The sequence below is a fragment of the Amycolatopsis decaplanina DSM 44594 genome (genome assembly GCF_000342005.1).
GTDB lineage: Bacteria > Actinomycetota > Actinomycetes > Mycobacteriales > Pseudonocardiaceae > Amycolatopsis > Amycolatopsis decaplanina.
Window position 1 is genome coordinate 1 of sequence record NZ_AOHO01000079.1, and the last position, 111977, is coordinate 111977.

The 111977-nt window shown below is 68.9% G+C and carries 114 protein-coding genes, 3 tRNA genes and 1 other RNA gene (1 of these 118 running past the window's edge); 51 read left to right on the plus strand and 67 right to left on the minus strand.

The features are described from left to right. Positions 1-38: 38 nt before the first annotated feature. From H074_RS36165 to nth, 4 genes are read right to left on the minus strand one after another with little or no spacing between them, the layout of a single operon-like run. Positions 39-1223 (minus strand): MarP family serine protease, encoded by a 1185-nt coding sequence (locus tag H074_RS36165; protein ID WP_007035061.1) that lies wholly within the window; start codon positions 1221-1223, stop codon positions 39-41. 6 nt (positions 1224-1229) lie between these two features. Next, entirely contained in the window at positions 1230-1937 is a 708-nt protein-coding gene (locus H074_RS36170) for an NUDIX hydrolase (RefSeq protein ID WP_007035062.1), read from the minus strand. Continuing rightward, positions 1934-2530, minus strand: coding sequence for a TlpA family protein disulfide reductase (locus H074_RS36175; RefSeq protein ID WP_007035063.1), 597 nt, complete (start codon positions 2528-2530; stop codon positions 1934-1936). Before H074_RS36175 ends, H074_RS36170 begins: the two co-directional genes overlap by 4 nt. Further along, on the minus strand, positions 2527-3210 hold the full coding sequence (nth, locus tag H074_RS36180) for an endonuclease III (RefSeq protein WP_007035064.1): 684 nt from the start codon (positions 3208-3210) through the stop codon (positions 2527-2529). The genes H074_RS36175 and nth overlap by 4 nt, the downstream gene beginning before the upstream one ends. 237 nt (positions 3211-3447) lie before the next feature. On the opposite strand from nth, the gene H074_RS36185 reads away from it, so the two are divergent. The 4 genes from H074_RS36185 to dnaN all read left to right on the plus strand — a co-directional run bounded on the left by H074_RS36185 (position 3448) and on the right by dnaN (position 7338). Further along, a complete protein-coding gene (locus H074_RS36185) occupies positions 3448-3699 on the plus strand; it encodes a hypothetical protein (protein ID WP_005166943.1) in 252 nt (83 codons plus the stop codon). 159 nt (positions 3700-3858) lie between these two features. Then, positions 3859-4533, plus strand: a complete 675-nt coding sequence (locus tag H074_RS36190; protein WP_003081747.1) for a Crp/Fnr family transcriptional regulator — start codon at positions 3859-3861, stop codon at positions 4531-4533. Positions 4534-4995: 462 nt separating this feature from the next. Continuing rightward, positions 4996-6258: an MFS transporter gene (locus H074_RS36195; RefSeq protein ID WP_007035065.1), complete on the plus strand. Its 1263-nt coding sequence runs from the start codon at positions 4996-4998 to the stop codon at positions 6256-6258. Positions 6259-6267: 9 nt separating this feature from the next. Further along, complete coding sequence (gene dnaN, locus H074_RS36200) at positions 6268-7338, plus strand: DNA polymerase III subunit beta (protein WP_007035066.1); 1071 nt, start codon at positions 6268-6270, stop codon at positions 7336-7338. A gap of 86 nt (positions 7339-7424) precedes the next feature. Here the strand turns inward: dnaN and H074_RS36205 are convergent, their stop codons facing one another. From H074_RS36205 to H074_RS40050, 7 genes are all read right to left on the minus strand, one after another. Next, positions 7425-7676 carry a glutaredoxin family protein gene (locus tag H074_RS36205; RefSeq protein ID WP_007035067.1) on the minus strand — a complete coding sequence of 84 codons (252 nt, stop codon included), beginning with the start codon at positions 7674-7676 and terminating at the stop codon, positions 7425-7427. Next, complete coding sequence (locus H074_RS36210; protein ID WP_007035068.1) at positions 7673-8443, minus strand: MBL fold metallo-hydrolase; 771 nt, start codon at positions 8441-8443, stop codon at positions 7673-7675. Before H074_RS36210 ends, H074_RS36205 begins: the two co-directional genes overlap by 4 nt. Then, a complete protein-coding gene (locus H074_RS36215) occupies positions 8440-9252 on the minus strand; it encodes an NUDIX hydrolase (RefSeq protein WP_007035069.1) in 813 nt (270 codons plus the stop codon). Before H074_RS36215 ends, H074_RS36210 begins: the two co-directional genes overlap by 4 nt. Before the next feature lie 89 nt (positions 9253-9341). Further along, positions 9342-10493 carry a hypothetical protein gene (locus H074_RS36220; protein WP_007035070.1) on the minus strand — a complete coding sequence of 384 codons (1152 nt, stop codon included), beginning with the start codon at positions 10491-10493 and terminating at the stop codon, positions 9342-9344. A 38-nt stretch (positions 10494-10531) separates the two neighbouring features. Next, complete coding sequence (locus tag H074_RS36225; RefSeq protein ID WP_007035071.1) at positions 10532-11161, minus strand: hypothetical protein; 630 nt, start codon at positions 11159-11161, stop codon at positions 10532-10534. Beyond that, positions 11161-11616, minus strand: coding sequence for a RidA family protein (locus H074_RS36230; RefSeq protein WP_007035072.1), 456 nt, complete (start codon positions 11614-11616; stop codon positions 11161-11163). The genes H074_RS36225 and H074_RS36230 overlap by 1 nt, the downstream gene beginning before the upstream one ends. 12 nt (positions 11617-11628) lie before the next feature. Continuing rightward, positions 11629-11790 carry a Sp36 family protein gene (locus H074_RS40050; RefSeq protein WP_005166970.1) on the minus strand — a complete coding sequence of 54 codons (162 nt, stop codon included), beginning with the start codon at positions 11788-11790 and terminating at the stop codon, positions 11629-11631. 284 nt (positions 11791-12074) lie between these two features. Between H074_RS40050 and H074_RS42435 the strand changes: the two genes are divergently transcribed. From H074_RS42435 to bagB, 4 genes are read left to right on the plus strand one after another with little or no spacing between them, the layout of a single operon-like run. Then, a complete protein-coding gene (locus H074_RS42435) occupies positions 12075-12293 on the plus strand; it encodes an esterase/lipase family protein (protein ID WP_007035073.1) in 219 nt (72 codons plus the stop codon). 44 nt (positions 12294-12337) lie between these two features. Beyond that, positions 12338-12586, plus strand: coding sequence for a hypothetical protein (locus H074_RS36240; RefSeq protein ID WP_007035074.1), 249 nt, complete (start codon positions 12338-12340; stop codon positions 12584-12586). A 21-nt stretch (positions 12587-12607) separates the two neighbouring features. Continuing rightward, on the plus strand, positions 12608-13612 hold the full coding sequence (gene bagA / locus H074_RS36245; protein WP_007035075.1) for an ATPase BagA: 1005 nt from the start codon (positions 12608-12610) through the stop codon (positions 13610-13612). Beyond that, positions 13612-14742 (plus strand): ATPase BagB, encoded by a 1131-nt coding sequence (bagB, locus tag H074_RS36250; protein ID WP_007035076.1) that lies wholly within the window; start codon positions 13612-13614, stop codon positions 14740-14742. Before bagA ends, bagB begins: the two co-directional genes overlap by 1 nt. 63 nt (positions 14743-14805) lie before the next feature. On the opposite strand, the gene H074_RS36255 is transcribed toward bagB, so the two are convergent. After that, the gene (locus tag H074_RS36255) at positions 14806-15123 is read right to left on the minus strand and encodes a WhiB family transcriptional regulator (protein WP_007035077.1); all 318 of its coding nucleotides are present in this window, start codon (positions 15121-15123) and stop codon (positions 14806-14808) included. 350 nt (positions 15124-15473) lie between these two features. Between H074_RS36255 and H074_RS36260 the strand changes: the two genes are divergently transcribed. The 3 genes from H074_RS36260 (at position 15474) to H074_RS36270 (ending at position 18959) form a co-directional block, all read left to right on the plus strand. Then, complete coding sequence (locus tag H074_RS36260) at positions 15474-17645, plus strand: transglycosylase domain-containing protein (RefSeq protein WP_007035078.1); 2172 nt, start codon at positions 15474-15476, stop codon at positions 17643-17645. Between the two features lie 269 nt (positions 17646-17914). Next, positions 17915-18856 (plus strand): metallophosphoesterase, encoded by a 942-nt coding sequence (locus H074_RS36265; RefSeq protein WP_039924370.1) that lies wholly within the window; start codon positions 17915-17917, stop codon positions 18854-18856. Between the two features lie 29 nt (positions 18857-18885). Next, positions 18886-18959: transfer RNA gene (locus H074_RS36270), tRNA-Pro, on the plus strand. Between the two features lie 436 nt (positions 18960-19395). Here the strand turns inward: H074_RS36270 and H074_RS36275 are convergent. Then, positions 19396-20088 carry a class I SAM-dependent methyltransferase gene (locus H074_RS36275; protein WP_007035080.1) on the minus strand — a complete coding sequence of 231 codons (693 nt, stop codon included), beginning with the start codon at positions 20086-20088 and terminating at the stop codon, positions 19396-19398. 39 nt (positions 20089-20127) lie between these two features. Between H074_RS36275 and H074_RS36280 the strand changes: the two genes are divergently transcribed. Continuing rightward, positions 20128-21972, plus strand: a complete 1845-nt coding sequence (locus H074_RS36280) for a prolyl oligopeptidase family serine peptidase (RefSeq protein ID WP_007035081.1) — start codon at positions 20128-20130, stop codon at positions 21970-21972. Between the two features lie 16 nt (positions 21973-21988). Here the strand turns inward: H074_RS36280 and H074_RS36285 are convergent, their stop codons facing one another. From H074_RS36285 to H074_RS36305, 5 genes are all read right to left on the minus strand, one after another. Next, positions 21989-22174, minus strand: coding sequence for a 2-hydroxymuconate tautomerase (locus tag H074_RS36285; RefSeq protein ID WP_007035082.1), 186 nt, complete (start codon positions 22172-22174; stop codon positions 21989-21991). A 9-nt stretch (positions 22175-22183) separates the two neighbouring features. Further along, complete coding sequence (locus H074_RS36290) at positions 22184-22810, minus strand: TIGR03085 family metal-binding protein (protein WP_039924308.1); 627 nt, start codon at positions 22808-22810, stop codon at positions 22184-22186. A gap of 139 nt (positions 22811-22949) precedes the next feature. Continuing rightward, positions 22950-23426: a Dps family protein gene (locus H074_RS36295; protein ID WP_007035084.1), complete on the minus strand. Its 477-nt coding sequence runs from the start codon at positions 23424-23426 to the stop codon at positions 22950-22952. A 58-nt stretch (positions 23427-23484) separates the two neighbouring features. Next, positions 23485-23907, minus strand: a complete 423-nt coding sequence (locus H074_RS36300; protein WP_007035085.1) for an organic hydroperoxide resistance protein — start codon at positions 23905-23907, stop codon at positions 23485-23487. Positions 23908-24045: 138 nt separating this feature from the next. Continuing rightward, positions 24046-24621 carry an NADPH-dependent FMN reductase gene (locus H074_RS36305; RefSeq protein WP_007035086.1) on the minus strand — a complete coding sequence of 192 codons (576 nt, stop codon included), beginning with the start codon at positions 24619-24621 and terminating at the stop codon, positions 24046-24048. Positions 24622-24769: 148 nt separating this feature from the next. On the opposite strand from H074_RS36305, the gene H074_RS36310 reads away from it, so the two are divergent. Further along, positions 24770-25816 (plus strand): alpha/beta hydrolase, encoded by a 1047-nt coding sequence (locus H074_RS36310; RefSeq protein WP_007035087.1) that lies wholly within the window; start codon positions 24770-24772, stop codon positions 25814-25816. Positions 25817-25915: 99 nt separating this feature from the next. Here H074_RS36310 and H074_RS36315 read toward each other — a convergent pair whose 3' ends face one another. After that, complete coding sequence (locus tag H074_RS36315) at positions 25916-26446, minus strand: hypothetical protein (RefSeq protein ID WP_007035088.1); 531 nt, start codon at positions 26444-26446, stop codon at positions 25916-25918. A 445-nt stretch (positions 26447-26891) separates the two neighbouring features. Further along, positions 26892-28334 (minus strand): catalase, encoded by a 1443-nt coding sequence (locus tag H074_RS36320; protein WP_007035089.1) that lies wholly within the window; start codon positions 28332-28334, stop codon positions 26892-26894. Between the two features lie 206 nt (positions 28335-28540). Between H074_RS36320 and H074_RS36325 the strand changes: the two genes are divergently transcribed. Next, positions 28541-29683, plus strand: coding sequence for an MFS transporter (locus tag H074_RS36325; RefSeq protein ID WP_039924313.1), 1143 nt, complete (start codon positions 28541-28543; stop codon positions 29681-29683). 72 nt (positions 29684-29755) lie between these two features. Here the strand turns inward: H074_RS36325 and H074_RS36330 are convergent, their stop codons facing one another. Next, the gene (locus tag H074_RS36330; protein ID WP_007035091.1) at positions 29756-30127 is read right to left on the minus strand and encodes a hypothetical protein; all 372 of its coding nucleotides are present in this window, start codon (positions 30125-30127) and stop codon (positions 29756-29758) included. A gap of 73 nt (positions 30128-30200) precedes the next feature. Further along, complete coding sequence (locus H074_RS36335) at positions 30201-31391, minus strand: RtcB family protein (protein ID WP_007035092.1); 1191 nt, start codon at positions 31389-31391, stop codon at positions 30201-30203. 12 nt (positions 31392-31403) lie between these two features. Here H074_RS36335 and H074_RS40875 point away from each other — a divergent pair, with 12 nt between their 5' ends. The 3 genes from H074_RS40875 (at position 31404) to H074_RS36345 (ending at position 34245) form a co-directional block, all read left to right on the plus strand. After that, on the plus strand, positions 31404-31550 hold the full coding sequence (locus tag H074_RS40875; RefSeq protein WP_161630727.1) for a hypothetical protein: 147 nt from the start codon (positions 31404-31406) through the stop codon (positions 31548-31550). Positions 31551-31629: 79 nt separating this feature from the next. After that, positions 31630-33129: a M48 family metallopeptidase gene (locus H074_RS36340; RefSeq protein WP_007035093.1), complete on the plus strand. Its 1500-nt coding sequence runs from the start codon at positions 31630-31632 to the stop codon at positions 33127-33129. A gap of 9 nt (positions 33130-33138) precedes the next feature. Beyond that, a complete protein-coding gene (locus tag H074_RS36345; RefSeq protein ID WP_007035094.1) occupies positions 33139-34245 on the plus strand; it encodes a DUF4034 domain-containing protein in 1107 nt (368 codons plus the stop codon). A gap of 83 nt (positions 34246-34328) precedes the next feature. Here H074_RS36345 and H074_RS36350 read toward each other — a convergent pair whose 3' ends face one another. Further along, complete coding sequence (locus tag H074_RS36350) at positions 34329-35369, minus strand: aspartate-semialdehyde dehydrogenase (protein WP_039924315.1); 1041 nt, start codon at positions 35367-35369, stop codon at positions 34329-34331. Then, positions 35369-36634 carry an aspartate kinase gene (locus H074_RS36355; protein ID WP_007035096.1) on the minus strand — a complete coding sequence of 422 codons (1266 nt, stop codon included), beginning with the start codon at positions 36632-36634 and terminating at the stop codon, positions 35369-35371. Before H074_RS36355 ends, H074_RS36350 begins: the two co-directional genes overlap by 1 nt. A gap of 227 nt (positions 36635-36861) precedes the next feature. Here H074_RS36355 and H074_RS36360 point away from each other — a divergent pair, with 227 nt between their 5' ends. Further along, on the plus strand, positions 36862-37458 hold the full coding sequence (locus H074_RS36360; protein WP_007035097.1) for a nitroreductase family protein: 597 nt from the start codon (positions 36862-36864) through the stop codon (positions 37456-37458). Here H074_RS36360 and H074_RS36365 read toward each other — a convergent pair. Then, positions 37419-38888 carry an MFS transporter gene (locus H074_RS36365; RefSeq protein ID WP_007035098.1) on the minus strand — a complete coding sequence of 490 codons (1470 nt, stop codon included), beginning with the start codon at positions 38886-38888 and terminating at the stop codon, positions 37419-37421. The two genes, H074_RS36360 and H074_RS36365, sit on opposite strands and share 40 nt — an antisense overlap. A 103-nt stretch (positions 38889-38991) precedes the next feature. Here H074_RS36365 and H074_RS36370 point away from each other — a divergent pair, with 103 nt between their 5' ends. Both H074_RS36370 and H074_RS36375 read left to right on the plus strand, forming a co-directional pair. Then, a complete protein-coding gene (locus H074_RS36370) occupies positions 38992-39831 on the plus strand; it encodes a helix-turn-helix transcriptional regulator (protein ID WP_007035099.1) in 840 nt (279 codons plus the stop codon). A 9-nt stretch (positions 39832-39840) separates the two neighbouring features. Next, complete coding sequence (locus H074_RS36375) at positions 39841-40434, plus strand: hypothetical protein (protein WP_235096968.1); 594 nt, start codon at positions 39841-39843, stop codon at positions 40432-40434. Here H074_RS36375 and H074_RS36380 read toward each other — a convergent pair. Then, positions 40427-41320: an ANTAR domain-containing protein gene (locus H074_RS36380; protein ID WP_007035101.1), complete on the minus strand. Its 894-nt coding sequence runs from the start codon at positions 41318-41320 to the stop codon at positions 40427-40429. The two genes, H074_RS36375 and H074_RS36380, sit on opposite strands and share 8 nt — an antisense overlap. A 139-nt stretch (positions 41321-41459) precedes the next feature. Between H074_RS36380 and H074_RS36385 the strand changes: the two genes are divergently transcribed. Further along, positions 41460-42212 (plus strand): ANTAR domain-containing protein, encoded by a 753-nt coding sequence (locus H074_RS36385; RefSeq protein WP_007035102.1) that lies wholly within the window; start codon positions 41460-41462, stop codon positions 42210-42212. A 1-nt stretch (position 42213) separates the two neighbouring features. Here the strand turns inward: H074_RS36385 and H074_RS36390 are convergent, their stop codons facing one another. From H074_RS36390 to H074_RS36400, 3 genes are read right to left on the minus strand one after another with little or no spacing between them, the layout of a single operon-like run. After that, on the minus strand, positions 42214-44061 hold the full coding sequence (locus H074_RS36390) for a CheR family methyltransferase (RefSeq protein ID WP_007035103.1): 1848 nt from the start codon (positions 44059-44061) through the stop codon (positions 42214-42216). Continuing rightward, positions 44058-44663 (minus strand): chemotaxis protein CheB, encoded by a 606-nt coding sequence (locus H074_RS36395; RefSeq protein WP_039924318.1) that lies wholly within the window; start codon positions 44661-44663, stop codon positions 44058-44060. Before H074_RS36395 ends, H074_RS36390 begins: the two co-directional genes overlap by 4 nt. A gap of 23 nt (positions 44664-44686) precedes the next feature. Beyond that, positions 44687-45052: a hypothetical protein gene (locus H074_RS36400; RefSeq protein WP_007035105.1), complete on the minus strand. Its 366-nt coding sequence runs from the start codon at positions 45050-45052 to the stop codon at positions 44687-44689. Between the two features lie 244 nt (positions 45053-45296). Between H074_RS36400 and leuA the strand changes: the two genes are divergently transcribed. Beyond that, positions 45297-47054: a 2-isopropylmalate synthase gene (gene leuA / locus H074_RS36405; RefSeq protein WP_007035106.1), complete on the plus strand. Its 1758-nt coding sequence runs from the start codon at positions 45297-45299 to the stop codon at positions 47052-47054. Between the two features lie 66 nt (positions 47055-47120). Here the strand turns inward: leuA and H074_RS36410 are convergent, their stop codons facing one another. Then, positions 47121-47747 carry a peroxiredoxin-like family protein gene (locus tag H074_RS36410; RefSeq protein WP_007035107.1) on the minus strand — a complete coding sequence of 209 codons (627 nt, stop codon included), beginning with the start codon at positions 47745-47747 and terminating at the stop codon, positions 47121-47123. Between the two features lie 58 nt (positions 47748-47805). Here H074_RS36410 and H074_RS36415 point away from each other — a divergent pair, with 58 nt between their 5' ends. Then, positions 47806-48414 (plus strand): TetR/AcrR family transcriptional regulator, encoded by a 609-nt coding sequence (locus tag H074_RS36415; protein ID WP_007035108.1) that lies wholly within the window; start codon positions 47806-47808, stop codon positions 48412-48414. Here the strand turns inward: H074_RS36415 and H074_RS36420 are convergent. Then, on the minus strand, positions 48371-49309 hold the full coding sequence (locus tag H074_RS36420) for a LysR family transcriptional regulator (protein ID WP_007035109.1): 939 nt from the start codon (positions 49307-49309) through the stop codon (positions 48371-48373). The genes H074_RS36415 and H074_RS36420 overlap by 44 nt on opposite strands. Before the next feature lie 87 nt (positions 49310-49396). On the opposite strand from H074_RS36420, the gene H074_RS36425 reads away from it, so the two are divergent. Continuing rightward, on the plus strand, positions 49397-50320 hold the full coding sequence (locus tag H074_RS36425) for an EamA family transporter (protein ID WP_007035110.1): 924 nt from the start codon (positions 49397-49399) through the stop codon (positions 50318-50320). Positions 50321-50573: 253 nt separating this feature from the next. Here H074_RS36425 and H074_RS36430 read toward each other — a convergent pair whose 3' ends face one another. Next, complete coding sequence (locus H074_RS36430) at positions 50574-51272, minus strand: SDR family oxidoreductase (RefSeq protein WP_007035111.1); 699 nt, start codon at positions 51270-51272, stop codon at positions 50574-50576. 87 nt (positions 51273-51359) lie between these two features. Here H074_RS36430 and H074_RS36435 point away from each other — a divergent pair, with 87 nt between their 5' ends. Continuing rightward, positions 51360-51923 carry a CGNR zinc finger domain-containing protein gene (locus tag H074_RS36435; protein ID WP_007035112.1) on the plus strand — a complete coding sequence of 188 codons (564 nt, stop codon included), beginning with the start codon at positions 51360-51362 and terminating at the stop codon, positions 51921-51923. On the opposite strand, the gene H074_RS36440 is transcribed toward H074_RS36435, so the two are convergent. The 12 genes from H074_RS36440 to H074_RS36495 all read right to left on the minus strand — a co-directional run bounded on the left by H074_RS36440 (position 51916) and on the right by H074_RS36495 (position 65194). Next, positions 51916-52557: an SDR family oxidoreductase gene (locus H074_RS36440; protein ID WP_039924322.1), complete on the minus strand. Its 642-nt coding sequence runs from the start codon at positions 52555-52557 to the stop codon at positions 51916-51918. The two genes, H074_RS36435 and H074_RS36440, sit on opposite strands and share 8 nt — an antisense overlap. A gap of 350 nt (positions 52558-52907) precedes the next feature. Continuing rightward, a complete protein-coding gene (locus H074_RS36445; RefSeq protein WP_007035114.1) occupies positions 52908-54026 on the minus strand; it encodes an ABC transporter ATP-binding protein in 1119 nt (372 codons plus the stop codon). After that, the gene (locus tag H074_RS36450; protein WP_007035115.1) at positions 54023-55018 is read right to left on the minus strand and encodes an ABC transporter ATP-binding protein; all 996 of its coding nucleotides are present in this window, start codon (positions 55016-55018) and stop codon (positions 54023-54025) included. The genes H074_RS36445 and H074_RS36450 overlap by 4 nt, the downstream gene beginning before the upstream one ends. Before the next feature lie 6 nt (positions 55019-55024). Continuing rightward, positions 55025-55960 (minus strand): ABC transporter permease, encoded by a 936-nt coding sequence (locus H074_RS36455; RefSeq protein WP_007035116.1) that lies wholly within the window; start codon positions 55958-55960, stop codon positions 55025-55027. Beyond that, positions 55957-56958, minus strand: a complete 1002-nt coding sequence (locus H074_RS36460) for an ABC transporter permease (protein WP_007035117.1) — start codon at positions 56956-56958, stop codon at positions 55957-55959. The genes H074_RS36455 and H074_RS36460 overlap by 4 nt, the downstream gene beginning before the upstream one ends. Before the next feature lie 86 nt (positions 56959-57044). Beyond that, a complete protein-coding gene (locus tag H074_RS36465; protein WP_476692311.1) occupies positions 57045-58718 on the minus strand; it encodes an ABC transporter substrate-binding protein in 1674 nt (557 codons plus the stop codon). 340 nt (positions 58719-59058) lie between these two features. Then, positions 59059-59607: a uridine kinase family protein gene (locus H074_RS36470; RefSeq protein ID WP_039924328.1), complete on the minus strand. Its 549-nt coding sequence runs from the start codon at positions 59605-59607 to the stop codon at positions 59059-59061. Beyond that, positions 59604-60041, minus strand: a complete 438-nt coding sequence (locus H074_RS36475; RefSeq protein ID WP_007035120.1) for a DUF2304 domain-containing protein — start codon at positions 60039-60041, stop codon at positions 59604-59606. The genes H074_RS36470 and H074_RS36475 overlap by 4 nt, the downstream gene beginning before the upstream one ends. A 12-nt stretch (positions 60042-60053) precedes the next feature. After that, the gene (locus tag H074_RS36480; RefSeq protein WP_051072086.1) at positions 60054-60755 is read right to left on the minus strand and encodes a glycosyltransferase family 2 protein; all 702 of its coding nucleotides are present in this window, start codon (positions 60753-60755) and stop codon (positions 60054-60056) included. A 59-nt stretch (positions 60756-60814) separates the two neighbouring features. Further along, positions 60815-62794 carry a DUF6541 family protein gene (locus H074_RS36485; RefSeq protein ID WP_007035122.1) on the minus strand — a complete coding sequence of 660 codons (1980 nt, stop codon included), beginning with the start codon at positions 62792-62794 and terminating at the stop codon, positions 60815-60817. A 73-nt stretch (positions 62795-62867) separates the two neighbouring features. Continuing rightward, on the minus strand, positions 62868-64166 hold the full coding sequence (locus tag H074_RS36490; RefSeq protein WP_007035123.1) for a polysaccharide biosynthesis protein: 1299 nt from the start codon (positions 64164-64166) through the stop codon (positions 62868-62870). Further along, a complete protein-coding gene (locus H074_RS36495; RefSeq protein WP_007035124.1) occupies positions 64163-65194 on the minus strand; it encodes a glycosyltransferase family 2 protein in 1032 nt (343 codons plus the stop codon). Before H074_RS36495 ends, H074_RS36490 begins: the two co-directional genes overlap by 4 nt. 61 nt (positions 65195-65255) lie before the next feature. Here H074_RS36495 and H074_RS36500 point away from each other — a divergent pair, with 61 nt between their 5' ends. Beyond that, a complete protein-coding gene (locus H074_RS36500) occupies positions 65256-66368 on the plus strand; it encodes a UDP-N-acetylglucosamine 2-epimerase (protein ID WP_039924333.1) in 1113 nt (370 codons plus the stop codon). A gap of 78 nt (positions 66369-66446) precedes the next feature. Here H074_RS36500 and recR read toward each other — a convergent pair whose 3' ends face one another. Together recR and H074_RS36510 are read right to left on the minus strand one after the other, a co-directional pair. Next, a complete protein-coding gene (gene recR, locus H074_RS36505; RefSeq protein WP_005166260.1) occupies positions 66447-67043 on the minus strand; it encodes a recombination mediator RecR in 597 nt (198 codons plus the stop codon). A 1-nt stretch (position 67044) separates the two neighbouring features. After that, a complete protein-coding gene (locus H074_RS36510) occupies positions 67045-67401 on the minus strand; it encodes a YbaB/EbfC family nucleoid-associated protein (protein ID WP_007035126.1) in 357 nt (118 codons plus the stop codon). Between the two features lie 68 nt (positions 67402-67469). Between H074_RS36510 and H074_RS36515 the strand changes: the two genes are divergently transcribed. Then, positions 67470-68336, plus strand: a complete 867-nt coding sequence (locus H074_RS36515; RefSeq protein ID WP_235096969.1) for an N-acetylmuramoyl-L-alanine amidase — start codon at positions 67470-67472, stop codon at positions 68334-68336. 18 nt (positions 68337-68354) lie between these two features. Here the strand turns inward: H074_RS36515 and H074_RS36520 are convergent, their stop codons facing one another. Next, on the minus strand, positions 68355-70397 hold the full coding sequence (locus tag H074_RS36520) for a DNA polymerase III subunit gamma and tau (RefSeq protein ID WP_039924335.1): 2043 nt from the start codon (positions 70395-70397) through the stop codon (positions 68355-68357). A gap of 28 nt (positions 70398-70425) precedes the next feature. Between H074_RS36520 and H074_RS36525 the strand changes: the two genes are divergently transcribed. Further along, complete coding sequence (locus tag H074_RS36525; protein ID WP_007035129.1) at positions 70426-71259, plus strand: spermidine synthase; 834 nt, start codon at positions 70426-70428, stop codon at positions 71257-71259. 86 nt (positions 71260-71345) lie between these two features. Here H074_RS36525 and ffs read toward each other — a convergent pair. Further along, an RNA gene (gene ffs, locus H074_RS38975) (signal recognition particle sRNA small type) lies at positions 71346-71442 on the minus strand. 45 nt (positions 71443-71487) lie between these two features. Here ffs and H074_RS36530 point away from each other — a divergent pair. After that, positions 71488-72378, plus strand: coding sequence for a serine/threonine dehydratase (locus H074_RS36530; protein WP_007035130.1), 891 nt, complete (start codon positions 71488-71490; stop codon positions 72376-72378). Position 72379: 1 nt separating this feature from the next. On the opposite strand, the gene H074_RS36535 is transcribed toward H074_RS36530, so the two are convergent. Beyond that, positions 72380-73852 carry a sensor histidine kinase gene (locus H074_RS36535; RefSeq protein WP_039924336.1) on the minus strand — a complete coding sequence of 491 codons (1473 nt, stop codon included), beginning with the start codon at positions 73850-73852 and terminating at the stop codon, positions 72380-72382. Beyond that, a complete protein-coding gene (locus H074_RS36540) occupies positions 73830-74579 on the minus strand; it encodes a response regulator transcription factor (RefSeq protein ID WP_007035132.1) in 750 nt (249 codons plus the stop codon). Before H074_RS36540 ends, H074_RS36535 begins: the two co-directional genes overlap by 23 nt. Before the next feature lie 170 nt (positions 74580-74749). Between H074_RS36540 and H074_RS36545 the strand changes: the two genes are divergently transcribed. After that, entirely contained in the window at positions 74750-75361 is a 612-nt protein-coding gene (locus tag H074_RS36545; protein ID WP_007035133.1) for a hypothetical protein, read from the plus strand. Here H074_RS36545 and H074_RS36550 read toward each other — a convergent pair. Further along, complete coding sequence (locus tag H074_RS36550; protein ID WP_007035134.1) at positions 75355-76428, minus strand: hypothetical protein; 1074 nt, start codon at positions 76426-76428, stop codon at positions 75355-75357. The genes H074_RS36545 and H074_RS36550 overlap by 7 nt on opposite strands. A 52-nt stretch (positions 76429-76480) precedes the next feature. Between H074_RS36550 and H074_RS36555 the strand changes: the two genes are divergently transcribed. The 3 genes from H074_RS36555 (at position 76481) to H074_RS36565 (ending at position 78577) form a co-directional block, all read left to right on the plus strand. Further along, a complete protein-coding gene (locus tag H074_RS36555) occupies positions 76481-77650 on the plus strand; it encodes a sensor histidine kinase (protein WP_007035135.1) in 1170 nt (389 codons plus the stop codon). Further along, a complete protein-coding gene (locus tag H074_RS36560; protein ID WP_007035136.1) occupies positions 77647-78300 on the plus strand; it encodes a response regulator in 654 nt (217 codons plus the stop codon). Before H074_RS36555 ends, H074_RS36560 begins: the two co-directional genes overlap by 4 nt. A gap of 70 nt (positions 78301-78370) precedes the next feature. Then, complete coding sequence (locus tag H074_RS36565) at positions 78371-78577, plus strand: hypothetical protein (protein ID WP_007035137.1); 207 nt, start codon at positions 78371-78373, stop codon at positions 78575-78577. Positions 78578-78637: 60 nt separating this feature from the next. Here H074_RS36565 and H074_RS36570 read toward each other — a convergent pair whose 3' ends face one another. Further along, positions 78638-79093 carry a nitroreductase family deazaflavin-dependent oxidoreductase gene (locus H074_RS36570; RefSeq protein ID WP_007035138.1) on the minus strand — a complete coding sequence of 152 codons (456 nt, stop codon included), beginning with the start codon at positions 79091-79093 and terminating at the stop codon, positions 78638-78640. A gap of 117 nt (positions 79094-79210) precedes the next feature. Between H074_RS36570 and H074_RS36575 the strand changes: the two genes are divergently transcribed. After that, the gene (locus H074_RS36575) at positions 79211-79900 is read left to right on the plus strand and encodes a TetR/AcrR family transcriptional regulator (protein WP_039924337.1); all 690 of its coding nucleotides are present in this window, start codon (positions 79211-79213) and stop codon (positions 79898-79900) included. Here H074_RS36575 and H074_RS36580 read toward each other — a convergent pair. Both H074_RS36580 and H074_RS36585 read right to left on the minus strand, forming a co-directional pair. Continuing rightward, positions 79884-80507, minus strand: coding sequence for a TetR/AcrR family transcriptional regulator (locus H074_RS36580; protein WP_007035140.1), 624 nt, complete (start codon positions 80505-80507; stop codon positions 79884-79886). The two genes, H074_RS36575 and H074_RS36580, sit on opposite strands and share 17 nt — an antisense overlap. A 9-nt stretch (positions 80508-80516) precedes the next feature. Continuing rightward, a complete protein-coding gene (locus H074_RS36585) occupies positions 80517-80711 on the minus strand; it encodes a hypothetical protein (RefSeq protein WP_007035141.1) in 195 nt (64 codons plus the stop codon). Positions 80712-80881: 170 nt separating this feature from the next. Here H074_RS36585 and H074_RS36590 point away from each other — a divergent pair, with 170 nt between their 5' ends. Continuing rightward, positions 80882-82405 (plus strand): 3-hydroxyacyl-CoA dehydrogenase, encoded by a 1524-nt coding sequence (locus H074_RS36590; RefSeq protein ID WP_007035142.1) that lies wholly within the window; start codon positions 80882-80884, stop codon positions 82403-82405. 65 nt (positions 82406-82470) lie between these two features. Here H074_RS36590 and H074_RS36595 read toward each other — a convergent pair whose 3' ends face one another. The 4 genes from H074_RS36595 to H074_RS36610 all read right to left on the minus strand — a co-directional run bounded on the left by H074_RS36595 (position 82471) and on the right by H074_RS36610 (position 88848). After that, positions 82471-85290, minus strand: coding sequence for a PQQ-dependent sugar dehydrogenase (locus H074_RS36595; protein ID WP_007035143.1), 2820 nt, complete (start codon positions 85288-85290; stop codon positions 82471-82473). A 191-nt stretch (positions 85291-85481) separates the two neighbouring features. Further along, positions 85482-86156: a L,D-transpeptidase gene (locus H074_RS36600; RefSeq protein ID WP_039924339.1), complete on the minus strand. Its 675-nt coding sequence runs from the start codon at positions 86154-86156 to the stop codon at positions 85482-85484. A gap of 94 nt (positions 86157-86250) precedes the next feature. Then, positions 86251-87135: a serine/threonine-protein kinase gene (locus H074_RS36605; RefSeq protein ID WP_007035146.1), complete on the minus strand. Its 885-nt coding sequence runs from the start codon at positions 87133-87135 to the stop codon at positions 86251-86253. Between the two features lie 51 nt (positions 87136-87186). Then, positions 87187-88848: an N-6 DNA methylase gene (locus H074_RS36610; RefSeq protein WP_007035147.1), complete on the minus strand. Its 1662-nt coding sequence runs from the start codon at positions 88846-88848 to the stop codon at positions 87187-87189. Between the two features lie 77 nt (positions 88849-88925). Here H074_RS36610 and H074_RS36615 point away from each other — a divergent pair, with 77 nt between their 5' ends. From H074_RS36615 to H074_RS36640, 6 genes are all read left to right on the plus strand, one after another. Then, positions 88926-89672, plus strand: coding sequence for a PP2C family protein-serine/threonine phosphatase (locus H074_RS36615; RefSeq protein WP_007035148.1), 747 nt, complete (start codon positions 88926-88928; stop codon positions 89670-89672). Positions 89673-89744: 72 nt separating this feature from the next. Further along, positions 89745-89829 (plus strand) — tRNA-Ser (locus H074_RS36620). A gap of 140 nt (positions 89830-89969) precedes the next feature. Then, entirely contained in the window at positions 89970-90230 is a 261-nt protein-coding gene (locus H074_RS36625) for a hypothetical protein (protein ID WP_005167132.1), read from the plus strand. A 3-nt stretch (positions 90231-90233) separates the two neighbouring features. Continuing rightward, positions 90234-90479 carry a hypothetical protein gene (locus H074_RS36630; RefSeq protein ID WP_007035149.1) on the plus strand — a complete coding sequence of 82 codons (246 nt, stop codon included), beginning with the start codon at positions 90234-90236 and terminating at the stop codon, positions 90477-90479. Between the two features lie 15 nt (positions 90480-90494). Beyond that, the gene (locus H074_RS36635; protein ID WP_007035150.1) at positions 90495-93236 is read left to right on the plus strand and encodes an FtsK/SpoIIIE domain-containing protein; all 2742 of its coding nucleotides are present in this window, start codon (positions 90495-90497) and stop codon (positions 93234-93236) included. Next, positions 93229-93600, plus strand: coding sequence for a hypothetical protein (locus H074_RS36640; protein ID WP_007035151.1), 372 nt, complete (start codon positions 93229-93231; stop codon positions 93598-93600). The genes H074_RS36635 and H074_RS36640 overlap by 8 nt, the downstream gene beginning before the upstream one ends. 67 nt (positions 93601-93667) lie before the next feature. On the opposite strand, the gene H074_RS36645 is transcribed toward H074_RS36640, so the two are convergent. Next, a complete protein-coding gene (locus H074_RS36645; RefSeq protein ID WP_039924342.1) occupies positions 93668-96145 on the minus strand; it encodes an endonuclease/exonuclease/phosphatase family protein in 2478 nt (825 codons plus the stop codon). A 196-nt stretch (positions 96146-96341) separates the two neighbouring features. Here H074_RS36645 and H074_RS36650 point away from each other — a divergent pair, with 196 nt between their 5' ends. The 4 genes from H074_RS36650 (at position 96342) to H074_RS36660 (ending at position 98884) form a co-directional block, all read left to right on the plus strand. After that, a complete protein-coding gene (locus tag H074_RS36650) occupies positions 96342-97670 on the plus strand; it encodes a BNR-4 repeat-containing protein (protein WP_007035153.1) in 1329 nt (442 codons plus the stop codon). 124 nt (positions 97671-97794) lie between these two features. Further along, entirely contained in the window at positions 97795-97965 is a 171-nt protein-coding gene (locus H074_RS41225; protein WP_167333196.1) for a hypothetical protein, read from the plus strand. 243 nt (positions 97966-98208) lie between these two features. Next, complete coding sequence (locus tag H074_RS36655; RefSeq protein WP_039924344.1) at positions 98209-98754, plus strand: DUF305 domain-containing protein; 546 nt, start codon at positions 98209-98211, stop codon at positions 98752-98754. Positions 98755-98796: 42 nt separating this feature from the next. Continuing rightward, positions 98797-98884, plus strand: a tRNA-Ser gene (locus H074_RS36660). Positions 98885-98931: 47 nt separating this feature from the next. Here H074_RS36660 and H074_RS36665 read toward each other — a convergent pair. From H074_RS36665 to H074_RS36675, 3 genes are all read right to left on the minus strand, one after another. Then, positions 98932-99138: a CsbD family protein gene (locus tag H074_RS36665; protein ID WP_007035155.1), complete on the minus strand. Its 207-nt coding sequence runs from the start codon at positions 99136-99138 to the stop codon at positions 98932-98934. Between the two features lie 84 nt (positions 99139-99222). Next, on the minus strand, positions 99223-99675 hold the full coding sequence (locus tag H074_RS36670) for a deaminase (RefSeq protein WP_039924373.1): 453 nt from the start codon (positions 99673-99675) through the stop codon (positions 99223-99225). Positions 99676-99698: 23 nt separating this feature from the next. Beyond that, complete coding sequence (locus H074_RS36675; protein ID WP_200865852.1) at positions 99699-100181, minus strand: tRNA adenosine deaminase-associated protein; 483 nt, start codon at positions 100179-100181, stop codon at positions 99699-99701. 76 nt (positions 100182-100257) lie between these two features. On the opposite strand from H074_RS36675, the gene H074_RS36680 reads away from it, so the two are divergent. The 5 genes from H074_RS36680 to H074_RS36700 all read left to right on the plus strand — a co-directional run bounded on the left by H074_RS36680 (position 100258) and on the right by H074_RS36700 (position 105547). Continuing rightward, positions 100258-101487 (plus strand): M20 metallopeptidase family protein, encoded by a 1230-nt coding sequence (locus H074_RS36680; RefSeq protein WP_007035158.1) that lies wholly within the window; start codon positions 100258-100260, stop codon positions 101485-101487. Between the two features lie 33 nt (positions 101488-101520). Further along, complete coding sequence (locus H074_RS36685; RefSeq protein ID WP_007035159.1) at positions 101521-101991, plus strand: heme-degrading domain-containing protein; 471 nt, start codon at positions 101521-101523, stop codon at positions 101989-101991. A gap of 510 nt (positions 101992-102501) precedes the next feature. Beyond that, the gene (locus H074_RS36690; RefSeq protein ID WP_039924346.1) at positions 102502-103428 is read left to right on the plus strand and encodes a dihydrodipicolinate synthase family protein; all 927 of its coding nucleotides are present in this window, start codon (positions 102502-102504) and stop codon (positions 103426-103428) included. 112 nt (positions 103429-103540) lie between these two features. Beyond that, the gene (gene lysA / locus H074_RS36695) at positions 103541-104884 is read left to right on the plus strand and encodes a diaminopimelate decarboxylase (RefSeq protein WP_007035161.1); all 1344 of its coding nucleotides are present in this window, start codon (positions 103541-103543) and stop codon (positions 104882-104884) included. A 168-nt stretch (positions 104885-105052) separates the two neighbouring features. Then, complete coding sequence (locus H074_RS36700; RefSeq protein ID WP_005167158.1) at positions 105053-105547, plus strand: Lrp/AsnC family transcriptional regulator; 495 nt, start codon at positions 105053-105055, stop codon at positions 105545-105547. A gap of 66 nt (positions 105548-105613) precedes the next feature. Here the strand turns inward: H074_RS36700 and helR are convergent, their stop codons facing one another. The 4 genes from helR to H074_RS36720 form a co-directional block, all read right to left on the minus strand. Beyond that, positions 105614-107818 carry an RNA polymerase recycling motor ATPase HelR gene (gene helR / locus H074_RS36705; RefSeq protein ID WP_268744789.1) on the minus strand — a complete coding sequence of 735 codons (2205 nt, stop codon included), beginning with the start codon at positions 107816-107818 and terminating at the stop codon, positions 105614-105616. A 176-nt stretch (positions 107819-107994) separates the two neighbouring features. After that, on the minus strand, positions 107995-109818 hold the full coding sequence (locus tag H074_RS36710; RefSeq protein WP_007035164.1) for a LamG-like jellyroll fold domain-containing protein: 1824 nt from the start codon (positions 109816-109818) through the stop codon (positions 107995-107997). Positions 109819-109948: 130 nt separating this feature from the next. Then, positions 109949-110413 carry a DUF6328 family protein gene (locus tag H074_RS36715; RefSeq protein ID WP_007035165.1) on the minus strand — a complete coding sequence of 155 codons (465 nt, stop codon included), beginning with the start codon at positions 110411-110413 and terminating at the stop codon, positions 109949-109951. After that, complete coding sequence (locus H074_RS36720) at positions 110358-111320, minus strand: DMT family transporter (RefSeq protein WP_007035166.1); 963 nt, start codon at positions 111318-111320, stop codon at positions 110358-110360. Before H074_RS36720 ends, H074_RS36715 begins: the two co-directional genes overlap by 56 nt. 86 nt (positions 111321-111406) lie before the next feature. Between H074_RS36720 and H074_RS36725 the strand changes: the two genes are divergently transcribed. Next, positions 111407-111958, plus strand: a complete 552-nt coding sequence (locus H074_RS36725; RefSeq protein ID WP_007035167.1) for a superoxide dismutase family protein — start codon at positions 111407-111409, stop codon at positions 111956-111958. Here the strand turns inward: H074_RS36725 and H074_RS36730 are convergent. Beyond that, a protein-coding gene (locus H074_RS36730) for a TIGR03667 family PPOX class F420-dependent oxidoreductase (protein ID WP_039924349.1) crosses the window boundary here: on the minus strand, positions 111955-111977 show its 3' portion. Its footprint extends 379 nt past the window's final position; the window shows 23 of its 402 coding nt (coding positions 380-402); its start codon lies off the right edge, out of view; the stop codon is at positions 111955-111957. The genes H074_RS36725 and H074_RS36730 overlap by 4 nt on opposite strands.

The following is a 111977-nucleotide window of genomic DNA, read 5'->3' on the forward strand; positions in this document are numbered from 1 at the left end:
CCCGCCAGCCGCGTTCCCAACCTCTCAGGTCAGTACACCTAGTTAGCGCAGGGACCGGTCGAAGTGTTCGCGCTCAGCGCCGGAGCCGTGTCCACCACCGGCCGCACCTGCTCCGAAGTCAGCGTGAAACCGGTCTCCGGATCCTCGACGGCCGCGCCGAAGACGACCCCGATGACCTCGCCCTCGGGGTTGATCATCGGCCCGCCCGAGTTGCCGCTGCGGACCTGCCCGCGCACAGTGAACACGTCGCGCTGCACGGTGTTGGACTCGTAGATGTCCGGTCCGCGCAGGTTGATCCGGCCGCGCACCCTGGCCGGTGTCGCGGTGTACGGGCCGTCGAGCGGGTAGCCGAGCACGATCGCGTTGTCGCCGGACCGCGCGACCCGCGGCGTGAACGGGAGCACCGGCGCCTGCAGCCTCGGCACCGCGAGCACGGCCACGTCGGCCTCGGGGTCGAAGTAGACGACCCTGGCCGGGAACTTGCCCGAAGTGGACTCGATGGCGACCTCGTCGGTTCCCGCGACGACGTGCGCGTTCGTCATCACGCGCTGCGGCGCGACGACGAATCCGCTGCCTTCCAGCGCCCGCGAGCACGAAGTCGCGTTGCCGCGGATCTTCACGACACTGCGGTGCACCTGTTTGACGATCGCGCTCGCCTGCAGCGCGGTGTCCGGCGGGCTGGTGTCCTCGACGTTCGGCTTCTGGAACGGGTCCACGATGGCCGGGAAGCCCGACGCGTCCAGCAGTTTGCGCAGTTCGCTCGGGAAGCCCTGCGCCGCTTCCGGCATGACGTCGTTGACACCACCGAGCACGACCGAGCTGTTGATCGACTTCGCCAGCCCCGGTACCCCGGAGACGGCCGTGAGCGGCGTCGCGATCAGCCAGGCGACCACGAACACCACCGCGGCCTGCACCACCGCGCCGAGTGTCTTGTCGACGCCGGAAAGCTTGTCCGGGTTGATCTTCTGACGCAGTTTCCGGCCGGCCCAGACACCGAGGGTCTCGCCGAGCGCGACCAGGAACACCACGGTCGCCACCGCGAAGGCGACCTTCGCCGCCGGATGCTCGAAGAGCTCGACGACAAGCGGCGCGATCTTGATCCCCGCGAGGGCACCGAGCACCACCCCGACCAGCGAGGGGAGGGCGATGATCACCCCTTGGAACGCGCCGGACACGCCCGCCAGCAACGCGAGCAGGATCACCAGTACGTCGACCCAGTTCACCGGCGCCTACTCCTTCTCCGGCACTTGCCGCCCGTCGACCCGCGCCTGATGTTCGGCCAACGCTACGTCAAGCTCCCGGACGTCGCCGTGGTCCCAGTCCCGTTCCCAGCCGCCGAGCGACAACGTCATCGCCAGCAGGCCGCCCGTGAAACCCCAGACGAACATCCCGCCGACGTCGAACGCGGGGCCCTTCCAGTCGTAGCCCTCGCGCCTGACCTGGAACCGGTTGGCCGGGTCGGTGAGCTCGGCGACCGGCACCCTGGCCACCGCCGCCGTCTCGCCGGGGTCGACGGCGTGCACCGGGGACGGTGTCCGCCAGTGGGCGAGCACCGGCGTCACGGCGAAGCCGGACACGGGCACGAACAGTTCGGGGAAGATCGCCACCGGCAGCACGCCGCCGGGTTCGACGCCGGTCTCCTCCTCCGCCTCGCGCAACGCGGTGCCGACCGGCCCGTCGTCGCCCGGCTCGGCGCCCCCGCCGGGGAAGCTGACCTGACCGGCGTGCGAGCCGAGCGTGTCGGCGCGGCGCTGGAGCAGGACGTCCGGCCCCTGCGGGCCCTCTCCGAAGAGCATCAGGACGGACGCGGACCGGTAGCTGGCGTCCGGCGGCACGCTGAACCGGCTGAAGGTGTCCGCGCCGACGTCGCCGCTGATTTTGACCAGCGGTTGCAACCAGGCGGGCACGGCCTCGGGGTCCACGAGGGGGCCGGTCATGGTGTCCCTTCCACAGCGGCGCGCACCTGGTCAGTGTTCAGGAAGACGCGTGGGTTCTCGATGAGCCGGACGTCTCCACCCGCCGTGACCAGGTACGTCGCCGGAAGAGAGGAAGGGACCTTTAGTGCCGTCCGCGTCGGCCCTGACTGCCCGTCACCATCGAACACGGACGGCAGCCGGACCCCCAGGTCGGACAGCATCGCCAGCCCGTCGGCCCCGGAACTCGCGACCTGGACGAGGAGCACGCGCGCGGCACCCGGCTGCGTGGCGTACCGCTGGAGCAACGGCAGTTCGGCACGGCACGGCTCGCACCACGACGCCCACAGGTTGACCAGCACGGGACCACCCGAAAGCACCTTGGCGAGGTCGACCCGGGAGCCGTCGCCAAGGCATTCGACGTCGACTCCGCGCAGCTTCGCCACCTCACCCGGCCCGGGCGGCGGGCAAGGCCCGAGCGCGGCCTTCGCGCGGGCGGCCGTGAGATCCCCCGACGTCTTGACCGGCGCCTGGCCGTCACGGGTCGTGAGCAACGCGACTATCAGGGCAACCACCAGCACAGCGGCACCGAGGGCGAACTTGGTGACTCTCGTCACCGGCGTGCCGCCAGATCCAGGATGTGGTCGCGCTCTTCACCTTTGACGAGCTTCGCGGCCTCTTCGAACCCTGTCGGGCCGGTTCCGAACGAAGGGCACATCTTGGCCAGCGGACAAGCGCCGCAGGCGGGTTTGCGGGCGTGACAGACGCGACGGCCGTGGAAGATCGTCCGGTGCGAGAGGAGCGTCCACTCCTTGCGCGGGATGAGCTCACCGACGGCGTGCTCCACCTTGACCGGGTCCTCTTCCTCGGTCCAGCCCCAGCGGCGGACCAGACGTCCGAAATGGGTGTCGACGGTGATCCCGGGGACCCCGAAGGCGTCACCGAGCACGACGTTGGCCGTCTTGCGGCCGACACCCGGCAGCGTGACGAGGTCCTTCAGCTTCCCGGGCACTTCGCCGTCGTAACGCTCCACCAGCGCGGCGCCCAGTCCCATCACCGAGTTCGCCTTGGCCCGGAAGAACCCCGTCGGCCGGAGATACTCCTCGAGTTCGGCGCGATCGGCGCCGGCGTAGTCGGCGGCGGTCCGGTAGCGCGCGAAGAGCGCGGGCGTGACCTGATTCACGCGGACGTCGGTGGTCTGCGCCGACAGCACGACCGCGACCAGCAGTTCGAGTGGGGTGGTGAAGTCAAGCTCACAGTGCGCGTCCGGGAACTCGTCGTCGAGGCAACGCTTCATCCGCCTGGCGCGTCTCACCAATGCGAGCCGGCTTTCACCCTCGCCCCCCGCGCGGGGGGCATTGGTGAGGGCAGGAGGCACCCGGATAGCCTACGGGCGCCATCGGACGAGCCAGTGGGAGCACCCGCCGGTCGACGTCCGACACGCCAGAGCACCACCTCGGCGCTTCGATCGAGGACGCCATGAGCGAGGATCTGGAGTAATGCACAACTTTTCGGAATTCCCTGGGCAGGGCGCATGACCGTCTGGTTCGTCATCCTCGTCCCCTTGGTGATCATGTTCTTCGCACTGTTCATGGAACGCGTGGAGACCAGGCTCAAGCACGTCGCGGTGCAGGAGAACGAGGTCGAGGAGTTCCTCGAGCAGGCTCAGCCCAACGAGGTCAGGGCCCTTTACGGGCACGGCATCGGGCGCGCGCTCGAGCTTTTCCGGCTGCGCAGGCTGGGCGGGAAGGCGGCCAGGCTTCGCGCGCGACGCGTGCGGAGTTAGGCTCCACGTTCGAGCGAGATCATTCCCGGCCCGCGCGCGCGTTCGGCGTGCCGACGAGCGATCTCGCGCGCACGACCTAGACTGACGCGAAAAGTGATCGACGACACGGTCCTCGCCCGATGAGGATCGACGTCGTATCTCGATGAGGAGGCACCCGAGGTGGACGAAACCCTGGCCCGAGCGGGCATTTTCCAGGGTGTTGAGCCAGCAGCCGCCGAGGCGCTGGCACAGACCTTGGAATCCGTGGAGTTCCCTCGCGGGCATGTCATCTTCAACGAGGGTGAACCCGGCGACAAGCTTTACATCATCCAGTCCGGCAAGGTGAAGATCGGCCGCAAGTCACCCGACGGCCGCGAGAACCTGCTGGGCATCTTCGGCCCGTCCGACATGTTCGGCGAGCTGTCCATTTTCGACCCCGGCCCGCGGACGTCCAGCGCGACGACCGTGACCGAGGTCCGCGCGGTGACGATGGACCGCCCGGCGCTGCGGCAGTGGATCTCCACCCGCCCGGAGATCGCCGAGCAGTTATTGCGCGTGGTCGCCCGTAGGCTGCGCCGGACGAACAACATGGTCGCCGAGCTGATCTTCACCGACGTCCCCGGACGCGTGGCGCGTGCGCTGCTGCAGCTGGCGCAGCGCTTCGGCAGCCAGGAGGCCGGTCTGCTGCGGGTCACGCACGACCTGACGCAGGAAGAGATCGCCCAGTACGTCGGCGCTTCGCGCGAGACCGTCAACAAGGCTCTCGCGGACTTCGCGCACCGTGGCTGGCTGCGACTCGAGGGCAAGAGCGTCCTGATCCTGGACCCGGAGCGCCTGGCGCGCCGCGCCCGCTAGTTTCCCAGCACGCAATTCGGCACCTGGTTGCGGTACTCGCACACGCAAGTACCGCAAGCAGGTGCCGAATTGCGTTCCGGATACAACGAAGAGCCGGGCGCCACCCCCGACGTGGCGCACCGGCTCTTCGCTGTGCGCGGACCATCCCCCGACGATCCGCGCTCCCCGCCCTCCGGAACAAGGCCCCGACCCGTACGCCGGAGGGAGCTGGAGACTGTGTGTTGTCGTACAACCATCCACGGCCATCGGCCGTGAACTCAAGCTCTTTCACTCTCAAGGACGCCATCCGCGTCGATTTGTTGCCCCGAATGCGCCAGAATCAGCCGACTGTTACCTGATCGTGACGAACCTTGGGGTGCTTCAAGCTCCTTAGTACCCCGAAACCAGGGGTGACAAACCTTACCGCCGCAGATCTGGTACTTGCGTACCAAAGTAGTCATACTGGTACGCGTGTCCCAGTCTGTGTCCGCTTCCGCCGAGAGCCACCGCACCTCCCTCGCCGATTACCGTGCCGCGCTGACCGCGCCCGGATCCCGCGGGGCGGTGATCGCGTCCCTGCTCGCCCGCCTGCCGATCGCGATGATCGGCATCTCCGCGCTGCTCTACGTCCAACGCGAGACGGGCTCCTTCGCCGCGGCCGGGCTGGTGTCTGCCGGGTCGCTGGTGGGCGTCTCCGTCGGCGCGGTCGTGCAGGGACGGCTCATCGACCGCTTCGGGCCGACAAGGCCGCTGTTGACCACCACGATGCTGTTCGCGCTGGCGATGACCGGACTGGTGTCCGCGATCGAGGCGCACGCGCCGACACTCGTGCTGGTCCCGCTCGCCTTCGGCACCGGGATCACCGAACCGATGGTCGGTTCGGCTTCGCGGGCGCTGTGGACACGACTGCTGCCCGCCGGGCCGACACGGAACGCCGCGTTCTCCTACGAGGCGATCAGCATGGAGGTCTTCTTCATCCTCGGCCCCGGGTTCGCGGGGCTGCTGATCGCCGCGCCGTGGGCGGGCACCGGCATCGTGACCGGCTCGCTGACGATGATCGCGGGCGCGGTGCTGTTCGCGCTGAGCCCGACGGTGCGGGCCTGGGGCCCGTCGCCGTCGTCGGGCGGCAAACTGCTCGGCGCGCTGGCCAGCCCCGGGATGCGCACGCTCGCGGTCGCCGCGCTGGGCTTCGGTGCCGTGATCGGCTTCGTCGAGGTCGCCGTCCCCGCGGCCGCCACCGAGGCGGGGAACACGTCCATCGGCGGCCTGCTGCTCTCGGCCTGGTCGGTCAGTTCGGTCGCGTTCGGTGTCGCGTACAGCCTGCGCCCGTGGCCGCGTCAGATGGGCCTGCGGCTGCCGGTGCTGCTTGCCGGCTTCGGCGCCCTGGTGGCGCTGCTCGCGCTGCCGGGCTCGCTCTGGGGCCTGGCGCTCGCCATGCTCGCCGCGGGCGCGCTCATCACGCCGCAGTCGACGACGCATTCGGCGGCCATCGAGATCGCCGCGCCGAAGGGCACGGCGGCCGAGGCGTTCGGCTGGGTGCTCACCGCGGTGACCCTCGGTCTCGCGTTCGGGCAGTCGATCAGCGGCTACCTCGTCGAGCACGCCGGACACGAAGCGGCGTTCCTCGCCGCCGGCGGTGTCGGGTTCGCGCTCGCCGCGGTGGTGTGGCTGCTGCGCGGCACTTTCCGCCCTCAGCCGTCCGGAGCCGTCGCCGAAGCCCCAGAACTTGTCGGTGCCGCCCGCTAGCTTGCGGGCATGGATCTGACCGCCGCCACCCGCCCCCTCTCGTCCGCCGTTTCCGCCGCCGCACGGCTGCTCACGGCCCGCTCCGGCCTGCTTCTGCGTGCTGGAAAGGAAGGGCTGACCGTCGGCGGCAACGACAGCGAACGAGCGGTCCGCCTCACCGGCGAGGCCATGGTCCACACCGACGGTGAGGTCCTCGTCCCCGCCGGGCCGCTCGCGGAGACGCTGCGCATGCTCGAAGACGACCTGGTGCGCCTGGTCGTCGAGGGTTCACGGCTGGCCGTGCGGGTGGAGGGCGGCCGCTACGCGCTGCCCCTGCTGAGCCGCGAGCTGCACCCAGGACTCCCCGAGATGCCACCCAAAGTGTCCGAAGTGGACGGTGCCGCCCTGGCGACGGCATTGCGCACCGTCGCCGGCACGGCGGCGAAGGACGACGCGCTGCCGATGTTCACCGGCGTCCGCGTGCAGAGCTTCAGCCGTGAGCTGCGGCTGACGGCGTCCGACCGGTACCGGATGGCCGTGGCCACCCTGCCGCTGCTTTCCGAAGGGGAGCCGATCGACGCGCTCGTCCCGGCCGGTCTGCTCGCCGAGACGGCGAAGCAGGCGCGCGGCACCGTCGGCCTGCACGGCGACAGGACCCGTTTCGGGTTGAGCTGGGCCGGAGTCGCGGTCACCACCGCCGTGCTCGACGCGGGATTCCTGTCGGAGAAGCTGGTCGAGTCGTCCACTGTGGACACGACAGTCGAGGTCTCCGCCGACGCGCTGGCCGCCGCCGTGCGCCGGGTGGGCGTCTACGCGGACGATCGCCGGGTGCTGACGCTGGAGGTCGGCGACGCGCACCTGCGGCTGGCCAGCGCCAAGCAGAACACCGGAGAGGCCGAGGAAACGCTGAAGGCCGAGGTGTCCGGCGGCCGGACGTCGCCGTCGTTCCAAGCGCGCTACCTGCTGGACGCGCTGCAGGGTTTCGCCGGGGAACGGGTGCGGCTCGACATCCAGCCCGGGATGCGGGCCTGCGTCATCCGCGCGGTGGAGCCAGGCGATGTCGCGCTCACCTACTACGTGATGCCGATGCTTCCGCGCTGACACCGGCACCCAGTACATGATGGCCCCCTTCCTTGCGCCTGGCGCAAGGGAGGGGGCCATCATGTACTTCAGCTGCCCACGAGGAGTCAGGCGGAAGCGGCCTTCACAGCGGCCTCGATCTCGGCGAACGAAGGGTTCACCATCGCCTTCGAGCCCACGAAGACCGTCGGCACGACCTCGTTCCCGTTCGCCACCGAACGCACGCGCGCGGCGGCGTCCGGGTCCTCCCAGATGTTGACCCTCTTCACCTTGAAGCCGCTCTTCGACAGCGGCCGCTCCAGCGCGGCGCAGAACCCGCATCCGGGGCGCCAGTAGAACTCGACCTCGACGTCACTCATTCGCCGTCCTCCGACCTCAGGTAGTCCAACTGCGCCCGCACACTCCATTCGGCGGGCGCCCACAAAGCCTGGTCGACGTCGGCGTAGACGACCTCGACCACCTGGCGCGGAGTGGCGTCCGCGCCGAGCGTCTCCAGTGCCGAACGCACCTGGTCGAGCCGTTCTTCCCGGTGCGTCAGGTATTCACGCGCGGTCGCGGCCAGGTCGGGCAGTTCCGGGCCGTGTCCCGGCAGACCGGTGGTGCCGCCCGGCAGCCCGATGAGTTTCCGCAGCGAGCGCAGGTAGTCGCCGAGGTCATGCAGCACAGTGGTGCCGCGGCCGAGGATGGTGTCACCGGTCAGGATCTGCCCTTCGGACACGAGGCAGATCGAATCGCCGGTGTGTCCTGGCGTGTGCAGCACCGACAGCCGAAGGCCGCCGACCTCGATGACCTCACCGTCCACAAGGGACTTACCGCCGATGCAGAGCGACTCGTCGAAGGCCCGCACCGGGGCGCCGGCGCGCTCGGCGAACCAGGGCGCGCCCTCGGCATGGTCGGGGTGGTGGTGGGTCAGGACGATCAGCTCGACGGCGCCGGTTTCCGCCAGCAGTGTCAGATGCTCGATGTCCTCGTGACCGGGGTCGACGACCACGGAACCGGACGCGCCTGCCCCCCGCAGCACCCAGGAATTGGTGCCCTCCAACGTCATCGACGACGGATTGTGCTCCAGCAGCACGGAAGCCGTCGGCGTGACCTGGCGCAGCACGCCGTACGCGGGGGCGCTCACGCCGGGTCCAGGACGACACGGATCTTGTCGCCTTCGCGCACCAGCGTCGGCATGATCTTCGAGATCTCGCGCTCGACGGCCTGCGCCGTGGCCGCCGACTCGAACTCGCCCAGTTCCGCGAGCGTGATCCAGGTCGGTGGCATGAGCATGCGGCGCCCTTCCTTGGCATCGGCGATGGCCTCTTCGGGCCGTTGCCAGCCGGAGCCGACGGCCTCGGAGGTGGCGCTGTCCGCCTGCTGTCCCTCGGGCAGCACGGCGACGAAGAAGCAGGTGTCGTAGCGGCGCGGTTCCTGCGGCGGGGTGACCCAGTTCGCCCACGGGCGCAGGAGATCCGCGCGCAGCGTCAGGCCGTTCGCCTCGAGAAACGCGGCGAGTGAGAGTTCGCGGGAGACCAGCTTTTCGCGGGCGTCGTGGTACGGCGTCGTATCGGTGACGACGGTGTCCCCGGTGCTCGCGAGGAGCACACCCGACTCCTCGAACGTCTCCCGCACGGCCGCGCACACCAGGGCGCGGGCCAGTGATTCGTCGCAGCCGAAGCGTTCCGCCCACCACGCCGGCTCCGGGCCCGCCCAGCTCACCGAGGCGTCGACATCGCGGGAATCCACGCCGCCACCGGGGAAGACGGTCATCCCGCCCGCGAACGGCATGCCCTTCACCCGATGCTGCAGGAAGACCTCGACGCCGTCGGCGCCATCGCGGAGGAGGATCACGGTCGCCGCGTCCTTGGGTGTCACCGGCTCGCCGTCGGCGTTGGCGCGGGTGCCCACCCCGGCCCCCACCGGGATGTCGAATGTCAGTTCTTCAGCCACACCCGCAACCTAACATCGCGATTCGGCACCTGGTTGCGGTCGTTGCGCGTGCAACTACCGCAATCAGGTGCCGAATTGCGTGGGACCTGCTAGGACCAGCTCGAACCGCTGCTGCGCGAAGCGCCGTTCAGCCGGATCTTCGCCGCTTCGGCACGCTCCCGTTCGGCGAGCTCGGCGTGCAGCTCGCGCAGGAGCGCGCGGTCGCGCTCGCTCAGGCTGGGGTCGTCGAGGTCGAGAGCGGGCAGCTCGACGACCTCGTGCATGCTCGGCTTGCCCGAGGCGATCTCGCGGCCCTTTTCGGGGTCCTCCTTGAGCGCCTGGCGCAGCTGCGCCACCTCGGCCGGGGTCAGGTCGGCCGTGCGCTCGGCGCGGGTCTCCGCCCGTGACTTGCGCGGCGGCACCGACTCCGAAGAAGACGACGACGGCGTCGCCGTCGCGGGCGTCTGCTGCACGATCGGCACCACCGGCGCGATCGGCTCGACCGGTTCGTGGCCGCCGCTGCTCACCGGCCGCAGCCCGTGCCTGCTCGGCTGCGCCTTGACCGGCTCGGGAGCCGGGGCGGGAGCGGGCGGCGGGGTCACCGGCTCGGACCGAAAGTCACTGGAGTGGGTACTCCCGGTGACCCAGACGGGACTCGCGGCCGAAGACGCGGCCTGGTGGTACGCGGACCGCGCGACGCCGGGTCCCGCGACCTCGACGACCGAACGGATTCCCGCGCGGCGAAGCGCGGTATCCACGCGGAACGCGACCGCGGGCGGGTTGCCCTCCGGGCCGATCTCGACCAGGACCACCCGCTGCGGCAGCGCGCCGGGCACACTGCCGGCGGGCGTGTTCCGCCACACCGCGTGCACCGACCGGACGTCCGGCAGCACCTGCAGGGTGCGGTCGAGCGCCTCGGCGAGGCCGAATTCGGGCTGGTTCTCGCCGGTGAACCGGTGGGTGAGCACCGGCTCGTCCTCCTCGACGACCAGCAGGTCGTTCGCCAGGGTGGCGTCGGACCTGCTCATCTCGAGGACGAGCGCGAGTTCACGCTGTTCGGAGGAGCTCACCGGGATCTTCCCCGCGATCAGGGTGCCGGTGGTGAGCTCCACCGCTTCGTCGATGTGCGCACGCGCGATCAGCTCACGCGCTTCGGTCAAAGCACTGTCGTCGATACGACCCGCCAGGGCCAGTAACAGGTTGTGCAGGCGCAGGGGCACCGAGAACCCGTCCATGGGCGGGCCGTCGTGGACCTCCACCATTGCTCTGCTCCCTCCCGGCTCGCCTGGTGGAGCGAGCGTTAAGCGGCGACCAGCCGACTTCCGGTGTCCACCGCGCCCACACAGATCAGCTCGGAGTCGGCGAGCGCGGCGCGGTGATAGCCGGTGAGGTCGATGCTCGGCGGGAGAACCTCGACACCGGGCTCCTCGTCACCCAGCACGCGCAGGACGCGCTGCAGTTCGCCGGTCAGCCTCGGCAGCCCGTTCGTCGCCGTGACCAGGAGGACTCGTTTCGCCCCACCCTCGCCGACCACACCGAGGTGTCGCCAGCTTTGCCGCACTTCACCCACATCCGGCCGTCCCCGCAACGTCGCGTGGATCAATACGGACACAGAGTCGACGGAGTTCACCCATTCGGGCGCACTCTGCGTGAATGTGTACCTGGTCTCGGTGACGTCGTCTACCCCCAGGGTGGAACTCACCTGATGCCAGTCGGCTCCGTGAGGAATGAGCCCGGCGACTAGCAGGCGATACTCGGTTTGATCCAGGTCGATCCTGTGCTTAAGCAAAGACCTGGGCAGGGTCCGCGCGAGTGTGCCCATCGCGCCTTCGCCCAGCCAGTCACGGAACCGCCACAGGAGCTGGTCCGGCAGCCGGCCGGCCAGCCGGAGCAGGAGCTCGTGCGAGGACCGCTCGATGTCCGGGTCCATCACTTCACCTCCACGATCAGTTCGATCTCGACCGGCGCCCCGATCGGCAGCTCGGCGACGCCGACGGCCGAGCGGGCGTGGATGCCCGCCTCGCCGAAGATCTCGCCGAGCAGCTCGGACGCCCCGTTGATCACCGCGGGCTGGCCGGTGAAGCCCTCCGCGGACGCCACGAACCCGACGACCTTGACCACCCGCACGACATTATCGATGCCGGCGACCGAGTCGACCGCGGCGAGGGCGTTGAGGATCGACGTCCGCGCGTACTGCTTCGCCTCTTCGGGGCTGACCTCGGCGCCGACCTTGCCGGTCGCTTCGAGCTCGCCCTTGACGAAGGGCAGCTGCCCGGCCGTGTAGACGTGCGAACCGGTGCGGACGGCGGGCACGTAGGCCGCCAGCGGGGCGGCGACGCCTGGCAGTTCGATACCGAGCTCGGCGAGTCGATCGCTCCAGGTCATGGCTTCAATCCCTCAGTTCTTCGCTCGTTTGAGGTAGGCGACGTGCTGCTCGCCGGTCGGGTTCGGGAGCACGGTGACGAGCTCCCAGCCGTCCTCGCCCCACTGGTCGAGGATCTGCTTGGTGGCGTGGATCAACAGGGGGACGGTCGCGTACTCCCACTTGGTGGCGCTCATGTCCGGGAGCGTAGCCAAACCGGCAAGGGCGCCCGACACACATGCGGAAAACCCTCTCGCGGACGGTTCGCCGATTTCCCGCCGATGTGGTCCACTTCACACCTACTCGGGGGTAGTTAGTACGTTGACATGCGGACAACGAAGTCCCTCGTCACCGCCTGCCTGGTCGTGGTCGTTGCCCTGATCGCGCCCCACCCGCGAACGCCGACGAGGAACTGTCCGTCCCGTGGACACTCGCCGCGGCCCTGCCCGCAAAGGCGGCGAGTCCCGGCGGCCCGCCGCCGATGGAGCAGAGCGCGAAGGAACTGTCGGCGTTCGTCGACGAGGTCCTCGGCGCGACCGGCGTGTCCAAGGTGGACATCCTCGGGCATTCCGAAGGCACGCTGACGCCTTCCTATTACGTGAAGTTCCTCGGCGGCGCGTCCAAAGTGGACAAGTACGCGCTCGCCACCGCGCTGGGACTCGCGCCCGGGTTCCGTGTCGTGAGTGGTAAGTCGCGTTAGAACGCGACTTACCACTCACGAGCCCACGCGCTACCGTCGATTCCATGGAGACCTGGCGCGTGGTCGCGACCGTCCTGCTCGCCGCGGCCGGGTTGCCGCTGGTGCCGGTCCTGATGGCCAAGGCGCGGGACCGCGCGGACAGCTCGGCGGCGGTCGCGATCACCGGCGCGGTGACCTTCGTGGTCCTCCTGCTGATCGGTGTGGTGATGCTCACGGTGCTGCCCGGCGTCCTGACCTGGGCCATCGTCGCGGTCGTCGCCGCTGCGCTCGGCGTCATGATGCTGGCGAGCTGAACCCTCAATTAGGGTGGACCGGTGAGCACTCCCCTTGCCGGCTGGACCGACGAACTCGCGAGAGCCAGGCTGCATTTCGTCACCGGCAAGGGCGGGACGGGCAAGACCACGCTCGCCGCCTCGCTGGGCCTCGCGCTCGCCAAGGGCGGGCGCCGAGTGCTGCTGATCGAGGTCGAGGGCCGCCAGGGCATCGCCCAGCTCTTCGACACCGAGCCGTTGCCGTACGCCGAGCAGCGCATCGCGGCCGTTCCCGGCGGCGGCGAACTGCGTGCCCTGCACATCGACGTCGAGGCCGCGCTCCTCGAATACTTCGAGATGTTCTACAACCTCGGCTTCGCGGGGCGGACGCTGCGGCGGATGGGCGCGATCGAGTTCGCCACCACGCTCGCGCCGGGCCTGCGCGACGTCCTGCTCACCGGGAAGATCAAGGAATGCGTCGGCCGGACCGAATCGGACGGCCGCCACACCTACGACGCCGTCGTGGTCGACTCGCCGCCCACCGGCCGGGTCGTGAAGTTCCTCGACGTCACCAAGGCGCTGACCGACCTCGCCAAGACCGGCCCGATCCGCGGCCAGGCCGACGGCGTCGTGCGGCTGCTGCACTCCGGTGAGACCGCCGTCCACCTGGTGACCCTGCTGGAAGAGATGCCGGTGCGGGAGACCGTCGAAGCGGTCGCCGAACTCGACGGCGCCGACCTGCGCCCCGGCGCGGTGCTGGTCAACCGGGTCCGCCCGCCGCGGCTGCCCGCCCGCTCGGTGACCGCCGCCGCGGACGGCCGCGTCGACGCCTCGCGCGTCCGCGCCGGGCTCGTGTCGGCCGGTCTCGACCTGCCCGAAAGCACTCTCGACGCGCTGGTCGAGGAGACCGTCGAGCACGCCGTTCGGGTCGCGGCCGAGCAGCGCGCCCGCGAGCAACTGTCCGAAGCGGACTTGCCGGGTCTCGAACTGCCGGATCTGACCGACGGCGTCGACGTCGCGGCGCTCTACGACCTCGCCGAAGCGCTGACCGAGCAGGGGGTGCGCTGATGTCGGACGTCCTGGAGGTCGACAAGCTGATCGACGATCCGGAGAGCCGGGTCATCGTGTGCTGTGGTTCCGGCGGGGTCGGCAAGACGACCACCGCGGCGGCGCTGGCGTTGCGCGCGGCCGAACGCGGGCGGCAGACGGTGGTGCTCACCATCGACCCGGCGCGGCGATTGGCGCAGGCGCTCGGCCTGCGCGAACTGGGCAACCATCCGAAGCAGGTGCAGGTCGAAGGCTTCGAGCCCAAGGGCGAACTCTGGGCGATGATGCTCGACATGCGCCGCACCTTCGACGACATGGTGCGCGTGCACGCCGGCCCGGAACGCGCCGAGCAGCTGCTGCAGAACCCCTTCTACCAGACCATTTCCACGTCGTTCTCCGGTACGCAGGAGTACATGGCGATGGAGAAGCTGGGGCAGCTCGCGGCCACCGACGAGTGGGATCTGATCGTCGTCGACACGCCGCCGAGCCGGTCCGCGCTGGACTTCCTCGACGCACCGACGCGGCTTTCCAGCGCGCTCGACGGCCGGATGATCCGGCTCCTCACCGGACCGGCCAAAGCGGGCGGCTGGGGTTTGCGCAAGGTCGTCAACGCCGGTTTCTCGATGTTCGCGAAAGCCGTCTCGACGATCATCGGCGGCCAGTTGCTGACCGACGCTTCGGCGTTCATGCAGGCCTTCGACAGCATGTTCGGCGGGTTCCGCGAACGCGCGCGCAAGACCTCAGAGCTACTGCGGTCCGGCGGGACGTCGTTCCTCGTGGTGGCCGCGCCGGAACCGGACGCGCTGCGCGAGGCGTCCTACTTCGTGGAGCGGCTTTCGGAGGAGAGCATGCCGCTGGCGGGGCTGGTCGCGAACCGGACGCATCCGGTGCTCGCCCCGCTGTCCAGCGTGGAAGCCATCGCGGCCGCCGAGCAGCTCGCGAAGGGCGAGACCAGCGCTCCGCTGGCCGAAGCCGTCCTTCGCCTGCACGCGGACCGAGTCGCACTGGCCGATCGAGAGACGCGGCTGCTCGCCAGGTTCACGCGGGCGCATCCCGAGGTCCCGCTGGTGCGGGTGCCCGCGCTCCCCAGTGACGTGCACGATCTCGCAGGCCTGAGAGACATCGGCACGCGCCTGGCCACCCAGTCCTGATCCTCCGTGAAGGACCTCTTCCCCACCTTGGACTCGGGGAAGGGGCCCTTCACGGAGTCATGATCACGAGACTCGGACGCGTACGTGTTCCTCTTCGTCGATCCCGGTGAAACTGCGCTTCGCCGCTTCAAGCAGGTCCGCCCAGCTGGAAACGTCCGGCCGCCGCCGCAGCAGCGCCCGCCGTTCCCGTTCGGTCATACCTCCCCAGATGCCGAAGTTGATCCGGCCATCGAGCGCTTCGGCGAGGCATTCCGTCCTGACCGGGCAACCGAGGCAGACCGCCTTGGCCCGGTTCTGTTCCGCCCCCCGGACGAACAAACCGTCCGGATCGGTGTCGCGGCACGACGCATTGACTCGCCAGCTCGACTGGTTGGTTTCCATACCCCCAGCTCCCTACCCTGGTGTTCGACACACCACGGGAGGACGAAAAGCCTGCGCTCCTGCCCCCATGAGCGTGTCTCCCTGTGTGCTCACGTCGGTTGAGCCGGCACCTCCCCGGTGCCGGTGCCTCCGTTCGGCCGAATGCGACTGCCGCTCGCACTCACCCGTCTGTCGGCTTTTTCATACGTGAGACGTTGACGGACTGTAAGGGCCCTCGGTTCCCTCCGCCAAGCCCTAGAATGCCTCCGACTACCATCCGTCACCCCATGGGGTCGGTTTCGTAACCGAATCCACACCTACAGCGAGGTGACGTCACGGTGGGCTAACGGGATCCGCGTACCCTGGTCCGCGTGCGCAAAACGGACGGTCTGCTGAAGCTCATTGGCCTTTGTGTGCTCGCGGGGGTGCTGGTCGCGGGGATGTTGTTCCCGGTGGCGGGTGCCGCGGGGGTGCTTTCCAATCAGGCGAGCGAGACCGTCGACAAGACATCTTCGGACCTCGCGGACATTCCGCCGCCCCTGGTGACGACGATCACCGACAACACCGGCGAACAGATCGCGACGCTGTACAAGCAATTCCGCATCCCCACCACCGAGACTCAGATCAACGACGCCATGAAGTGGGCGCTGATCTCGGTCGAGGACAAGCGCTTCTACGAGCACAACGGGGTGGACTGGAAGGGCACGCTGCGCGCGGCGGTCAGCAACAGCACCGGCGGGGACACGCAGGGCGCGTCGACGCTGACCCAGCAGTACGTCAAGAACTACTTGATCAACGTCGTCTACCGGGACGACAAGCCGGGCCAGAAGCGCGCACAGGAACAGTCGGTCGCCCGGAAACTGAAGGAAGCCCGGATCGCGATCCAGCTGGAAACCAAGCTGAACAAGATGCAGATCTTGACCGGCTACCTGAACGTCGTCGAGTTCTCGCGCGAAATCTACGGCGTCGGCGCCGCCGCGAACGCGTACTTCAACACGCCCGTCGAGAAGCTCACGGTGCCGCAGGCGGCGCTGCTGGCCGGTCTGGTGAACAACCCGATCGTCAACGACCCGTGGAAGAACCCGGCGAAGGCGACCGAACGCCGCAACCTGGTGCTGGACCGCATGGTCGACAACCAGAAGCTCGCGAAGGTGGACGCGGAACGGTTCAAGGCCGAGCCGCTCGGCGTCGTCGAAGGCGGTCCGCAGAAACCCGCTTCGAACTGCACCGGCGCCGGGACGGAAAACGGTTTCTTCTGCCAGTACGTCGAGGACTATCTCCTCAAGAACGGCATGACGAAGGACGATCTCTACACCGGCGGCTATCGGATCAAGACCACTTTGGACAAACGGGCGAACCACGAAGCCAAGATGTCGGCCGAAGCCCAGGTCAAGAAGACGCAGGAAAACGTCGCGAACACGCTTTCGCTGGTGAAGCCGGGCAAGCAGCGACACGAAGTCGTGGCGCTGGCGGCGAACCGTGACTACGGGCTGCACGAGGATCAGGGCCAGACGACGTTCGCGTTGCCTTCCGGCGTCTACAACACCGGCGGCGCCGGCTCGGCGTACAAGGTCTTCACCGCCGCCGCGGCGTTGGAAGCGGGCGTGGCCGGGATCAACAGTTCTCTGCCGGTGCCGGACTTCTACACCTCCAGCGTGTTCGCCGGCGGTGGCAACAAGTGCGCTCCGACAGGGCCTCCGCTGCGCTCCCGCTGGTACTGCCTCGGCAACGCGGGCGACTACAACCCCGCCGGTGGCGCCATGTCGATGCAGCAGGCGCTGGCGACCTCGCCGAACACAGCGTTCGTGGCCCTCGAAGAGAAAATCGGAAGCACCGGCCCGGTCGTGGAAATGGCGCGCAAGCTCGGCATGCGCGACACCATGGCCAGCAACCTCGGCGGTGGCGCCGTCGACCCGAAATCCGACAACCCCGGCGTCAACGCCAGTCAGCTCCAGGCCTTCGGCCCGAGGCCCGGTTGGGCAGGAAACGCCTCGTTCACCCTCGGCCCCGCCCCCCTGAGCGGCCTGGAACTGGCGAACGTCGGCGCCACGATCATGAGCGGTGGCGTCTGGTGCCCGCCGACCCCGCTGGCCGGCGTCACCGACCGGGACGGAAAGCCCGTGCCCGTCAAGGAAGCCGCTTGCGAGCAGGTGGTCCCCGAAGGTCTGGCGAACACCCTCGCCGTCGGGCTGAGCCGGGACAGCGCACCCGGCGGCACGTCGTCCGTCGCCGCGGGCGGCGCCGGGTGGAACCGGCCGGTGATGGGCAAGACCGGAACCACGCAGAACAACGGCTCGGGGACGTACCTCGGGGCCACCCCGCAGCTCGCAGGCGCGGCGATGGTGTTCCGTCCGAAGGGCGGAAACGGCGGCCTCTGCTACTTCGGACCTGGCAACGTACGCACCGGTGGCTGCAATCCGAACATGTTCGGCGGGAAGACGCCGGCGCAGACCTGGTTCGGGGCGATGTCGAAGATCCTCGAAGGTCAGGAAGCACTGCCGCTGCCGCAGCCGGACCCGAAATACATGGGTGGCGGACGCTGATCGACAACGGCCGCGTTCACCAGCGCAAATCACGATTAGTCACGAAAACTAACTTTAAGTGAGCGCCTGGCGGCCTAACGGGGAACATCGGCCGACGGGATCATGTCGACTGATCACGACACCCCGCCCCGACCACGGAAAGTGAAGAAAAGAGGCCATTCCAGCGATTTTCCCGGATCGCCGGAATGGGGGCGAACGATCACCACCGAAGAGCACGTAAACTGGACATTGTGAGCACGCTCAGTAACAAAAGTACTTCGGGGGCGACGATACGGCGCTTGGCCGTGGGAACCGTCGCCCTGGGAGCCGCGACCCTCGGTTACGCCGTCGGTGTCGAAAGGCGCCGGTGGACGCTTCGCACCGCGGAGCTCCCGGTCCTCGCGGCAGGGGCGAAGCCCTTCACGATCCTCCACATCTCGGACCTGCACATGCTCCCCGGTCACCTGAGCAAGCAACGCTGGGTAGCGGCGCTCGACGAGCTCGAACCGGACCTCGTCGTCAACACCGGTGACAACCTGTCACATCATCAGGCCGTCCCGTCGGTGCTGCGCGCACTCGGTCCTTTGCTCGACAGGCCCGGCGTGTTCATCTTCGGCAGCAACGACTACTACGCGCCGAAACCGAAGAACCCCGCCCGCTACCTCATGCCGAAGGGCAAGAAGAAGCGGATCCACGGCGAGCACCTGCCGTGGCGCGACCTCCGGGCGGCCTTCGTCGAACACGGCTGGAACGACCTCACCCACGTCCGCCGCACCATCGAGGTCGCCGACCAGTACGTGTTCACCGCCGGCGTCGACGACGCGCACCTCCACCGTGACCGCTACGCCGACATCGCGGGCCCGGCCGACACCGGCGCGGCGGTACGCATCGGTGTCACCCACTCCCCGGAACCCCGCGTCCTGGACGAGTTCGCCGGCGACGGCTACGACCTCGTCCTCGCGGGCCACACCCACGGCGGGCAACTCCGCGTCCCCGGCTACGGCGCGCTCGTCACCAACTGCGAACTCGACCGCACCCGCGCCCGCGGCGCGTCCCGCTGGGGTGCCCAGATGTGGCTCCACGTCTCCGCCGGACTGGGCACGTCGCCGTACGCCCCCGCCCGCTTCGCGTGCCCTCCCGAGGCGAGCCTGCTGAACCTCGTCCCACGGGGCACGACCAGCGCGAACCACCGGAACGCATCCCCCCGCAAAGCCCGAAACACCGTCCGCTAAACTTCTCCACGACCCGTTAAGCAGTACCCCGGGGTGTGGCGCAGCTTGGTAGCGTGCCTCGTTCGGGTCGAGGAGGTCGTGGGTTCGAATCCCGCCACCCCGACGTTGGATCGAAAGAGCCTTGCTCGCTTTTCGCGAGCAAGGCTCTTTCGCGTTGAGGCCTCGTACTTTTGACGTCGAGGTGTGTCGCGAAAGCCACTTTCGCGACGTCTGCTGTCTCGAAAGTGGCTTTCGCGACACCGCCATCGAACGGCCGAGAGCGAAGACGCTCAACGTCCCATAGGACATGCACCTCGCCGCACCGCGAAGGCCGCACCCGAGGACGCCAGCCCTGGCCGGCCCCCGCCACTCCCAGGGGGGCGACCCCGGACCCAGTCTATCGGCGCGAGGGGGCGGGACGGCCGGAAAGCGGGCCCGACGGGGGTAGCTGTCCACAACGGCGGGTGGGTGTGGACAACCGGGGTCAGGGGGACCGTCAGGGCCAGTGGGATAGGCGGGCCACGCAGTGCGGGCGGGTGTCAACAGCACGGCGGCGGGCGTCAGCGTGTGGCGAGGATTTCGGTCCAGCATTGGGCGAAATCACCGTCGCCCGAGCGCGCCCAGGACCAGGCCGAGCGGGCGGCCGAAGCGAGCTGGTCCCGGTCCGGGGTCGTCGCGGTTTCCAGCGCCGTCACCAGGCGCGCCTCCACAGACGTCGCCAGCGCCCGGTATGTCGTGTCCGTGCGGTAGCGGATTTTCGTTCGCACGTCGGTGAAACCGGCGGCCGCGACCGCGGCGGGCAGCGAGCGCCCGGCGAACGGGTCACCGCCCGCGCGGCGGCACAACAAGTAGTGTCCCCGGAGGGCGGCGTCGACGTTCGCCGTCTTCGGCCGGAGCCGCGCCCGGCTCCAGTCCGATGTGGACAGTGCGAGCGCTCCGCCCGGTTTGAGGACCCGCCGGAGCTCCGCCAGCGCGGCGCCCGGTTCCCTCAGGTGCTCGAAGACGGCGTGCGCGAAGACCACGTCCGCCGAAGCCTCGGCGAACGGCAACGCGCACACCTCCGCCAGTAAAAAGTCCACTGTGGACTTTCTGTGTCCGTTTCCGATACCGAGGGTGACCGAACCCGGCCCGCAGCCGACGTCGACGCACCCCATCCCCGGTCCGAACAGCGGTTGCGCGAACACGGCCCGCTCGACCGCCTGACGCGCGGACCGCGCGGACACCGCGGCGCGCGGCGCGTTTCCCTCCAGCACCCCGCACACAGTACGGCTCTCCAGTGGCAGGATCGAGGGGTGAGCACGCAGCCAGGCACTGAATATCCGTCCGCGGCGGTCCCGGACCGCCTGTTCGAAGACGCCGAAGCCGAGGCCAGGTGGCGGGCCCGCTTCCGCGCGCCGCGCATCTCGGTCCCCGAATGGGCCATCGACGCCCCGGACGCGAACGTCTACGTCTCCAACGCCAGCGGCGTCTGGGAGGTCTACTCCTGGGACCGCTCGACCGGCGAGCACCGCCGCGTCACCGACCGGCCCAACGGCACCATGCACGCGACCCCGTCCCCCGACGGCCGCTGGATCTGGTGGTTCAACGACACCGACGGCGACGAATTCGGTTCCTGGGTCCGGGAACCGTTCGCACCGGGAGCCGCCGCCGAGCGCGCGGTGCCGGACGTCCACGACGGCTACCCCGCCGGGCTCGAGATCGGTACCCGGGTGATCGCCGTCGGCGTCTCGACCGACGACGGCAGCGAACTCTTCGCCCGCATCGACGGCGAGACCACCAGCTTCTACCGGCACGAAGACGACGCCGGGATCGCCTCGTTGTCCCGCGACGAGTCGCTGCTCGCGATCTCCCACTCCGAGCACGGTGATTCGCGACACCCCGCGCTGCGCGTCCTGTCGACCGACGGCTTCACGACGGTCGCCGACAAGTGGGACGGCGAGGGCAAGGGCCTCGGCGCGCTGGAGTTCTCTCCGGTCGCGGGCGATCAGCGGCTGCTGGTGCTGCACGAGCGGCGCGGTCGCGAAGAACTCCTGATCTGGGACACCGCCGCGGACACCGAGCGGGAGATCGAGCTGGACCTGCCCGGCGAGGTGGTCGCCGGCTGGTACCCGGACGCACGGGCACTGCTGGTCGTCCACTTCCACCAAGGCCGCAGTTCCCTGCACCGGTACGACCTCGCGAGCGGCGAATTGTCCTCTTTGGACACACTGCCCGGCCGGATCGGCGGCGCCGGGGTTCGGCCCGACGGCACCGTCGAGTACTCGTGGTCCAGTGCCGCGCAGCCGACGGCCGTGCGTGCGCGGACAGTGAACGGCGAGGACTCGGTGCTCCTCGAACCGCCGGGCGAGCGCGCCCCGGAATCCGCACCGGTCACCGACGCGTTCGTCGACGGGATCGGCGGGCGGATCCACGCACTGGTCTCGCGTCCGGCCGACGCGCCCGAAGGTCCGCTCCCGACGGTCTTCTCCTTGCACGGCGGGCCGCACTCGGCCGACGAGGACCGGTTCTCCGCGTATCGCGCCGTATGGCTCGACGCCGGATTCGCCGTCGTCGAGGTCAATTACCGCGGCTCGACCGGGTACGGCTCGGCCTGGCGGGACGCCATCGAAGGCCGCCCCGGCCTGACCGAACTCGAAGACGTCGCCGCCGTGCACGACTGGGCTGTCCAAAGTGGACTCGCGGATCCGGCCAAATGCGTCGTTAACGGCGCCTCGTGGGGCGGCTACCTGAGCCTGCTGGCGCTGGGCACCCAGCCGGCGCGCTGGGCGGCGGGAATCGCCGGAGTGCCTGTCGCGGACTACGTCGCCGCGTACGAGGACGAGATGGAGCAGCTCCGCTCGTTCGACAGGGCGCTGTTCGGCGGTTCACCGGAAGCGGTGCCGGCGGTGTACCGGGAATGCTCGCCGATCACCTACGTCGAGGCCGTGGCGGCGCCGGTGCTGGTGCTCGCCGGGGACAACGACCCGCGCTGCCCGATCCGGCAGGTCGAGAACTACCTCGACAGGCTCGCGAAGCGGGAGATCCCGTTCGAGTTCTACCGGTTCGACGCGGGCCACGGATCGCTGGTGATCGCCGAGACGATCAAGCAGACCGCGATCGAGGTGTTCTTCGCGCAGCGGGCCGTCGGGCTTCGCTGACCCCGGCGAGCCGGGGTCAGCGCTCGGAGAAGAGAGTCCCGCCGGACGCCCAGTGTTCGGCGGGAATCTCGTTGATGGTCACCCACACGCCTTCGGGATTGCCGCCACAGGTGCGGACGAAGGCGTCGGTCACTTCGCGCACGAGGGCCTGCTTCTGCTCGGCCGTGCGGCCCAGGAACATCGAAACACTGATCATCGGCATGGACGAACTCTAGAGTCCGCGATCGTGCTTCCGAAGCCTGTCCACCGCGTAAGCGTCACCTTCGAAGGTGATCCGGGCGGCATCACGGCCGAAGACGAACAGCAGCAGCTCGATCGGCGCGCCGATCACCGTCACCGTGTCCGGGCCTTCCTTCACTCGCGCTTCGCGTCCTTCGGGGGTCTTGAGGATCACGCCGACCGGTGATTTCCGCAGGTTCAGCTTCGAGGCCTGCTTCGCCGACTTCCACGCCGCCGCGTCCCGCGCGGACTCCGCCGGACGTGGCTCCCAACCGGGCTGCCCTCGGCGGACGTCCTCGTGGTGCACCAGGAACTCCGCGCTGTTCGTCAGCTCGTCGAGCGCGCCGATCGACGTCGGCCAGTACCAGGCGGGGCCGGACCGGACCTTGCCGACGAGCTCGGACCACGGGCGCGCGGCGTAGGAGTCCTGCACCCGCTGCGTGTACGACGCGAGCGCCGGCACCAGGATCCCGGGCGCCGCGTCGGGCCGCCGCTCACGGACCAGCAGATGCGCCGCGAGATCCCGCGTCTTCCAGCCCGCGCACAAGGTCGGCGCGTCCGGGCCGACCTCTTCGAAAAGCTCGCTCAACGCACGACGTTCGTCTCCGGCGACTCCCATACCCCCCGACGTTACGCGCCGGTAGGGCCCGGGGAAATCCGGCGTGACACAGCGCACCCGGCTCGGTGACAGTGAGGCTCGTGAGTGGTAATGACGGTTAGAACCGTCATTACCACTCACGAGGGTGACGCGAAGAGGATCAGGCCTGCTGCGCCTGCCACATCCAGTGCGCCTTCTCGAGTTCCTGGGTGATCTCGATGAGGAGGTCCTGAGTGACCAGGTCGCTCTTGTCGGTCTCGTCGATGCGCTTGCGCAGCCGCTCGATCAGCGCCGCGAGGATGTCGACGATCGCGGCGACCGTGGACTCGACGGACTGCCAGTTGTCGGGGTAATCCGGCAGGCCGGAACTCTCGACGACGGCCTTGGCCTGACCGTTCGGCGAGATACCGATGGCGTTGGCGCGCTCGGCGACCTCGTCGACGTACTGGCGCGCGGTGGCGACCAGCTCGTCGAGCTGCAGGTGCGCGCTGCGGAAGTTCGCGCCGACGACGTTCCAGTGGGCCTGCTTCGCGATCAGCGACAGATCCACCAGATCGACCAGCGTGGCCTGCAAGGCGTTACCGGTGATCTCCTTGTCGGCTTCGCTCAACGGACTCTGGATCGGAGACTTGCCCATGTTCGGTCTTCCTTTCAGAAACTAGCCGGTTCGGGAGTGGATCTGCCGCGTTTCGGGATCAGACCGACGCGGACAGTGCGACCTCGATGTTGCCGCGGGTCGCGTTCGAGTAGGGGCACACCTGGTGCGCCTGCTCGACGAGCTGATCGGCCTGCGCCTGCTCCAGGCCGGGCAGCGAAACCTTGAGCGCCACGCCGAGACCGAAGCCCACGTCCTGCTTGAGCACGCTGACCTCGGCGGTGACGGTGGAGCCGTCCAGCGTCACCTTCGCCTGGCGCGCGACGAGCTGCAACGCGGAGTGGAAGCAGGCGGAATAACCGGCGGCGAAGAGCTGCTCGGGGTTGGTCTTGTCCCCGCCGGGGCCGCCCATCTCCTTCGGGATCGCCAGCGACTCGTCGATGACGCCGTCAGAGGACGTGACCTCACCGTTGCGGCCGTCGCCGCGAGCGGTGGCCACAGCGGTGTACAGAGCCTCAGCCATTCTTCGCCTACCTCCTGGTCTCAAGACACGCCCCGTTGAGCGTCTCTTCGGTGTCAACGTCCCGCAACCGCGAAACCTTGCCACCCCATGGCAGGCATCACGTCCGGGAATTACCCGGACGATGACCGGAACAAACGACTAGTGACCGGCGCGACTCAGCGCGAACTCGGCGACCTGGCTTCCGATCAGGCGGAGCGTGCGGACGCTCTTCTCGTCCGAGGCGCCGCCGGCTTCGTCGAACTTGGTCTCCGCGGTGTTGATCGAACCACCCAATGGGGTGGCCCAGCCGCGCAGCGCGTGCGTGATCGTGCGCAGCTGCTCCAGCGTGGTGACCGCGGCCTGCCAGCCGAACGCGACGGCGGCGAGGCCGACCGCGCGGCCGTCGAGGTACGGGCGGGCGTCGTCGCGCAGGTCTTCGACATAGTCCAGGGCGTTTTTGACCAGGCCGGACAACGCGCCGTGGTAACCGGGCGAGACCACGATGATCCCGTCGGCGCGACGGATCGCCTCGACCAGCCGCACGGCCTGTTCGTGCCGTTCCTCCAACGCGGTGTCGTAGAACGGCAGCACCAGGTCAGGGCCGGAGATCAGTTCGGTGGTGACTCCCGCCGCAGCCGCGCCGTCCAGCGCGATCCGCAACGCGCGCTCGGATTGCGAGCCCTCCCGCAGGGAGCCGCCGATACCGAGGACATGAACCGCGTTCGTCGAAGTCACGTTTCCGAGGCTAACCCCTCTACTTAAGTGGAGGACCAGGATCTGGAACGGAGTCCTGCGTCACACCCGTTCGCCGCAACCGTCCCCGTTCCCGCTGGACGGCATACCTACTCGAAAGTAACCTACCGGGAAGCCCTCAGGAGGAAGCATGGCGATACCGCTCCAGATCCGAGCCGAGGCCGCGTTTTCGCAGCTGGCGTTCTGGCTCCCGAAGCCGGTCAGAAGGGCCATCGCCGGACCGCCGCTCCGCCTCGACGGGCAGGAACTCGCGCTGGACGCCCAACTCCTGCTCCGCCTGCAGAAGCTGGCGAAGGCATCATTGGTGCGGGGAAGCGTCGAAGAGTCGCGCAGCATGCTCCTGTCGAGCCGGCACCTGGTCAGCGGGCCGACGATCGAGCCGGTCGCCACCAGGGAACTGCTCATCCCCACGGGTGACGGTGACGTGCCGGCCACGCTCTACACACCGGCCGGACTGCCGGACCCGTCCGGGCTGCTGGTGTTCTTCCACGGCGGCGGCTGGGTGGTCGGCAGCCGCGTCTCCCACGACAACACCGTCCGCTATCTGGCGAAACAGGCGGGCGTGCGGGTTCTTTCGGTGGAGTACCGGCTCGCGCCGGAGACGCGGTTCCCCGGCGCCACCGAAGACGCGATCGCGGCGTTCGAGTACGCCTTCGCGAAGGCGCGGGACCTTGGCGCCGACCCGGCACGCATCGCCGTCGGCGGTGACAGCGCGGGCGGGAACCTCGCGGCGGTGACGGCGCAGCAGGCGGTGAAACGCGGTGGCGGGATCCCGGCGTTCCAGCTGCTGTTCTACCCGGCGACCGATTTCACCGTGCGCCGCCGCTCCCGGGAATTGTTCGCCGAGGACCTGTTCCTCACCGATTCGGATATGAGCTGGTTCGAAGGACATTACGTGCCGAAGGGCACCGATCTGTACAACCCGAAACTCTCCCCGTTGCACGGTGACGTTTCCGGATTGCCGCCCGCGTATATCGCGACAGCCGGTTTCGACCCGCTGCGCGACGAGGGCGAGGCTTACGCGGAGAAATTACGGAAGGCCGGGGTCCCGGTGGCGCTCAGCCGCCAGCCGGACCTGATCCACGGGTACATCAACTTCCTCGGCGTAGGCCGCCGGTTCCGTGAGGCGACGGCCGAAGCGGCGGGCGCGCTGCGGTTGGGCCTCGCGCCCCGGTGACGGCCAGAGCCCGAGTGAGGAGAAATGTCCCCACTCGGGCCCCGGCCCCCATTTCGTGGTCCGCCGCCCTGCACGGCGAAACCGGACGACTCCCGCGGTCTAGGGCGTGGGGAGCGGCACAGGCGGTACCGGAAGCGGCGGGACAGGGAGTCCGCCGAGCAGCCCGGCGAGGATGCCGGTCACGGCCGCGAGCAGGGCTTTCACCAGGTCGCTGACGATCTTCAGCGGTCCGGGCAGGTCGGGGAGCGACGGGATCGGCACCGGCAGCGGCGGCAGCTGACGCGCCTTGGCGGTCGGGTCGGCCAGCAGCCTGCTGGACTCGACGGAGCGGCCCTGGGCCAGGTCGCCGAGCTTCTGCGTTTCGGTCTGGATCTGGTAGCGCTTGCCCGCGGCGATGTCACCGAGGACGGGGCTCAGCTTGTCCAAGTCCGCCCGCGTCTTGGAGACGTCACCGGCGTAGGCCACCTTGGTGAGGCCGTCTCGCATCTGCAGCACCTGCGCGGCGAGCGCCTGCGTGTTCGACGAACCCTTTCCACCATCGGTACCAGCCGTCGCGGCGCCGGCCGAGGCCACCGCCAACAGACTGCCGGTGGCGACCACGGCAATCATCCGGGCAATGTTGCCTTTCATTTCCTACCTCCTGGCCTCTGGGACCTGACGAGGTAAATCGATACCCGCCGTATCGGCCGAACACCACCCGATCACCGGTTGGAACCGTTTTCTAACCCTTACGTGCCGGATTCATTCCCGGGGAAGACCCCCACAATTGATTAACGTCGAAATCTTGTGCTTCCCCCTGAAGATCATCTTTTTCCCGCCGTTTTATGACCAGCTGTGACCGATCGACACGGCGGTGCGACTCGTTCACCCACAGCGGTGTAAACGGTGATCGTTTGGCTTCATCACTCCGTCGGACAGGCGTGTCGCACTGCTCCACTCGGGGTGTCCCCCACGCACGCCCCGCCACCTTCTGGTTTCACATGCGAGTGGGGACATGGAAACGCACCCGGCGCGCGGGGGATGACGCGCGCCGGGTGCGTTCCGGTGGTGGGAGCAGCCTCTCGAAGGAGGTCCTTTACTCGCGGAAGGCGTTCGCGACCTTGTCTCCGAGGTCCTTGTCGACGTTCCGCCAGTACTCGAAGACGCGCTCGAGCACCGGCCGCGAGACGTCGTTCGAAGCGTGGCCGATGATGTTGTTCGCGAGCCGCTCACGCTGCGCGTCGTCCATGACGTCGCGGACGAGCGTGCCCGGCTGGCCGAAGTCGTCGTCCTCGGCGTGGAGCTTGTACGCCGACCGGATGACCTCGTCCTCGACGCCGTAGCCCGAAGCGGTCTCGGAGGCGATCTCCGCGTTCGCGTGCGGGCCGCCGTAGGAGTTCGGCGCGTACACCGGGTCGCCCGGGTTGTTGAAGCGCATCGCGCCGTCGCGCGAGTAGCTGTTCACCGGGGACTTCGGCGCGTTGACCGGCAGCTGCGTGTAGTTCGCGCCGATCCGGTAGCGGTGGGCGTCCGGGTACGCGAACAGGCGGCCCTGCAGCATCTTGTCCGGCGACGGGCCGATGCCCGGCACCAGGTTGGACGGCTCGAACGCGGCCTGCTCGATCTCCGCGAAGTAGTTCGCCGGGTTGCGGTCGAGCACCCAGCGGCCGACCTTGATCAGCGGGTAGTCGCCCTTCGGCCACACCTTGGTCAGGTCGAACGGGTTGAAGCGGTAGTCCGCGGCTTCGGCGTAGGGCATCACCTGGACGTACAGCGTCCAGCTGGGGTGATCGCCCTTCTCGATGTTCTTGAACAGGTCGCGGATGTAGTAGTCCGAGTCCTCTCCCGCGATCCGGTCCGCGTCGGCCTGGGACAGGTAGCCGATGCCCTGGTCGGTCTTGAAGTGGTACTTGACCCAGAATTTCTCGCCGCCGGCGTTCTCCCACAGATAGGTGTGCGAGCCGAAGCCGTCCATCTCCCGCCAGTTCGACGGGATGCCGCGGTCGCCCATCAGCCAGGTGACCTGGTGCGCGGACTCGGGCCGCAGCGTCCAGAAGTCCCACTGGATGTCGTGGTCTCGCAGGTGGTTGTCGGCACGGCGCTTCTGCGAGTGGATGAAGTCGGGGAACTTGATCGGGTCGCGGATGAAGAACACCGGGGTGTTGTTGCCGACGAGGTCGTAGTTGCCCTCGGAGGTGTAGAACTTCACCGCGAAGCCGCGCGGGTCGCGCCACGTGTCGGGCGAGCCGTTCTCCCCCGCGACCGAGGAGAAGCGGGCCAGGCTCTCGGTGCGCACGCCCGGCTGGAACAGGGCGGCCTTCGTGAACTGGCTGACGTCCTCGGTGACCTCGAGGAAGCCGTGCGCGCCGCCGCCCTTGGCGTGGACGACGCGCTCCGGCACACGCTCACGGTTGAACTGGGCGTTCTTCTCGATCAGGTAGTGGTCCTGGAGCAGGATCGGGCCGTTGGAGCCCACCGTCAGCGAGTCGTTGTCGCTCGCGACGGGGATGCCCACGTTGTTCGTGGTCGGCAAGGTCACGCCGGTGCCTCCTGGTTCGTGGTGGTGAGCGGTCAGCCATCCCCACCCTCTCGCCTAATCTGGAATCAGTCAAGAAAACACCCCGGACCGGGTGACCCGGCAACGTGAAAAAAACTTGCACGCGCGTACCAAGTTACGTTCTCATCGGTCGTATGGCCCTCGCTCCGTACCGTCGCGTGTTAGCCGTGCCCGGGGTTCCCAGCTCGATGTTGCTGATGTTCCTGGCGCGGCTCCCGATGACGGCCATGGGCGTGACGATGACGCTGTACGTGGTCAACGACCTCGGCCGTGGCTACGGCGCGGCCGGGCTGATCGGTGCCGCCATCACGCTCGGCAGCGCGATCGGGGCACCGCTCGTCGGCCGGTACGTCGACCGCTACGGGTTGCGGCCGGTGGTCGCGATCTGCGGGCTGGCCTCGTCGGCGTTCTGGATCAGCGCGCCGCATCTGCCGTATCAGGTGCTGCTCGCGGTCGCGCTCCCCGCCGGCGTGCTGTCGGTGCCCGCCGGGACGCTCGCACGACTGGTGCTCACCGCGCTCGTGCCGCTGGAACAACGGCGGGCGGCCTACTCGCTGGACACGATCCTGGTGGAGGCGTCGTTCATGATCGGGCCGTCGGCCGGGATCATGGCGATCACGCAGCTGCCCGCGGTCTACGCGCTCACCGGGATCGGAGTCTGCTTCGCGCTCTCGGCGACGCTGATCTACCGGCAGAACCCGCCGATCCGCGCCGAGGCCGACGCCGAGGTGTTCGCCGGGGAGCGGCCGCCCGTGCGGAGCTGGCTCACCGGACGGCTCGTGATGGCGATGTTCATCGCCGCCGGCGCGCTGTTCTGCCTGGTCGGCATGGAACTCGCCGCACTGGCGACACTGCGCGCGAGCGGCGACATCGCCTGGTCCGGACTGCTGATCACGCTGATGTGCGTCGCGTCCGTCCTCGGCGGGGCGATCCACGGCGCGGTCCGGCGGTCGCTTTCGCAGGGCACGCTGATGGTGCTGCTCGCGGTGCTCACGCTGCCGGTCGGGCTGATCGACCACCCGTGGTGGCTGCTGGCGATCGTGCTCTTCCCGAGCAACGTGCTGTGCGCGCCGACGCTCGCGGCGAGCACGGAGACGGTCAGCGCGGCGGCGCCGCCGCGGGTCCGCGGTGAGGCGATGGGCCTGCTGGACGCGGCCAGCAGGATCGGGCTGGCGGTCGGAAGCCCGATCATCGGGTTCGTGATCGACCACTCCAGCCCCGGCTGGGGGTTCGCGGCCTCGGCGCTGGGCGCGCTGGCGATCGCTTCGGTCGGCCTGTTCTGGCGTCGCTCCCGCACTCCGGCCCAGGTGCCCGCGCTCACTTCTTCCTGACGCGTTTCGGCACCTGGTTGCGGTAGTTGCACGCACGTCTATCGCAAGCAGGTGCCGAATTGCGAGGATTTGTCAGGCGCAGACCTTCCGGAGGGCGTCCAGCCGGTCGAGGTTGCGTTTGGTCCAGTCCGCGACCTTGCCCGCGTCGTGGATGTTCTCCTTCTGGGCCTGCAGGTACGAGTCGGCCATGCCGGTGAGCGCGCCCGCCACGTCCTTCTCGCCGACGCTGTTGGCCAGCTCGCGCAGGCGCCGCTCCTTGTCCGCGGCCCGCTCCTTGAGTGTGGCCGGGTCCGGGTTGAGGTCGGCGAGGCTGAGCGCCTCGGCGCAAGCGCTGACCTTCGTCGCGGCCTTGTTCGTCTGATCGACCGCGTTCGTGACCTCGCTGCAGCCCGCCAGCGCGAGTCCGGCGGCCGACAGGAGCGCCGCGATTCCCAACCTCTTCATACAGGTCAGCCTAGCGACTTCGTGGGTGGTATGTCGGGTTCCCCCGGCCACCACCCACGAACCGCCCGGTAATTCAGCCCTTCACGCAGACGACCTGCTTGAGGTGCGCTACCACCTCGACGAGATCCGTCTGCGCCTTGATCACCGTTTCGATGTCCTTGTACGCGGCCGGGATCTCGTCCACCACGCCGGAGTCCTTGCGGCATTCCACACCGGCGGTCTGCGCGGCGAGGTCTTCGGCGGTGTACAGCTTCTTCGCCTTGTTCCGCGACATCCGGCGGCCCGCCCCGTGCGACGCGGACTGGAAGGACGACGCGTTCCCGAGACCGCGCACGATGTACGAACCGGTGCCCATGCTGCCCGGGATGATCCCGAGGTCACCCGAACCCGCGCGGATCGCGCCCTTGCGGGTCACCAGGAGGTCGACGCCGTCGTAGGTCTCTTCCGCCACGTAGTTGTGATGGCACGAGATCGCGTCGTCGAACGTCGTCCGCGGGACGACGTCCTTCAGCGCCTGCTTCACGAGGGCGACCATGGTGGCGCGGTTGCGCGCCGCGTAGTCCTGCGCCCAGAACAGGTCCCGCCGGTATGCCTGCATCTCCGGCGTGCCCGCGACGAACACCGCGAGGTCCGGATCCGGCAGGTCCGCGTTGTGCGGCAGCTTCCGCGCGACGGCCATGTGCCGTTCCGCGAGTTCCTTGCCGATGTTGCGCGAACCGGAGTGCAGCATCAGCCACACGCGGCCTTCGTCGTCGCCGCCCTGTTCGAGGCAGACCTCGATGAAGTGGTTACCGCCGCCGAGGCTCCCGATCTGGCGCGACGCTCGGTCGTGCAGGTCCTGGACGCCGGGATGCAGGTCGCCGAAGGACTTCCAGAAGGCGTCCCAGCCACCGACACCGTGCACCTTCGCCGGGTTCACCGGGGTCTTGTGCAGGCCGAACCCGACCGGGACGGCCGATTCGATCCGGCGGCGGAGCTTCAGCAGGTCGTCGGGCAGATCGGCGGCGGTGAGCGAGGTCCGCACCGCGCTCATCCCGCAGCCGATGTCCACACCGACGGCGGCCGGGGACACCGCGTCGCGCATCGCGATCACGCTGCCGACGGTCGCGCCCTTGCCGTAGTGGACGTCGGGCATGACCGCGACGCCGTGCACCCACGGCAGGTTGGCGACGTTGTGCAGCTGTCGCATGGCCTGGTCCTCGACCGATGCGGGGTCCGCCCACATCCGGATCGGAACCCGCGAGCCTTCGACCGCCGTGTACATGACTTTCCCTTCGTGGAAAACGTTTTGCCGCCGTTGAGCATGCACGGGCCGGACGAACCGGACAAGGCAATTACCGAATCCACAATGGACAGTCCACACACGACTACCACGCACGGCGTGATGTTCATCGCGAAGTCTTCGATCGTGTTCGAAAAGTGATCGGCCGCGGGAGGCGCTTCGGGCACAATGAGCGCTCGGTGTCGGGGGAACACCAACTCTGGGGAAGGTCCGTTTCACAGTGAAGTCTTTACGTGGGCTGCTCGCTGCCGTCCTGCTGGCGGGGTTCCCGCTGCTCGTGCTCGCGTTCGTGGGCGGGATCGTGGCGCTCGAAGTGCTGGCGCTGCGCCACAACGTTTTCGCGGCGGTGAAGCTCGGCATCATCACCGTCCCGGTCGGCTGGATCCTGCTGAAGACCCTGCTCACGGTCGAGCGGGTGACCGACGACGACGTACCCGGTGTCCAGGTGACGCCGGAGTCCCAGCCCGCTCTTTGGGCGCTGGTCCGGGAGCTGGCGGCCGAAGCGGGCACCCGGCCACCGGACGAGATCTACCTCGATCCGGACGTCAACGCCGCCGTCACCGAGCGGACCTCGTGGCTCGGGCTGCGGGTGCTGCGCCGCCGGATGATCATCGGCGTGCCGCTGATCATGGGCCTGCGCCAGGACCAGTTCCGCGCGGTGCTCGCGCACGAACTGGGGCACTACGGCAACAAGGACACCCGGTTCTCCGCGTTGACCTATCGCGGGCGCAAGTCGATCGCGCGGGTGGTCAACGGCCTCAACCGCGAAGGGTACTTCGAGCGCTTCGTCGGCTGGCTCTTCAAGCAGTACGCGAAGCTGTACTTCGTCGTCTCGCTGAGTGTCTGCCGAGCCCAGGAACTCGCGGCCGACGCCGTCTCGGCGCGGCTCGCCGGCACCGACGCGGCGACCTCGGCCCTGCGCGAGATCGAAGCGCTGGCCGTCACCTGGCGGTTCTTCATGAACAACTACGCCGCGATCGGCTGGGACGCGGGATACCTCCCGGACCGCTTCGGCGAGGGCTACCGCGCGCTGCTCACCGACCCGATCCGGGCGGAGCAGATGGAGGAGATGCGCCGGAACCCCGCCGAGGACGAGACCTCGCGGTGGGACACGCACCCGGCCACCCGTGACCGTGTCGCGACGCTCGAGGCGGGCGCCCGGATCCCGGTCCGTTCCGGCGGGGAGCGCCCGGCGACCGAACTGCTGACCGGCGCCGAGAAAATGCTCGACGAGGCCCTGTTCACCGTCTTCTCCGAAGAGGCGCTCGCGATGCGGCGGACGGACTGGCAGTCCCTGGTCGCCATCGGCCGCCGTCACGCCGCCGCCGAAGCGGCCGCCGAGATCCTGGGCGAACGCACCCTGGACATGGCGCTGGACCTGCTCGACGCGGGGAGACACGAGGAACTCGCCGACCCCGGCGCGGAGCCGCCCGCCGGGGCCGGGCCGCGCGCCCGCCGGGAGTTCGCCGCCGTCTCCGTCCGCGGGCGGCTGGCGATGGTGGTCCACGCGGCACTCACCGACGTCGGCGCGGGGCGATGGTCGCTCTCGTGGTCCGGACCGGCGCCGTTCACCTTGGACGGGCCCTGGGAAGAGCAGCTCGCGCCGGCGCTCGACAAGGCGACCGCGGCCGAATCCGACACCGCGCCACTGCGCGCGCTCCTGACGGCCGCCGGGGTGCCCGCCGGCTACCGGCCGTCACGCACACTTGTTCGTTCGTAAGGAGTTCCAATGCTTTGGTTGCTCAAATCCCGTGAACGCAAGGCCATCTTCGCCCTGTCGAAGGAAGCGAAACGACGAGGAATGGAGATCGACGAGCTCACCGCGAGCATGACGCCGGAAGAGCTCCTGGCGATGCTGCCGCCGAAGAAGCCCAAGTTCAAGGGGAGAATCCCGAACGTCACGCGCTGGGGCCTCCCGGCCGATGGCGAGGTGTCGACCAAGGAGTACTGGATCGACGAGGAGATCCTCGCCGTCCAGGAGTCGACCGGCCGCGGCGACTGGGAGGGCGCCGCCGCGCTGCTGGCGTCGACCTGGGGTGACTGGGACCGTCGCAACCAGGTGAACGGCGCGCTCGGCGAGGCCGCCGCGAAGGACGACGAGTGGCTGCGGGCGTGGCGCAAGGCCCGTCCCGGCGACCCGGGCGCCGCGCTCGTCAACGCGGAGTCGCTGGTGCACGTGGCATGGGAGGTGCGCAGCGGGCTGATGGCGAAGCACGTTTCCGAAGAGCAGTTCGCCGCGTTCTTCCGGGTGCTGGAGCAGGCCGAAGAGGCCGCGCACGAGGCGGCGGAGCTAGCCCCCGAGGATCCGACGCCGTGGGTGACCGCGCTCGCGATCGCGATGGGGCGGCAGTACGAGAACGACCAGTACCTGCGGGTCTGGGCGGAGCTCGTCGAACGCGACCCGCAGCACCGCGGGGCGCACACGCGGGCGCTGCAGTACTGGTGCCCGAAGTGGTTCGGGTCGGCCGAGCTGATGTGGGAGTTCGCCGAGAGCGCCGCGGCGAAATCGCCGAAGCTGGCTCCGCTGCTGCTGATCGCCGCGCACGAATCCGAGTTCCAGGACGTTCCGGCGTGGCGCGACCCGAGGGTCTCCGGCGCGCTCGACGGGATCGTGGCGTGGCTCAACGGCGAAGGCCGCGACCACCCGGCGACGCGGGGAGACCGGGCGTACGCGGCGAAGGCGCTCGTGGAGAACGGGCGCTTCGACGAGGCCGTCGAGCAGTTCCGGTACTTGGGGACGCGGGCGGACGGCGGGATGTGGGCCTACAGCGGGGACGCCCGGGGCGAGTTCCTCGCCACCCGCTACGCGGCCTGCGCCGGCGCCACGAAGCCCTGACGCGATCAGTCACCTACTTGCGGCGGTCCTCGGACTCGACGCGCAAGCGCGAGCGCAAGTAGGTGACTGATTGCGGAGGGGGGTCAGGAGTGGGCGGCGATCAGTTCGGCGATCTGCACGGCGTTGAGCGCCGCGCCCTTCCGCAGGTTGTCGTTCGACAGGAACAGCACCAGGCCGCGGCCGCCGTCGACGCCCGGGTCCGTCCGCAGCCGCCCGACGTAGGACGGGTCCTGGCCGGCGGCCTGCAGCGGGGTCGGGATGTCCGACAGTTCGACGCCGGGAGCACCGCTCAGCAGCTCGGTGGCGCGGACGACCGAAAGCGGCCGCGAGAACTCCGCGTTGATCGAGATCGAGTGCCCCGAGAACACCGGCACCCGCACACAGGTGCACGAGACCAGCAGCTCCGGGATGCTCAGGATCTTGCGGCTCTCGTTGCGGAACTTCTTCTCTTCGTCCGTCTCGAACAGCCCGTCGTCCACAATGGACCCGGCCAGCGGGAGGACGTTGTGCGCGATGGGCCGCGCGTACTTCTTCGGCTCGGGGAAGGTCACCGCCGCGCCGTCGTGGGTCAGCGCGCCCGCGTTCGGCGCCGCCGCGGCGAGCTGGCCTTCCAGCTCCTCGACGCCGGCGAGCCCGCTGCCGGACACCGCCTGGTAGGTGCTGGCGACCAGCCGCACCAGGCCCGCTTCGGCGTGCAGCGGCTTGAGCACCGGCATCGCGGCCATGGTGGTGCAGTTGGGGTTCGCGATGATCCCCTTGCGCGCTTCCTTGATGGCCTCCGGGTTGACCTCGCTGACGATCAGCGGGACGTCCGGGTCCATGCGCCAGGCCGACGAGTTGTCGATCACCGTGGCACCGGCCGCGGCGAACCGCTCCGCCTGCGCCTTGGAGGTCGAGCCGCCTGCCGAGAACAGCGCGATGTCCAAACCGGACGGGTCCGCGGTCGTCGCGTCCTCGATGACGATTTCCTCGTCCTGCCAAGGAAGCTTCGAACCGGCGGACCGCGCCGAAGCGAAGTACCGCATTTCGGCGACCGGGAAACCCCGTTCGGCCAGCAGACGGCGCATGACGCCACCGACCTGACCGGTCGCCCCGACCACGCCTACCCGCAAACCTTCCGACATCAGCGACCACTCCCCGCGTAGACGACGGCTTCTTCGTCGCCGCCGAGTTCGAACGCCTCGTGGATCGCGCGCACCGCGTCGTCGAGCTGCGCGTCCCGGATCAGCACCGAGATCCGGATCTCCGAGGTGTTGATGATTTCGATGTTGACGCCCGACTGCGCGAGCGCCTCGCAGAACGTCGCCGTGACACCGGGGTGCGAACGCATCCCCGCGCCGACGAGCGACACCTTGCCGACGTGGTCGTCGTAGAGGACCGACTCGAAGCCGATCTCGTCCTTGATCTTCTCCAGCGACTGCACGGCCTTGGCCCCGTTGGCCTTCGACAGCGTGAAGGTGATGTCGGTGCGGCCCGAGACGGTGCTCGACACGTTCTGCAGCACCATGTCGATGTCGATCTCGTTGTCGGCGATCACCCGGAAGATCCTGGCGGCGGCACCGGCGGTGTCGGGCACGCCGGTCACCGTGATCTTGGCTTCGGAGCGGTCGTGCGCCACACCGGTGATCAACGCTTGTTCCACGGGGATCTCCTCGATAGAACCGGTCACCGTGGTGCCCGGCTTGTCACTGTAGGAAGAACGGACTCGGATCGGGACGCCGTAACGGCGCGCGTACTCCACCGAGCGCAGGTGCAGGATCTTCGATCCGCTCGCGGCGAGCTCCAGCATCTCCTCGTAGGCGATGGTGTCGAGCTTGCGGGCGTCGGACACGACCCGGGGATCGGCGGTGTACACACCGTCCACATCGGAATAGATCTCGCAGACGTCGGCGTTCAGCGCGGCGGCCAGCGCGACGGCCGTGGTGTCCGAACCGCCGCGGCCGAGGGTGGTGATGTCCTTGGTGTCCTGTGACACGCCCTGGAACCCCGCCACCAGCGCGATGTAGCCCTGGTCGAGGGCTTCCGTCACCCGGCTGGGGCTGACGTCGATGATCCGCGCGTTGCCGTGCACCGACGTCGTCACCACACCGGCCTGTGAGCCGGTGAACGACCAGGCCTCCGCGCCCTGCGCCGAAATCGCCATCGCCACCAGCGAATTGGAGATGCGCTCACCCGCTGTGAGCAGCATGTCCATCTCGCGTTCCGGTGGCGCCGGGTTGACCTGCTGAGCCAGGTCGAGCAGCTCGTCCGTCGTGTCGCCCATGGCGGAGCAGACGACGACCACGTCGTTGCCCGCCTTCTTGGTGGCGACGATACGTTCCGCGACGCGTTTGATCCGGTCGGCACTTTCCAGCGACGAACCGCCGTACTTCTGGACCACGAGGGCCACGCCCGAACCTCCTCGACGGGCCGGGCGTGCTCCTGGTGGGCACCGAGGAGCCCCCGCGTCCCTTATTTGGGCGAAAGCCTACCGGGGTCACGCACGCCCGCCACCCTCGTAAGTGGTCCTGACCACCACTTCGAGGACTCCCCGAAGTAAATCTTCCTTGACACCAACGAAATAGTCGAAGGCCTTTCACTTTAGTGACGGAGAGCACGCCTTGTTAGGGTCCGCCAATGCACAAACCCGCCCAGACGAGTACCCCCATCGCGTCGATCCTGGCCGACAGGTGGAGCCCGCGCGCCTACGACGAGTCCGCCACCGTCACCGATGACCAGGTCCGCGCGCTGCTCGAAGCGGCCCGCTGGGCGCCGTCGTTCGGCAACACCCAGCCCGCCCGCTACCTGGTCGGCCCGCGGGGCACGCCGTCGTTCGACCGCATCCTCTCGACGCTCAACTCGGGCAACCGCGCGTGGGCCCATCGCGCCGGGCTGCTGCTGATCGGCGTGATGGTGACCACGAACGAGAAGGGCGAAGTCCCGTACGCCGAGTACGGGCTGGGGCTGGCGAGCGAGAACCTCGTGCTCCAGGCCGTGGACCTCGGCCTGATCGCACACCAGATGGCGGGCTTCTCCGCCGAAGCGGCGAAGGACTTCTTCGGGCTCCCCGACGAAGTGATCCCCAAGGTCGCCATCGCGGTCGGCTCGCCCGCGGACCCCTCGGTGCTCGAAGAGGACTGGCGGATCGAGCGCGAGAAGGCGCCGCGCGAGCGAGTCCCTCTGGCTGAATTCGCCTACGCCGACGCTTGGGGCACGAGCGCCTTCTCCGACTGAGGGAGCCAGCGCAGGGCGAGGATCCCGAGCCCGACGTGCAGCAGGCTGAGCACCGCGACGGCGGTGTGCAGGCCGGCGACGAAGGCCTCCTTCGCGTCAAGGACGGCCGTGGGCGCGATACCGGGACGCTGCAGGGTTTCGCCGAGTGTGGGCGCGAGGTCCGGACCGGCCAGACGGAACACCACCGCGGCGAGCGAGCCCATGAGCGCGATCCCCAGCGCGTTGCCGATCTCATTGCTCGTCTCGGCGATCGCGCCCGCCGCTCCCGCCCGTTCGGCGGGCACCGCGGCGACGGCCGTGTCCGCCACCATGCTGAACGAGATGCCGTAGCCGATACCGGAGACCATCGTCGAGGCGACGTACCAGCCCGTCCCGCCCGTGACCCCGGTCATGAGCAGCAGCGCCAGCCCGGCGGCGATGGAGAAGTGGCAGACGGTCAGTGCCGCGCGTTCGCCGATCCGTTCGGCCAGCGCGGGCGTGACGACGCAGAGGGTCGTGAGCACGGCCGCACCGGGCAGCGCCAGCAGTGCCGCGTGCAGGACGGGCAGGCCGAGCACGGACTGCAGGTGGATCCCCGACAGGTACGCGGCCGCCGACCACGCCGCCAGTGGCAGCAGACCGGTGACGATCGCGATCGTGAAGACGCGGTCGCGGAACAGGGAGAACTCGATCAGCGGGTACTCCAGACGCCGCTGTCGCCGGGCGAACCACACCAGCAGCCCGGTCCCGGTGATCGCCGTGGAGACCGCGACGGCGGACAGGCCGTCGGCGGCCGCGTGCTTGATCCCGTGGATCGCGAGCAGGAGACCGACCGCGGAGAGTACGACGCTCAGCACGTCGACGCGGCCCTTACCGGTGGCCCGCGCCTCCCGCAGCAGCGCCGGCGCGAGTGCCAGGAACACCGCGATCACCGGCAGGTTGACCAGGAAGACCGAGCCCCACGGGAACCGCTCCAGGAGAACACCGCCGACGACCGGGCCGATCGCGAAACCGGCGGCGAACGCGGCCGCGAAGACGCCGATGGCCCGCGCCCGTCGGCGTGGATCGGTGAAGAGCTCGCTCAGCACGGCCAGCGCCGACGGCAGCAGCGTCGCTCCCGCCAGTCCCATCAGGGCACGGAACGCGATCAGCAGTTCCGGATTCGGGGCGAACGCCGCGCCCGCCGAACCGATGCCGAACACCGCGGCGCCGATCATCAGCAGCTTCAGCCGCCCGTACCGGTCGCCGATGTTGCCGAACGCGATCAGCAGCGAGCCGACCGCGAAGCCGTAGACGTCCAGGATCCACAACGCCTGATCGGCCGTGGGGGTGAGCGCCTGGCTGATCCTGGGCATCGCGAGGAACAGGATCGACCCGTCCATGGAGACCAGGAACACCGGGCAGAGGATCACCAGCAGGCCGAACCAGGCCCGGGTGTGCTGTCGTGTCATGGCCTCGACGATGTGACGGCGGCGGTACGTCGACCATCCCCGTGCCGTGGGTACACCCAGCGGGTACACCCACGCGGATCGCGAAGAATTTAGGCTCGGAGTCATGGAAAGCCTCGGCGTGTACCTCAAGAGCCGTCGTGACCGGGTGACTCCCGCCGAGATCGGCCTGCGCACCTACGGCACGTCGCGCCGCGTGCCCGGTCTGCGCCGCGAGGAACTCGCCCAGCTCGCCGGGGTGAGCGCCGGGTACTACACGCGGCTGGAACAGGGCCTGGCCGAAACCGCATCACGGCAGGTGCTCGACGCACTCGCCCGCGCGCTCCGGCTCGACGACGTCGAGACCGGCCACCTGCACAACCTCGCCCGGCAGTCCGCCCTCCCCAAGCTGTCCGACCCCGGCCCGGAAGACCCGCATCCCCGGGTCCTCGCGCTGCTGGAGAACCTCGGCGAAGCCGTGCCCGCCCTGGTCTTCGGCCGTCGCGGCGACGTGCTCGCGTGGAACCACGCCGGGCACGCGCTCATGGCCGGACACCTCGGCTTCGACGCTCCTTCGGATCCTGAACGGCGGCCGTCCCTGCCGCACATGTTCTTCCTCGACCCGCTCACCCGCGACCTGCACCGCAACCGCGCCGAACTCGCCCGGATCCATGTCGCCTATCTGCGGTTGACCGCGGGCCGCTATCCCACCGACTCCCGGCTGGCCGGGCTCATCGGCGAACTTTCGATGCGCAGTGACGAGTTCGCGACGCTCTGGGCGACCGGCGATGTCGCCGACTGCACCGTCGGCACCATGCATCTTCGACACCCCACGGTCGGCGCGGTCAGCGTCGACTATCAGGTGTGGCTCCAGCCTGACAGCCCCGACCACCGGCTGGAGATCTACACGCCGAAGGACCCGGGTTCCGCCGACGCGGTGAAGATCCTGACCCAATTCGATCGCTAACCTGGGGCCATGGGGGCTTTTCGCAGCGTTCTCCGCAACGAGTCACGGACGATGGCCGGGCTCTGGCTGTATCTCAGACGCCGGAAGGACGGTGTCGACGGGGACGCAGTGGCGGTGCCGTACGGCGCGGACGGCAAGTCGATCTTCATCGTGTTCGCGGTGGTGAGTGCCGTCGAAGCGGGCCTCTTCTGGCTGATCGACTTCGGCCTCGTCGTCGACCTTCTGCTGCTCGCCCTAGGCGTGTACTCGGCGCTGCTGGTGTTCGGGGTCTACGCCGGCACCGTCGTCCGGCCGCACGTGATCTCCTCACGCGAGGTGCGGGTGCGCTACAGCTCGTTCTACGACGTGCGGATCCCGAGGGAGAACATCGCCGGGCTACGGCAGGTGAAAGAGAGCCACGATCCTCTCAAGGCGAAGCCTTTTCGCGACGAAACCTGGCTGAGCCACGACAATTTCTACGAGACGAACCTGGTCGTCGAGCTGCGTGAGCCGATCACGGTGACCCGGCCGCTCGGCAAGACCGAGACGGTCCGCGTCGTGAAGTTCCAGGCGGACGACCCGAAGGCCGCCGTCGACGCCTACGAAAGGCTCGGTGTCAGCTGAGCCGGTACGTCCTGGCCACGATGGCACGGGAGAGCTCGGTGACACTCTCGTCCCGGGCGAAGGCGTGCGCGTGGATGAGTGCCAGAGCGTCGGCCGCCGAGCAGTCGTGGGTGGCCATCACGACCCCCGTGGCCTGGTGCGCCACGACGCAGAGGTCGACGTCGCCGAACAGCGGATGCACCGGAAGGCCGTCGTCCACGTCCAGGCGCACCGCCGGGTCCAACGCGGTGGTGGTCAGCACTTCGGCGAGCACCCCCACCGATCGGGCCACCTCGGCGTCCGGCTCGGGCTCGGACCGGTACGCGGTGAGGCTGCCCATCGGCGTCCCGGCGGGCCCCAGCCGGGCCGACACCACCGACCGGACGCCGAATTCCCTGGCGGCCGGGGCGAACTGGGGCCATCGGCTCACGAATTCCGGCTCGCCGCAGACGCCCGGTTTCACAAGCGTCCCCCGGGAAGGCCCTTCGCCGAGGGCGTATTCGAGGTCATGTGCCCTGGCGGCGATGGGATCCGACACCACGACCGACGCCTCGCTCCCGCTGATGCCGAACAGGGACACCGCCAGACTCCGGATGCCGGACGCCTCGGCGGCCACCTTCATGAACGCCGGGGGCGAGCTGAAAGGTTCCTCGGGCAGGTCCGCCCAGCGCCCGATGGCGTCGAGATAGCCGGCGTGCGTGTCCGCCGCGGCCCGGTGCTTGCGCTCGGTGGCGCGGTGCAGCTCCGCCATCCGCGAATGAAAGGGCCTCATCGAGGCGATGGCCGTCTCCATCAGGCTTTCGTGCCGCCTCGCGACTGCTGCGGCTCGATCCGCCCGCGCGCGCTCGTTGTCGATCAGTCCGCGCAGGGCGGTCGGATCGTACCGACCACCGGTGCCGTCCCACATGGGCGAATCGTACGCCTGCCGACGCTCGCCGAGAGGACCCGAACGGCTGAGCCTCATGAGGTTCCCCGTGAGCGTGCCGAGTACTACCGTCGATTCCCCAGTGCCCTCGATACCGTATTTCGCAGGAAGGCAGGATTTCATGCAGAACCGCGAAAGATGGGTCGCCGACACGTTGGTCGAGCTGGCCGACACCTTGGTACCCGCACTCGATCCGAAGGACTATTGGCTCTACGTGACGGACCGTTACGCGCAACTGGTCCCCACGTCGTCCGTCCGGCTCGCCGTGGTCGGCGACCGCGCGGACCGCCCGATCATGGTGCACACCGATGAACGGCTCGAAAACCCGCCGCTCGCCCGGATCCTCGCCGAGGAAGGCCCCGGCGTGGACTGCCGCGCCGGGCGTGAGCCGGTTGTCAACGTGCTACTGGACGAAGCGCGAACACGCTGGAAACGACTGGCCCCCGCCGCTCTCTCGCTCGGTTTCCGCTCGGTACACGCGTTCCCGTTCAGCCGCCGCGAAGACGTCCTCGGCGACGTCACGATCCTGACCACGGAAACCGCTCCGCTGCCGATGGCCGACCTGCAGGTCGCGGTCGCGCTCGCCGACGCGGCGACGATCGGCATGCTCAACCACCGCGCGATCGCCGGCCTTACCAGGACCTCCGAACAACTGCAGGTGGCGTTGGACAGCCGGGTGATCATCGAGCAGGCGAAGGGCATCGTCTCGGCTCAGCTGGAGATCGACCCGGGCGCGGCTTTCCGCCTGTTACGCCGCTACGCGCGCAGTCACAACCGCCGGATCAGCGACCTGTGCGAACTGATCGTCACCCGTCGCGTGACAGCGTCCGATCTGGTGGGTTCACTCCCCCGGACCACGACGCGCGTACGCTGACTCACTCCCGCAGCCTTTCCATCAGCAGCACGACCCCGCCGCCCGGCCCCCGCAGCGGTGAGCAGCTGACCGAAACGACGAGTGACCTGCCCTTCCGGTCCATCGCGTCGATCTCGACCCGCGCCGCCCGCTGCCCGGTCTCATTGCAGCCCTCGACGGTGTCGCGGAGCCCGGCGGTCGGCAGGCCGAAGTCGAGGCCGAAGAAATCCTGCCGGTAGACCTCGTCGGCGCGCAGACCCCACAGTTCCTGGGCGCTCCGGTTCCAGCTGCGCACCTGGAGATCTCCGTCGAGCACGACCACGCCCGCTTCGACGCTCGAAAGCACTCCTTCGAAGAACATGCGCGTCTCGTCGAGTTCCGCGGTGCGGATGCGCATCTCCTCGTTCATGGTTTCGAGTTCTTCGTTGCCCGACTGGAGTTCTTCGTTCGTGGTCTCGAGTTCTTCGTTCGTGGACTGGAGTTCTTCGTTCGTCGTCTCGAGTTCCCCGATGCTCGACTGGAGCTCCTCGTTGACCGTTTCGAGTTCCGCGTTCGTCGACTGAAGTTCGGCGTAGGCCGTCGCCAGGTCCTCCTGCACACGTTTCACCTCCTGCTGGAGCCTGGTCGCTTCACTGGTGTCCACGAATGTGATGGCCACGCCGATGTCCTCGCCTTCGACGGTGATCAGCGGCCGGACGATGATGTCGAGGTACTGCGTCTCTTCCGCGCTCTTCTGGCGCCGGACGGAATCGATCCGCACGCTACGGCGCTCGGCGTGGGCCTGATCGATCACCGAGCGGAGTTCGATCGGCCGGTAGGAGATCTCCAGATCGTGGAACGGCCTGCCGACGTCGTCCGAGGACAGCCCGAACTGCGACCGAGCCGAGCCGTTGATCAGGGCGACCGTGCCGTCACGCTCGACGCAGAGGACCGAATCGGGTGACGACGCCAAGGCGAGTTCGGTGACGTGACGTCGCCGGTTGGCGTCCCGCACCGCCGCGCCTGCCCGGACGTCGAAGCGCGCGGCCTTCACCGGCATACTCCCCGTTCGCAGCTTGAAAACCCGGTTCCGGATGCTGGCCGCGTCGAATCGGATGCCGTCGGAAAGCAGCATTTCGGCCTTCCCGAGGAACAGGTAGCCGCCTTCGTTGAGCGCGAAATGGAAGCGCTCGATGATCTTCGCCTGCGCCTCGACGTTGAAGTACATCAGGGTGTTGCGGCAAGCGAGCAGGTCGACCCGGGAGATGGGGGCGTCACGCGTGATGTCGTGTCTGCCGAAGATCACCCGGCGCCGGAGGTCTCGCCGGAAGGCGAACAGATTGCCGGTCGGCTCGAAGTACTTCTTCTTCAGTCCGTCGGGCAATCGATCCAGCGCTTTCGAGGGATACACCCCCGCCCTCGCCTCGCGGAGGGCTTCCTCGTCGACGTCGGTCCCGTAGATCTTGACCCGCCTCGTGGCCTCCTCGACACCGAGGTGCTCGGCGAAGCTGATCGCGAGGGAATACGCCTCCTCGCCGCTGGAGCATCCGGCGCTCCAGATACGGATCTCACCTTCTTCGCCGACTCTCGCGACGATTTCGGGCACAACGGTCGTCTGCAGATAGTTCCAGGCTTCGGGATCCCGGAAGAAACCGGTGACGTTGATCAGGATGGTGTTGAAGAGTTCCATGAACTCTCCGGCGTTGATCTCCAGGAAGTCCCGGTATTCGGCGTATCCGTCGATCTTCACGGTCTGCATCCGTTTCCGGATCCGGCGGGCGAGGGAAGTCCTCTTGTAGCCGGTGAAATCGAAGCCGCGGGAATCCCTGATGAACGTCAGCAGGTCCTCGAGCCCGCGATCGCCCTGGATTTCGCCGTCCGTCGCGCTCACAGCGTCCTCGTTCCCTTGACAAGGCCCACGAGAGCACCGGCGATTTCGTCCAGCGGAAGCACCAAGTCGGCAGGCACGGCCTTCACCACGGCCTGGGGCATGCCCTTGAATTCGGCGGTCTCCGGATCCTCGGCGACGACGGTGCCACCCCGTGCCTTCACCATCTCGGCCCCTGCCGAACCGTCGGAACCCGTCCCGGTCAGGACACAGACGAGGGCGGCGGGACCGTAGACGGCGGCGACGGATTCGAAGAGCAGATCGACCGACGGCCGCACGAACTTCACCCGATCGGTCGCCGAAAGCTCCAGCACACCACCGGGTCTCACCAGGAGATGCCGGTTCGGCGGTGCCAGGTGGACGACGCCGGGCTCGAGGACGTCCCCGGCCTCGGCCAGCTTGATCCGCAGCCGTGACCGCCGGTCGAGGATCTCGGCGAGAGCCGTGTCGTGCCAGGGATCGAGATGCTGGACGACGACCAGCGGCACGCGGAAATCGGTGGGCAGCTCGCCGAGGACGGCCATGAGCGCCTTCACTCCACCCGCCGAGGAACCCACGGCGACGATCTCGTAAGCCATCGCCTCGTGACGGTCGGGGACAGGCATACCGCCAGCGTAGTGCTCCCGCGCTAAGCCGGACCGCCGACGCGACGGATGATCTTCGCGAGGATTCCCGTGACGACCATCCAGAAGACCGCGGCGATGCCGTAGTTGATCAGCACGCGGAGCTTGGCGTCTTCGGGCATGAACAGATCCTTGAAGCCCAGCAGGAGCCCGTCGGCCCAGCCCCGGACGAACGACACGATGCCGTTACCGGGGTTCGCCTCGCCGATCACGAAGACGACGTGCAACACCAGGATGGCCGCGAAGATCAACCCGGCCCAGCGAACCACGCTCGCCAGTATCCCGGCCGCGCGCCCGCCGCCGGCCCGCCAGTCGACCTTGCGTCCGGTCGCCTGATCAGCGGTTTCCTTCTCTTGCGCGTGCTCACCCATGCCGGGCAGTGTGGCACGTCGCCTGGTCCGATTGCTACCCGCGAGTAACCCAAATGGGCGCCCCCGCGGTCACGGTTCGATCGCGGCCGGGGTTTCCTTTCGGGAGATCTCGCGGTTAAGGTGGCGTCGTGGCTCGAGCTCTCCTGCTTCGCTGCCGCGACGGGGCCTGATCGGACCGGCTCCCCGTCGCGGGGCTTCGTGGTGCCGGTCGTCGCACCCGATTTTTCAGGAGAACCGTCCCCTCATGAGCATCCGCAAGCCCACCCGTCCTGCCCCTTCCGAGCAGGCTTCGTGGAACACCCAGCGCGGCACTTCGATGCCCGTACACCGCTATCGCCCCTGGTACGACCTGGTCGAGGACATCTCGCTGCCCGACCGCACCTGGCCGGACAAGCGCATCGACACCGCGCCGCTGTGGTGCGCCGTCGACCTGCGTGACGGCAACCAGGCCCTGATCGACCCGATGTCGCCCGCGCGCAAGCGCAAGTTCTTCGACCTGCTGGTCCGCATGGGCTACAAGGAGATCGAGGTCGGCTTCCCGGCCGCCTCGCAGACCGACTTCGACTTCGTCCGCGAGATCATCGACGAGGGCGCCATCCCGGACGACGTCAGCATCCAAGTGCTGACCCAATGTCGCCCGGAACTGATCGAGCGCACCTTCAAAGCGCTCGAAGGCGCGCCGCGCGCGATCGTCCACATCTACAACTCGACCTCGATCCTGCAGCGTCGCGTCGTGTTCCGCGAGGAGCGCATCGGCATCACGAAGATCGCTTCGCAGGCCGCCGAGCTGGTCCTCGACTACGCCGCGAAGCAGCCGGACACCGACTTCCGCTTCCAGTACTCGCCGGAGTCCTACACCGGCACTGAGCTGTCGTACGCACTCGAGGTCTGCAACACCATCACCGAGATCTGGCAGCCGACGCCGGAGAAGCCGGTGATCCTGAACCTGCCCGCCACCGTCGAGATGGCGTCGCCGAACGTCTACGCCGACTCGATCGAGTGGATGCATCGCAACCTGGACCGCCGCGATTCGGTGATCCTGTCGCTGCACCCGCACAACGACCGCGGCACCGGCATCGCCGCCGCCGAACTGGGCTTCCAGGCCGGCGCGGACCGGATCGAGGGCTGCCTGTTCGGCAACGGCGAGCGCACCGGCAACGTCGACCTGGTCGCGCTGGGCATGAACCTGTACAGCCAGGGCGTCGACCCGCAGATCGACTTCTCCGACATGGACGAGATCAAGCGGACCGTCGAATACTGCAACCAGCTGCCGGTGCACGAACGCAGCCCGTGGGCCGGTGACCTGGTGTTCACCGCGTTCTCCGGCAGCCACCAGGACGCGATCAACAAGGGCCTCGACGCGCTGAAGGTCGCCGCCGACAAGGCGGGGACGCCGGTCGACGAGCACCCGTGGGAGGTCCCGTACCTGCCGATCGACCCGAAGGACATCGGCCGCAACTACGAGGCCGTGATCCGGGTGAACTCGCAGTCCGGCAAGGGCGGCGTCGCCTACATCATGAAGGCCGAGCACCAGCTCGACCTGCCGCGGCGCCTGCAGATCGAGTTCTCGAAGGTCGTGCAGCGCCACACCGACACCGAGGGTGGCGAGGTCGACCCGACCACGATGTGGAACGCGTTCTCGGCCGAGTACCTGGACCTGAAGACGCCACTGGAGCTGCTCCGCCAGCATGTCAGGGACAACGGCGACGGCGAGTACGACATCACCGCCACCGTGCGCGTCGAGGGTGACGAGCACGAGGTCACCGGCCGCGGGAACGGTCCGATCGCGGCCTTCTTCGACGCGCTGTCGACCGTCGGGTTCGACCTGCGGCTGCTGGACTACAGCGAGCACACGCTCTCGCCGGGCGACGACGCGCGGGCGGCGTCGTACATCGAGTGCGCGATCTCCGACCGGGTGTACTGGGGTATCGGGATCGACCCGTCGATCGTGACCGCTTCGCTGCGGGCCGTCGTGTCGGCGGTGAACCGGGCGAACCGGTAGTTTCCCGCGGTCCGTGAAGGCCTCCTTGAGGGACTCTGGGTCCCTCAAGGAGGCCTTCACGGACTTCTACAGTGTTTTCACCGCGGCCAGGACATCGGCCGGATCGGTGCGGGTGGTGTAGTCCGGGTGCACGTCGATGTACCGGATGACGCCTTCACCGTCCACGACCAGGACGGTCGGATACGGCAGCTCCCATTCCGCCACCCCGTTGATCTTCTCGACGTCGCCGATGAGCGTGTCGAAAGCCGGCTTCGTCTCCGGCGCCAGCCGGAAAGTGATGCCGAGCGCGCGCCCGAGCTCGTTGTCCACATCGGACAACACGGCGAACTCGAGATCCTTCGTGGACAGCGAGTCGTCCGGCAGCTGCGGGCTGACCGCGACCAGCTTCACGCCCGCGTTCTCCAGCTCGGGCAACAGTTCCCGCTGATACGTGCACAGGGCCAGGTTGCAGTACGGGCACCACGCGCCGCGATAGAACACCACGACCGCGGGCCCGTCCGCGACCCGGACCTGATGGCCACCGGCGTCCGGCAGCATGAGGTCCGGCATCGGCATACCCGGCTTCGCCGCCGCCTCGGCGACCATCCCGACGAACGTCTCGCGGTCGGCCTTGAGCACTTCGGCGATCTCCGCCGGAACGTGGCTCGCGACGGATTCCCGCAGCTCGGCGAGGTCGGTGTTGAGATCCCCCATCGTCAGCTCCTTTGATTGTACTGATCGGTACAGTGCGGCTGACTGTACTATTCGGTACATGGATGGTCAACCGGTCGCCTCGACCCCGCGCGGACGCCTGACCCGGGACGCGATCGTCGACGCGGCGGCGGAGCTGATGTACGTCAACGGCGTCGCCGGGACGAGCGTCGACAAGGTGCTCGCGGCGAGTGGCGCCGGGAAATCGCAGATGTACCACTACTTCAAGAACAAGGATCAGCTCGTCGAGGCGGTCATCACCCGCTTCCTCGAGAACATCCTCGGCAACCAGCCGACCATCTTCGAGTTGCACGACTGGGCCGATTTCGACCAGTGGGCGAGCGAGATCCTGGCCGTCCAGACCACGCCCAAGGGGCCGATCGCCTGCCCACTGGGCAACCTCACCGGCGAACTCGGCGACGACCCCAAGATGGCGCCACTGCTGGACAAGGCGTACCGCGAATGGGAGTCACATCTCCAGCGTGGGCTGGAATCGTTGCAAGAAAAGGGAAAGCTCGCCGAGGACGCCGACCCGGCCAGGCTTGCCCAAGCCGCGATGACCTGCGTTCAGGGCGGCCTGCTGATGGCCCACCTGCGCCACGACGTCACGCCGATCGCCGACGCGCTCAAGATCGCGCTGGACCACCTGAAGAGTCACGCTCGCCCGTGAGCGCGCCGACCTCGTCGGCGAGTGCGTCGAGCACCTTCGCCACCGCCGGCCGCGAAGACGCACCGAGCCGGTAGACCGCCTCCACGTGCCGCGCCGCCTTGATCCCGGCGAGCGGACGGCAGACGAGACCGCTGCCGCGTCGAGTGTCCATTGTGTACCTCGGCAGCAGCGCGATCCCGTGCCCGGCGGCGACGAGCCGTTCGGTGATGCGGAAGTCGTTGATGCGCTGGACGACCTGAGGCCGCACGCCGGTGCGGATGATCAGCGACTGGAGGATGTCGTCGACCGGGAACCCGGCGTTGACGCTGATCCAGCGTTCGTCGGCCAGTTCGGCGAGTTCGATGCGGCGCCGCTTCGCGAGCCGATGCCCCGCGGGGAGCGCGACGTCGAGCGGTTCACGCAGCAGATGCCGGGTCTCCAGCCGGTCCGAGCCGAGCGACGGCGCGTGCTCGTCCCGGTGCGCAACCACGATGTCGTAATCCGCGACGAGTCCGGGCACTTCCGGCGGGGTCATGTCGACGTCGCGCACGATGACGTCCAGGCCGTCGAACTCCGCCGTCCGGTGCAACAGTCCGGGCAGCAGCATCAGCCCGGCCGACTGGAAGATCGCCACCCGGACCCGGCCGCGCGGGGCGCTGCGGTAAGTGTCCAATTCGGACTCCGCGCGGTCGAGGGCGGCGAGTACGTCGTCCGCGCGGGCGACCAGCGCGCGGCCCGCGTCGGTCAGCCGCAGCCCTCGCCCGGCCGGTTCCGTCAGCGCGAGACCGACGTCACTCTGCAAGGCACGCAACTGCTGGGAAACCGCGGACGGCGTGCAGTGCAACGCCTTCGCGGCCGCCGTCACGCTGCCGCGGTCGGCGAATTCCCGCAGGGTCCGCAACCGGCCGATGTCCATACCACCAGCATATGTGAAGCCGAACTGAACGATCGCTGTAAATATTCTCGCTGGTCCTAAATGGTCGTGCCACGTAAGAGTGAAGGCATGCCCGCCCGCGACCGTTTGCTCGCCCTGTTCGTCGCCGTCCTCTGGGGCTGCAACTTCCTCGCCATCCACGCCACCCTCGGCCAGTTCCCGCCCGTCTTCGCCGGCGGTCTGCGCTTCGCGGTCATCGCGATCCCGACGATCCTGTTCGTACCGTGGCCGAAGGTGAAGATCCGCCACCTGCTCGGCTACGGGCTGGGTTTCGGCACCGGGCAGTTCGTGTTCCTCTTCATCGCGATGGACACCGGTATGCCGACCGGTCTCGCGTCGCTGGTGCTGCAGGCGTCCGCCCCGTTCACCGTCCTGCTCGGCGCCGTCTTCCTGCGCGAACGCGTGTCCGGACGGCAGCTCACCGGGATCCTGCTCGCCGTCGCCGGGATGGCGACGATCGCCTGGCAGCAGGCCGGGAACGCCGCCCTGTTGCCGGTGGTCCTGACCCTGCTCGGCGCGCTGAGCTGGGCGTTCGGCAACCTGAGCACCCGGCAGGCGGCACCGGACAACCCACTGAACTTCGTCCTCTGGATGTCGGTGGTGCCGCCGCTGCCGATGTTCGCACTGTCGCTGGCCATGGAGGGCCCCGCCGAGATCGGGCACTCGCTGAGCACGCTCGGCACCACGACCGGGCTGATCGGGCTCGGCGGCCTGGCCTACGTCGTGCTGTTCGGCACGATCGTCGGCTCCGGGATCTGGACGTCACTGATGCGCCGCAACCCGGCGGGCGTGGTCGCGCCGTTCTCCCTGCTGGTGCCGGTGGTCGGGCTGTCGATGGCGTTCCTCGTCCTCGACGAGCGGCCGTCGCCGGTGGAGATCGTCGCCGCGGCCGTGGTCATCGGCGGGGTCCTGTTCGGTTCGACGAAGCGGCGCGTGCGCGAGCCGGACTTCCTCGCTGAAGCAGAAACACCTCAGCCCACTGGCGTGCGGTGAGGCTCTTGGGCGGGGCCGTGGGCGCGATCCTCTCCTCCCGAAGCCGGCGCCGGGTTTCGCGGGACGCGCCCAGGATCTCCGCGGCTTCGAGGTGAGCCGGGCAGCACGAGGCCTGCCCGGCGATGACTCGCTCGGGCGGCGGTTCCTTGCCTGAATCGGGGGATCCGCCGCTAGGCGCGGCGGGTCCTGGTGAACGCGGAAGCACACATGGCGGCGGAACCACCTCGGGCCGGAGTGCTCCCGCCAACGGTTTTCACGCGGCGATCCGGCTGGTGCCGAGGTGCTCGACCGGTCCGGACAGCGCGGCCTTGACCCGGCGGGTGAGGTCGTCGGTGAGCACCTCGGTCTCGCCCTTCTCCAGTCCGTCGACGACCTGGCGGGCGACGTCACGCGGATCGTTCTTGGGGATGTCGAGTCCCTGGGTCATGTCGGTGTCGGTGTAGCCGAGGTGGACGCCGACCACCTGCGTGCCCTGTTCGGCGAACTCGATGCGGAGCGAATTGGTGATCGACCAGAAGGCCGCCTTCGACGCGCCGTAGGAACCCGAGCCCGCCGCCCACGACAGGACCGAGTGCACGTTGACCAGCGCTCCGCCATCCTTGAGCTGCGGTGCAAACGCTTGCGCGACACGCAGCGCACCGAAGACGTTCGTCTCGAAGACCGGACGGTGCGCGTCGACGTCTCCGGCCAGCAGCGAGCCGAGACCGAGGACTCCGGCGTTGTTGAAGACGATCGTCGCGTCGCTCGCCTTCGCCGCCAGCGCGCGGACGGATTCCGGGTCGGTGACGTCGAGCGGAAGCGGGACGATCCGCGGATCGGTCTCCTCTCGCGGCGACCTGGCGGTCGCGTGGACCTTGGCGGCGCCGCGGTCGAGCAGTTCGGCGACGAACGCCTTGCCGAGCCCGCGCTGTCCGCCGGTGACCAGGACGACGGCACCCTCGATGGAGGTCATGACTTGCTCCCTTGACAGAAGTGTTCTGCGTTTGCCTCTGTCGTCAGCATGGCGACGCCGGACGACAGAGTCAAGTACGCTTGACCTATGTCATGGACCGCGACGGACCGGTACCGGTTACGCACCGCCCCCTCGGGGCTGGCGCTCGTTCAGGACTTCCTCAACACGAAGGCGATCAAGACGCACGGCCTCGATCTGCTGAGCGACGCAGATCTGACGCGCCCCTGGGCCGCCGAGGCGCTGGCGGAATGGTCGCGGACCCGGGACGCCGACGTCCCCGAGATCACGCTGGGGCCGGGCGACCTTCGCGCGCTTCGCGACTTGCGAGAGTCTTTCGTTTCACTCGTCGATGGCGAAGACGCGGACTTCGGCAAGCCGATCAAGGCGGATCTGGTCCTGCGGGACGGCGTCGTGCGGCTGTTCCCGTCCGGCACCGGACGGCAGTGGCTCGCTTCGGCACTGTGGACGGAGACGCTGCTCGCGCAGCAGGCCGGGATCTGGCCGCGGCTGAAACTGTGCCGTCTCGACGGCTGCCGTTCGGCCTTCTACGACGTCTCGCGCAACAACAGCGGCGTCTGGCACGACGTGCGCACCTGCGGGAACGTCGCGAATCTGCGGGCGGCGAGGGAGCGGAAGAAGCTGCTCAGCTGAACGACGCCAGCGCCGACGGGATCGGGATCTCGCCGCCGATGACGTCGAACCCCTGGTTCTCGGTGAGCGGCTCGTCGAGGGTGGCGACCAGGACCGCCGCGACGTCTGCACGGGAGACGTGCCCCGGTTCGAGGTGACCGCCGAGCTTGACGCGACCGGTGGGCTGGTCGTCGGTGAGCGTGCCGGGCCGGACGATCGTCCAGTTCAGACTGGAGCGCTGCAGGACGCTGTCGGAGATCTGCTTCGCCATCAGGATCGACCGCACCAGGCGATCGCCCTGATCCGGCGAATCCGCGAACTGCGCGGAAAGCTGCACGAAACGCGAGACACCCGCCTTCTCCGCCGCGCGGATCGCGGTGATCACGCCGTCGCGGTCGACGAGGTCGACCGAGGCCTGATCCGGATCGGGCGCGCCGATCGCGCTGATCACCACCTCGGAACCGGCGAGCGCCTCGACGAGGTCGTCCGCGTCGGCGGTGACGTCCGCGACCACGGTTTCGGCGCCGAGACCGGCGACCTCCTCGGCGCGACGACGGCTGCGCAGCCCCGCCCGCACCTGGTGTCCCCGCCCTCGCAGAAGCCGGACCACGTGAATCCCCGTCCGCCCCGACGCACCCAGCACTGTGACCCGCATGACACGGAGTCTGCCCGATCACGGCCGCACTCGCTGATCGCCGAGTACATGAAGGCCCCCTTCCTGTACCTAGGCGCAAGGAAGGGGGCCTTCATGTACTTCCGGAACGAACTAGGGGTAAGGCAGATGTGGCGTGGCGCAGGCAGGTTGGGGCCGGCCTGCGGCCAGGCGCGTTCCCAGACTGTCCATAAAGGACTCCACTCTCCGGGGAAGTGTCTGGTTTGTGGCTATATGTGCGGTTCTCGACTGGGGTCGTGAGTCGGGAAAGTCCGTGAAGGCCTCCTTCCCTACCCTGAAAGTAGGGAAGGAGGCTTTCACGGACACGCCACCTTTGCCTTACCCCTCGATAACTAGAGGATCTCGGCCGCCGAGCCGACGTCCGGCAGCCCGCCGACGTCGGGGTTCAGGTCCCCTGCCCCGACGAGTTCCGCCTCGACCTCGTGCGGTTTGATCCGCCCGTCGCGGATGTCCTCCGCGTAGTGACACGCGACCCGGTGCCCGGCGCCGATCTCCCGCAGCTGCGGGCGGTCGGTGTCGCACAGGCTCTGCTGCTTCCACGGGCACCGCGTGTGGAACCGGCAGCCGGACGGCGGCCGCGCCGGCGAGGGCAGGTCACCGGCGAGCAGGATCTGCTCCCGGCTGTCCTCCACCGTCGGGTCCGGCACGGGGATCGCCGAGAGCAGCGCCCGCGTGTACGGGTGCAGCGGGTTCTCGTACAGCGTGTCGGCGTCGGCCTCTTCGACCAGCGAGCCGAGGTACATCACGCCGATGCGGTCGGAGATGTGCCGCACCACCGCGAGGTCGTGCGCGATCACCAGGTAGGTGAGCCCGAGCTTCTCCTGCAGATCCTCCAGGAGGTTGACCACCTGCGCCTGCACCGAGACGTCCAGCGCGGACACCGGTTCGTCGGCGACGATCAGGTCCGGCTCGACGGCGAGCGCCCGCGCGATGCCGATGCGCTGACGCTGGCCGCCCGAGAACTCGTGCGGGTACTTCCGCAGCGCGGACTCCGGAAGTCCCACGGCGGCAAGGAGTTCGCGCAGCCGCTTGGCCGTCGCCTCCTTGTCCTTGTCGAGGCCGTGCGCCTTCATCCCTTCGGTCAGAATGGATTCCACCGACTGCCGAGGGTCCAAAGAGGACATCGGGTCCTGGAAGACCATCTGCATCCGGCGGCGCGCCTTGCGCAGGTCCTCGCCCTTGAGCCCGGCGACGTCGGTGCCGTCGAAGACGACCTTGCCCGCCGTCAGCTCGGTCAGCCGGAGGATCGCCCTGCCCAAAGTGGACTTCCCGCAGCCGGATTCCCCGACCAGGCCGTAGGTCTCACCCTTGCGGATGGCCAGATCGACGCCGTCGACGGCGAACACGTGCCCGACCGTCTTGTCGACCACAATGCCGCGCTTGATCGGGAAGTGCACCTTGAGGTCTTCGACCTCCAGGAGCACCTCCTGCGCCGGTACCGTGTGCGTCATCGGGCCCCTCCTTGTGCGGCCACGGCCGGGATCACCGGGTTGTGGCAACGCAGCAGCCCACCGCGATCGGGGGTCAGCTGCGGTGAAACCTCCCGGCACACGCCGAGAGCGTTCGGGCAGCGGGGCGCGAACGCGCAACCGCCGTCCCACGGGATGTTGTCGGCGACGGATCCCTTGATGGGGATCAGTTTCTCGCCGCGTCCCGCGTCGAGACGCGGGATCGAGGCGAGCAGGCCGTGCGTGTACGGATGCCGCGGCTCGGCGAACAGCGCGTGCCGCTCCGCCCGCTCGACGATCTTGCCGCCGTAGAGCACGTTGACCTCGTCGCAGAGGCCGGCGACGACACCGAGGTCGTGCGTGATCATGATCAGCGCGGTCCCGGTGTCCTGCACCAGTTCCCGCAGCAGCGCGAGGATCTGCGCCTGGATCGTCACGTCGAGCGCGGTGGTCGGCTCGTCGGCGATGAGCAGCCGCGGACGGCACGCCAGCGCGATCGCGATCAGCGCGCGCTGCCGCATCCCGCCGGAAAGCTGGTGCGGATACTCGGAAAGCCGCCGCGACGGGTCGGGGATGCCGACCTTGTCCAGCAGCTCGGTCGCCTCCACCGACGCCACCTTGCGCGACATCCCGCGGTGCCGCTCCAGCACCTCGGTGATCTGCAGCCCGATCGGGATGACCGGGTTCAACGAGGACAGCGGGTCCTGGAACACCATGCCGAGGTCTCGGCCCCGGCGGTCCCGCATTTCCTTGTCCGACAGGCGAAGCAGATCCGTGCCCTCGAACGACACCGAACCGCTGACCTGGTTGCCGCGCTTCGCGAGCAGCCGCATGATCGCCAGCGAGGTCACGGACTTGCCGCAACCGGACTCGCCGACGAGACCGACCGTCTGGCCGGGTTCGACGTCGAAACTGACCCCGTCCACCGCGGTGAACGGCTTCTCGCCGCGTCGCTGGAAAACGACCTTGAGGTCACGTACTTCGAGGAGTGCCATCAGAAATCACCGCCTGTTCTTCGGATCGAGGGCTTCCCGCAGAGACTCACCGAGCAGCGTGAACCCGAGCGCGACGATGATGATCGCGATGGCCGGGTAGTACGCCAGCTCGGGGCGGATGTCGAGGAACTGCCGAGCGCTGCGGCTCAGCATGATGCCCCATTCCGCCCGGTTCGGGTCCGGGTCGCCGAGACCGAGGAACGACAGCGCCGCCGCCTCGAGGATCGCGGTCGCCAGGGTCAGCGTGGCCTGCACGATGACCGGGCCGAGCGAGTTGGGCAGCATGTGCCGCAACACGATCGCTCCGCGTTTGACGCCGAGCGAAGTCGCCGCGAGCACGTGGTCGCTGTTTCTCTGCGCGAGCATCGAACCGCGCAGCAACCGCGCGAAGATCGGCACGCCGACCATCGACACGGCCACGATCACGGTCCACTGGCTCGGCTTCTGGAACAGCGCGGCGACCGAGATCGCCAGCAGCAGCGACGGCACCGACAGCATGACGTCGACCAGGCGCATCAGCACCGTGTCGACCCAGCCGCCGAAGGCACCGGCGAGCCCGCCGATGATCATGCCGACCGCGACCCCGATGACCGTCGCGAGCACACCGACCAGCAGCGTGTTCTGGGCACCGACCAGCAGCCGCGAAAGGTAGTCGCGGCCGAAGTCGTCGACACCGAGCGGGAAACCGGCCTGCGCGCCGGGGATGATGCCCTGGCCGAGTGCGACCTGGTCCTGCAGATACCGCTCGTAGGGGTCCTTCGGCGCGAGGAACGGCGCGAAGATCGCCACCAGCAGGAACAGGCCGGTGATCACGGCGCCGGTGATGGCCACCGGGCTCCGCAGCATCCGGCGCAGCGCCTCGCCACCGAGGCTGTGCCCCTTCGCCGACGACGCGGCGAGCTTGTCGATCGGCTCCTTCTTCTTGTTCAGCAATGTGTTCATCGGACACGCACCCTCGGGTCGATGAGCCCGTACGAGACGTCGACCAGCATGTTCACCAGCACGTACACCAGCGCGCCGAACAGCAGCAACGCTTGCAGACGCGGATAGTCACGCCGTTCGATACCTTCGGCGAGCAGGAAGCCGAGGCCGCGGAAGTTGAACACCCGCTCGGTGAGCACCGCGCCGCCGAGCAGCGCACCGGTCTGCAGGCCGATGGTGGTGACCACCGGCAGCAGGCCGTTGCGGAGCACGTGACGGCGCCGGACGATCGGCTGGGTCAGGCCCTTCGAGTTGGCCGTGCGGATGAAGTCCTCGTTCAGCACGTCCAGCACCGACGCGCGGGTGATCCGGACGATCACCGCGAGCGGGATGGTGGCCAGCGCGAACGCGGGAAGGATCAGGTGGAGGATCGCGTCCCAGGCGGCGTCCCATTCCTGGGTGATGATGCCGTCCAAGACCGCGAAGCCGGTGACACTGGTGGCGTCGAGACCGGCCATCTGACGGCCCTGCGAAGGAAGTCCCAGCGGGGCGGCCAGCACGTCCTGCATCATGTAGCCGAGGAAGAACACCGGCACGGCGACGCCGACCAGCGAGAGCACGATGATGACGTTGTCGACGACCCCGCCGCGGAAGCGGGCGGACAGGTAGCCGAACGGGATGCCGAGACCCACCGCGATGAGCATCGCGCAGAAGCCGAGCTCGATGGTGGCGGGGAGGAAGTTCCCGATCTCCGACATGACCGGCTGGGCGGAGACCAGCGAGTTGCCGAAGTCGCCGGTGATGGCCCGGCCGAGGAACTTGAAGTACTGGACGAAGATCGGATCGTCGAGGCCGAGGATCCGGTTCAGGTCGGCGATCTTCTCCGGGGTCGCCTTGTCACCCAGGAGGGCGCCGGCGGGGCCGCCGGGCAGGGACCGGAGCCAGGCGAAGATCAAGATGGACAGGATCAAGAGCGTCGGTATCGCTTGTAGCAGCCGACGCACGAGAAAACGGAGCACGTGCGTTCCTTTGTTGCCAGCCCGGGAATGGGCCACAGGGGGCGGGCGCGGTAGCGCCCACCCCCTGGTGGCTCAGTGGTGGTGGATCAGTTGACCGTGACGGTGTAGAAGCGCTCGTCGGTCAGCGGGCTGGCCACCAGGCCCTTCACCTTCGGGCCGACGACGATCGCCGGGGGGCCGTAGGAGATCGGGATGGCGGGCAGGTACTCCATGATCTTCTGGTTGGCTTCCTGGTACGCCTTGGTGTGCGCCTCACCGGCGGGCGCGGCGTCCGCGGCGGCGAGAGCACTGAAGAGCTCGGGGTTGCTGAAGCCGAACTCGGCCTTCTCGCGACCGAAGAAGGTGCCGACGAAGTTGCCGGCGTCGTTGTAGTCACCGGTCCAGCCGAGCAGGTGGACGTCCTGCTTGCCTGCCTTCTGCACGTCGTCCTTGTAGCCACCGTTCCACGGCTTGGCGACCGGCTCGACCTTGATGCCCATGGCCTTCATGTCCTCGGACAGCGAGGTGAAGATGTCCGCCGGGTTCGGCATGTACGGCCGGGAGACCTCGGTCGGGTAGTAGAACTTCAGCGTCATGCCCTCGGCGCCGGCTTCCTTCAGCAGGTCCTTCGCACGCTGAAGGTTGTAGTCGTACTTGGTGACGTTCTCGTTGTAGCCGTCGATCGCCTTCGGCACGAACTGGGTCGCGGTCTCGGCGCCCTCGGGGAGCTTCGACTTCACGAACTGGTCGCGGTTGAGACCGTACGCCAGCGCCTGACGGACCTTGAGGTCCTTCAGCTTCGGGTTGTTCTTCTGGTTGATGCCCAGGTACAGGATGTTGAACGACGGGCGGATGAGCACCTGCTCGCCGTCGTTGCGCAGCAGGCCGTAGTCCGCGGGCGACGGGTAGTCGTAGCCCTGGATGTCGCCGGCCTTGAGTGCCTGCTTGCGGGCGTTCTCGTCCGGGATGACCTTGAAGACCAGCTTGTCGAGCTTGGCCGTCTGGGTCGGGGAGTCGGTCGCCTTGGAGAGCGTGATCTCACCCTTGGCCTGGTCCCAGCTCTCGAACTTGAACGGGCCGGTACCGGTCGGGTGCTGCAGCGCGTACTCCGGGTAGGAGAACGAGTCGCCGCTCTGGGTGACGTTGTCGGCGTTGTACTTCTTCAGCGCGTCCGGGCTCTGGATCGAGAACGACGGCAGCGTGAAGGCGGCCGGGAACGCGCCCTTGGCCTTGTTCAGGTTCAGGACGGCGGTCGACTCGTCCTTGACCTGGCAGTCCTTGAACACCGGAGCGCCGGAAGCGTCGCCCTCGTTCTTGGCGAAGCCCTCGAAGACGTCGCCGTAGTAGATCATCTGGCTCTGGGCCGCCGCGCCCTTCATGTTGAACATGCGGTTGAAGTTGAAGCAGACCGCTTCGGCGTTGAACGGCGTGCCGTCGTGGAACTTCACGCCCTTCTTCAGGGTGAAGGTCCAGGTCTTGCCTTCGTTGCTGCCTTCCCACTTCTCCGCCAGGCCGGGCTCGAGGTCCGCGGTACCCGGCTTGTTCATGATCAGGGTGTCCATCATCTGGCGGATGATGCGGAAGGTCTCACCGTCGTCGTTGAAGAGCGGGTCGAACGTCTTCGGGTTACCGGCGGCGCCGAAGACCATGGTGCCTCCCGAGCCACCCCCTGCGCCTTCATCACGCTTCGATTCGGCACAGGCGGAAATGGAGACCGCGAGTGCGCCGGCAAGCCCGATCAGGGCCACACGGCGTGCTCGGGTCACCCGCAGTTGCTGCATCTGGCACCCCTTGAGGAGATATTCGGTGTTTAGGCACCGTCGGCGTCGGTCGGAAACTCGAACTCCGCGGACGATCGGTGTGCCCGCCGACACTAGCGGGAACTCAGCCCGCACTTAAGCACGCGAGGTTACGATCGCGCTACACGACAGCCAATACGACCGCAAAGTGTCCGCAATTCTGGACGGAGTGTAATCAATTCCGGACCACTAATGCGCAGAGTGCCGGGTCACTGACTCAAATGGGTGTCCACCACTACAACCAATGGGTCACTGACAGAAGTGGACATCGGCAGGACATCCGGTCGCGTCTCGTGAGTGGTAAGGACGGTTAGAACCGTCCTTACCACTCACGAGACGTGACCACACGATCCGCCGCCGCCCTGGTCCCGTCGACGCCGAACCATCCCCTCTCGAACAACTGCCAGCGCCGCAGGTCCACACGGGACTCTTCACCGTCCCGCCCGGCCGCGCGGTCGAGGCGTTCGGCCTCGCTGCCGCCGTCCAGCCAGGTCAGCAGGGACAACGACGGCCGCATCCGCGCGCGGCCGCTCGAAACGCCTTCCAGCACCAGAACCTCGGGGACCGGGATCTCGACCTCTTCACCCGGCATCGGGGCGCCACTGGACCAGTCCACTCGCCGGTAACGGCCGGGCCTGCCCGCGCGCAGCGGTTCCAGCACCCCGGTCTCCAGGCGCGGCCACCACGAAACGGGCTCGCCCCAGGTCGCGAACTCGTCGGTGCTCACCAGCGCCACCCGGACGCCGCGACCGGCCAGTTCGGCAACGATCTTCCCGGCCAGCGTGGATTTCCCGGAACCGGAAGGGCCGTCGACGGCGAGCACGCGGACGGCACCCAACCTCGGCGGGGCCGCGAAAAGGGCGTCGATCAGCGTGCGCGTGCGGGGCTCACTTCGGGGAGCCCTTTGACGTTGTCGGGCGTGGCCGTCCGCGCTTCGAGCGCGGCGACACGTTCTTCCAGGTCACGCTGGGCGTCGGCGAGTTCGCAGCGGAGCAGCGCGATCTCCTCGACGGAGGTCCGGACCTCTTCTTCGAGATGCCCGACCTCGGTCGACAGATGCAACGCGACCAGCGCCAGGACCACACCGGCCAAGAGGAATACGAAGTTCGACGGCGTTTGCACACCGGTTATCCGCGCCAGGAAGTCGGCGGCCTGCGGAACGAGTGCGAGAACGACCACGCCGACGGCGAGGACGAGCCAAACACCCGCGTACTTTTCCCGCAGTTTCCGCCGCCGCATCATCTCGAGGACGACGAACAGCACCAGACAGGCGACGACGATGCTGAGAATGCGCCAGCCAGCCATAATCAGCTCCTTTTACGCCGAATCCGACGAGTCGACGGCGGGACGACGGCGCACCAGCGCCAGCAGCAGGGCGAGACCGGCGCGGCCGAGGTAGACGGCCGATTTCACCGGCGAATGGCTCGGTGTGCCACCCGCACGTTCCCGCATGATCACCGGGATTTCCTTGATCTTCAGTTCGGCGCGGATCGCCATCACCAGCGATTCGACCGTGTCGCCGAGGTATTCGGCCGGGTAGTACGCGGCGAACAGTTTGATCGCGCGCGGGCCCATCGCCTTGAACCCGGAGGTCACGTCGGTGAGCTTGGTCTTCCCGAGCCGGGAGAAAACGACCGAGAGCACGACCATCGCGTATTTCCGCGGGCCGCTCGCCTTGTACGAGCCCTTGCCCGCGAACCGCGACCCGATCGCGATGTCGGCGTCGTCGAGCGCGTTCAGCAGGGCGCCGACCTCTTCGGGGTCGTGCTGGCCGTCCGCGTCCACCTGGACGACGACGTCGTAGCCGCGGGCGGCCGCGTACCGGAAGCCGGTGCGCATCGCCCCGCCGACGCCGAGGTTCACCGACAGGCGGGCCACCTCCGCGCCCGCCGCGCGGGCGAGCTTGGCCGTGTCGTCGGACGAGCCGTCGTCGACCACCAGCACGTCCATGCCCGGCAAGGACTGCTTGACCTGGGAAATGACCGCGCCGACGCTGGCCTGCTCGTTCAAGGCAGGCATCACGATGAGTACGCGGCGGGTGGTCACGGACGTACTGGACACTGGATCACTCTATCTTCTTACTGGCCGTGAGCGGTGTCGGACCCGGCGGGGGCGCCGGCGGCGACCACACCTTGTTGACCTTCGATTTCGTAAACGGACGCGTCGAGGTTGTGGAAGACGCGCTTGAAACCCGGAGTGATGTCGAGGCGCTGAAGACCCACCGCGGACTGTGTGGAGGGGGTCACCTTACCCTTGCCGACCAGCACGTAGCGCACCTTGAGGTCGGTGAGCGCCTCGCGCACCCGCGGCTCGCGGTTGATGTCGTTGAGGAACACGCTGAGCCAGCCCGCCTTGGTGGTGAACTCGGCGCCGTAGTAGGTCCACTCGACCGGCTGGACCCCCGAAAGGGCGTACATCCACACCGAACCGTCGGCCTTGTCGTTCATGACGCGCTCGCCCGGCACGACGTGCTTCCCGAGCCAGGCGTACGCCTCTTCCTCGCCCTTGCTGACCGCGGGGCCGTCCGTGCCGTAGTTGATCGCGAGCCACGCGGAGTTGCGGCCGATGTAGCCGCCGCGGCTCAGCACCGTGACGACCAGGCCGACCACCAGCGCGCCCGCGACGGCCGCGGTGAACGGGTTCAGGTTCGGTTTGCGCTCGCCGATCTTCTCGGCGAACTTGCCCGACGCGGTGTGCACGAACTCGCCGAACGCCACGGCGCCCGCCAGCGGGACGAGCGCGCCGATGCGCCAGTGGTCGTTGTAGAACACGCCGGTCAGGGTGTGGATGAGCGGGGTCTCCAGCGAGATCGTCGCGGCGAACAGGCCACCGAGGACGACGTACGCGCCGACCATCCACAGCATCCGCCGGTGCTTGACCAGTAAGAACACGCCGATGATCGCCGGGATGCCGATCCACCACTGCGGGAACGACGCCATCGGCGAGAACGTGATGGTCTGCCCGAGCGCGCCGGAGACGCTGGTCTCCGAGGCCCAGAACGCGCTCGTCACGCCACCGGCGTTGTAGAGCGCCGGGAGGACCTGCGGCACGCCGAGCACGATCGCCATCACGATCGTGGCGACCAGTGAGGCGGCGCTGCGGCGCCAGTCGATCTTCTCGAAACGGAACAGCACCGCGAGCAGGATCAGCAGGAAGTAGACCATGATCACGAAGATCAGGCTGGTGTGCAGGCCCGCCAGCCCGGCGACGCCGACGCCGATCGCGAGCGGTCCGGCCACGCCGTTCGGCTTCAGCAGCAGGCGGGCGAGCGCGAGCATCGCGGGCACGAGCGCCACCCCGGCGACGTACGGCCACAGCGGGCCGCGCCACAGCGAGTCGTACGGGAACGCGGTGAACCAGGTGGACACGGCCGCCGCGGCGGCGGTGGCGAGGACCGGCATGCGCCAGGCGCGGCACATCGCCGCGACCCCGACCGGGATGGTCAGCACGACCATGAGCGCCGCCAGGTTCAGCGTCGGCATCATCGTCAGGCCGCCCTTGTCGAAGACCAGGGCGAGCAGCGCGTGGTAGGTGTCCGGGTAGAAGTAGTCGGTCTGGTTCGGCAGGTTCGCGATGGTGCCGACGGTCGACGCGCGCGCGTCGCCGTGCTCGGCGATCCAGCGCACCAGGTTGCCGTGGAACGGGGCGTCCCAGCCCTGCTGGACGTTGTCGAGGCTGTGCGAGCCGCGCAGGAAGGTCACCGCGCCGACGCCGAGGCCGACCAGGACACCGGCGCCGATCAGCAGGTGGTCGCGAAGGGAACGCTTCGACTCGTCGTCGTCTTCGTCCTCGGCCCACTCGGGGTGCCGCTTCGCGGTGAAGCGGAGCACGAGGAACGAGAGGCCGAAGCCGATGACGGACAGCAGCAGGACCCACAGACCGACGTTCAGCATGGTCCAGCGGATGCCGAAGCGGCCGAGGATCGGGATGCCGATGGCGACGAGGCCGAAGGTGAGCAGCGGGGCCGCGGCGGCGAGGGTCCAGCCGCGCAGCCTGATCGCGGCGCCGAAGACGAGCCCCGGCAGCCAGAACGCCAGCAAGACCAAAAGAACGTTCATCGAATTCGCTGTCCAACCCTATTCGGCGCTAAGAATGCCACCGGAGTTCGCGGCGCGCGATGGCGCGGCCACACTATCGAGACGTTTCGGACGGCTTCGCGTTGCCCGGCTCGGGGGTGCCCCTCACCACGAACGCCATGACGACCAGCAGCCCGACCGTGGGACCGGCGGCGAGGCCGACGACGGCGCGCACGACCGTGTCGCCGGGGAAGAACAGCAGGACCAGCGCGGTCGCGACGACGACGGCGGCCCAGGTGATCAGCACCTTCGTGGCCTTGGCTTGCGCGACGAGGACGGCGGCGAGCAGCTGCATCGCGGCCAGCAGCACCGACGACCAGACCAGCCCGGCCATCCACCAGGCCTCGGGGTCGTTCTTGGCGCTGTAGACCAGGCGCACCACCCACGGGCCGATCAGGTAGCCGATCACCGCGCCGAGGGCCGCGAGCGCCAGCGCGCCCATCGAACCGAGCGCGAGCAGCTTCCGCAGCCGGTGCTTGCCCTCCTCGGTGCTGGACAGGCGCACCACGGTCGGGACCGCGATGGCCTGGACCGGCGCCATCAGCGTCAGCGGCGTCCTGGCCACGAACAGGGCGACGAAGAGCACACCGAGCTTGTCCTTGTCGCCGCCGGGCGCGAGCAGGCTGACCAGCGCCGGGTAGCCGGTGATGACGCTCGCGGTGAGCCCCGCGCCCGCCAGCAGCATCAGCATGTTCTTGACGATCGGTTTCGCGGGCTCGCCGGCGTCCAGCTTGGGGTCGACCAGCTTGGCCGCGCCGCGGGCGAACAGCAGCCAGGCGAACGAACCGGTCGCGGCGGCGATGGCGAACCAGTACAGCTGGGTGAGCCCGGCGACCACCAGCGCGGCGACCACGAGGATCCGCACGGCGGCCTCGACCAGGATCAGCCACGAGTAGGACCGGACGTGGTCCTGTCCGATGAGCAGACCGCGCGCGGCGAACTGGAAGGCGAACGAAAGCCCGCCCGCGAGCACGATCACGGCGAGCGCGAACTGGCCGCCGTAGACCTTGTCGGTCACCGACGGGATCAGCGTGAACAGCGCCGCGACGGCGACCGCGACCAGGCTGGTGACGAAGGTGATCACCGCCGGGCGGCCCGCCTTGCGACCGGCGAGCGCGGCGTGCGCGGACTGGCGCGAGATCTCCTGTTCGAGCGGGGACAGGGCGGCGCCCAGTCCCATCAACATGCCCCAGAAGGAAAGCAGGACCGCGTTGTCGGCCTTCGACAGCGTCCGGCCCCAGACGACCGTGAGGACATAGCCGAGCGCGATGGCGATCAGCAGGTAGACGCCGATCCGGCCGGCGGACTTCCCGGTGTCCTTGGCCAGTTTTTCGCTGCTCACCGCGTTGCTCATCGACCCTGCTGTTTCCGGCTGAGCCGGGCCCGCAGCGCCATGACGAGACCCCGGAGCGCTCCGGCGCCGAAGCCGGCGGCGAACACCGGGGTGAGCTGGGCGACGGCCTTGGCCTCGGCCTTGGTCGCGCCGAACTTCGTCACCGCGAACCCGGCGGCCGTCGAACCGGCGGCGGCCAGCGCGGCAGCGGTCTTCGGGCGCTTCGCGGCGACACCGAGTCCGAGCACTCCGACGGCCATCGCGGCGAACAGGCCATTGCGCGCGGGACCGGGTGACGCGAGATACGAATCGACGAACGTGGTGCCGCGGAAATACGACTGCCCGACGAACTTCTTGAAGGAATCCCGGCCGTGGTAGGTCGCGGAGAAATCGGGGGCGAGGAAGATGCGGTGGCGTTCCGCGATCCAGCGCAGAACACCCGTGTCGTCACTGGCGAAACGAACGTCTTCGAAGAGCGACTCGAACGCGTTGGACGAATCCTCGAGAACGTCCTTCGGCGCGGAAAAGAATCCGGTGCCTTTCGGGAAGACGTCGAACTCCTCGATACCGAACGACGTCAACCGCGGGTCCGCGCAATAACGGCGCCACGGGATCTTGACCAGCCCCGCCATGAATCCCGCATACGGATTGTGTTCGGACGCGACGTTGATGTGACCGTTCCACACCGTGCGCTCGGGATGGTCCACGAGCTGGTCGCGGAGGAAGGTGAGCGAACCGGAGTCCACGATCACGCGGCTGTCGAGCAGCAGGATCTGCCGCCCGGACGCCTTCGCGATCCCCACCCGGCGCGCCTCGAACCGGCCGCCGTTCGGCTGGGTGAGGACGGTGATGCCGTACAGTTCCTGCAGCCTGGCGAGCTTGTCGCCGGTGCCGTCGGTGCTGCCGTCGTCGACCACGACGATCTCGACCGGCCAGTTCGCCGCCTGTGCCGACGCGATCAGCGCGCCGACACTGCGGTCGATCCAGTCCTGCTCGTTGTAGACCGGGATCACGACGGACAGGGCCGGGAGGAGCGAATTCGCACTCACCCCGGCGAGGCTACCTTGCGCGGCCCACCAGTATCCTTCGGGCACCGCAGACCCCGACAGAATGGCTCTTCCGGTGATTTCCTTCATTCTCGGCACCACGGCGGAACTGATCAAAATCGCGCCGGTCTACCACGGCATCCTCGAACGCGGGGTCCGGCCGAAGATCTGGTTCACCGCCCAGCACGTCGACGAGGTCTCGGACGTTCTGGCCGACCTGAACCTGCCGGAGCCCGACGTCTGGCTCGTGCCGAAGGAGAAGGCGCACAACCTGGAGTCGCCCGCGCAGGTGCCGGGCTGGGCCGCGCAGGTGCTGCGCACCGCGTGGAGCCGCCGCGCCGAACTGAAGGCCGCGCTGGTCGAGGACGGGCGCCCGCCGCTGGTGCTGGTGCACGGCGACACCTTCACCACGCCGTACGGCTCGCTCATCGGGAAGCGGATCCTCAAGTCGCGGGTCGGGCACGTCGAGGCGGGCGCGCGGTCGGGCAGCATCATGTCGCCGCTGCCGGAGGAGCTGAACCGGAAGATCGCCGCGAAGATCGTCGACATGCACTTCGCGCCGAGCGCGCGTGAGGTGAACAATCTCCGCAACGCCCGCGGCGTCGTCGTCGACACCGAGGCGAACACCGCGATCGACGCGATGCGGATGGCCATCAACGGGCCGCTCGACGTCGAGGGGCTGCCGGAGAAGTTCGGCCTCGCCACCCTGCACCGCTTCGAACTGGTTTCGCGCGCGGACAAGTACCGCGAGGCGTTGGAGATCCTGCGCGAGCAGAGCAAGCAGATGCCGATCCTCTACATGGCGGGTGCGCCCGAGCGCGAGAAGATCCGCTCGCTCGGCCTGGCGAACCTCTTCGACGAGAAGAACTTCATCATCCAGCCGAAGATGCGGTACCTGAAGTTCCTGCCGCTGGTCGCGCGCGCCGAGTACGTCGTCACCGACTCGGGCGGCCTGTCGGCCGAGTGCTACTACCTCGGCCTGCCGTGCGCCGTGCACCGCGAGCGCACCGAGACGCCGCAGCACCTCGGCGAGACCGTCGTGCTGACCGAGATGCGCGGGGACAAGCTGCAGAACTTCCTCGACACCTACCAGAACCGCCGCGGTGAGTCCTGGGTCGACAAGTTCCACCCGTCGGAGATCATCGTCGACACGCTGGCGCGGCTGGGTTACTGCTGACGCCTGCGAAAGTACGTGAAGGCCCCCTTCATTGCGCTAGACGCAATGAAGGGGGCCTTCACGTACTTCACAGGAAAGCTAGAGCGCCCGGCGGCCCGAGAGAGCACGGCCCAGGGTCAGCTCGTCCGCGAACTCCAGGTCACCGCCCATCGGCAGGCCGGACGCCAGCCGCGTCACGGTCAGACCGGGGAAGTCGCGAAGCATCCGCACGAGATACGTCGCGGTCGCCTCGCCCTCGGTGTTCGGGTCGGTCGCGATGATGATCTCGCTGATCTCCGCGCCGCCGATCCGCGCGAGCAGTTCACGCATGCGCAGCTGTTCCGGCCCGATGCCGGACAACGGGTCCAGCGCACCGCCGAGCACGTGGTAGCGGCCTTTGAACTCGCGCGTCCGCTCGACGGCGAGCACGTCCTTCGGCTCCTCGACCACGCAGATGACCGTGAGGTCGCGGCGGGTGTCGCGGCAGATCCGGCAGGTCTCCTGCTCCGAGACGTTGCCGCAGACCTCGCAGAACTGCACGCCTTCCTTGACCTTGCCGAGCACTTCCTGCAGGCGCGCGATATCCGCGGGATCGGCCGCCAGCAGGTGGAAGGCGATCCGCTGCGCGCTCTTGGGACCGACGCCGGGCAACCGCCCGAGTTCGTCGATCAGATCCTGGACGACACCCTCGTACAAGCTAGCCGCCGAGCCCGGGGAAGCCGCCGAGGTCCGGCATCCCGCCGCCGAGGCCGCCGGCGAGCGGGCCGAGTTTCTGCTCGGTGAGCTTCTGCGCGTTGGCCGAAGCGTCCCGCACGGCCGCGACGACCAGGTCGGACAGGGTCTCGACGTCGTCGGGGTCGACCACCTTGGGGTCGATGGACAGCGACTTGAGCTGGCTGTCGCCGGACACGGTCGCGGTGACCAGGCCGCCGCCGGAAGTGCCGGTCACCTCCGTGTTGGCCAGCTCTTCCTGGGCCTCGACCAGCTTCTGCTGCATCTGCTGGGCCTGCTGCATGATCTGCGACAGGTCGAAGCCGCCACCGGGTTGCACCATGATCCGATCGGTCCTCTCCTGGAAAATCCCGTGCCGCCTACCAGCCTAGCCGTCACTCGTGTGGCACCGTGGGCGCCGTGCGACGACGGCTTGGCCTTGTGGTGGCGATCGGATTGACGCTGTTCACGGCGTGCGGGGTGGACACCCCCGCGTCATCACCGTCGAATCCACCCGCTCCGGGCACCACCACGGTCTTCACCACCCTTCCGCAGCCGAGTCCCACGACGAGCGCGCCGCCTTCGAGCGCGCCTCAGCCGCCCCCGAGCACGCAGCAGCCGAAGACGGGCAAGGTCGTCGTGCTGGATCCCGGCCACAACGGCGGGAACTCCGGCAAGCCGGGCGAGATCAACAAACAGGTCCCGGCGGGGCGCGGCAAGACGAAACCATGCAACACCACCGGAACCGCGACGAATTCCGGTTACTCCGAGCACGCGTTCACCTGGGATGTCGCGCAGCGGATCTCGCAGGCCCTGGTGGCCAAGGGAATCCGCGTCGTCCTCACCCGGCAGAACGACACCGGGGTCGGTCCGTGCGTCGACGAACGCGCCGCGATCGGGAACGACGCCGGGGCGGACGCCGTGGTGTCGATCCACGCGGACGGCTCGAATTCCGCCGGGGCGCACGGTTTCCACGTCGCCTATTCGGCGCCGCCGCTGAACGCCCAGCAGGGCGAGCCCTCGGTGAAACTCGCGACGGCGTTGCGGGACGGCCTCCGCGCGGGCGGCTTCCCGACGTCGACGTACCTCGGCTCGAACGGACTCGCCCCGCGCGCCGACCTCGGCGGGCTCAACCTCTCGACCCGCCCCGCCGCGCTCGTCGAATGCGGGAACATGCGCAACGCCGCCGAAGCCGCGGCGATGGCCAGCGAAGAAGGACGTCAGCAGTACGCCGCCGTCATCACGAAGGCCATCGAGGACTACCTCGCGGGCAATTAGTCCCCTACTTGCGCTCCTCTACTTGCGCTCGTCCAGCGGACGGGCGTTGAGGTGGTCGGCGAGCAGCTTCCGGGCGATCTCTTCCGGATCCTTCTCCGGCGGGAGCGGCGGAGGCGGCGGCGCGGGGCTCGCATCCTCGTTGTAGAGGTCCTCGTCGTCCTCGACCGGCTCGGGCGGGAGCGGGATGTCCGGCTCGGTGGTCGTCACCTTCGGCCGCTCGGGCTCCGGCTTCGGCGCGGGAGGCGCCGGAGCGGCGCTGGGCGCTTCGACGGACCGGCGGGTGAAGGACCGCTCGGGCGCGGGTGGCGGCGGCGCGGCCTTGGGCGCGGCGGCCTGCCGGGCCTGCGCGGCACCGTGCACGCACCGCACCTGCCAGTCGCCGTCGAAGACCGCCTTGAACGCGGCCGCGATGCGCTCTGTGTGCTGCGGCTCGGAAAGCCTGCGTGCCACGGGTTCCGCGCTGTGCGTGAGCGTGACGGCGCTGCCTTCGACGGTCACCACACTCGCCTGCGTGAGCATCGCCCCGGTGACGGCGCCGCCCGGGACCTTGCGGATCGCGGCCTGCACCTGCGGCCAGCGGCCGCGGATGCCTTCCACGTCCGTCCCGCCCGACGAAGCCGCCGCGGGCGCCGGAGCGGCCGGAGGCGGGGTGGGCGCGGAAGGACGCTGAGGGGCGGGCCGTTCGGCGACCGGCTCGGGTCGCGCGACCGGCTGCGCGGCTGGCTGAGGGGCGGCCTGGGGAGCGGGCGCGGGCTGCTGAGCGGGGGCCGCGGCTCGTTGCGACGGCCGCTGGAACTCGCGGACGGGCTCACCCGAGGGCGCGACGGGGGCAGGCGCGGACTGCGCCACCGGAGCGGCTTGCGCGGCCTGGGCCGGACCACCGGCGACGGGCGCCGGAGCCGAAGCGGCACGGCGCTCGAGCCGTTCCAGACGGGCGAGCAGCGCGTCGGTGCCCTCGGCGACCGAGGGCAACAGCATCCGCGCCGTCAGCAGCTCCAGCACCAGCCGCGGCGAGGTCGCGCCCCGCATCTCCAAGAGTCCATTGTGGACGATGTCGGCGTAGCGCGAGAGCGTGGCGGGCTCCAGTTTGCCCGCCTGCTCCTTCATCTTCTTGAGTTCGTCGTCCGGCGCGGAGACCAGCCCGCGTTCACCCGCGTCCGGCACCGAACGCAGCATCACCAGGTCACGCAGGCGGTCGAGCAGGTCGGTGGCGAACCGGCGCGGGTCGTGCCCGGCCTCGGCGAGCCGCTCGACGGTGCCGAACACCGCGGCCGCGTCGTCCCCGGCCAGCGCGTCGACCATGCCGTCGATGAGCGCGACGTCGGTGACGCCCAGCAGCGACACCGCGCGCGAGTAGTCGACGCCGTCCGGTCCGGCTCCCGCCAGCAGCTGGTCCAGCACCGATTGCGTGTCCCGCGCCGAACCACCGCCCGCGCGGATGACCAGCGGGTACACCGCGGGCTCGACCTTCGCGCCTTCGGCGGCGACGTTGCGTTCGAGCAGCTCGCGCATGGAGCTCGGCGGGATCAGCCGGAAGGGGTAGTGGTGCGTCCGCGACCGGATGGTGGGCAGCACCTTGTCCGGTTCGGTGGTCGCGAAGATGAAGATCAGGTGCTCCGGCGGCTCTTCCACGATCTTCAGCAGGGCGTTGAAGCCCTGCGTGGTGACCATGTGCGCCTCGTCGATGATGAAGACGCGGTAGCGCGAGTCGGCCGGGGCGTAGAAGGCCCTGTCGCGCAGCTCACGGGCGTCGTCGACACCACCGTGGCTGGCGGCGTCGAGTTCGGTGACGTCGACGCTGCCGGGGCCTTCGGGCGCGAGGTTCCGGCACGAGTTGCACTCGCCGCACGGATCCGGCGTCGGGCCCTTCGCGCAGTTCAACGACCGCGCCATGATGCGGGCGCTCGACGTCTTGCCGCAGCCGCGCGGGCCGGAGAAGAGGTAGGCGTGGTTGATGCGACCGGCGGCCAGCGCGGTGCGCAGCGGATCGGTCACATGCTCCTGCCCGACGACCTCGGCGAAGGTAGCCGGACGGTACTTTCGGTATAGAGCTAGAGCCACGCGGCGAGACTACCGGGAAGGTCCGACGGTGAGACCAGCACCGACCCCAGGCACGTATCCGGTCCGCTTCGGCACGGCCGAACTGCTTCAGGACGCCGACCGCCCCAACGCCTGGACGATCTCGGTCGACGGCGTCGCCCAGTCGCACGTCAACCTCGACGATCCCACGGATCTCGAGTTCGACTACATACGCCGCATCGCCGACGTCGTCGACTGCCTCGGCGAAGGCCCGCTCGACGCGCTGCACGTCGGAGGAGCGGCCTGCACGCTCCCCCGCTACATCGCGGCGGCCCGGCCGCGCTCACGGCAACTGGTCTTCGACGCCGACGGCGAACTCGTCGCGCTCGTCCGCGAGCAACTGGGCCTGAAGGGGCTGAAGGTCCGTGTCGGCGACGGCCGCGAAGGCGTCTCCGGCAGATACGACGCTTCGGCCGACCTTGTCATCGTGGACGCTTTCGAACGCGGAGTCCTGGCCGGCGGACTCGCGACCGTGGAGTTCACGACCGAGATCGCGCGCGTCCTCCGCCCGGCCGGAACCTACGTCGCCAACGTCTCCGACGGGCCGAACCTGCCGTTCCTCCGCCGGTTCCTGGCGACGATGGCGAGTTCTTTCCCCCACCTGGCGATCTTGGCCGAGCCAGGCGTCCTCCGGGGCCGCCGCTTCGGGAACATCGTGGTCGCCGCTTCTCGCGTCGAACTGCCGGTCAAGGACCTGACCCGTCGAGCAGCTTCCGCCGTCTACCCGGCCCGCTGCGTCGCCGACGACGACCTACGGCAGCTCCAAGGCAAGGCCAAACCCATCACGGACGCGGAAGCCCTACCGTCCCCAGTACCACCGAAAGACGTCTTCGGGATTTTTTAGAACCGAACCCTGGTCACCTACGCGACCAACTGCGGGGGTCCGGGGGCGAAGCCCCGCCGGGCGGGTTCGGGGTTGCACCCTGAAAATGAAGGCGGATCCCGCGCACCCGTCAGAGCTTGCTTATCCTTGCTGCCTTCCGGCCCTGGGGAGGTTCACAAGATGGACGCCGCGCGGGATCCAGGGACCAGTGTAGTCACTCCCGTCCCGGCATGGAGGACAGTGGGGGGTATGAGCACTCCGACCTGGGCAGATGTCCTCAAAGCCGCCGAAGCCGTCCATCCGTTCGTGCGACGCACGCCGGTGCTGCGCGCCGAGGTCGACGGGCGGCCGCTGGTCCTCAAACTGGAGCATCTGCAGCGGAGCGGATCGTTCAAGCTGCGGGGCGCGGTGAACGCGCTGGTGAGCGGGCCGTTGCCGGAGCGGGTGCTGACGGCGTCCGGCGGCAACCACGGCCTGGGCGTGGCGACGGCGGCTTCGCTGCTCGATCTGCCCGCGACGGTGTACGTGCCGGAGCCGGCTCCGCAGGCGAAGACGGCTCGGATCGAGGCCATGGGCGCGAAGCTCATCCGTCACGGAGCGACGTACGCCGAGGCGGCCGCGAAGGCGCGCGAAGCCGCCTCCGAACCGGGTACGCGGTACCTGCACGCGTACGACGATCCCGCCGTCGTCGCCGGTCAGGGAACCGTGGCGGCCGAAGTGGTCCAGGACGCGCCGGACGTCGACGCGTTCTTGGTCGCGGTCGGCGGTGGCGGACTGGTCGCGGGTACGTCGCTGGCCGGGGTGCCGACGTTCGCCGTCGAACCGGAGCGGTGCCGAGCGCTCGACGCGGCACTGGAGGCGGGTGAGCCGGTGGACGTGGAGATCGACTCGGTGGCCGCGTCCGCGCTGGGTGCGACCAGGGCCGGGAGCGTCCCGTTCGCCGTGCTCCGGAATCGGGTGACGTCCGTGCTGGTCAGCGACGCGGAACTGCTCGCCGCCCGGGACCGGCTGTGGGAGGAGTTCCGCCTCGCCGTCGAACCGGCGGCCGCGGTCCCGTTCGCCGCGTGGCTGGCCGGGCGGACCGAGGGCGAACTGCCCTGCGTCGTCCTGTGCGGCGCGAACAGCGAATGGACCCCCTGAATCAGGCGGCCCGGAGCACGACCCGGAATTCCGTGCGCCCCGGACGGCTGGTGACCCCGACCCGCCCGCCGTGCGCGGCGACGACGGCCGCGACGATGGCCAGGCCGAGTCCGGTGCTGCCCGCCGCCCTCGATCGCGAATCGTCGCCGCGGGCGAAGCGTTCGAAGACCTCCGGAAGGATATCCGGCGGGATCCCCGGACCACTGTCGGCAATGGACAGTGTCACCGTCGAGTCCACTATGGACAGCGAGGTGGTGACCCCGGTGCCCGCCGGGGTGTGCGTGCGCGCGTTACCCAGCAGGTTGATCACCACCTGGTGCAGCTGATCCGCGTCACCGAGGACGGTGATCGGTTCCGGCGGGACCTCCAGCAGCCATTTGTGTTCCGGCCCGGCGACGTGCGCGTCCGCGACGGCGTCCGCCACCAGCCGGGAGAGATCGACCGGCTGGTGCACCACCGGACGGCCGGAGTCGAGCCGTGCGAGCAGCAGCAGATCCTCGACCAGACCGGTCATCCGCGTCGACTCCGACTCGACCCGGCCCATCGCGAACGCGATATCGGGCGGCACCTCGGAGCCGGACCGCCGGGTGAGCTCCGCGTAGCCGCGGATGGCCGCGAGCGGGGTCCGCAGTTCGTGGCTGGCGTCCGCGACGAACCGGCGCACCCGGCTTTCACTGGCCTGGCGGGCGGAAAGCGCGTTCGAGATGTGGCCGAGCATGCGGTTGAGCGCGAAGCCGACCTTGCCGACCTCGGTCCGCGGATCAGTGTCCACTTCGGACACTCGCTCGGACAGCGCGACCTCGCCGCGGTCCAAGGGGAGTTCGGCGACCCTGGTCGCGGTGGCGGCCAGCCGGTCGAGGGGTTTCATGGTGCGCCGCACGGTCACCGCGCCGAGCGCGCCCGCCAGCAGGATGCCGCCGACGGCGACCCCGCCGAAGATGAAACCGAGGTTCCACAAGGTATCCGTGACGTCCTTGGTGGGCAGTCCGGTGATCGCGACCCCGCCGCTCGCCGTCTGCTTCGCCATCACGCGGTACTCCCCGAGCGAGCCCAGTTCGACGTCGGTGGGCTCGTTGCCCGTCGTCGACCGCAGCAGGGTGGCGACCTGGGACGGGCTGATCTCGTCGTGCGGGAACGGGTCGGTGACCTTCGCGTCGTAGCTGGACCGGAGCACGGCGGCGAGCACGCGCCCGTCCGGGAACACGTTCACGAACAGCGAACCGGTGCTCTGCCCGTACGCGCGCAGGCCCTCCGGAACCCTTTCGCCGCCTGGACGTCCCGGTGGCGGCGGACGGCTCGCGCGTTCACTGGTCTCGCGGAGCCGCGCGTCGAGCTGGCCGATCAGGAAGTCGCGCAACGCCAGTTCGGTCACCACGCCGACCACCAGGCAGACGAGCGCGAGCAGCCCCGCGACCTGCGCGATCAGCCGCCGTCGCAAGGACCACGGCCGCCTACCCCGCGGGCTTGAGGACATACCCGGCGCCGCGCATCGTGTGGATCATCGGTTCCCTGTCGGCGTCGATCTTCTTGCGGAGATAGGAGATGTACAGCTCGACGATGTTGGCCTGGCCTCCGAAGTCGTAGCTCCACACCCGGTCCAGGATCTGCGCCTTCGACAGCACCCGCTTCGGATTGCGCATGAGATAACGCAGCAGTTCGAACTCGGTCGCGGTCAGCGGCACCGGATCGCCACCGCGGTGCACTTCGCGGCTGTCCTCGTCCAGGGTCAGGTCGCCGACGACCAGCATCGATCCGCTCGGCCCGGCGACCCCGCCCGCGCGGCGGAGCAGCGCGCGCAACCGCAACGCGACCTCCTCCAGGCTGAACGGCTTGGTGACGTAGTCGTCGCCGCCCGCGGTGAGCCCGGCGATCCGGTCCTCCACCGCGTCCTTGGCGGTCAGGAACAGCACAGGCAGGTTCGGCACCTCGGAGCGCAGGCGGCGCAGGACGTCCAGGCCGCTCATGTCCGGCAGCATGACGTCCAGCACCACCGCGTCCGGCCGGAATTCCCTGGCGACGCGGACGGCCTCGATACCGTCGGCGGCGGTGCGGATGTCCCAGCCCTCCATGCGCAGCGCCATCGACACGAGTTCGGACAAGGTCGCCTCGTCGTCGACGACCAGCACTCGCACGGGGCTGCCGTCGGCACGGCGCAGGCCGGCCTTCGCGGAACCGGACGAAGGGACGTTCACACTGGTCATGGTGCCATCCTTGGCGGCGCCGATGAGGCTTCTCTGTGTACCGCCTGTGCGTTTCCTGTGAACGATCACCCCGCCGGGGAGGGAATCACAGCGCGTGCCCACCGACGGCACAGCTCCCGCACAGCGACGGCGCCGACCATGGCCGCAACCGAGTACACGGAGGCGACCAGATGACCGAACCGACCGAACCCGCCGGACCGCCGGCGGACGAGACCGCCGCCTGGGGCGCGCCCGCCCCGGCGGGCGAACCGAAGAAGGCCTGGTCGGGCCGCAAGACCGCGATCGCGGCCGGGGTGGCGGTGGTGATCGCCGCCGGTGGCGGCGCCGCGATCTGGGCCGGGACCGCCGCGAACGGTGCCGAACAGGGCGGGATGATGGGCGGTCCCGGCGGCGGCCGGATGATCTTCGGCCCTGGCGGCGGGATGCCGCGCGACGCGCTGCACGGCGACTTCGTCGTCTCCGACGGCAACGGCGGCTACAGCACCGAGCGGATGCAGACCGGGGAGATCACCGAGATCAGCGCGACGTCCGTCAGCCTGACCAGCAAGGACGGCTACAAGCAGGTCTACACGATCGATTCGACGACACGGAAGACGGGCGATCCCAAGACCGGCGAGACGGTGACGGTGAACGCCAAGGTCACCGGGAACACCGCGACGGCGACGAGTATCGGCAAGGCAGGGCAGAACGGCGGGCCGGGTCAGGGCCGGCGAGGTCAACGGCAGCAGGGACAGGGCCAGCCGGGACAGGACGGGCCCGGCGGACCACCGCCCGGCTACTGACGCAGGACGGCGAGCAGCGCGGCGGCCGTCTCGGCGGGTTCCTGTCCGGAGGTGTCGAGGACGACGCGGTCCCCGCCGGAATCCCGCATCCGTGCCGCCTCGGTGACCGCGCGGGCTGCCACCCGGTCCCGCACACCGGGCGGCGCGCCGCGGAGTTCGTCACCGGCCAGCAGTGCCGACTCGCCCTCGGCCCGGCGCCCGACGCGCTCGGTGAGCGTCGGGTCGTCCGCGTCGAGATGGACGACCGTGACCTCCTCGAAGACCCGCCGGTGCTCCGGACGGAATTCCCTGGCGACGACGAGCAGTCGCTTCGCTCCGGCCTCGCGATAGCCGCGCCAGACGACCGCCAGGTTCGCCGCCTCCACGGCCGGATCCGGGCCGGGGTGCGCGAACCCGAGTTGCGCGAGATCGACGTAGGCGACGGGCATCCCGTGCTCCCAGAGGTCCCGCAGCGCGCTGAACGCGGCCGTCGACTTGCCGACCGCCGTCGGGCCGGTCACCACGGTCACCGGTCCGGGCTGCGGTTCCACGACGGCAGGCGTCCGGACCGGCCCGTCACCCACGACGCAGCGTGGGAGCAACGCCTCCACGGTCTCCTCGGATCGCTGCCCGGTCGTGTCCATCTCCTCGCCGAAACCCGTGCGGTCGTAGGCGTCCGCCACCGCGAGGAGATCGGGCAGGGCCGCGGCGGGTGATCCACGGCCGAGGAACCGGCTCCGGAGTTCGTCGCGATCACAAACCAGCCGGACGAGCGTGAGGTCGAAGTCGCGGCCCTCGAAGTACGGCTCGACCCCGTTCTCGGGATCCACCACACCGGAAACGACGAGCTGCCCGGCGCCCCGCGCACGCAGGACTTCCAGCACCCGCAGCAGGTTGGCCGCCTTGATCGCGTGCGCGGCGTCGCCGCCGCCGGGAGGCGGGCCGATCAGCCCGAGCTGATCGATGTCGACGTACGCGACAGTGCCACCGGCTTCCACGAGACGCGTGTACAACCCCCAGGCGGTGGTCGATTTCCCCGTTCCCGGTGCCCCTGTCGTCCAGAGCACGGGAGTCTTCGCGGTCCCCATGGCTTTCGATCTTAGGAACCCCCGTCCAGCGAAATAGGGCAGAGTTGGACGCGTGCGGGACATCAGTGGTTCGCTGGCGAGACAGGCCTGGGCGGTCGCGACCGTCTGCCTGGTCGCCGACGCCGGGCTGTTCCTCATCGCCGGACCGCCGCTCTCGCTCGGCTGGCAGGCGTGGGTGGTGCTGCTGGGCGGAATCCTCGCGAACGTCGCGCTCGCCGGGCCTTCGCGGTATTCCGGCTGGGTTTCGGCCGCGCACGGCGCGCTGCTCACCGCCGCGCCGCTGCTGCTGTACCCGTACGACCACTACCTGCAGGCCACCAACGCGGGCGTGCTGATCGCGGGTTACCGCGCCGGCGCCTGGCTTTCGGCCGAACCCGCGCTCGCCGCGCTGGCCGCGATGCTCGCCGGGCTCGTCGCCTGCAACCTCATCCCGGTCGACAGGGGCGACCGGGACTGGCGGCTGCTGCTCATCGAAGTCGGTATGAGCGGACTGCTTCCGTGGATGGTCGGCCGCTACACGACGGCGCGGCGCGCGTACATCGCCGATCTCCAGCGCGCGGAGGAACAACGGCGGCAGCACGAAGCCGAGGCGGTCCGCCGCGCCGTCGCCGAAGAACGCACGACGATCGCCCGCGACCTGCACGACGTGATCTCCCACCACGTCAGCGCGATCGGCGTGCACGCCGGCGCCGCGCGACTCGGGTTGCCCGACGGCGAACCCGCCGTGCGGCGTTCGCTCTCCGCCGTCGAATCGTCGAGCCGGGCCGCGATGGCCGATCTGCGGCGTCTGCTGGATCTGTTGCACGGCAAGGAGAACGGCGACGCACAGCGGCAACCGGGGCTCGACAACCTCGACGAGCTGCTCGACAACCTCCGCACCGCCGGGCTGCCCGCGCGCCTGACGAGCCACGGCGGGCCGCGGGAACTCCCGGGTTCGGTGGACATCGCGTTGTACCGCATCACGCAGGAGGCGCTGACGAACGCGCTCCGGCACGGCTCCGGCGGGATCGTCGAGATCGACCTCGCCTACCGGCAGACGGAGGTGATCCTCACGATCACGAACGAGATCGGCCGCCCGAACGCGTCGGCCGAGTCGACGAAACGCGGCCTCGCCGGGATCAGGCAGCGGGTCGCTTTGTTCGGCGGACAGGCGGAATGCGGACCGCTCCGCGACGGCCGCAACTGGCGGGTCCGCGTCGGTTTTCCTTTGGAGGCAAAGTGATCCGGGTTCTGCTCGCCGACGACCACGCGATGTTCCGGTCCGGGATGCGCGCGGTGCTGGACACCCAGGCGGACTTCGAATGCGTCGGCGAGGCGGCGGACGGGCGCGAGGCCGTCACGCGGGCGGCCGCGCTGCGCCCGGACGTCGCCGTGCTCGACGTCCGGATGCCCAAATTGGACGGTCTGGCCGCGACCGAGGCGATCATGTCCGCGCCAGGGAACGACACCCGCGTCCTCGTGCTGACGACCTACGACTCCGACGAGTACGTCTACCGCGCGCTGCGGGCCGGTGCGAGCGGATTCCTGTTGAAGAGCCTCGCCCCCGAAGAGCTCGTGTCGGCCATGCGGGTGGCCGCGCGCGGCGACGCGCTGATCGACCCGACGGTGACCCGGCGGCTGGTGTCGGCCTTCGCCACCAGCATCGAACCCGCGGCCGCCGAACCGGCGGAACTGGAACGACTCACCTCACGCGAACGCGAAGTCCTCCTGCTCGTCGCCGACGCCTCCAGCAACGCGGAGATCGCCGCGCACCTGCATGTGGGCGAGGAGACGGTGAAGACCCACGTGTCCCGGATCCTGGCGAAGCTCGGGCTACGGGACAGGGTGCACGCCGTCGTCTACGCCTACCGCAACGGTCTCGTCGGCGGATGATGATCGGTTCGCCGGACGGGGCTCCCGGTGCCAGAATCGCCGCAAGGCACGTCGAGGCGGGGAGCTGTGGATGAAACGCTGGGTCACGCTCACGATCGGGCTGGTCTTCCTGCTGGTCGGCGGTGTCTGGGTGCTCCAGGGCGCCGGCGTGCTGACCGGCAGCTTCATGACCGGGCAGAAACTGTGGTTCCTGATCGGGCTGGTCGCGTTCCTGATCGGGGTGGTGCTGGTGACGGCCACCGCCCGCCGCACGCGACGGGCACCCACTGACGACTAGGGCGAGTCGTCCGCCCAATCACGTGTGTCGTCGATCCAGTCACGTGTAAGGCAACCAGGATCACGCGACACTGGCGATCTTGAAGATCGGGTAGCCGGGCGCGATCTCGCGGAGCTTCTCGTCGGACGACTTCGCGTCGGCACCGTCGAAGAACACGCCGACCTCGAACTTCCAGCGCTTGAGGTACGCGCGCAGGATCTCGGGCTTCTCGTCGTCGGCGAGTTCGGTGTAGGTGAACGTCTCGGTGCGGCGCCCGACGGTGAGCTGCCCCTCACCCGCGACGCGCAGGTTGCGCACCCACTGCGTGACACCGCGGGGCGCGACCAGGTAGCGCTCGCCGTCCAGCTTCAGCAGATTGACCGGGACCGAGCGCAGTTCGCCGCTTTTCCGGCCGCGGACCGAGAGCACCCGGCTGCCCAGGACGCTGATGCCGAGCCTCGTCAGCTTGAGCACGAACGCGTTGAAGGCGTGGGCCGCCTTGGCGGGTTTGACGTAGCGGGTTTCGGCGGCTGTCATCTCGTCTCCTCGAAGTCTTCGAGAGCAGTGCTCTCTGTTAAGAGCAGTGAACACCAGAGCAGTGCATCATGTCAAGAGCACTGCTCTCTTTTAGGTGCGATGCTCTATGGTGAGAGCATGGCCGCCACCCAGACCGCGCGCGAGCGCGCCCGCGCCGAACTCACCCGCGAGATCAAGGACGAAGCCCGCAGCCAGCTCGCCGAAGTCGGCGCGCTCGGCCTCTCGCTCCGCGCGGTCGCGCGAGAGCTGGGCATGGTCTCGTCCGCGCTCTACCGGTACTTCTCCAGCCGCGAAGAGCTGCTGACCGCCCTGATCGTCGACGCCTACAACGCCGTCGGCGAGGCCGCGGAGGCCGCCGACGACCCGAAGAAGGCCCCACTGGAACGGTGGGAGTCGATCTGGCACGCGGTCCGCACCTGGGCGAAGGCGCACCCGCACGAGTACGCGCTGATCTACGGCTCGCCGATCCCGGGCTACCAAGCCCCGCAGGACACCGTCGCCCCGGCCGGCCGGGTGGCGTTCGCGCTGGTCGCGGTCCTGCGGGACGCGAATCTCCGGGTCGAGACCGAGGTCGGCGAGATGCCCGTCGGGCTACTGCACCAGCTTGACGCCGTCACCGGAATCCTCAAGGTCAACCTGGCTCCCGAGACCGCCTCCCGGCTGATCATGGCCTGGACCCAGCTGTTCGGGATGATCAACTTCGAGCTGTTCGGCCAATACGTCGGCTCCGTCGACCCGGCGGACGACTTCTTCGCGCACGGGATCCGTCAGATGGCCGAGTTCACCGGGATCAAGATGCCCGGCTGAGCGCGGTCCACGACCGCATCAGCAGCTGGACGGCGTCCACCACGTCCTCGTCGCCAGTCCCCTCGGGGCTGAGGAGGCGCTGCAGCAGGAGACCGTCCTCGAGCGCGTGCAGGATCAGCGCGAGAAACGCCGGGTCGGCGGGCGGTTCCACGCCCCGCGCGGCGAGTTCGGTCCGGATCGAGGTCTCCAGCAATGCCCTTGTCGACTTCTCGCCTTCGCCGACGAGCGGCCGTGCGCCGGGGTTCCGCAGCGCGTAAAGGGCCAGCTCGGTGCGCAAGGTCAGCCAGCCGGCGAGGTGTTCGGCGCGCTCGACGTTCCACGCGCGCAGCCGGTCCATCATCTCGGCGAAGGAGCCGACGCCTTCGCGCAGCGCGGCGACCTCCTCGGCCTCGCGCCGGGTCCGGCGGCGCAGCAGTTCGACGACCAGCTCGTGCTTGCCGTCGAAGTTGCCGTAGAAGGCGCCGCGGGTGAATCCGGCCCGTTCGGCGATCTGCTCGACGGACGTGCCGTTGACCCCTCGTTCGGAGAACAGTTCGGCGGCCGCCGCGAGCAGGCGCTGCCTGGTCTGCTCGCGGCTTTCTTCCCGCGTCAAGCGCTTCGCCGTCACACGGCGATCTTAGAGCTCCTGTTCGGCCTTCCGGCCGGTCAGCCACACCCCGCCCGCGAGGACGGCGGCGGCGACCACGACGGCCAGGGCGGTGAGCGACCACAACGCCTGGCTCGCGAGGAAAGCGGCGACCGCGCCGAAGAGGACGGCGACGAGGAGCAACGGCGTGGTCCGGATGGCTGCGGCGGCGGGGACGGTGGCCATGGGAACTTTCCCTTCGGGGGTCGTGCACGGAACACTCGGTTTTCGCGGATGGGACCGCGCCGGGTCGGTGGCCTTACGCCGACTGGGGCGCGGATCACCCTTCCGGGCGATATACCGGCGTGGCGGCTAGCGTCACGCCGGGGACGACATCGAGGGAAAGGCGGCTCGCGGTGGAGAAGTGGGCGGAGCAGGTCGGCAGGATCCGGGTCATCGGAACCGGGGTGATGGGCCGGGGCATCGTCCAGCTCGCCGTGACGGCGGGACTCGAAGTCGAGCTCGCCGACGCCCGGCCCGACGCGGTCGGCGAGGCCATCGACCACGTCGGCGCGATGCTGGGCAAGCTCGCCTCGAAGGGCAAGATCACCGAGCAAGTCGCCGAGTCCGCGAAGGGCAGGCTGATCGCGGCCGAGAGCCCGCTGGCTCCCGCCGACGGCGTCGACCTCGTGGTCGAAGCGGTCCGTGAGGACCTGGAGATCAAACGCACGCTGTTCGCCGAACTGGAACGTGTATGCGGCCCGGACACCGTGTTCGCCACCAACACCAGTTCGCTTTCGGTCACCGAGATCGGTGCCGCGCTGACCGATCCCGGCCGGTTGCTCGGCCTCCATTTCTTCAACCCGGTCCCGCTGATGCGGCTGGTCGAGGTCGTGCCCGGCGTGCGGACCGCCGCGTGGCTGCCGCCCGCCGTGACCGAACTCGTCCGCGGCTGGGGACACGAACCCGTCCTCGCCCGCGACGCGCCGGGCTTCCTGGTCAACCACGCCGGCCGCGGGCTGGGCACCGAGGCGCTGCAGATCCTCGCCGAAGGAATCGCGAGCCCGGCCGAGGTGGACCGCGTCGCACGCGACGTGCTCGGACTGAAACTCGGCCCGTTCGAACTGCTCGACCTCACCGGTCTCGACGTCTCGCACGCCGTGCTCGAAAGCATCTGGAGTGGGTTCCACGGCGAACCGCGGCTGCGGCCGTCGTGGCTGACGCGTCCCCGCGTCGCCGCCGGGCTGTTCGGCCGCAAGAACGGCGAAGGCTTTTACGGCTATGCCGACGGGCGGCAACAGGTCGAGCCGGAACCGGCCGCGCCGGAAACCCCGGCCACCCCGGTGTGGGTCGACGACGAACGCCTCGGCACGCTGCTCTCGTCGGCGGGTATCCAGGTCGTGCACTCCGCCTACCCGGACACGGTCCTGATCGTCAGCCCGATCGGTTCGTCCACTGTGGACACCGCGCTCGCGGCGGGTCTCCCGGCGGAACGGGTCGTCGGCGTCGATCCCCTCGGCGGCTACGCGAAACGCCTGACGCTTTCGGTCCACCCCGCGCTCGACCCGGCCGCCGGCCGCACCGCCTGGGGCGCGCTCGCCGCGACCGGGCTGCCGGTGACCGTGGTCCGCGACGGCCCCGCGCCGATCGCGCAGCGGCTGCTGGCGTCGATCGTCAACACCGCCTGCTTCATCGCCGGACAGCGGCTCGCGACGCCCGAGGACATCGACACCGCCGTCCGGCTCGGCCTCGGCTACCCGCGCGGACCGCTAACCTGGGGCGACGAAGCGGGCGCGGATCTCGTGCTGAGGGTCCTGCGCGGCCTCGTCGCGAGCACCGGCGACCAGCGCTACCGACCGAGCGCCTGGCTCACCGAACGCGTCGCGCTCGGCCTGCCGCTCACCTCGACGGGCACCTCACCGGCCGATCTGCTGCGCTGAAGTACATGAAGGCCCCCTTCCTTGCGCCTGACGCAAGGAAGGGGGCCTTCATGTACTGACCGCTATTACCAGCGGCGGTCGGTCACCGCCCCGTTGGAGGCGTTCCAGAACACATAACCGCCCTGGAAGTTGTTCTGCCGTCCACCGGACACAGCGAACTCGTCGGTGGTCGGGTACCTCAGATACCCGGCCTCCCAGCCGAGCGCCTCCCAGCGCTGCCGGATGGCACCGTAGACCCCGTGCGCGTCGGTCTGCATCGTCCAGTAGATCGAGCCGGCCTTGGTGAAGTGGACGTACCGGCCGATACCGTCCGGCGTCGTCGCCTCTTCCATGGTCGGGTACCCCATGGGTCCCGCCTCCCAGCCGAGCGCTTCCCACCGGACGCGGATCCGGCCCCAGATCGCCTTGGCGTCGGTCTGCAGCGTGTAGTAGATCGACGCGTTCTTGCTGAAGTGGTTGTAGCGGCCGATCTGGTCGGGCGTGATGTGCTCGTCCGTGGTCGGGTAGCCGAGTTCACCGGCCTCCGCGCCCAGCGCCTTCCACTTCACCCGGATCCGGCCGTACACCGGATGCGCGCCCGTGTTCACCGTGTAGTAGATCGACGACTGCATCTTGCCGGGCCACATCGGGAAGTCGTTGTAGCGGCCGATGGTGTCCGGCGTGGTCATCTCGTCGGTCGCGGGCGGGCCGAACTCCTTGTGGCCGCCCATGGCGAGGTACTTCTTGAGGATCTCGCCCTCGATCTGCTTCACGCCCGTGTCCTTCGACCAGTACAGCCGCCCGCGCTCGTAGGTGCGGAACCTGACCGTGCCGTCGACGGCCTCGGGCGCGGTCGGCGCGCCGAGTCGTTGCGCCAGCGCGGGTTCGTCGCGGTAGCGCTTGTCGATCGGGGTGATGTAGTTCGCCGTGATCGTCTGGTCGGTGGTGCCCATGGTGATGGTGGTCAGCCGCCCGATGGCCCCGTTGGACCAGCCGGTGAAGGTCGACGCGCCGTCCGAAGCGACCTCGGCCGCCTGGATCTCCACGGACGCGCCTTCGACCACCATCGCCGAAGCGGCCCCGCCTTCCGGCGTGATGCCGAGCGCCGCGGCGACGTTGCTGGTCAAGGTCAGCCGGTGCTCGCGAGGCTTCGCGATGTAGGTCTTGGAGACCGTGACGCCGGCGCTGTCGGTCGCCGACGCGGTGAACTCCAGGTTGGAGTCGGTGTGGTCGGTGAACGGCATGGCGAACTCGGGGCCGGTGGCGCCCTGGTCCGGATGCGCGTGGCAGACCGCGTTCTCCGGGCAGTGCCGGACCAGGGTGGTCCAGGTGACCGGAAGGTCGCCGTCCTCGGTGTCGGTGACGGTCGCGCCGGCCTTGACCTCCTCGCCGACCGCGAACAGGCGGTCACCGGGGTCGGTCATGGTCAGCTTCGGCGAGTGGTTCCCCGGCGCCACGGCGATGTCCGTGCTCCCGGACGCCTGCAGGCCGTCCTTCACCGTCAGTCTGGCGGTGAACCTCTCGGTCCCCGCAGCGTAGGTGTGGCTGACCTTCGCCCCGGTGCCGGTGGCGCCGTCGCCGAAGTCCCACTCGTAGGTCAGCGGGTCGTTGTCGAAGTCGTACGAACCGCTGCCGTCGAAGGAGACCGTGCGGGTTTCGGGGTTCGTCTCGGAAGTGGCCACCGCGACCGGCGCCTTGTTCCCGGTGGTGTAGCTGAGCCGTCGCAGCATGCCGCTGTAGATGTCGGCGTAGACGATGTCACCGTTGGCCGCGGCCAGGAATTTGACCGGGCCGCCGATGCCGGTGAACTTCGGCGGCGTCTCCTGCGGGCGGACGATCCGGCCCTGCGTGTCGTACTTGGCCGTCCACAGCTTCTGGGTGGCGTAGTCGCCGAAGAAGTACGCGCCCCGGTATTCCTCCGGGTACGACTCTCCATTGTAGACAATTCCGCCGGTGATGCTGTTGCCGTTGTCGATGCCCTCGCCGTGCCGTACCGCCAGCATCGGCGGGGTGTTCACGGCCGACGCGCACTGCGGCATCGCGGAGAAACCGTCGGCGGGCTGGTTGCCCTCGAAGCAGGGCCAGCCGAGATTCCCGCCCTTCTGGACGAAGTTGATCTCCTCCCAGGTGCCCCAGCCGACGTCGCCGACGACCGGCAGGCCGGTGCTCGCGTCGAGACTGAACCGGAACGGGCTGCGGAAACCGCTCGCGAAGACCTTGGAGCGCAGGGAGTTCGGGTTCGCCGCGGTGTAGTACGGGTTGTCCGGTACGCCGGCGCCGTCCGCGGTGATGTGGAAGATCTTGCCGTAGATCTTGTCGAGGTCGTACACGTTGAGCGCGAAGGGGTCGGCCGCGCCCTGGAACCGGGAGCTGTCACCGGTCGAGACCCACACCGTGCCGTCGGGGGCGGCCACGACACCGGTGATGCCGTGGATGTCGGTGTTGGCCGGGCCCTCGATGAGCACCTTTTCGCCGGTCAGCCCGGTCGGCTGCGCGGTGCCGGACACCGTCCAGCGCGAGGCGCGCAGGGCGATCCCGCCGGGGACGTCGATCGCGCGGGCCGTGTAGATCGCGCGGGAGGTGGCGTAGTCGGGCGCGATCGCGATCCCGACCAGCCCGAGGTCACCGGTGCTGCGGACCGGGAGGGTGGCGATGCTCTCCGCCTGCCCGGTGGTGGACACCCAGGCGACCTTGCCGCCCTTACCGGTGGTCAGGATCGATCCGTCGGGCAGGTAGGCGAAGTCGGTCAGGTCGAGCGCGGCCTGGCCGCTCGGCTGGTCCCGCAGGACGAAGCCGGGCGGCAGCGTCGGCGCCGCGGACGCGGCGGTGGACAGCAAAGGCACGAGCAACGTCGCCACCATCAGCGCCACGACGGCGTGACAGAGCGCACGGAATCTCGAAGGCATGCAAGAGCCCCTTTCCCCAGTCGAACGTCTCATCGACGGGTTCCAGGTGGACATTTCACACTTTCGAGTGCTTTTATCGAACTGTGATCACCACCGTCGGCCGATCACCTGACCCGTGCTCCGGGTCCACGTGATGTAGCCGCTCTGGAAGCTGTTCGGCCGTCCGATGGGGATGCGCGGCCCAGCGCCGGTCAGGCCACGACCTGCACCACGTCGCCGCTCTGCAGCGTCGTGAAGTACTTCTGCGAAGCCGCCGCGGACAGGTGGATGCAGCCGTGCGAGTACACCGAGAGGCTGCCGGTGTGGAACGCGATACCCGGCAGGAAGAACACCGAGTTCGGCATCGGCGCGTCGAAGGCCTTCGAGTGGTAGTTCTTGACCTTGGCCGAGACGTGGAAGACGCCGGTCGGCGTGGCGTGTCCCTTCTTGCCGGGCAGCTGCTTGACCGGGCCGTAGATGACCTTGCCGTCCTGCAGCAGCCACGTCTTCAGCGCGGAGAGGTCCACGCAGGCGCTCACGCCCGGCGAGGCCAGCGCGGCCTTGCAGGGCACGTCGGCGGCGTTCGCGGCGGGCTTGACCGCCGGTTTCGGCGTGGGCTTCGGCGTCGGCTTGGGCTTCGAAGACGTCGGCGCCGGCTTGGAACTGCTGCTGCTCGGCGTCGGTGTCTGGGAGGACGTGGCCGGTACCGAAGACGGCACCGTCGGCACCGTCGGCACCGTCGGCGCCGACGTGGTCGTGGTCCCGCCCGCCGGGTCGCCCTGCGCGACGGCGCCGCCACCGGGCACGCCGCCACCGGCGTTGCCGGAACACGCGGTCAGCACCAGCGCTGTGGCCAGTGCGGTCACCCCCACCAGGAACTTCTTCACGACCCTTACCCCCGCTTGTCCGTAGTCCGTCCGACATGGGTAAAGACGGAGCTCACCCATCCGGGGTTGTAGATCGGAAGGTCACGATCGCGTCTCAGGGCACGCGGCCGACGACCCGCGCGTACATCCGGCCCGGATTGGCGCCTTCGTCCAGATATCCGGGCAGCGGTGGCAGGTCCCGCGCGAACACGGCCAGCCGCCCGAACAGTTCGTCCGCGTCGCGAGGCCGCCGTTCCGGGTCCTTCTCCAGCAGGTCCGCGAGCAGCGCGTTCAGTCCACCCGGGACACCGTCCACTTCGGCCGGGCTCTCCTTGACCTGCTTCTCGAACACCGCGTACGCCGTCGGGCCGGTGAACAGCTGCCTGCCGGTCAGCATTTCGTGCAGGACGCAGCCCAGCGCGTACAGGTCGCTGCGCGGCCCGGCGATCCCGCGCTGGATCTGCTCGGGCGCCATGTACGCGGGGGTGCCCAGGATCTGCCCGGCGCGGGTGAACTGGGCGACGTCGGTCTCACGCAGCATCGCGAGCCCGAAGTCGAGCACCTTCACGCTGCCGTCGGGGCACAACATCAGGTTGGTGGGCTTGAGATCGCGGTGACAGATGGAAAGCGCGTGCGCGGCGGACAGCACGGCACAGGCCTGCGCGGCGATGGCCGCCGCCCACGGCACCGGAAGCGGCCCGTGTTCGGCGGCGAGATCGGCGACGGTCACGCCCTCGATGAACTGCATGACCTGGTACAGCCGCTCGTCGTAGGTGCCGAAGTCGTACAACGTCGGCGCGCCCGCGTGTTCCAGGGTGGCGAGGATCCGCGCCTCGCGGATGAACCGCTGTTCGAGTTCGGCGTCCGGACCGCTGGGAAGCCCGAGGAACTTCACCGCGACACGGCGGCCGAGATGCCGGTCGTGGCCCGCGTAGACCGCGCCCATGCCACCCCGGCCGAGCGGCAGCTCGTCGAGTTCGTAGCGATCGGCGATCAGCAACCTCGTCTCCCCCCACCGCCACCCTCAACGGAGAAGCTTCGCTTCCAGCACCTATCCGGACTCCGGCTTGAGCTGTCCTTCGGTGAGCCCCGCCAAGCCTAGCCTCACCAGCTCCAGGCCCGATTCCGCCGCCTCGCGCAGGGCGTCCTCGAAGGCGGCGAGCCGGGTGAACGCCTCCCCGTGGGCGCGTTGCGTCTCGATCGGCAGGCGCGGGATCCGGGTGCGTTTGAGGTCGATCCTGGTCGAGGAGGACGGCGCGAGCTGCCCGGCCGCGCGCAGGCAGCCGGCGAGGAAGGCGGCGTCCAGCCGTTCGGGATCGGTGCGATACGTCGACATCGGGGGCTCCGCCGGGAACGATGCTCCACTGTGGACATACGCGGGTACGGCGGGCGACGCGACGACATCGCCCTCTTCCACCGATTCCGGCACGGTGAGCACCCCGGACTTCAGCAGTTCGCCGATCGTGACGAACGAGGGCTTCTCGTCGGACACCATCAGCGACGGCAGTTCCGGCCGGATCCCCTCGAAATGCCTTCGGATTTCGAGAAAGGCCTCGCCCGCGTGTTCGTCCCGTGCCTGATACCGGGCGGGGGAAAGGTCGATCTCCTCGTCGAGCAGGTCGATGATCCGGACCGCGCCCGGCACTTCGGCACCGCGCAGGTGTTCCCGCCACTGTTCCTCCACAGTGGACGGATCGGCCAGCAGGAGCAGGCGGGACGGCGGCCGCTCCCCGGATGCCGGGCGTCGCAGCAGCCAGAGATCCGCGCCGCCGACCGTGACCACGGCACGCAAAGCCCCGGCTCGCAACAGGTTCCCGCGGATCCGACGCCCGGTGCGGCGTCCGGCGGCGGCGGACGGCATGCGGATCGCCACCAGCCCGCCGGGTTTAACGTGCGCGAGGCAGTGCTGGACCCACGCCAGTTCCGGTTCGCCGCGCGGCGGCTGGCCGTACTCCCAGCGCGGGTCGCCGACGAGTTCGTCGTAACCCCATTCCCTTTCGTTGAACGGCGGATCGCAGACGACGGCGTCCGCGAGAACCCCTTCGTAGGAGTCCATCGACAGGGCGTCCGCCCCGTACATCTCCATATCCGCGCCCGCGAGCAGCAACCGATGCGCGGCGATGCACGAGGTCGCCGGATCGTCGACCTGGCCGAGCAGGCGGGTCCCGCCGGAGGCCAGCAGCAGCGTCCCGAGTCCGCACGCGGGGTCGAGCACGACGCCGGGTTCTGGACCGATGAGCCGGGACATCAACGCTGCCACCGGTTCCGCGGTGACGGACAGCTGACGGGAGTGCGCCTCGACGTAGCGTTCGCACAGGAACTCGAAGGCCGCACGCGCGCCTCGCTCGTCGGCGAAGCGGTCCAGCAGTTCGAGCAGTTCGGCGTCGTCGTAACGGGGCGAGAATGTCCATTCCCGGCCGGAGCGCCGCAACAGGAACGAACCCACCCGGCCGACCCGCAGGCCCAGAGACAGGTCGTCGCCCAGGTTCCGCAGCCGCTGCCAGATCCGGTCCCCGAGCGAGATCTCGAACGGTTTTCCCCGCTCACGCAGCCACTTTTCGACGGCGACCAGGGCAAAGAGGGGGCTCGACGCCGTTCCGCCGACGGGTGGCGGAAAATCGCCGTAACGTCGGCGCCAGTTGCTGACGGCGGCGCGGCCGACGCCGGCGATCCGCGCGATGTCCGCCGCGGAGACGGTGGCTAGCTCCTCCATCGCCGCATCGTAACCGACAGCTGACCATTCCAGCCCTTTGTTTGTGAACTCAGTACACAGCTGCTTTACTGGGGTCCATGAGGTACACCCTTCGGTACGCCGCCGGCTCGGACGTCGGGCGGCGCCGCCAGGTCAACCAGGACTCGGTCTACGCCAGCACCAGGATGCTGGCGGTCGCCGACGGCATCGGCGGCCAGCCGCACGGCGAGGTGGCCAGCGCCGAGGCCGTGGGCGTCCTGTCCCGGCTCGACTCGGACCTCCGCGGCTTCGACCTCGCGGACGTCGACCTGGTCGAGGTGCTCTCCGGCGGGCTTCGCACCATCGACGACCGGCTCGCCGCGACGGCCGAGCAGGAGCCCGAGACGCGCGGCATGGGCACCACCCTGACCGCGCTGCTGTTCGACGGCTCCCACTTCACGGCCGCCCACATCGGCGACTCGAAGGGCTACCTCCTCCGCGACGGCACACTTCGGCGCTTCACCCGCGACCACACCCTCGCGCAGGCCCTCGCGGACGACGGGCGCATCGACCCGTCGGAAGTCGAGGGACACCCTCGCGGCTCACTGTTGATGAAGGCACTCCTGAGCACTGGGAGCGGCGAAGCGGACATCTGGACCTTCGACGCCGCCCCCGGAGACCGTCTTCTGCTGTGCTCGGACGGGTTAACGGCAACGGTTGCCGAAACCGTTATCAAGGACATCCTGGGCGCCTTCCAAGACCCCGCCGAGACCGTCCCGAGGCTGATCGACCTGGCCAACGAGGGCGGCGGACCGGACAACATCACCTGCGTCGTCGCCGACGTTCTCGCCCCCGCGACCGCTTGAGCCCGCGAAGCCGCAGACGCAGGTCAGACCCGCCTTCGCGGGGGCGAAAGGGCATCCGGTAAAGTTCCCCACGGAGGATTGGCCGAGCGGCCTAAGGCGCACGCTTGGAAAGCGTGTTGGGTTCACGCCCTCGCAGGTTCGAATCCTGTATCCTCCGCCGTCAGCAAGGCCCCGGACGTTCCGACGTCCGGGGCCTTGTTGATTACTTCGCAGGACCTTCACTTAACAGAGTCAGATGATCACGCTAAGTTTAAGTGTGGTCGTTCCAGCCCCCGACGTCCCAAGGAGTCCGCCAAAATGGCCGGAGTCGAAGAGATCCGCGCTGGTATCGCGCTCGCGAACGAGAAGGCATCCGCGAGCATCGCCGCTCTTCAGCAGGCAGCGCAGTCTCTCGAAGAAGCCCAGCTTTCCCTGTCGCAGGCCACTCAAGGCAGCACCCAGCACGAGGTGAGCCAGGCGCACGGGCTGCTCGCCGAGGCCCTGCAGGGCATCACCGGGATGCAGAGCACCATCCAGGCGGGCATCTCGTCGGCCGAGTCGTATTCGACCCGTCTGTAGAGCATGTACCTCGAGGAGCTCCACCAGCTGCTGACGGCCGTCCAAGCCGGCCTCGCCGACGGACGCGCCCATGCCGAGCGGGCCAGAAGCCTGCTCGAGGAGTCCAGGCGCGCCATCGTGGAGCCTCAGGCCCAAGCCGTGCCATGGGTGCCGCCTCAGCTGGCGCAGGCCGACGAGGGAATGGAAAACCTCCTGACGCGCCTTTCCGTCGCTGACGACCTGGTCAGCGGCTACCAATCCCGCCTCTGAGATCGGCGAGCCGGTATGGGCAGCAAAGCGAGTGAACAACGCAATCGCGTCGCCACGGCGCTCGAGCGGGTCCGGCACCAGATCGGGCTCGTCCTCGGCGCCGCCGCCGGCGCCCGCCAGTCCGCCGAGGCGGAACTGGCCAAACTGGAACTGGAACAGCACATAGTCCGGGTGGGGATGAACAACTCCACTTCGGAGCAGTACGCCGAGTGGTCGCGGCACCCCGCCGCGAACGAGGTGTTCGGCCTGCTCGGGAATGTGCGCGGCCAGTTCTACGCCGACTGGGAAGCGGGCCCGAACGCGTTGCGCGAACTCGTCGCGCACAACGCGCCCGGCCCCGCGAGCCAGCCGCCGGGCAACTGGCTCGGCCGGGTCGGCGGGAATCCCGGCATCACCGCGCCGGGGCTCTGGCGCGTCGGCTCGGCGACCGTGCCGGGCAAGGACGTGCCACGCACGTTCGATGTCGCGATGCCCCTGCTCGACGAGTCGCATCTGTCCATCACGTCGGCACCGAAGACCCGGGCCGCGGTGGACGGCATCGTGCAGAACCTGCTGATGCGGATCCTGAGCACGTTCGAACCCGGCGCGGTACGCGTCCACCTGTGGGACGTCGGGCAGCTGACCGCGATCCTCCCCGACCTGTACCCGCTGAGCCGCACCAGCGCGCTCACCCTGTACGACCCGGGACGGCTCGAAGACCTCCTCGACGAACTGGCCGGGCATATCCGCCGCATCCACGCGACCGGGATGCAGGCGGGGCACACGTCGCTGCGGGAGATCCGGCGGGCGAGCGGCCAGCGCGTCGAACCGTTCCGCGTCGCGGTGCTCTACGGCAACGGCGAGACCCTCGAACCGGAGCGCGCCCGCGAACTGAAACGCGTCGCCACCGGGGCGCTCGCGGCCGGGATCTGCCTGATCCTGATCGACGTGCCGACCACGCTGTCGACCTCGGTCGAATCGCTGAGCCTGCACGACGACAGGCACGCCGTCAGCAGCATGACCGGCCCCGACCTGATGGTCGACCTCGATCCGCCGATGCCGTCCGGGCAGGTCATCCGGGCCGCCGGGCGGATCGCCGAGGCGCTGATCGCCAAACAGGGCGGGCCCCGGGCGTTCGCCGACCTGCTGCCCACGGAGCTGGGCAAGGAGAGTTCGGCTCGGGAATTGCGGGCGCCGGTCGGATTCTTCGAGGGCGAGCCGGTGGAGGTCGTCATCGGCGACGCCAGCCCGCACGCGCTCATCGGCGGGCCGAGCGGTTCGGGGAAGACGAACTTCCTGTACTCGCTGCTCGGCAGCCTCGCGGCGCGGTACTCGCCGGACGAACTCGCGCTGTACCTGCTGGACTTCAAGGAAGGCGTGTCGTTCGCGGGGCTCGCGCCGGGGCGGCGGGACGCCAGCTGGCTGCCGCACGCCAAGCTCATCGGGGTCAACGTCAACACCGACCGCGAGTTCGGCCTGGCGCTGCTGCGGTTCCTCGCCGACGAGCTGCGCCGCCGGTCCGCCGCGGCGAAACTGCACGAGGTCACCAACCTCGCGGACCTGCGCGAACAGGACCCAGGCGGGCACTGGCCGCGGATCGTCGCGGTGATCGACGAATTCCAGTACCTGTTCGCCGGCCGCGACGGCGTGACGGCGACCGCGACCCAGCTGCTGGAGGACATCGCGCGGCGAGGCCGGTCGCAGGGCATCCACCTGGTGCTGGCGAGCCAGGACGTCGCCGGGATCGAGGCATTCTGGGGCAAACCGGCGGTGTTCGAGCAGTGCACGCTGCGGATCGCGATGCCCAAGGCGCGGCGCGTGCTGTCCGAGACCAACAACGCGGCGGTCTCGGCGCCGAAGTGGCACGCGGTGATCAACCACGATTCCGGCGTGGCGCACGGAAACCAGCTCGCCCACGTGCCGGACGCGAGCAGCAAGGACGTCTTCAACAAGCTGCAGCACCGGCTTTGGGAACAGTACTCGGAGTCGTTCAAACGGCCCCGGCTGTTCGACGGCGCGCATTCCCCCGTGCTGGAACAGTTCCCGGCGTTCACCGATCTGAAGCCGACGGACAAGCCGCGGGCGCTGCTCGGCCAGTCGATCGACGTCGACGAGGCCGCCTGCGGCGTCGACCTGCCGAAGGCTCCGGGACGGAACGTCGCCGTCCTCGGCGCGGCCACGGCCGAGGCACTGTCCATCATGGACTCCGCCGCACGGTCCTTGGCCAAGCAGCACGCGCACGGTTCGGTGGACTTCGTGCTTTCGTGCCCCATCGAGGCATCCATGCCCGCCGTGGCCGAGCTCGCCGAGCGACTGCGCGCGGAGGGTCACGAGGTGACCCTGGTCGACGATCTGCCCGCCCGGGTAATCGATATCGCGGAGAAACTGTCCTCTTTGGAGAGAGCGCAGGTGCTGCTGCTGTATGGCGTCGACGCCTCGATCCCCGCGCTGGAGGCGAAGGCACCCGGACAGCTGAAGAGCGGTTTGGATCAGCTGCGGGTGCTGCTGAAGCAGGGTCCGGCACACGGCGTCCACACCATCGGCTGGTGGCGCAGCATCGCGCGGCTGAAGGACACGCTCGGCTTCGCCGGCACCGACGACATCGGTACCTGGGCGGCGCTGGACGTCCAGGGCAACGAACTGTCGCCGTTCGCCGCCGGGCAGGTCGTGCACTGGTCACCGAGACCGGGCCGAGCGCTGTTCTTCGATCGCACCACCCACGGCGCTCCTGAGGTGATCATCCCGTTCCAGCGTCCGGAAGGACTTCTCGATGGATGACGGCATCACCGCGGCCATGCGGTACAAGGAGATCGTCGGCCTCGCGCGCGCTTCGGCGGAGAACCTCCGAAACTGGGAGATCGGCCGCGCGGACGAACTGGAGGCCCGGCTCGCCGAAGCGCACCAGACCGTCGCGGACGCCGCCGAACGTGAGCAGCGCGCCGTCGACCGGTGCACACGCTGGTGGAAGATGGCGCAGCACAACGTCGAAGGTCTCTCGTGGCTGCCGGAGGACGAAGACCCGCGACCGGTACCGACCGCGCGGCCCGGGTACCTGGAGAAGTACCTGGAAGAGGTCAAGCCGAGCTACCAGGAACTCGTCCAGGCCGTTCTTTCCCTGGGGTGGCGCGCGAAACGCTCCTGACCCACCCCGCAATCAGTCACCTGCTTGCGATGGACACCCACGCAAGCAGGTGACTGATTGCGACGGGTTACGGCTTCGGCAGGTAGGGGCCGAGCACCTTCTCGAGGTAGTCCGCCAGGTCGTAGAACGCGTCCTGGACCGGGTTGCCGGCGCTCGGCCGGAACCGCAGCACCTGCGGGTCGTGGTCGCTCGCCTGCTTCGCGAACTCGGCGTTCAGGTGGACGACGTCGTAGTCGATCCCGCGCGGCGCCTTCGACGCCAGGATGTGGTCCAGCACCTGCGACTGACCCTCGAAGACGTAGCTGTACCGCTCGTTCTCGGGCAGCGAAGCGATGAGGTCCTTCAGCGCGCCACCGGCGGTCAGCGTCTTCACGGCGGGCGAGAACGGGTAGTCGTTCAAGTCGCCGGCCACGACGATGTTCGCGTTCTTGTCCGACGCGAGCAGCTTGTCGACGAACCCGCGGAGCAGGGTCGCCTGCTTGGCCCGCTGCACCTCGGAACTCCGGACCGGCGGCTGGTTGCGGCCGTGGGTCGGCTGGTCGCCGCCCTTGGAGTTGAAGTGGTTCGCGATGACGAACACGGTGCGGCCCTGGAAGACGAACTCGCCGACCAGCGGTTTGCGGCTGGCTTCCCACGCCTGGTCGCCGGGCTCGACCCGGCCGGGCGAGACGGTCAGGTGGGTCTTGCCGCGCTCCTTGACCACGCCGACCGGAGTGGTCGCGTCGCCGCCCTTGCGGTCCACAAAGGACACACGGGCCGGGTTGAACAGGAAGCCGACGCGGATGTTGCCACCCGGCTGGCCGCCGTCCTTGCCGTTCTCCGGGTCGATCTGACGCCACTCGTAGCGCGGGCCACCGGCGGCGACGATCGCGTCGACGAATTTCCGCAGCGTCTGGTCCGCGGCGATGGTGCCGTCGTTCGCCGGCCCGTTGTTGTCCTGGATCTCTTCCAGGTTCAGGATGTCCGGCTTCGCCAGGTTGGTGGCGATGGCCTTGGCCAGCTCGCCGAACTTCTCCGCACTGTCCAAAGCGGACAGGTTCTCGACGTTGTAGGTCGCCACGGAAAGCTCACCACCGCGCTGCGCGCGGGTGCTCTCCCGCTGCAACCCGTTGTCCTTGGCGGCGCCCAGCTTCGTCGCGAACAGCGTGTAGCCGCCGAAGTTGCTGTACTCGACCGGGCCGGAGGTCTCGCCGGTGAGCACGTCACCGGTGTTGACCTTCGGGAACGGGTGTTCGGCGAACGGGATCAGCGACGCGACCTTGAGCACGCCGGTGTTGAGCCGGTCGTAGTCCAGGTACACCGCGCCGCCGCGGACGCTCGGGTTCTGCTTCGGCTTGGTGGTCACGTAGAGCTCGTTGTACGACGACGTCGGGCCGACGACGCGCGCGTCCGAGACGCTGACGATCTCGCTCTCGTGCGTCTCCCAGAAGTCCAGCGAATACTTCGCCGGCTCCAGCGGCAACGGCTCGATGCTGCCGCCCGGCGCGGGGGCGACGGTGTCCGGGACCGTGTCCGGCGTGACGACGGTCGGCGCGGGCACGGGGTTCCCGCTCGACTCGACCGTCCACTGTGCACTCGTCAGCTCGGTGAGCGACTGGTACGGCGAGGTGGCGGGAGCGTCCGGGTAGAACTCGCGGACGGTGCCGGTGGCGCTCACCGCGTCACCGACGGCCACGGCGGGCGTGGTCGAGCCGGTGAAAACGAACAGGCCCTCGCTGGTGCGCGGATCCGCGTCGGGAGCGGTGTCGGTGATCCAGAACCCGCGGGCCGAACCGAAGCTCCGGATCGCGGTGACGACGCCGGTGACCCCGGCGACCTTCCGGTCCTTGAAGGGCGAGATCCGGGTGGCGCCCTGGATGTCGTGGATCTTGGCGTTCACCGGCGGCGGCCCGGTCTCACCCGGCGTCTCGCCCTTGCCGTTGGTCGGGGTGGGCGCACCGGAGGTGAAGTCGGCGGCGTTGTCGTCGGTGTCCGCGAGCGTCGCCCCCCTGGCGACGGAGGCGGTGTTGGACGGCGCGGGCGCCGCGGTCCCCTCGCGGATGACGGCGGCCGCGCCGAAGCCGACGAGGTCCTTGATCCGGGTGTCGGCCGCGCAGTCGGCGGCCGTCTTGCAGGTCAGCGCCGTGGTGCCCTGGACGAGCGCGATGGTGCCGGCGGTCGCGGACAGGGCCAGCGAGCCGGTGGCGTCCGGCGTCGGCAGCGCGACGGTGCCGCCCGAGCCCTTGGCCTGCGCCACAAGGTATCGAGCGCCCGGCGCGACGCTGCCGGTCAACGGCGTGACCTGCCAGCTGTTCCCCGACGCGGGCGCGTACTGGACGCTGAATCCGTCCAGGCTCACCGGGGCCGCACCGCGGTTGGCGAGTTCGACGAAGTCGTTCATCAGCGTGGCACCCGAGTTGCCGCCACCGCCGTAGACCTCGGCGATCACGGCGTCGGCGCTGGGCGCGGCGAGCGCGGCCGGAGCGGCGACACCGCTCACGACCAGGCCGGAGGCGACGGCCACGGTCAGGGCCCGTCTCCGGGCAGCACGTCGGGATGTGGTCACGCTGAGTCCCCTTTTCGCAAGATCGGTCGAGGCATACTCCCCCGAACAAGTGAAATGAGGAAGACGTCAAGGCAACGATTCGTCACCGCTAGCCCGTTCGGACCCCTGCTTTCGCAGGTTTCAGGGCTGGTTTTGCCGTGTTCTTACGTGAGAGGATCAAGCTCCGCCGCCTGCTACGCACCAGGAGGCGTTTTTCATGCGCAGACTGCTTTGCGCGCTCATCGCGGCGGGTCTCGTGATCCCGGTTCCCCCTGCGGCCGCCAAGCCACCGGAGAAGGCCGCGTTCGACGTGATGACCCCGGCGAGCACGGTCGCGTCCCGCACCGACCGGCGGCCGAACGCGGGCGGCGTCTTCGACCCGGTCGCGCGCAAGACCTTCATCTCGTGGTCCGGCAAGGCCGCGGACACCTACGTCCAGGCCTACGACCACCGGACCGGCTTCTGGACGGCGCCGAAGAAGATCGCCGACGGCGAGTCCGATCCGCACAACTACCCGACGATGGTGCTGGCCGGCGACGGCCACCTGCTGATCTTCCGCGGCATGCACAACACGCGGACCGTGATCAGCCGCGCGCCGCTCGCCCATTCCCTCGACGGCACCTGGACCGACACCGAGGTCCCCGAGGGTGACGCGGCGAGCTATCCGATGCCGGTCAAGACCGTCGACGGCACGCTGTTCCTGTTCTATCGCGAGACCACCAACAAACTGGACCCGACGGCGAACTCCGACTTCCGCCCGATGAAATACATCGTTTCCCGGGACCACGGGAAGACGTGGAAGAACTCCGTGCGGCTGACCGGGAAGCCGTGGGCGTTCGGCTCGCTGGGCCGGTCCGACCACATGGACGAGATCTACGTCGGACAGCTGCGGTACCTGCCGTCGGCCGGGCGGATCCAGTTCGTCTACACCCTCGCGGGCGGCGGTCCCACGCAGCACAAGCACGACGTCCATCACCGGAACGTCTACTACCTGTCGTTCGACGTCCGCACCCTGCGCTTCTTCTCCGCGGCCGGCCACGACCTCGGCACGCAGGTCGACGACGCCGAACAGGAGCGGTACCTCAAGGTCGTCGAAACCCCGCTCGAACTCCCCGGCGCGCTCAAGTCGCCGGACTACATCCTGCAGGCCGGTACCCAACGCGACGGCAAACCGTTCGTCACCTGGTTCCAGTTCGACGCCGCGGGCTCGCCGCGCGATTTCGCGGGCGCGTGGAACGGCCGGAACTGGGAAGTGCGCGAAGTCGCGAACGGGCTCCGATTGCGCGAGATCGAACAGCTCAATGGCGGCATTTGGCGCGTTTACGGAACACGTGACGGATTGCCGGGTATCGAAACCTTCTTGCTCGAGAACGGACGCGCCTGGAAGCCGGAAACCTTGATCACCACACCGAAACCGGTCCAGCGCGTCGAAGTGATCACCGGTTTCCGGGACCCCGCCCGCATTCTGGCGACCGGCGCTTCCAGCGCGCGTGACGTCTCCGTGGCCGACGGTGACATTTATGTCGCGGGCGCCCCGCACAAATAGCCCATTGGTGTTCCGCTGCCTTAAATGAACCTCAAGTCCGGGTACAAGTCGGCATTTCCGGAGCTACCTTGGCGGCGTGAGCGAGGACACAAATCCTCCCTCACGTCGCCGGAGGAGGTGTCCGATGGGCTGGCTCATCGCTGGTACGGCACTGGTTCTGCTGCTGGGTATCGCACTGGCCATCGATCTGCGCGACCGGAAACGCGGCGGACGTCCGGTGGCCTACTTCGGCGGAGCACGGCTCGACGCCGTGCTGCGCGAGGCCGACATGGGCGATCGGCACATGACCTTCTGACGCTCGCCGGGGAGGGCGAGCAGGGGGAGCTGGGGGCGCACCGCCGGTGCACGGGACCCGTCGGGGGAGGACGGAGCCCGTACACCGGCGGTGTGTCATTTCCGCCTCGTGAGTGGCTAGGACGGTTCTAACCGTCCTAGCCACTCACGAGTTCTTGCGCGGCTGATCCGATTTTGAACCGCCGGAAGGTCACAGCCGTATCACAGGACGGAGGGGCCGGTTCCCCTGACTACGGAGGTATCGATGCGACGGCGACTACAGATGGCCCTGTTCGCACTGGTCGTCTGGGTGCTCGCAGGCTGCACGACGGCCACGGGTGCCGCACCGGCGACGCCGGGCGCCAACCAGGCCGACATCACCTTCTCCCAGCAGATGGTCCCGCACCACCAGCAGTCGATCCAGGCCGCGAATCTGGCCTCGGAACGGTCGGCTTCCGAGTACGTGAAGGCCACCGCGGCCAAGATCGTGAAGGCCGAGTCCGCCGAAGTCCAGACGATGACCGCCTGGCTCCAGTCGTGGAACGCGGCCGTGCTTCCCGCGGCCGGCCACGCCGGGCACGCGATGCCGGGGATGATCACCGAAGGCCAGATCGTCTCGCTGCAGAACCTGACCGGCGCCGAGTTCGACAAGGTGTGGCTCCCGCTGATGGCCGAACATCTGCGCAACGGCGTCGCGATGGCCAAGACGGTGCTGTCGTCGGGTGAGCACGCCGAGACCAAGGCGCTCGCACAGGAGATCGTCGAGAACCAGACGGCGGCGATCGACGAGATCACCGCGCAGCTTTCTTGACCCCCTGAAGACCCCGAAAGACCCTCCGGTATTGTTCTCGGCGGTGGCGTGTCCGAGCGGCCGAAGGAGCACGACTCGAAATCGTGTGACGGTTAATACCCGTCCGTGGGTTCAAATCCCACCGCCACCGCAGCGAAGAGCCGGTCTCCACGGAGACCGGCTCTTCTGCGTTCGCGACTACTTGTTGAACTTGTCCTTGAGGTCCTGCACGCCGCCTTCCGCGCGGTCGCGCAGGTCGTGCCCGGCCTCCTTGACCTGGCCTTCCGTCTGGTCGGCCCGGCCGGAGTTCGCGAGGTCCTGGTTGTCGGTCTTCTCGCCGAGCTTCTCCTTGGCGGCGCCGATGGCCTGCTCGGCCTTGTCCTTCGCCTTGTCGAAAACGCTCATGGCGGACGTTCCTCCTTCGACTGCGGCCGCCGTTTGCGGCCGCCTGTCTCCGGGTTACCCGGGGCGCGGGATCCGACACATCTGTCACCCGGTGCGGTTACCCCGCTGCCCGTGGAAGAAGTCTTCGAGCAGGGCCGCGCATTCGGCCTCCAGGACGCCGCCGGCGACTTCCGCGCGGTGGCTCAGCCGCCGGTCGCGGACGACGTCCCACAACGACCCCACGGCCCCGGTCTTGGGCTCCCAAGCGCCGAAGACGACCTTCGCGATCCGTGCCATCACGAGAGCGCCGGCGCACATCGTGCACGGCTCCAGTGTCACCGCGAGCGTGCAGCCTTCGAGCCGCCAGCCGTCGCCGTAGATCTCGGACGCGGCCCGCAGCGCGAGGATCTCGGCGTGCGCCGTCGGGTCGCCGAGTTCTTCGCGGGCGTTGCGCGCGGAAGCGAGCGGGGTCCCGTCCGGTGACAGGACGACGGCGCCGATCGGCACGTCGTCGCCCGCACCTCGCGCCGCTTCGATCGCCGCCCGGACGGCGGCGATGTCGGCGGCGGAGGCGGCGGGGCTCAGATCTCGTCCAGGATCTTGGTGAACTCGGCGGCGAATCCGCACCGCTGCGCGACCATCTGGAGTTGTTCGTCCGGATAGAGGTCGACCTCGCCGACGATCACCTGGAGCTCGGCCCCCGGCAGTCCGAGATCGGACAGGATCTCCAGGTCGCCTTCCGGCCAGACCGCGTCGTCGTCCTCGTCCGGCGGGTCGACTCTCAGCACGTCGAGGACGTCGGCGGCGATGTCGTAGTCGAGCGCCGCGGCGGCGTCGGACAGCAACAGCGACGGTCCTCTGGGGCTCGGCCGGACTATCACGAAGAACTCGTCGTCGACCGCCAGCAGCCCGAAGGCGGCACCGGTCGAACGCAGTTTGCCGAGCTCGGTGATCGCAGCGTCGAGCTCGGCGAGCGCCCCCGGATCAAGAGAGCTGCACCGCCACCGACCGTCCTCCCGCACCACGGCCACCGCGAACCCCGTGATCGGCTCTTGCACCGCCATGCGCACACCGTATTCCGCCCGCATTCGGAACGCACGCACGGTGCACCCGAAGCGCCGCATGCGCCACTATCGAGACATGACCGGACCCACCGACCTGCCCACCCTCCCCGATGCTCGCTTCGCCGGGTTGCTGGACGAAGCCCGCGCGCTCCAGATGAAAACCGTAGAGCTCCGCCGGGAGATCCACCGGAATCCGGAGATCGGCCTCCACCTGCCGAAGACCCAGGCCTCGATCAAAGCGGCCCTCGAGGGCCTGCCGCTGGAGATCACCGAGGGCAAATCGACCACCTCGCTGACCGCCGTGCTGCGGGGCGGGAAGCCTGGACCGGCGATCCTGCTCCGCGGCGACATGGACGCGTTGCCGCTGCACGAGGACACCGGTCTCGACTTCGCCTCCGAAGACGACGGCGCGATGCACGCCTGCGGGCACGACACCCACGTCGCGATGCTGGCTTCGGCCGCGCGGCTGCTCAGCGAGCACGTCGACGAGCTGGCCGGGTCGGTGGTGTTCATGTTCCAGCCCGGCGAGGAAGGCGAGCACGGCGCGCGCCACATGATCCACGAGGGTGTGCTCGACGCCGCGGGCGAGCGCGTCGAGAAGGCGTTCGGCCTGCACATCTTCACCCAGGTCGCGTCCGGCATCGTGCAGACGCGACCTGGCCCGATCATGGCGTCGGCGAACAGCTTTCACGTCACCGTCACCGGCCGGGGCGGGCACGGCTCGGCGCCGCACCAGGCCATCGACCCGGTGCCGGCGGCGGCGGCGATGGTGGGCGCGCTGCAGACGATGGTGACCCGCAAGGTGAGCGTGTTCGAACCCGCGGTGGTTTCGGTCACCCGTATCGAGACCGGGACGACGACGAACATCATCCCGGAGACGGCGTTCCTGGAGGGCACGATCCGCACGCTGTCCGAGCGGACGCAGGCGTTCGTGCGCGAGGAACTGCCGAAGGTGTGCGAGGCCGTCGGCGCGGCGCACGGCGTCCGCGTGAGCGCCGAAGTCCTCCCCGGTTACCCGGTCTCCGTGAACGATCCGCGGGTCGCGGGCCGGGTGCTGGAACTGGCGGCCGAGGTCCTCGGTGCCCGCAACGCCGAGGTCATGGAGAACCCGGTGATGGGCGCGGAGGACTTCTCCTACGTCCTGCAGCGGGTGCCCGGCGCGTTCGCGTTCCTTGGCGCCTGCCCGCCCGACGCCGACCTGGCCACGGTCGAGGCGAACCACTCGAACCGGGTGATCTTCGACGAGGACGCGATGGCCAACGGCGTCGCGATGTACGCCGCCTTCGCGCTGGACGCACTTCGATAGCCTTTACACAACAGTGTTGATTTAATGGGCGCCATGAGTGATGACACCCTGGCCGTCCTGGCCGCGCAGGAGGAGCGCCTGGTCTTCCGCCGGTTCGACAACGAGACCGCGCTGAAGCTGGGCGTCCACCTGCTCGCGGCGGCACGGGACCGCGCCCTCCCGGTGACGATCTCCGTGCGCCGCGGCGGTCAGCGGCTGTTCCACGCGGCGTTGCCGGGCACCTCGGCCGACAACGACACGTGGATCGACCGCAAGAGCCGCGTCGTCGACCGTTACGGGCACAGCTCGTTCCTCGTCGGCGAACAGTTTCGCGCGAAGGGCACGACGTTCGAAGCGGACTCGCGCCTCGACCCGGATCTGTATGCCGCGCACGGCGGCGTGTTCCCGGTGATCGTCGAGGGCGTGGGCCCGGTCGGCACCGTCGGCGTCTCGGGACTGCCGCAGGCCGACGATCACGCGTTCGTCGTCGAACAGTTGGAAACCTTCCTCACCACCCTGTCCTAAGTGGACCACTCGCGGAGTTGTCCACAGGTTGTTCACGTGTGGACAACTCCGTGCGACGGCGACGAAACCGGGCGACTTCCAGCTACTTCTCGACAGTCAGCTGACAGAACGGCCAGGTTGTGTGGGGGCAAAGCAATGGTGGGGGTTGACGACGGAAGTGGGCTCACCACAGCGACCTGGCGCATTCCTGACTATCCATAAGAGACACTGATCCCGATCACAGTGCCCGATTTGCACACTTTGCATGGCTTCGTGCGCGGGTCGTGAGTGATAAAGAGCGTTCTAACCCTCTTTATCACTCACGACCACCCCGAGGACACGTCGGCCGATTGCCCTGAAGGCCCCCTTGAGACGGTGAACGTCCCGAAGGCGGCCTTCGCCCCACCTCTCATGAGATCCGTCTTCACCACTCACGAGCTTCGCCACGACCAACCGTCCCAAGACTCAGGACAGCCGTCCCATTGCCCCGGCCTGCTAACGTGAGGTGTCACATCATATATCAGATCGGACATGCCAGTGACCTCTTCCTCACGGTTCGAAGAGCGGAAACGGCGGCTGTCCGGGGTCGTGGCCATCCCGGTGACGCCGTTCGACGCAGACGGCGCCGTGGACCCGGAGTCCTACGCGAAGCTGGTGGACCGGGTGATCATCGCCGGGATCGAGATCGTGACGCCGAACGGGAACACCGGCGAGTTCTACGCGCTGGACGAGGCCGAGACCCGGCATTGCCTCGAGGTGACGGTCAAGGCCGCGGCGGAACGGGCGAGCGTGGTCGCCGGTGTCGGGCACGACGTCCGGACGGCGATCGGCGCGGCCCGGCACGCGCGGGAGGCGGGCGCCGGGCTGATCATGATCCATCAGCCGGTGCATCCGTACGTCTCGGCCGAAGGCTGGGTCGAGTACCACCGCGCCATCGCGGCGGCCGTCCCGGAACTGGGTGTCGTGCTGTACGTGCGCGACGCGCGGATCGACGGCGAGCGACTGGCCCGGCTCGCCGACGCCGCGGAAAACGTCATCGGGGTGAAGTACGCGGTGCCGGATCCGGTGCGCTTCGCTTCGGTGGCGCGGGACGCCGGAATCGATCGCTTCGTGTGGATCGCAGGGCTGGCGGAGCTGTCCGCGCCGGGCTACTTCGCCGTCGGCGCGACCGGGTTCACGTCGGGATTGGTGAACGTCGCGCCGTCGATCTCACTGGAGATGTCGCGCGCGCTGCGGGGCGGCGACTTCCGCGGCGCGATGGCCTGCTGGGAACGCGTCCGGCCGTTCGAGGAGCTGCGGGCCGCGGACGGGAACGCCAACAACGTCAGCGTGGTGAAGGAAGCGTTGGCACAGCTGGGTTTGTGCCGCCGCGATGTCCGCCCGCCGAGCCGCGCGCTGACCGCCGGGGAACGCGAGCGGGTCACCGGCGCGGTGTGGCCGGGGTTACTCGGGCGTTAACAACACGTCAGCGAGACCTCGCAGAGCGTCAGGGAGACGTTGCCGGGGCGGCCGGGCCCGGTCGATCGGAGTTGTGCTGGCGGAGCACTGACCGATCGACGCGGAGGTAACCGTGACGCTCAGCGAGCTCCTGCCCAGCCTCGGCTGCGAGGCCGCCGACCACCTCGAACCCGGCGTCTGGCCACGGAGCACCCGGCTCGGCCCCGGCGGGGAACTGCTGTTCGCCGGCGCGCCGGTGTCACACCTCGCCGCGAGGTTCGGGACACCGGCGTACCTGCTCGACGAGGACGAGGTCCGGCAGAACGCCCGCGCGTACCGCCGGGCGCTGCCGGACGCCGAGGTGGCGTACGCGAGCAAGGCCCTGTGCACCCGCGCGGTCCTGCGCTGGGTCGCCGAAGAAGGCCTTTCGCTCGACACCTGCTCGGCGGGCGAGATCGCGGTGGCACGGTCGATCGGCTTCCCCGCCGAGCGGATCCTCCTGCACGGCAACGCGAAAACCCCCGAAGACCTGAAGGCGGCATTGTCCTACGGCGTCCGCCGGATCGTGGTGGACTCGCTCGACGAGATCGAGCAGCTCGGCGCGCTGGCCACCGGCGCGCAGCAAGTGCTGATCCGCGTGACACCCGACGTCGCGGCGGGCACGCACGCGGCGATCACCACCGGCACCGAAGGGCAGAAGTTCGGCTTCTCGCTGCGCGAGGAGGTCCGCGACAACCTCGGCCGGGCCGTCTCCGCCGTGCTCGCGCAGCCCGGGCTCCGCCTCGCCGGGCTGCACTGTCACATCGGTTCGCAGGTGTCGCGGGTGGATTTCTACGAACTGGCCGCCCGCAAGATGATCGGGGTGCTCGTCGCACTTCGTGAGAGCCACGGCATCACTCTGCGGGAACTGGATCTCGGCGGCGGGCACGCCGTGCGTTATCTGCCCGGCGACACGGGTTTCGACATCGACGGTTATGTGCGCCGTCTGCGTGTCGCGCTCGCTTACGAATGCACCTCGCACGGCTTCCCCCTGCCGAAACTGACGATCGAACCGGGCCGCGCGATCGTCGGCCCGGCGGGGATCACCGTGTACCGGGTCTGCGCGGTGAAACGCGGGTCGCGCACTTTCGTCGCCGTCGACGGCGGGATGAGCGACAACGCACGGCCCGCGCTCTACGGGGCGACGTACACCGCGCGCCTGATCGGCAGGCGCAGCCGCGCGGCCAGGCGGCCGATGACGGTGGTCGGACGGCACTGCGAATCGGGCGACGTCCTCGCCGACGGGCTCTCGCTCCCCGACGACGTCCGCCCCGGCGATCTGCTCGCCGTCCCGTGCACCGGGGCATACCACCACTCGCTCGCGTCGAATTACAACCTCGTCGGAAGGCCGCCGGTGGTCGGCGTCTCACGCGGTACGGCGACGCTGCTCGTCCGCCGGGAAACCGAGGAAGACCTGCTGAAACGCGATCTCGGCTGACGAGCCGTCCGAAAACCTCGGCACTCGCCCTGTCGGGCGACAGATTCCTGCGCGTGAAGGCGCTGAGAAAGAGAATCGCGACAAACAACTTAACGGCGGTAGCATTCTGGACATTGATCGATACGCTGCGCGACAAGAATCGCATGCCGAAACAAAGGGAGGGACGGCATGGGTGACGAACCACGCGCGCAGATGGAGCAGCGCACACCTAGAGGTTTGGACAATACCGATCGCACTCTGATCGCTCTACTGCAAGTCGACGGGCGGGCCTCGTTCACGGCCTTGGCCAAGGCCGTCGGCCTGTCGGAGGGTGCCGTGCGGCAACGGGTCCAGCGGCTGCTGCGGGACGAGACGATGCAGATCGTCGCGGTCACGGATCCGGCGAACGTCGGGCTCGGCCGTCAGGCGATGGTCGGGATCAGGGTCCAAGGCGATCCGCGGGCGGTCTCCGACCAGCTCTCCGGATTGCCGGACGTCCATTACGTCGTACTGACCGCGGGAGGTTACGACCTGCTCGCCGAGGTCGCCTGCCGGGACGACGAGCATCTCCTGAGTGTGCTGAACGACGACATCCGGCCCATTCCGGGTGTCGTCAGCACCGAAACGTTGGTCTACTTGAAACTCGCAAAACAGACATACGCCTGGGGCAATCTGACCCGCTGAACATACGGTCCGCGCCATGACCGGTCCGTTCCCCGCGAAATTCGCCGGGAACGGACCGGTCATGGGTCAAACGCAGTGCAGATACGCGTCGGGAGTCCGCCGCCTGGAATCGAGACCGCGGAGGACTTTCGGCAGCGCCCCGCTGTACAGGACCCCGAGCCGCTGCGTCGCCCGCGTCAGCGCGACGTACAGTTCCGCCTCACCGCTCGGGCCTTCCGCGAGGATCCGCTCCGGCTCCACCACCAGGACGGCGTCGTACTCCAGCCCTTTGGCCGCGGACGGCGCGATCGCTCCGGACACTCCCGGCGGCCCGATGACGACCGACGTCCCCTCACGCCCCGATTCCACGCGGGTGAACTCGGCGACGGCCTCCTCGATGTCCACTTCGGACACTCGGCGAGCCCACGGACGCACACCACACGAACGCACGGAGTCCGGCGGTACGGCGTCAGGCGCGAAACTCGCCAGCAGTGCGGCCGCCACCGCCATGATCTCCGACGGCGTCCGGTAGTTGACGGTCAGCTTCCGGTACACCCACCGATCGGCGACGTACCGGGAGAGCATCGCGTCCCACGACCGCGCTCCCGAAGGCGACCGGCGCTGCGCGAGATCCCCGACGACGGTGAACGACCGGCTGGGACAGCGGCGCATCAGCACGCGCCAGTCCATTTCGGACAGTTCCTGCGCCTCGTCGACCACGACGTGGCCATAGGTCCATTCCCGGTCGGCGGCGGCACGTTCGGCCAGATCCCGCTCGTCACGTTCGGCGAAGCGGTCCGCCAGTTCCTCCGCCATCAGCACGTCCGTCGGCCGCAGCGCGAACTCGTAATCGTCGTGATCGTCTTCCACCTCGACGATTTCCAGCACCCGCTCGGCGTATTCCTTCCGTTCCAGCCGCCGCCGTTCCTCCGCCCGGCGCTCGGCGGTGCGGTCGCGGCCGAGCAGTTCGGCGGCTTCGTCCAGCAACGGCACGTCGGAAACCGTCCACGCGTCCGCGTCCTCGCGGAACAGCGCCGGATCGGCGCCTGCCGCCCGCAACCGCTCCGGCGAGGCGTAGAGGTCGGCGAGCAGCCGCCGCGGCGTCAGCGACGGCCAGAGGCGATCGAGCACCGCGCCGAGCTCCTCGCTGGCTTCCAGGTCCCGCCGAGCGTTCTTGAGCATCTCCGGGCGAGTGTGCCGGTCGTCCGACGGCAGCCAGCCCGCGCCGATCCGGTCGACCGCGCGCGTGGCGAGCGCGGCGATCACCTCGCGGGCGAAGACGGCCTTGGCCTCGTTGTGCAGCCCGCCGCTTTCCCGCGCGACCTCGCGGGCGGCCGCCGCGACCTCGGCGTCCAGCGGCACGGTGACGTCGTCGAGCTCGATCGGCTCCGGCTCGGCGGGCAGTTCCTGCCGGTCCGCCACCGCCGCCGCGAGCACGTCCAGGATCGCCAGCGAGCCCTTGAGCCGCTGGACCGGCGGCGGGTCCTCGCGTTCGGTGCGCAGACCGGCCACGAGGTCACCAGGTGTCGCGAAGACGGCGCTGGTCTCGCCGAGCGACGGCAGGACACGGCCGATGTGGTCGAGGAAGCCACTACTGGGCCCGACCACGAGCACGCCGCGACGTTCCATGCGCTCCCGTTTCGTGTACAGCAGGTACGCCACACGATGCAACGCCACCGCCGTCTTCCCGGTGCCCGGGCCGCCCTCCACGACGACGACGCCCGCGTGGTCCAGCCGGATGATCTCGTCCTGCTCGGCCTGGATCGTCGCGACGATGTCCCGCATCCCCTCGCCGCGCGGCGCGTTGACCGCGGCCAGGAGCGCGGCGTCACCCCGTTCCCCCGCCGATTCCGGACGGCCGAAGACCTCGTCGGTGAATTCGAGGACGTCGCGCCCGAGGGTGCGGAATTGACGGCGCCGGGCCATTCCTTCCGGGGACGCCCCCGTCGCGCAGTAAAACGCGCGCGACGCCGGCGCCCGCCAATCCAGCACCAAGGGTTCGTAGTCGTTCTCTTCGTCGAAAAGGCCGATCCGGCCGACGTACGACCGTTCTCCCGAAAGGGCGTCCAAACGGCCGAAACAAAGGCCCTCGTCGGCGATCTTCAGCCGGGCCATCTCGCGGGCCTTGGCGCCGACCGAGACCTCACGCTCGGCGAGCGCGAAGCCTTCTCCCTGCAGCGCACCGGCATACGCCTCCTTCACCCGCGCACGTTCGGCGTCCAGCCGTCCGTAGAGCGACGCGACGTACTGCCGTTCGGATCGCAATTCCTCGTCGTACCCCTGATTTGACAAGTTCCCCTCACAGCGGCTAGAATGGCGACACATTCGGCGCATCGATCAGTAATTCTGATTCGGGCGCCGATTTTTTATTGTCCACCGCTTGTCAAGAGGGCCCCTTATTACTCCGGAAAAGACCGTGCGCGATAATGGGGACGGAGATCCACCATTACCGCGCACGATCCGCGGGCTCAGCCGAGCATGAACTCGCGCGGCTCCAGCGCCCTTCCCACCACGCGGACGTCGCCGAGCCAGCCGTGGAACGCCTGCTCGACGATCGAGTCGTAGGCATAGGCGCCGATCAGCCAGGAGCCGCCGGGATTCGCGATCCCCGCCGCCGCGGTCTTCGGGTTCCGCAGCACCGGGCAGCCGTCGACGTAGAGCGTCGTCCGCCTGCCGTCGTTGACGGCGGCGACGTGGATCCACTCACGCAACGCCAGTTCGTGCCCCCAGCAGGTCGAGATCCCGTTCTGGTTCACCGGGAACACCGCCCACTGGAACGCCGCACCGTCCGAAAGGGACAGTGTGGCCGACGGCTCGCCGGGATCGTCACCGGTCTTGCCCGCCTTGCCGCCCGAGCCCTGCCTGCCGAAGATCGCGGCCCAGGAATGCTTGCCGTCCTTGAAATCCTCGGGCAGTTTCACGAACGCCTCGAAGGTGTAGCCGCGCGCGAACGTCTCCGCGTTCATCGGCGCGCTGTCCGCCGTGCGCAGATACCCACCGCGAGCCGGTTTCTTGCCTCCGTCGAACCGGAGGCTCGACCTCGACGGCTGCCGCGCGGAGAACTCGGAGGAGAACCGCAGCGCCTCGGGCGCGCTGCCGGGCAGGGTCACCCGGACCAGGTCGTTGCCCCGGCCCGAAAGGTCACGGACACCGTCAACAGCGCTGACGGGGGCGCCGTCACGGCCTTCGAACCGCCAATAGGCCACGGTCCCGCGGATCAGCTGCCGTTCGGCGGGCCGCGCGGGCGGGACCGGGGCCGGCGCGAAACCGGCGAACCTGGACTCGAAGTCGATCTCCAGGCTGAAGTAGTCCGCCGGGCCGGTGCGTTCGATCTCCCGCCGCTGCAACTCGTTCAGCCGCGGTGCCTGGTCCGCCAGCCACGGCGAGACCGTGCGGACGTCGATCACGTTCCGCGCCAGGTCGAACCGGTAGAGCCGGATCATCGCGCTGCCGCCGTAGTAGCGGTCCTGATAGTTGGTGATGTGCAGATGGACGTCGTGGCCCGCGTCGTTCCGTTTCACCGCGCGGCCGGGCGGCCAGTAGTGCCCGTTGAGCGTCAGGAAGATCTGGTCGTTCCCGGCGATCAGTTCGTCCCAAACCTTCTGCCCGAACTCGGAAAGCCGAGCCTGCCCGGCCTCGTCGGCCCATACCAATTCATGGATGGTCAGTATCGCCGGGAGCCGCGGATTCCGCGCGAGCACCGACCGCGCCCACTCCAGCCCGCCCGCCGACGGCCGCCAGTCGAGCGCGAGCAGCAGCCACTCACGCCCGCCCGCGCGGAAGACGTGATGGCTGTTGTAGCCGTCCGGGCTCGCGCCGCGGAAGGTCCGCGACCCCCGCTGCCGTTGCGGTCCGAACGCGTCCAGGTACGGCGTGCGGCCGCGCTGGTCGTCGGTCGAGGACTTGATGTCGTGGTTGCCCGCCAGCGTGCTGTACGGGAACCGTCGCCGGTCCAGATGCTGAAACGACCGGCTGATCTGGTCGAACTCGCCTGGCTGCCCGTTCTCGGTGAGGTCGCCGAGATGCGCCAGGAAGACGATGTTTTCGCCACCACCGGTGACGTACCGCAGCGTGGCGTCCAACGGCGCGGGGTCGCCGCGGTCGGCGTCGAAGAGGTACTGGGTGTCGGGCAGGACCGCGAGGGTGAAGCGGCCGTCTTCGGTGTCCGGGCCCTGGTGGCCGAAGGTCGCCGAAGCCGCGGGGGCACCGAGTGCCGGCAACGCGGACACCGCCGCACCGGCGCCGAGCAGGCCCGCGCCGCGCAGGAAGGTCCGTCTGGAGGAGTCGTTCACGGCCGCAACCTACGTTCGTGGAGGCAACGCGTCCGCCAACCGCGGATGAACACTTGCCCCGCTCGGTCGCTTCGTCCCATGGGGAACGTCGAACGCGTTCCCGGCGGGCACCGCGTGCTGGATCGGAAACTCAGCCGCCGTTGCGGTCGATCATCTTCGGCACGACGAACCACATGCCGACGAACAGCACCGCCGACACCACGCCGAGGATCACCATCGCGATCGGGCCGAAGACGACCTTGGCGATGAGCGCGACGGTCGTGGTGATGGCGGCCGCCAGGCAGCCGAGCCCGACCAGGACGGAACGGTTGCCGTAGGTGAGGATCCGTTCACGGTTGCCGGTGCGGAACAGCAGCCGGTGCCACGCGGCGGGCGCCGTCAGCAGCACCGTCGAGCTGACCGTGAGCAGGACCGCCGTCAGGTGAACGGATTTCTCGAATCCGCTCGCCTCGTGGAACTCGTCGGTGAACACCACCGTGAGCAGGAACCCGAAGAGGATCTGGACGCCGGCCTGCGCGACCCGCAGCTCCTGCAGGAGTTCACTGACGTTGCGGGTCAGGCGTTCGTTCTTCGTCTCGCCGGTGTGCTCGACCATGCGGCGGCTCCAAGACCATCGGTTGACGCCTGACCTTTTCATGCCAGCCGAGCGAAGTCACTGACACGACCACGACGGAGAGGCCCAGCCACTGAGTACCCGACAAATCGGCGTTCAAGCACATTACGCCGATAACAGCCGCCGTGACCGGGAAGGCCAGCTCCGCGAGCGTCGCCCTGGCGGCGGGAGTCGACCGCAGGCCCAGGTAGTACAGGCTCAGCGCCAGCAGGCCGGGGACCAGCGCGAGCAGGCCGAGCCCGAGCGCGTTGTCCCAGCCGACCGCGAACCGGCCGCCCTGGTACGCCACGATGCCCGCCGCGACCGGGAGCCCGACGGTGAAGCGCAGGGTGGTGACCTCCTTCGGCGCCAGTTCGGTGGAGAGCAACCGGCCGAGTACCGTGCCCGCCGCCCACAACGCGGCCGCGCCGATCGCCAGCAGCGCCGCCTTCGCCGCGGCGACCTGGATGTTCAGCGGATCCTTGAACGCCAGCAGCCAAGCGCCCAGCAGCGCCGGGATCGCGAAGAAGGCATATCCCGGGCGGACCCGCTCACGGAGTACGAAATAGGCCGCCAGCACGGCGAACACCGGCTGGAGCTTCTGCAGCACCAACGGCGTCACGGGGTCGCCCAGTTTGAAGGCCGCGGTGAACATCGCCGTCGCGAGCGCGGAAGAACCGCCGCCGATGGCGAGCACGGCCAGCCATTCCCGCGGACCGCACCGGCGCAACGCGCGGAAAGCCCTGGGAATGAGCGGACTCAGCACGAGCACCACGAGCAGGTGCTCCCAGAAGACGACCGTGGCCGCCGGGAGCGCCTCGGCGAGAGGGAGCCGAAGAAGGCCGTCGGTACCCCAAAGAGCGGCGGCGACCGCGACCAGCCAGGTGCGATCCGGAGGGTTGCTACTCACTTTTCCCTGCTCATAGTTTGAGAATGATCGCCCGACCGAGTGATCTGTCTGGCGTGCCCGATGTCGTGCGGACTAGGCAAGGGGGCATGCGCCCCGTCCCCGCACTCGCCCTTGTCCTGTCCGCGGCCACACTGGCCCTGACCGCCGGCACCGGGCCGGCCACCGCCGCCCCCGGCTCCCGGGTCCACGTGATCACCGCCAAAAGCGGCCTCACGAGCTACAAACCGGAACTGGTGCCGCCCGGTGCCCGCGCGCACGTTTTCGGGTTGACGTCCAAGGCCTTCGGCACCTCGACCGCTCTGCTCGTGACCGGTCTGCTGCCCAACCGCGAATACGGCGCCCACGCGCACACGAAGCCGTGCGGCGCCACCGGCGATCTCGCCGGACCGCACTACCAGAACGTCGAAGACCCGGTGAAGCCGTCGGTGGATCCGGCCTACGCCAACCCCCGCAACGAGATCTGGCTCGACCTCACCACCGACGCCGCCGGCCGCGGCGTCGCCGTGTCCAAGGTGGACTGGACGTTCACCGATCGGCGCGCGAACTCGATCGTGATCCACGAAACGCATACGCACACCGACCCGGGCCACGCCGGGACCGCGGGGGCCAGGCTGGCCTGTGTGACCGTCGGCTTCTAGAAACCCCAGGTGCGTTCCG

Bases quoted from the DNA above. Each gene is read 5' to 3' on its own strand.
- H074_RS36170 (WP_007035062.1), bottom strand. From the start codon at position 1,937: ATGACCGGCCCCCTCGTGGACCCCGAGGCCGTGCCCGCCTGGTTGCAA.
- nth (WP_007035064.1), bottom strand. From the start codon at position 3,210: ATGAAGCGTTGCCTCGACGACGAGTTCCCGGACGCGCACTGTGAGCTT.
- H074_RS36185 (WP_005166943.1), top strand. From the start codon at position 3,448: ATGACCGTCTGGTTCGTCATCCTCGTCCCCTTGGTGATCATGTTCTTC.
- dnaN (WP_007035066.1), top strand. From the start codon at position 6,268: ATGGATCTGACCGCCGCCACCCGCCCCCTCTCGTCCGCCGTTTCCGCC.
- H074_RS36205 (WP_007035067.1), bottom strand. From the start codon at position 7,676: ATGAGTGACGTCGAGGTCGAGTTCTACTGGCGCCCCGGATGCGGGTTC.
- H074_RS36220 (WP_007035070.1), bottom strand. From the start codon at position 10,493: ATGGTGGAGGTCCACGACGGCCCGCCCATGGACGGGTTCTCGGTGCCC.
- H074_RS36225 (WP_007035071.1), bottom strand. From the start codon at position 11,161: ATGGACCCGGACATCGAGCGGTCCTCGCACGAGCTCCTGCTCCGGCTG.
- H074_RS36230 (WP_007035072.1), bottom strand. From the start codon at position 11,616: ATGACCTGGAGCGATCGACTCGCCGAGCTCGGTATCGAACTGCCAGGC.
- H074_RS40050 (WP_005166970.1), bottom strand. From the start codon at position 11,790: ATGAGCGCCACCAAGTGGGAGTACGCGACCGTCCCCCTGTTGATCCAC.
- H074_RS42435 (WP_007035073.1), top strand. From the start codon at position 12,075: ATGGAGCAGAGCGCGAAGGAACTGTCGGCGTTCGTCGACGAGGTCCTC.
- H074_RS36240 (WP_007035074.1), top strand. From the start codon at position 12,338: ATGGAGACCTGGCGCGTGGTCGCGACCGTCCTGCTCGCCGCGGCCGGG.
- bagB (WP_007035076.1), top strand. From the start codon at position 13,612: ATGTCGGACGTCCTGGAGGTCGACAAGCTGATCGACGATCCGGAGAGC.
- H074_RS36255 (WP_007035077.1), bottom strand. From the start codon at position 15,123: ATGGAAACCAACCAGTCGAGCTGGCGAGTCAATGCGTCGTGCCGCGAC.
- H074_RS36285 (WP_007035082.1), bottom strand. From the start codon at position 22,174: ATGCCGATGATCAGTGTTTCGATGTTCCTGGGCCGCACGGCCGAGCAG.
- H074_RS36290 (WP_039924308.1), bottom strand. From the start codon at position 22,810: ATGGGAGTCGCCGGAGACGAACGTCGTGCGTTGAGCGAGCTTTTCGAA.
- H074_RS36295 (WP_007035084.1), bottom strand. From the start codon at position 23,426: ATGGGCAAGTCTCCGATCCAGAGTCCGTTGAGCGAAGCCGACAAGGAG.
- H074_RS36300 (WP_007035085.1), bottom strand. From the start codon at position 23,907: ATGGCTGAGGCTCTGTACACCGCTGTGGCCACCGCTCGCGGCGACGGC.
- H074_RS36310 (WP_007035087.1), top strand. From the start codon at position 24,770: ATGGCGATACCGCTCCAGATCCGAGCCGAGGCCGCGTTTTCGCAGCTG.
- H074_RS36315 (WP_007035088.1), bottom strand. From the start codon at position 26,446: ATGAAAGGCAACATTGCCCGGATGATTGCCGTGGTCGCCACCGGCAGT.
- H074_RS36325 (WP_039924313.1), top strand. From the start codon at position 28,541: ATGTTGCTGATGTTCCTGGCGCGGCTCCCGATGACGGCCATGGGCGTG.
- H074_RS36330 (WP_007035091.1), bottom strand. From the start codon at position 30,127: ATGAAGAGGTTGGGAATCGCGGCGCTCCTGTCGGCCGCCGGACTCGCG.
- H074_RS36335 (WP_007035092.1), bottom strand. From the start codon at position 31,391: ATGTACACGGCGGTCGAAGGCTCGCGGGTTCCGATCCGGATGTGGGCG.
- H074_RS36345 (WP_007035094.1), top strand. From the start codon at position 33,139: ATGCTTTGGTTGCTCAAATCCCGTGAACGCAAGGCCATCTTCGCCCTG.
- H074_RS36350 (WP_039924315.1), bottom strand. From the start codon at position 35,369: ATGTCGGAAGGTTTGCGGGTAGGCGTGGTCGGGGCGACCGGTCAGGTC.
- H074_RS36360 (WP_007035097.1), top strand. From the start codon at position 36,862: ATGCACAAACCCGCCCAGACGAGTACCCCCATCGCGTCGATCCTGGCC.
- H074_RS36365 (WP_007035098.1), bottom strand. From the start codon at position 38,888: ATGACACGACAGCACACCCGGGCCTGGTTCGGCCTGCTGGTGATCCTC.
- H074_RS36370 (WP_007035099.1), top strand. From the start codon at position 38,992: ATGGAAAGCCTCGGCGTGTACCTCAAGAGCCGTCGTGACCGGGTGACT.
- H074_RS36375 (WP_235096968.1), top strand. From the start codon at position 39,841: ATGGGGGCTTTTCGCAGCGTTCTCCGCAACGAGTCACGGACGATGGCC.
- H074_RS36380 (WP_007035101.1), bottom strand. From the start codon at position 41,320: ATGTGGGACGGCACCGGTGGTCGGTACGATCCGACCGCCCTGCGCGGA.
- H074_RS36385 (WP_007035102.1), top strand. From the start codon at position 41,460: ATGCAGAACCGCGAAAGATGGGTCGCCGACACGTTGGTCGAGCTGGCC.
- H074_RS36395 (WP_039924318.1), bottom strand. From the start codon at position 44,663: ATGCCTGTCCCCGACCGTCACGAGGCGATGGCTTACGAGATCGTCGCC.
- H074_RS36400 (WP_007035105.1), bottom strand. From the start codon at position 45,052: ATGGGTGAGCACGCGCAAGAGAAGGAAACCGCTGATCAGGCGACCGGA.
- leuA (WP_007035106.1), top strand. From the start codon at position 45,297: ATGAGCATCCGCAAGCCCACCCGTCCTGCCCCTTCCGAGCAGGCTTCG.
- H074_RS36410 (WP_007035107.1), bottom strand. From the start codon at position 47,747: ATGGGGGATCTCAACACCGACCTCGCCGAGCTGCGGGAATCCGTCGCG.
- H074_RS36415 (WP_007035108.1), top strand. From the start codon at position 47,806: ATGGATGGTCAACCGGTCGCCTCGACCCCGCGCGGACGCCTGACCCGG.
- H074_RS36420 (WP_007035109.1), bottom strand. From the start codon at position 49,309: ATGGACATCGGCCGGTTGCGGACCCTGCGGGAATTCGCCGACCGCGGC.
- H074_RS36425 (WP_007035110.1), top strand. From the start codon at position 49,397: ATGCCCGCCCGCGACCGTTTGCTCGCCCTGTTCGTCGCCGTCCTCTGG.
- H074_RS36430 (WP_007035111.1), bottom strand. From the start codon at position 51,272: ATGACCTCCATCGAGGGTGCCGTCGTCCTGGTCACCGGCGGACAGCGC.
- H074_RS36435 (WP_007035112.1), top strand. From the start codon at position 51,360: ATGTCATGGACCGCGACGGACCGGTACCGGTTACGCACCGCCCCCTCG.
- H074_RS36440 (WP_039924322.1), bottom strand. From the start codon at position 52,557: ATGCGGGTCACAGTGCTGGGTGCGTCGGGGCGGACGGGGATTCACGTG.
- H074_RS36445 (WP_007035114.1), bottom strand. From the start codon at position 54,026: ATGACGCACACGGTACCGGCGCAGGAGGTGCTCCTGGAGGTCGAAGAC.
- H074_RS36450 (WP_007035115.1), bottom strand. From the start codon at position 55,018: ATGGCACTCCTCGAAGTACGTGACCTCAAGGTCGTTTTCCAGCGACGC.
- H074_RS36455 (WP_007035116.1), bottom strand. From the start codon at position 55,960: ATGAACACATTGCTGAACAAGAAGAAGGAGCCGATCGACAAGCTCGCC.
- H074_RS36465 (WP_476692311.1), bottom strand. From the start codon at position 58,718: ATGCAGCAACTGCGGGTGACCCGAGCACGCCGTGTGGCCCTGATCGGG.
- H074_RS36475 (WP_007035120.1), bottom strand. From the start codon at position 60,041: ATGGCTGGCTGGCGCATTCTCAGCATCGTCGTCGCCTGTCTGGTGCTG.
- H074_RS36480 (WP_051072086.1), bottom strand. From the start codon at position 60,755: ATGCCTGCCTTGAACGAGCAGGCCAGCGTCGGCGCGGTCATTTCCCAG.
- H074_RS36485 (WP_007035122.1), bottom strand. From the start codon at position 62,794: ATGAACGTTCTTTTGGTCTTGCTGGCGTTCTGGCTGCCGGGGCTCGTC.
- H074_RS36490 (WP_007035123.1), bottom strand. From the start codon at position 64,166: ATGAGCAACGCGGTGAGCAGCGAAAAACTGGCCAAGGACACCGGGAAG.
- H074_RS36500 (WP_039924333.1), top strand. From the start codon at position 65,256: ATGGCTCTTCCGGTGATTTCCTTCATTCTCGGCACCACGGCGGAACTG.
- H074_RS36510 (WP_007035126.1), bottom strand. From the start codon at position 67,401: ATGGTGCAACCCGGTGGCGGCTTCGACCTGTCGCAGATCATGCAGCAG.
- H074_RS36530 (WP_007035130.1), top strand. From the start codon at position 71,488: ATGAGCACTCCGACCTGGGCAGATGTCCTCAAAGCCGCCGAAGCCGTC.
- H074_RS36535 (WP_039924336.1), bottom strand. From the start codon at position 73,852: ATGTCCTCAAGCCCGCGGGGTAGGCGGCCGTGGTCCTTGCGACGGCGG.
- H074_RS36540 (WP_007035132.1), bottom strand. From the start codon at position 74,579: ATGACCAGTGTGAACGTCCCTTCGTCCGGTTCCGCGAAGGCCGGCCTG.
- H074_RS36545 (WP_007035133.1), top strand. From the start codon at position 74,750: ATGACCGAACCGACCGAACCCGCCGGACCGCCGGCGGACGAGACCGCC.
- H074_RS36550 (WP_007035134.1), bottom strand. From the start codon at position 76,428: ATGGGGACCGCGAAGACTCCCGTGCTCTGGACGACAGGGGCACCGGGA.
- H074_RS36565 (WP_007035137.1), top strand. From the start codon at position 78,371: ATGAAACGCTGGGTCACGCTCACGATCGGGCTGGTCTTCCTGCTGGTC.
- H074_RS36570 (WP_007035138.1), bottom strand. From the start codon at position 79,093: ATGACAGCCGCCGAAACCCGCTACGTCAAACCCGCCAAGGCGGCCCAC.
- H074_RS36575 (WP_039924337.1), top strand. From the start codon at position 79,211: ATGGCCGCCACCCAGACCGCGCGCGAGCGCGCCCGCGCCGAACTCACC.
- H074_RS36585 (WP_007035141.1), bottom strand. From the start codon at position 80,711: ATGGCCACCGTCCCCGCCGCCGCAGCCATCCGGACCACGCCGTTGCTC.
- H074_RS36595 (WP_007035143.1), bottom strand. From the start codon at position 85,290: ATGCCTTCGAGATTCCGTGCGCTCTGTCACGCCGTCGTGGCGCTGATG.
- H074_RS36610 (WP_007035147.1), bottom strand. From the start codon at position 88,848: ATGGAGGAGCTAGCCACCGTCTCCGCGGCGGACATCGCGCGGATCGCC.
- H074_RS36615 (WP_007035148.1), top strand. From the start codon at position 88,926: ATGAGGTACACCCTTCGGTACGCCGCCGGCTCGGACGTCGGGCGGCGC.
- H074_RS36625 (WP_005167132.1), top strand. From the start codon at position 89,970: ATGGCCGGAGTCGAAGAGATCCGCGCTGGTATCGCGCTCGCGAACGAG.
- H074_RS36630 (WP_007035149.1), top strand. From the start codon at position 90,234: ATGTACCTCGAGGAGCTCCACCAGCTGCTGACGGCCGTCCAAGCCGGC.
- H074_RS36635 (WP_007035150.1), top strand. From the start codon at position 90,495: ATGGGCAGCAAAGCGAGTGAACAACGCAATCGCGTCGCCACGGCGCTC.
- H074_RS36640 (WP_007035151.1), top strand. From the start codon at position 93,229: ATGGATGACGGCATCACCGCGGCCATGCGGTACAAGGAGATCGTCGGC.
- H074_RS36650 (WP_007035153.1), top strand. From the start codon at position 96,342: ATGCGCAGACTGCTTTGCGCGCTCATCGCGGCGGGTCTCGTGATCCCG.
- H074_RS41225 (WP_167333196.1), top strand. From the start codon at position 97,795: ATGGGCTGGCTCATCGCTGGTACGGCACTGGTTCTGCTGCTGGGTATC.
- H074_RS36655 (WP_039924344.1), top strand. From the start codon at position 98,209: ATGCGACGGCGACTACAGATGGCCCTGTTCGCACTGGTCGTCTGGGTG.
- H074_RS36665 (WP_007035155.1), bottom strand. From the start codon at position 99,138: ATGAGCGTTTTCGACAAGGCGAAGGACAAGGCCGAGCAGGCCATCGGC.
- H074_RS36675 (WP_200865852.1), bottom strand. From the start codon at position 100,181: ATGGCGGTGCAAGAGCCGATCACGGGGTTCGCGGTGGCCGTGGTGCGG.
- H074_RS36680 (WP_007035158.1), top strand. From the start codon at position 100,258: ATGACCGGACCCACCGACCTGCCCACCCTCCCCGATGCTCGCTTCGCC.
- H074_RS36685 (WP_007035159.1), top strand. From the start codon at position 101,521: ATGAGTGATGACACCCTGGCCGTCCTGGCCGCGCAGGAGGAGCGCCTG.
- H074_RS36690 (WP_039924346.1), top strand. From the start codon at position 102,502: ATGCCAGTGACCTCTTCCTCACGGTTCGAAGAGCGGAAACGGCGGCTG.
- H074_RS36700 (WP_005167158.1), top strand. From the start codon at position 105,053: ATGGGTGACGAACCACGCGCGCAGATGGAGCAGCGCACACCTAGAGGT.
- H074_RS36715 (WP_007035165.1), bottom strand. From the start codon at position 110,413: ATGGTCGAGCACACCGGCGAGACGAAGAACGAACGCCTGACCCGCAAC.
- H074_RS36725 (WP_007035167.1), top strand. From the start codon at position 111,407: ATGCGCCCCGTCCCCGCACTCGCCCTTGTCCTGTCCGCGGCCACACTG.